Below are 115,343 nucleotides of genomic sequence, written 5' to 3'. Positions count from 1 at the left end.
CCGCCATGACCGGCTCCTCGTTCTCGACGAGGAAGGTGATGTTCTTGCCATCGACGCCGGCAGGTACCTCCTGGAAGGTCTTCATGACTTCGATCAGGCCGATCGCGTCGCTCGCCGCAACGCTGTCGCCATCCGCCTTGAACGGCGGCACGTCCGGCGAAGACGCGCGGTAGAAGGTGCCCGGCAGGGGTGATCTGATCTCGATCTTGCTCATGTTTTTCTCCACTCCAGAAGGTCAGCGCCCGGCCGAGGCCGAAACCGGCGCAATACGTATACCTGCTCCCACCAGCGCATCACGCATCTGGCGCACGATGTCGAATGCGCCGAGCGTGTCGGAATGGAAGCAGATGGATTCGAAGGCGATATCGATGTCGCGGCCCGTGACGGTCCTGACCTTGCCCTCCTGGCAGGCACGCAGAACCTTGCGTGCGATGGCGGCGGGATCGGGCCGGCCGGCATCGCGGGTGAACACGATGGAGCCGCTGTCGTCATAGTCACGATCGGCGTAGAATTCCCGAACAACGGGCTGGCCCGCTTCTGTCGCGGCGCGGAACGTCGCCGAACCACCCATGCAGAAGATGTAGGCGTTCGGTTCGACGGTGCGCATGTATTGCACGAAGCTCTGGGAGAGTTCCGGGTTGACCGCCATCTCCATGTAAAGCGCGCCGTGCGGCTTCACATGCTGGAGGCGCACGCCGTGGCGATGAGCGAATTCCTTGATGGCGCCGACCTGGTAGACAAGATCGTTCACCAGCTCCTTGGCGGTGCCGGCGATCTTGCGACGGCCAAATCCCTGAAGATCGTTGTAGCCGGGATGGGCGCCGATGCCGACACCATGTTCGGCCGCGAGCCGCACCGTCTCGTCCATCAGGTTGGGATCACCGGCATGGAACCCTGCCGCGATGTTCGCCGAGCTGATCAGCGGCATGAGGGAAGCGTCGTCCGTATCGCCGACGCGCCAGCGGCCGAAGGCCTCGCCCATGTCGCAATTGATATCGACCACCTCACGCACCGTCTCAACCTCACATGCATATCTGAACAGGGAAACGCTAGGCCCATTAGGTCCATTTGAAAAATTCTATTTTTCCATATATTAGTTCTGAAAATCAGAACTGATTGCCTTGTTTTGCTGCGCCGCAAAAACATTAATAAACAAAGGTTTAACTTGTTTGTGCCCTGAACAGGGCGGTCTGATGCTCATTTCGACGCCGCCTGTTCTGATTTTTCGATACCCTCGCGCAGCAAAACAGAATGGGAAGGACAACCATGACGCTGAGCCTTCGACAGATCCGCTACTTCGTCGCGACCGCCGAACTCGGCCAGATTTCGCAGGCGGCGGTCGATCTCTCCATATCGCAGTCCGCGGTGACGACGGCGATCAAGGAACTGGAGCGCACGGTCGGCGTCAGCCTCTTCCTGCGCACGCCGCACGGCATGGACCTGACGCCCGCCGGACGGCAGTTTCTGTCGCATGCCTACGAAATCCTGAAGAAGGTCGACGAGGCGACGCATCTCAATGTCGTCAGCAACGAGATCGAAGGCACGCTGACGGTCGCGGCGACCTATACCGTCATCGGCTACTTCCTGCCGCTGCACATCGAGCGGCTGCGGCGGCTCTTTCCCAGGCTGGAGATCCAGCTCTTCGAGCTCAACCGGGAATCCATCGAGGAGGGGTTGCTGAGCAACCGATACGACATGTCGGTCCTGCTCACCTCCAACATCCTGAACCCGGCCCTGATCACGGAAAAGGTGCTGAGCTCGACGCGCAGGCTCTGGCTGCCGGCCCAGCATCCGCTGCTGCAGGCCGAAACGGTGGGATTGAGGGACATCGCCGACGAGCCCTACATCATGCTGACCGTGGACGAGGCCGCGCATTCCGCCCTGAAATACTGGAGCGCCACGCCCTATCAGCCGCGCGTCATCCTGCGCACCTCCTCGGTGGAAGCCGTTCGCTCGCTGGTCGCCAACGGCCAGGGCGTCGCCATCCTTTCCGACATGGTGCACCGGCCCTGGTCGCTCGAGGGCCGGCGCATCGAGACGGTGAACATCAGCGACACCGTGCCCGCCATGGATGTGGGCCTCGCCTGGCGGCGAAACATGGAGCTGACGCCCCCCATGCTCGCCTTCCGTTCGTACTTCCAGCAGGCCTTCCACCTGCCGGAACGCTGAGCGGACAACCACAGGAAGCACGGCCGCCGGCGCCGACATGTTGCCTGCCATTCCGGTCTCCCTGTTGCGAGGCATCGCTCCACCCGGAGCGAAGCGGATTCTCATTTTGCGCGTGTCAGCAGATAACTGCCGCTCTCATGCAGCACGCTGGTCCAGCCGGGTTCGATGACGATGGTCGTTGTCACCTCCTCGATGATGGCAGGACCCTCGATGCGCGCGCCGGCGCCGAACTTCGCGCCATCGTAGACCGGCGTGGAGGTGACCTTGCCGGATTGCTCGAAGATCGCATCGCGGTGGCCCTTCAGCGCAGCTTCCGCATCGGCGCCAGTCGCCAGTTGCGGCGGGCGCACCTTCTCGATGCGGCCGTAGAGGGTGGATTCGATGTTCACCACCTCCACCGCGCTGTGCCGTTCGGCATAGGTGTAAAGCGCCTCGTGCCGGGCGTGGAAGGCGTCCTTGACCTTCTCGATGGTGTTCTCATCGATCGGGAAGGTGCCGATATCCACGGTGCATTCATGCACCTGGCCGACATAGCGCATGTCGAGCGAACGGCGGATCTCGATCGCATCCCCCGCGAAACCGTCGGCCTCAAGATGCGAAACGCCCTTGGCCTCGATCTCCTTGAAGAGGCCATCGATGCGCGCGTAGCTCGCAGGGTTGTCGAGCCGCACGGGAGCCGGCGCCATGTAGTTGTACTTCACATCGGAGATGATCTGGCCGAAGGCGCAGAGACCGGACGCAAGCTTGGGCAGGATGATCGTGTCGATGCCCATGTCCCGCGCCAGCGCCGTGATATGGGCGGCCGTCGCGCCCCCTGCCCCCACAAGGACGAAATCGCGCGGGTCGTAACCGCGCTCGACCGAAACGCGCCTGATGCCGTTGACCATGTTGTTGTTGACGATGGCGAACATGCCATAGGCCGCCTGCTCCGTGGAGATGCCCAGCGGTTCGGCGACCCGCGCCACCGCCGCCCGCGCTTTCTCCACATCGAGCGGCAGCTTGCCGCCGAGCAGACCCTCGGGGTTGAGATAGCCGAGCACGAGATTGGCGTCCGACGTCGTCGGCTCCGCTCCGCCCCGGCCATAGCAGGCCGGGCCAGGCTCGGAACCGGCCGATTGCGGGCCGACCTGAAGAAGGCCGAGCGGATCCACCCAGCCGATCGAGCCTCCGCCCGCGCCGAGCGTCTCGACCTGGATCATCGGAACACCGATGCGATAACGCAGGAAATCGATGTTCTTGTTGAGGTTGGTCTGGCCGTTGCGGGTGAGCGTGATGTCGAAGGACGTGCCGCCCATATCGACGGTGATGACATTCTCGTGGCCGAACGGCGCACCGGCATAGAGCCCTGCCTGTGGCGCGGAGGCCGGGCCGGAATTGATGGCGTAGACGGAGCGGTCCGTCATGACCTGCCCGATCGCGAGCCCCCCGTTCGACTGGAAGTAGCGCACCGGCTGCTTGGCGCCGAGCGAGCGGAAATAGGCATCGACCGCCGTGATGTAACGGCGCATGACCGGGGCGAGATAGGCGTTCGTGACCGCCGTCGACGTGCGGGTGTATTCGCGCACCTGCGGATAAAGTTCGCTGCCGACCGTCAGCACGGCATCCGGCATCATCTCGCGCACGATTTCGGCCGCGCGCCGCTCGTGCGAGGGGTCGAGCACCGACCAGACGAAGGAGATGGCGACAGTCTCGATGCCCTCCTTGAGAAAGAGCCGGCACGCCTCGCGCACATCCTCCTCGTGCAGCGGCGTGCGCACGGACCCGTCGGACAGCACACGTTCGCGAACGCCGCGGCGCAGATAGCGTGGAACGAGCATCGTGGCGGCGGGATAATCCGGGTCGTAGCGGAAGCCATCTTCCTTGTGGCCGTTGCGGATCTCGATGGAGTCCTCATGGCCCGCCGTGCAGATCAGGCCCGTACGGCCGCCGCGATGGGTGATCAGCGCATTGAGGCCGACCGTCGTGCCGTTGATGCACAGGTCGCAGTTGGCGATGATCTCCTCGATCGGCCGCTGGAGATCCGCCGCAATCAGGCCAAGACCGTTCTCGATGGCCTTTGTGGGGTCGGACGGTGTGGAGAGCGCCTTGAACAGCCTGACCTCACCGGTCGCGCGGTCGGCAATGACGAAATCGGTGAAGGTGCCGCCGGCATCGATGCCGAGACGGTAGGAATGCATGGTCATGTCTGTCTTCCTTAAACAGCGGCTCTGAGCCGGTCGGTCTCGGCCGTATCGACATCAAGGGTCTCGAGGCTCACGATGGCGACGCCGTAGTCGAGCCGCGCGCCTTCCAGGGAGACGAGGCCGTTGCGCACATCGGAAACGACCTTTTCCACCGGCCGCTCGAACGGGTTGCCGAAGCCTCCGCCGCCCGGATTGAGATTGGTGATCGTCTGGCCGGGCTTGATGGTCTCGATGATGTTCTTGCGCTCGACCTGAACCGCGCCGTCACGCCGCAATTCGACGCGGCCCACCTTGGTATCGACCATGGCCGAGGTCGCACCGGCGGCACCCATCGCCGGAATGCGCCGCCCCTCGCCGAAGCCGATGCACAGCATGTCGCCGTTAAGCGGCTCGACTTCCCAGGCCGTGCCGGAACCGCCGCGGAATTTGCCGGCACCGCCGGAATCCGTCATCAGCGAATAGCGGTGGATGACGATGGGATAGGAATATTCGAGCAGTTCCACATCGCCCGAGGTGAGCGCGCCGAAGCAGCATTCCGGGCCGACGGCATGCCAGCCGTCCTGCTTGGGCGTGGCGCCGCCGCCGGAAATGATGGTGGCCAGCACCATGGTCACGAACTCCTCGTTGGTGCGGGAATCGCGGCCGGCGATGTTGAGGCCGTTGGCATGCCCCCAGGAGGCCGAGACCCGCGACGGCACCGCCTTCTCGAAGGCGAGGCGCACGGCATCCGTCAGCGTCTCCATCGGCGTCGTCGTGCAGTTCATATGCGGCGCGGGCTCCTGCGCGTTGCACAGCGTGCCCTTCGGCCCGAAATCGAGACTGACGCAGCGATAGAGACCTTCATTGTAGGGTGGCGGCAGGGCCGCAAACATCATGAGGCCCAGATAGACGCCGGAATGGGAATTGCCCTCGTAGGAGTTGATGAAATAGGGAATCTGCGGCGGGCTATCGATGGCGATATGGCAGGCGTCGCCGTTGATCGTCACCGTCGCCTTGATCTCGAAATCGCCAAATCCGTGGCCGGCATCCTCCAGGATGGCGATGCCTTCATAGGTTCCGTCAGGAACCGTGGCGATCAGCGCGCGCATGTGCTTGTCGGCCATGTCGAGAAGCGTATCGACGCAGGCATCTACCTGCTCCTTGCCGTATTTGTCGAGCATGGCGAGAAGGTTGCGCTCTCCCACCTGGCAGGCGCCGATCAGGGCGCGGAAGTCTCCTTCCTGATCGCGGCGGGCACGCATGTTGGTGAGGATCATGTTCAGAACATCGTGGCGCGGCTTTCCGCGATCCCAGATCTTCACCGGAGGAATGCGCAGGCATTCGGCGTAGATCTCCGTGGCATTCGGATTGTATCCCGCCGGCACCGGCCCGCCGATATCGGTGAGGTGGCCCTTGCAAACGGTCCAGTAGACGAGCTCGCCCTTGTAGAAGACCGGCTTGTACATGCAGGTATCGATGGCGTGGCTGCCGCCGAAGGCCGGATCGTTATGCAGGATCAGGTCGCCCTCGTGGATGTCGTCGCCGAAGAAGGCGGCGACCGCCTTCATGGCGGGAATGAGCGAGCCGAGATGGATCGGGATATCCTGCCCCTGCAGGATCATTTCCGGCCGGGCGTTGAACAGCGCTGTCGAATAGTCGTGCGCCAGGTTGAAGACCGACGAACGGGCCGTTTTCTCCAGCGCGAGCGTCATTTCGCGCTGTGTGGTCTCGAGCATGCCGCGCACCACCGAAAGGGTGATCGGGTCCACCTTGGAAGTCTGGGTATGGAGCATCGTGTTCACGCTGGTTGAAGGCGAGAACCGACGGCCTGGAAACCGTTCGAATAGCTGAAATGTCTGTTCCCTGGGCCGCCGGTGTCTGTCGCACCGTTGAAGCCGGGTTCAATCTAGGCAGAGTTTTCCGGCCCGGTCTTTGCAGGCGGCGAACAACGGTTTGCGCTTGAGCGCACAAGCTGCCATTTTCATTGCCTGGCAGACATCATGTGCATACCTTTCAACGAAGAGGGAAAGCCGCATGAAGACGAGCATCACCACAAGCGCGACACGCGCACCCGATCGCAGCCGCCACTGGCACGAGGCCATCGCCTCGGCCTACTTCCCGCTCGACCTGCGCTTTCGCGAAGCCGACCGCTTCTCCGGCGACCTGACGACATGGCAGTTCGGTGACGTCTCGATTTCGCGGCTGACGTGCGATGCCCTGCAGTATCTGCGCCTGCCGCACCATTTTCGCGCCGCAAGGGAAGAGGAATTCCTCGTTACGGTTCCGGCAAAGGCGGAGGTGTTCTTCTCCCAGTGCGGTCGCGAGGTGACGTGCCGGCCGGGCGGCTTCTTCCTGGAGCGCAGCAGCGAGCCCTACCAGTTCAGCCATTCGGAAGCGGCCGACATGTGGGTGCTCAAGGTCGAGGCCGACGCGCTTGGCGGGCGCATGCGCGCGCCGGACCGCTTCTGCACCCTGCAATTCGAGGCCGACAACGGCGCCGGCGGCCTTTTCACCGACATGCTGCACCTCCTGCCCGCCCGCTTCGACGGCATGACGCAGGAGGCGCGCACCACGGTCGGCCGCCAGCTTGTCGACCTGCTCGTGCTTGCGATCAAGGCGGATGACCGCGTGTTGACATCCGGCAACTCCACGGTGCGCAGCGCCCATCTCGCCCGCGTCGAGGCCTATGTGCGCGCCAATCTCCAGGATTTCCGCCTCGACCCGGAACGTATCGCCGGGGCCTGTGGAATCTCCACCCGCTACCTGCACGAGCTGTTCAGGGATACCGGCGACACGATCCGCAACTGGATCCGCATCCAGCGTCTTTCGGCTTGCCGCGAGGCGCTTGCGGATCCCTGCAACGTGCAGACCGCCGCCGAGATCGCCTATAGCTGGGGCTTCAGCGATCAGACCCAGTTCTCCCGCGCCTTCAAGGCCCAATTCGGCCTGCCACCGGGAGAATACCGCGCGATGGCGTCAAAGGGCAGGATGAACGCGTAGGACGCCCGCGCCAGCCGGGCCACCCGATCCTAGATCTCGTGCAGCACGTTGGCGGCCTTCACGGCGGCGGAGGCGCGGTTTTCGACGCCGAGTTTGACGTAGATCTGCTCCAGGTGCTTGGTCACTGTTCGGGCGCTGAGGCCGAGGATTTCGGCGATGTCACGGTTCGACTTGCCCTTTGCGATCCACAGCAAGACCTCGGATTCGCGGTGCGTCAGCGAGAAGTGCTGGCGCAGGATTTCATCGTCGGAAAGGCGGCTTTCAGCCGTGAGGCGAAAAAGGAATTCGTCCGCGTCAATCCTGCCGAGGAAGGAGAGTTGCAGGCTTGCCTGCCCGGGCTGGCGGATGGCGAAGGTGGTTTCGCGGGACGCGCCGCGCATCTTCATCCAGTCACGGATATGGTCGGAGACGACGTCGAGACCCTCGTCGCTGCCCGTCGCGGCATTGACCAGCCGGGTCGCCTGCGGGGTCGACCAGCGGATCTTGCCCTCACTGCTCACGGCCAAAAGGTGCCGCCCGGCGGCATCCAGCGCCACGCGGGCGCTCTGGGCGGAGCGGGCATTGGTGAGATGCACGCGGATGCGCGCCCGCAGCTCGTCGATATTGATCGGCTTGGTGAGATAATCGACGCCGCCGGATTCCAGCGCCCGCACCACATGCTCCGTCTCGGTGAGGCCGGTCATGAAGACGACGGGAACGGGGCTGATGGCAGGGTCGGCCTTCAGCCTGAGGCAGGCCTCGAAGCCATCCATGCCGGGCATGACGGCGTCGAGCAGGATAATGTTGGGCGTGATGCGGCTGACGATATTGAGCGCCGAAGCGCCAGACGTGGCGATCAGCACGGAGAAGCCGGATTGCTCCAGCGCTTCCGTCAGGAATCCCAGGGCCTCGGGGGAATCGTCGACGAGAAGGACGATGTCGCGGGGAATGGCTGTCTCAGTCACGGGCGGCGGCGTCCTTCCGATCCATGGTTTTCAGGAAGGCATCATAGCCGGCGAGGTCGAAAACCTGAACATAGGCGCGCACGGCTTCCGCGAAGGACTGGTGTTCCGGCACGCCGGCGATTTCCGCGAGTTTTGCCTCGATGCCCCTGATATAGCCGATCTCGCCGAGACGGATCAGCTCGCGCACATGGTCTTCCTCCGGAATGACGATGCTGGTTTTCGAGCGATCGTGTGTCGCCGCGTCGTCGTGATAGATCCAGTCGAGGCCCATATGCAGGGCGAGCTTGTCGGTGAGCTCTCGCAGGTTGAACGGTTTTGCCAGCATGTCGTTGTGGCCGGAACGGGCCGTCGTGCCATCGCCGATATTGGCCGAGAGCATGATAACAGGAGCCGGCTGGGCCCGCGCGCGCAGGCGTTCGACCAGCTCCCAGCCGTTCATGCCGGGCATGGAAATATCGACCAGGAAGAGATCGGGCTTCAGCCCCTCGACGAGCGACAGGCATTCCTCGCCGCTCGTTGCGGTGAGCACGGTGAAATCGAGCGGGCGCAGCACCTCTTCCATGAGATTGCGGTGGTCCGCATTGTCGTCGACGACGACAATGGTGCGGCGTGGGGCCCGGTAGCCCTTGATGCGCTGCACGGCATCCTTCGCAGCCGCCGGGCGATCGACGGCCGACAGCATGAGGCGGACACGGAACTCCGTGCCCTTGCCCCATTCACTGGTGACGGAGATTTCCCCGCCGAGCGTCTGGGTCAGAAGACGCGTGATGGTGAGGCCGAGACCAAGGCCGGGCATGCGGCCGTGCTCGGCGCCGCCGCGCTGGAACGGCTCGAAGATGCGCGACAGGTCCTTTTCCTGAATGCCCTGGCCGCTGTCGCTGACGGTGAAGGTCGCGACCTGGCTGCGATAGGCGACATCGAGGCGGATCGCACCCTGATCGGTGAACTTCAACGCATTGGAGACGAGGTTGACGAGGATCTGGCGCAGCCGCTTGTCATCGGTGCGCACGTAGCGCGGAAGGTTTGCCGGGCGGCTGTGCTCGAAGGCGACGCCCTTGGCCTGCGCCTGCGGACGGAACATCTCCACGATCTGGTCGAGAAAATCAGGCAGATGTATTTCGTTGGAATAGACCTGAAGCTTGCCTGCCTCGATCTTGGAAATATCGAGCAGGCCGTCGATGAGGCCGGAAAGGTGATCGGCGCTGCGCTTGATGACGCGGATGGCGTTCTGGCGTTGCGGCGGGATGCTCTCGTCGCGCTCCAGCACCTGGGCATAGCCGAGCACGGCATTGAGCGGCGTGCGCAGCTCGTGACTCAAGCCCACGACATAGCGGCTCTTGGCGCGGTTGGCCGCCTCGGCCGCCTCCTTTGCCTGCTGGAGGGCGGCGTCGGTCTTCTTGTGCGCGGCGATTTCCTTGAGGAGAAGCGTGGTCTGGCGGGAGGACTCCTCCTCCGCCACCACCCGGCTGTCATGGGCCAGCACATAGAACCAGCAGACCACGCCCGCGACCACCGCGAAGACGAAGAAGACGACAGCGATGGTGCGCTCCACCACGGCCGCTGTTTCCGGGGAGTGGGTTCCGACCTGGTGGGCGATCATGGCGAGGATGACGCCCATGCCCGCGATGGAAAGAACGGCGGCGATGCCGTAGCGGCCGAGCCTCGTGCCGAGAGCCCGCACCGCCGTCGCGGGCAATATGGTTTTCGCCACCCCGGCGATCTGCGCATTGAACCGCGCCTTCGGCTTGCACAGGTCGTGGCAGCGGCTGTCGAGCGAGCAGCAGAGCGAACAGATCGGCGCGGCATAGGCCGGGCACCAGGCCATGTCCTCGGGCTCGAAAGGGTGCTCGCAGATCGAGCAGGTGATGGAATGCTCGAGCGCCCAGCTGCGGCGCGGCTTGCGGGCAAGGTAGTATTTTCCGCCCGTCGCCCAGGCGATCAGCGGCGAGGCAATGAAGGCCACGATGGCGGCGATATAGGGTGCGAGCGACGCCGCGATTTCGCCGAACGCGCCGAAATGGGCGGTCAGTGCGATGACGGCCGACAGCGTCATGGCACCGAGGCCGACCGGATTGATGTCGTAAAGATGCGCCCGCTTGAACTCGATCCCGGGTGGCGACAGTCCAAGCGGCTTGTTGAGGAAGAGGTCCGCCGAAATGGTGCAGAGCCACGCCATGGCGATGATGGAGAAGACGCCGAGCGTTTCCTCCAGCAGCCTGTAGATGCCGAGTTCCATCAGGAGCAGAGCGATCGCGACGTTGAAGACCAGCCAGACGACGCGGCCGGGATGGCTGTGGGTCAGGCGTGAGAAGAAATTCGACCAGGCGAGCGACCCGGCATAGGCGTTCATCACGTTGATCTTCAGCTGCGACACCACCACGAAGGCGACCATCAGCAACAGCGCCGCCATGTCCCACGGCAGCATGTAGCCGAAGGCCGTGTAGTACATCTGCGCGGGATCGGCCGCCCGGGTGGAGGGCACGCCCGACGACAGCGCCAGCACGACGAGGAAGGAGCCCGCAATCAGCTTCGGCGCGCCGACGATGACCCAGCCGGAGCCCGCGAGGAAGACGGCGATGCGGTGATGCAGCTTGCGCTGCCCGTCCGGCGGCAGGAAGCGCAGGAAGTCCACCTGCTCGCCGATCTGCGCCATCAGCGCGAAGATGACGGCCGAAGCCGCACCGAACTCCACGAGGTTGAACGGCGCATAGGTGCCGGGCGGGCCGGAAGGATGATGCAGGCCGGAATAGGCGAGCCATTCACCCACCTTCTGCCAGTCCGCGAAGGCGATGAAGACGAAGGGCAGGATGTTGAGCACGATCCAGAACGGCTGGGTGACGAGCTGGAAGCGCGAGATGAGCTGCACACCGTGCGTGACGAGCGGGATCACCACGATGGACGATATGATATAGCCGATCCACAGCGGCAGGCCGAGCGCAAGCTCGAGCGCACCGGACATGATCGAGGCTTCGATGGCAAACAGGATGAAGGTGAAGCTCGCATAGATCAGCGAGGTCAAGGTCGAGCCGATATAGCCGAAGCTTGCGCCGCGCGTCAAAAGATCGATGTCGACGCCGTGGCGGATGGCATAGCGGCTGATCGGCAGGCCGACCACGAGGATCATCAGGCTGGCGACCAGCGTCGCCACAATGGCGTTGGTGGTGCCGTAGGACATGGTGATCGCCCCGCCGATCGCCTCCAGCGCCAGGAACGAAATCGCGCCGATGGCGGTCTGGGAGATGCGGTCGGACGAAAACCGGCGCGCGCTCTTGGCGGTGAAGCGCAGCGCATAGTCTTCCAGCGTCTGGTTGGCGACCCAGCGATTGTATTCGCGGCGGATCGGTATGATGCGCTGGCGTGCGGCCATCGTGTGCTGCTGTCCCCTGGGCCGTTTGTCGGCCGTCTGGCAATGTTCCTAACACAGATGCGCCGGCCCTGAAATTGGTGCGCCGCCGCAAAAGCTTCCCGCTTACCCCTGCCTTCTACGCAATATGACGTATGTGCAGCGCAGCATGCCTGTCGGATAGTCCCCGCAGCAACGGCCAAAAACAACCAATCCGCCCCGTTGCGGTCAAACGAACAGAGGGGTTCAGACCATGTCCATCAAGAGGCGCGCCACTGGCGCATTGCTCGCAGCCATTCTTTCCACAACGGCCTTCCATGGCGCATTCGCGGCCGACGACACCATCAAGGTCGGCATCCTGCATTCGCTTTCCGGCACCATGGCGATTTCCGAGACGACGCTCAAGGACGCCATGCTGATGCTTATCGATGAGCAGAACAAGAAGGGCGGCCTTCTGGGCAAGAAGCTCGAGGCCGTCGTGGTCGACCCTGCCTCCGACTGGCCGCTCTTTGCCGAAAAGGCCCGTGAACTCATCTCCGTTGACAAGGTATCGGCTGTCTTCGGTTGCTGGACCTCGGTGTCGCGCAAGTCCGTGCTTCCCGTCTTCGAAGAGCTGAACTCGATCCTCTTCTACCCCGTCCAGTACGAGGGCGAGGAAAGCCAGCGCAACGTGTTCTACACCGGTGCGGCACCGAACCAGCAGGCCATCCCCGCCGTCGATTACCTGATGGCGAACGAAGGCGTCGAGCGCTGGGTGCTTGCCGGCACCGACTACGTCTATCCGCGCACGACCAACAAGATCCTCGAAGCCTACCTGAAGTCAAAGGGTGTGGCCGCCGAGGACATCATGATCAACTACACGCCTTTCGGTCATTCCGACTGGCAGACGATCGTCTCCGACATCAAGAAGTTCGGTTCGGCCGGAAAGAAGACCGCCGTCGTCTCGACCATCAATGGTGACGCCAATGTTCCCTTCTACAAGGAACTCGGCAACCAGGGCGTCAAGGCTGAAGATATCCCTGTCGTCGCCTTCTCCGTGGGCGAGGAAGAACTCGCAGGCCTCGACACCGGCCCGCTCGTCGGCCACCTCGCGGCCTGGAACTACTTCCAGTCCGTCGACAACCCGGCGAATGCCGAGTTCATCAAGACGTGGCAGGCCTTCACGAAGAACGACAAGCGCGTCACCAACGACCCGATGGAAGCCCATTACATCGGCTTCAACATGTGGCTGAAGGCCGTCGAGAAGGCTGGCACCACCGATACGGATGCCGTGCTCGACGCGATGATCGGCGTTTCCGTGCCGAACCTTTCGGGCGGCTACTCCACCATGATGCCGAACCACCACATCACCAAGCCGGTTCTGATCGGCGAAATCCAGACCGACGGTCAGTTCGAGACAGTGTGGGAAACGCCCGGCCTCGTCGTGGGCGACGAATGGTCGGACTTCCTGCCCGACTCCAAGGACCTGATCGCCGATTGGCGCAAGCCCATGGAATGCGGCAACTTCAACGTCGCCACCGGCAAGTGCGGCGGCAAGGGTTCGTGACCTGAAAGGATGAGCGGGGCAGCGATACCCCCTCATCCGGCCCTTCGGGCCACCTTCTCCCCGCTGGGGAGAAGGCAAGGACGGCAAACGCTCGTTTTTTTTCTTCATTCGCCTCGCCGGAACCGCCAGCGTATCGGTTTCACCCCTTCTCCCCTCGGGAGAAGGTGCCGGCAGGCGGATGAGGGGGCCTCTCGCCTTCCAACGAAATCATCATCCCGTCCCGTCGGGATGCTCCATCTTTCACTCACCGAGGACGTGACATGCACGCGCGGCTCATCCATCGCTTCCTGCAATGCCTGCTCGTCGCATTCTGCCTGACGGTGACGCTGCTTGCGACCGATCTGAGGGCGGCCGACGATCTTCGCACCATGGTCAACGCACTGGGCGGTGGCAACTTCCAGCAGAACCAGAAACAGGTGGAAGCACTGGCAAAGACCGGTGATCCCAGGATCGTCCCGGCGCTGGAAGCGCTCTCGGAGGGCGATCTCTATCAGCGCAAGGCCGATGGCACGGTCTTCATCGTCAAGCCGGCCGGTTCCAATTTCACGCTGATCGACGCCGTCACCGGCGATGCGGCCGGCGAAGAGGCAAAGGCCGCACTGGAAAAGATCAAGGTCAACAACGGCCTGCGTCGCACCATCCGCGCGGCGCTCGGCGGCCTGACGCTGATGAGCCCCGATACGGGCGTGCGTCTCCAGGCGGCAAACACCATTTTGCGCACCCCCTCGGCCGACGCGCTCGACGGCCTCGATGCCGCGCTCGCCGCCGAGACGGACGGCACAGTCCGCGCCGTGCTCGAAAAGGCCCGCGCTGCGTCCGTACTCGTTTCCGACCGACCGGTGGACGAGAAGAAGGCGGCGGTCGCGACGGTGGTCGAGACCGGCGGGCGCGACTCGCTCTCGCTGCTCTCCGCAGCACTGGCCACGGCCGACGAGAGCCTTCGCCCCGATATCGAGGCCGGCATCACAAAGATCGAGGACCGGCAGGCACTGTGGGCCGCCGGGCAGAACGTCTGGTACGGCCTGTCGCTCGGTTCCGTCCTGCTCCTGGCGGCCATCGGTCTTGCCATCACCTTCGGCGTGATGGGCATCATCAACATGGCGCATGGCGAGATGGTGATGCTCGGCGCCTACACCACCTTTGTGGTCCAGCAGATCATCCGCACGTCTTTCCCAGGCCTGTTCGACTGGTCGCTGGCCATCGCGCTGCCGCTCGCCTTTCTTGTCACAGGCGTGGTCGGCCTCGCCATCGAGCGCGGCATCATCCGCTTCCTTTATGGCCGGCCGCTCGAAACGCTGCTGGCAACCTGGGGCGTATCGCTGATCCTCCAGCAAGCCGTGCGCTCGATCTTCGGGCCGACCAACCAGGAAGTCGGCAATCCGTCCTGGATGTCCGGCGCGTTCGACCTCGGCGGCATGACGATCACCTGGAACCGCATGTGGATCATCGTCTTCTCGCTTGCCGTGTTCGCCTTTCTCCTGTTCCTGCTCAAGAGGACGCCGATGGGCCTGCAGATGCGCGCCGTTACGCAGAACCGCCGCATGGCCTCTTCCATGGGCATCAGGACGCCCTGGGTGGATGCCCTCACCTTCGCGCTTGGCTCCGGCATCGCCGGCATTGCCGGGGTCGCGCTCAGCCAGATCGACAATGTCTCGCCCAATCTCGGACAGGGCTACATCATCGACAGTTTCATGGTCGTGGTCTTCGGTGGCGTGGGTAACCTGTGGGGAACGCTTGTCGGCGCCTTCACGCTCGGCATCCTCAACAAGTTCCTCGAGCCCTATGCGGGCGCAGTGCTCGGCAAGATCCTCGTGCTCGTGCTGATCATCCTCTTCATCCAGAAGCGGCCACGCGGGCTCTTCGCACTCAAGGGAAGGGCGGTGGAAGCATGATCACCTCATTTGTCCTCAAGGCGCTCGACCGCAACATCGTCTGGGTCACGGCACTGCTGCTGGTGATCGCGGCCCTTGTTCCCGCCCTCAACCTCATGACGGCGCCGGACCACCCGCTGCACATTCCCACCTATATCGTGTCGCTGGTCGGGAAATACCTTACCTATGCGCTGCTGGCGCTGGCGCTCGATCTGGTCTGGGGTTTCTGCGGCATCCTTTCGCTCGGCCACGCCGCCTTTTTCGCGCTCGGCGGTTATGCGATGGGCATGTACCTGATGCGCCAGATCGGCGCGCGCGGCTCCTACGGCAATCCGCTGCTGCCGGATTTCATGGTGTTCCTTAACTGGAAAGAGCTGCCCTGGTTCTGGTACGGCTTCGACATGTTCTGGTTCGCAGCCCTGATGGCGGTGCTCGTGCCGGGCCTGCTTGGCTTCGTCTTCGGATGGTTCGCCTTCCGCTCGCGCGTCAATGGCGTCTATCTCTCCATCATCACCCAGGCGATGACGTTTGCCCTGCTGCTTGCCTTCTTCCGCAACGACATGGGCTTCGGCGGCAACAACGGCCTCACCGACTTCAAGGATATTCTCGGCTTCAACATCCAGTCGAACGGCACGCGCTCGGCGCTCTTTGCCGCCTCGGCCATCGCACTGGCCCTCTCGCTGGTCATCACATCCGGCATCGTGCGCTCGAAATACGGCAAGGTCCTCATCGGCGTGCGCGATGCGGAAAGCCGCACCCGTTTCCTCGGCTATCGTGTGGAGCACATGAAGCTCTTCGCCTTCACGGTCTCGGCCATGATGGCAGGCGTCGCTGGCGCGCTCTATGTGCCGCAGGTCGGCATCATCAATCCGGGCGAGTTCGAGCCGGCCAATTCCATCGAGGTCGTCATCTGGACGGCGGTCGGGGGACGCGGCACGCTGATCGGCCCCATCGTCGGCGCGATCCTCGTCAATGGCGGCAAGAGCATCTTCACGGCCGCCTTCCCGGAATTCTGGCTCTTCGCTCTCGGCGGCCTGTTCGTTGTCGTCACACTGTTCCTGCCCAGGGGCATCGTCGGCACCGCGCGGCAGGTCATCGAGCGGCGGCGCGAATACCGCAAGGTCCGCCAGGCCGAGGCGGCACGCGCCATTGCAGCAGAACCCCAAGCGGCGGAGTAACGGCCATGAACACGCTCGCAAGCAATGCGAAGCCCACCAGTATCCTCTATCTCGACGGCGTCTCCGTTTCCTTCGATGGCTTCAAGGCGCTGAATTCGCTCTCCTTCGTCATCGAGCCCGGCGAACTGCGCGCCATCATCGGCCCGAACGGCGCGGGCAAGACGACCATGATGGACATCATCACCGGCAAGACACGACCGGACTCGGGCGAGGTCTTCTTCAAGGGCACGGTCGATCTCACCCAGAAGGACGAGGCGGAGATCGCCCAGCTCGGCATCGGCCGCAAGTTCCAGAAGCCGACGGTGTTCGAAAGCCATACGGTCTGGGACAATCTGGAACTGGCGCTCAACCGCAAGCGCGGCGTCTTCTCGACGCTGTTCTATCGCTTGACGGCCGAGGACAAGGAGCGCATCGAGGAAATCCTCTCCACCGTGCGTCTCACCAACCGCAAGGACGACTATGCCGCCAATCTCAGCCACGGCCAGAAGCAATGGCTGGAGATCGGCATGCTCTTGGCGCAGGAGCCGGAACTGCTTCTGGTCGACGAGCCCGTCGCCGGCATGACGGATGCGGAGACGACGGAAACGGCGCTCCTTTTGAAGGAGATCGCCAAGACCCGCTCGGTGGTGGTGGTCGAACACGACATGGGTTTCATCCGCGATCTCGGCGTGAAGGTGACATGCCTGGCCGAAGGCTCCGTCCTGGCCGAAGGCTCCATCGATTTCGTCAGCGCCGATCCGAAGGTGATCGAGAACTATCTGGGGAGATGAGGGTGTATTCGGTATTTTCGTCGTTGGAATTCGCCGCAGCGATACCCCCCTCCGCCCTGCCGGGCATCTCCCCTCTTGAGGGCAAGGGCAAGCCCCTCTGGAATGCAATCATCGCCACGATCCCCTTCTCCCCCGGGGGGAGAAGGTGCCGGCAGGCGGATGAGGGGGAGGTCTGAGGCGGAAATGATTGACATGATCCAATCGTGCCACCCCCTCATCCGACCCTTCGGGTCACCTTCTCCCCGTGGGGGAGAAGGGAGTGCGGCATCGTCCTGCGGAGATTTTCCATGCTGAACGTCGAAAAAGTCGACCTCCACTATGGCGCGGCGCAGGCGCTGCGCGGGGTCTCGCTGACCGCGGAGATGGGCAAGATCACCTGCGTGCTCGGGCGAAACGGCGTGGGAAAGTCAAGCCTGTTGCGCGCCATCACCGGCCAGCATCCGCTTTCGGGCGGCTCCATCGGGTTCAACGACGTCAAGCTCGACGGCATGGCGCCCTATAATCGTGCCAAGCAGGGCATCGGCTACGTGCCGCAGGGCCGCGAGATCTTTCCGCTGCTGACCGTGAAGGAGAATCTCGAATCCGGCTATGCACCGCTGAAGCGCTCGGAGCGTTTCATCCCCAACGAGATCTTCAGCCTCTTCCCGGTGCTGCACGCCATGCTCGGCCGGCGCGGCGGGGATCTCTCCGGCGGCCAGCAACAGCAACTCGCCATCGGCCGGGCGCTGGTGACACGGCCCAAGATCCTCGTCCTCGATGAACCGACGGAGGGCATCCAGCCCTCCATCATCAAGGATATCGGCCGGGCGATCCGCTACCTGCGCGACTCGACGGGCATGGCCATCCTGCTGGTCGAGCAATATCTCGATTTCTGCCGCGAACTCGCCGACCACGTCTACATCATGGATCGCGGTGAGATCGTGCACGAGGGCGCGGCCGAGACGCTCGATACGCAAGAGGCGCGACAGCACCTCACGGTCTGACGCGGACTTCAATCCACAGGCACGACATCCCCGAACCCGCCGCTGCTTCAGCGGCGGGTCGTTTGTGTTCACGGCTTTCCTGCGCACATCATCATCGCACGTTTTACAAATGACAGACACTGTTAGAAATTTGTCAGAACCATCGTTGACATTTGTCGACGGACGATCTTATTTTGTAAAACGCGATGGGAGAGCATCGTGCGAAATGCCGGGAGGAATGCATGCAGCCACTTCTGAAAGTGGAAGGACTGAGAAAGTCCTTCGGCGGCGTTGCCGCGCTTCGTGACGGCCGGTTCGAGCTCGAAGCCGGCTCGGTGCACGCGCTGTGCGGCGGCAACGGCGCCGGCAAGTCGACCTTCCTCTCCATTCTCATGGGCATCCACAAGCGTGATGGCGGCACGATCCTGCATCGCGGCAATCCGGTGGAATTCGCCAACCCCGCAGAAGCGCTGCGCTCCGGCATTGCCATCATCGAGCAGGAGTTGAGCCCGGTCCCGCACATGACGGTGGCGGAAAACATCTACCTTGGCCGTGAGCCGTCCGCCCGCTTCGGCGGAATCGATTTCAAGACCATGAACCGCAATGCGCAAGCGCTGCTCGATCGGCTCGAATTCAGTATCTTAGCCACGCAATACATGATGAACCTCTCGGTGGCGCAGATGCAGCTCGTGGAGATTGCCAAGGCGCTGAGCCACGAGGCGGATGTCATCTTCATGGACGAGCCGACCTCGGCCATCGGCGAGAAGGAGGCCCAGCACCTTTTCTCCGCCATCAAGCGCCTGAAGGCCGAAGGCAAGGGCATCGTCTACGTCTCCCACCGCCTCTCGGAAATCTTCCAGATCGCCGACAGCTACACCGTCTTTCGCGACGGCGGCTTCGTCGGCGCAGGCAAGCTTGCCGATATCGACCGGCCCGGCCTCATCCGAATGATCGTCGGCCGCGAACTGGGCGAGGAATATATCAAGACCAATACACCGACCGACGTTTCAGGCCTGGAAGTGTCCGGCCTGTCGGCCCCCGGCAAGATCGAGGACATCTCGTTTACGGTGCGCAAAGGCGAGATTTTCGGCATCTACGGCCTGATGGGCTCCGGCCGCACGGAAATCTTCAACTGCCTGTTCGGCATGGACAATCCGTCGGCCGGCGACATCCGCATCGAAGGCAAGGCCGTCACCATTCGCCAGCCGTCCGACGCCATGGCCGAAGGTATCGCCTTCGTGACCGAGGATCGCAAGGTCACGGGCCTCAACCTCTCCGACAGCGTGCGCAACAATATCTGCCTCGCCAGCCTGCCGGAAATGAGCCCGGCCTTCGTGATGCGCAGGAGCGAGGAACAGGCGGCCAGCGCCGACATGATCGACCGCTTCGCCATCAAGGCGGCGCGCGACACGATGCCCGTTTCAGGCCTGTCGGGTGGCAACCAGCAGAAGGTCGTGCTCGGCAAGTGGTTTTTGCGCCAGCCGCGCGTGCTGCTGCTGGATGAGCCGACCCGCGGCGTGGATGTCGGCGCCAAGCGCGAAATCTACCGCATCATCTGCGATTTCGCCGCCGCAGGCGGCACGGTCGTGATGATCTCGTCCGAAATCGACGAAATCCTGGGCATGTCCGACCGCATTCTCGTGATGCGCGCGGGCCGGTCGGCCGGCATCCGCAACAGGCAGGAAACGGACGCCCAGACGCTCGTGCATCTGTCGACCTGACCCGTGCCAAGGCCCGAACAAAAACCGCGTGACAAGAGGTAAGACCGTGTCCAGCATCGAAAACAAGCCCGCCGGAAACTGGCTGAACTCCGATCGCCGCAGGCTGATCGTGCAGGAATACGGCATCTTTCTCGCCTTCCTGCTGCTTGTGGCTATTCTCTCCGTCTCGAACGAGTTCTTCCTGACGCCCGGCAACATTTCCAACGTGCTGCTTCAGACGTCGATCAACGGCATCCTCGCCATCGGCATGACCTTCGTCATCCTGACGCGCGGCATCGACCTTTCGGTCGGCTCCGTCGTGGCGCTGGCCGGCATGGTCAGCGCGAGTTTCGTGACAAGCTCGGCAACCGCCGGCATCGCCGGGGCACCTTATCCGATGGCCTTGGCGCTGGCTGCCGGCATCCTGGTCGGCGTCGCCTGCGGCGCGGTGGTCGGCCTCATCGTCTCGCGCTTCTCCGTTCCCGCCTTCGTGGCGACGCTCGGCATGCTGTCGGCGGCGCGCGGCGCCACGCTGATCTATGGCGGCGGCCGGCCGGTGCCAGGCCTGAGTGCCGAATTCCGCTGGATCGGCACGGGCAATATCCTCGGCATTCCCATGCCGGTCATCCTGCTGGCGCTGGTCTTCGGCATTTCCTGGTGGGTGCTGACGCGCACGCGCTTCGGCCGCTACATCTACGCTGTCGGCGGCAATCCGCATGCGGCCAAGACCTCGGGCCTCAATGTCAGCCGCATCCGCTTCATGGTCTATGTCATTTCGGGGGCGCTGTCGGGCCTTGCCGGCATGATCCTCTCGGCTCGCACGGGTTCGGCCCTTCCACAGGCCGGCATCGCCTATGAACTCGATGCCATCGCGGCTGTCGTCATTGGCGGCACCAGCCTTTCTGGAGGCGTGGGCCGGGTGACGGGCACACTGATCGGCGCGCTCATCATCGGCGTCATGAACAACGGCCTCGATCTGATGGGCATCCAATCCTACTACCAGCAGGTCCTCAAGGGCGCCCTCATCGTCGGCGCCGTGATGCTCGACCAGAAGCGAAATCAGGGCCTCTAGCCCCCCAAAACCGGGCCCGGTGCCCGTGCACGGAACGGTACGCCGGAGGGCGGCCGCAATTCTCAAAGGAGGAGAATGACATGAAGAAACTGATGATCGCACTCGCCTCGGCGACGGTGCTGCTCGCCTCGTCCGCTTTCGCTCAGGAGAAGCTGAAGATCGGCGCGGCGCCTTACGGCCTGAACGCTGAATTCATGCAGATCTGGTCGGCGGCGCTGGAGCAGCATCCGGCCGTCAAGAGCGGCGAAGTCGAACTGACCGTCTTCGACGGCCGCTACGACGCGCTGGTCCAGCAGGAACAGTTCAACACGATGATCACGCAGAAGTTCAACGCGATCATCTTCGTGCCGATCGACATCGAGGCCGGCGCCACCGCCGTACAGGCCGCGCATGACGCCGGCATTCCGGTGGTCGGCTCCAACACCCGGGTGAACTCCGACCTTCTCGCCTCCTATGTCGGCTCCGACGACACGATCTCGGGCTACATGGAAGCCAAGGCCGTGCTCGACAAGATCGGCTGCAAGGGCAATGTCGTGATTCTGGAAGGCCCCATCGGCCAGTCGGCGCAGATCTCGCGCCTGGAAGGCAACAAGAAGGCGCTTGCCGAGTGCCCGGACGTGAAGGTGCTGGAGCAACAGACCGCCAACTGGTCGCGCGCCGAAGCCCAGACGCTGATGGAGAACTGGCTGACCTCGCATTCCGGCCAGATCAACGGCGTCATCGGCCAGAACGACGAGATGGCGCTCGGCGCAATCGAGGCGATCAAGTCGGCCGGCCTGAAGACGGACGACTTCGCCATTGCCGGTATCGACGGCATCACCGATGCGCTGACGGCCGTCAAGGAAGGCACGATGACCTCGATCCTCCAGGACGCCCGCGCACAGGCACAGGGCGCGCTCGACCTGGCCATCTTCCACGCCAGGAAGGGCGACTACAAGCCGGAATCCGATATCTGGGCACAGTATCCGGACATGCCGTTCAACGACGGCAAGGACAAGGAATACAATGTTCCGTGGACGCCGGTCACGGCCGAGAACGTCGACAAGCTCCTGGAAATGCGCAAGTAAATTGATCCGCGGGGCGGCCTGGTCGCCGCCCCGCCCTCCAAATCTCTCGAAGGCTGAACCGATGACCGACACACCTCCCAAGATCGATCTCAACTTCCCGCTCGACGGCAAGGTCGCGCTGGTCACCGGCGGCGCGTCCGGCATCGGCTCCGCCATCGCGTCTGCCTTCGCCGCCAAGGGTGCGAAGGTCGCCGTGCTCGACATCAATGCCGATGTCGCACAGAAGAAAGCGGAAGAGCTGGGCGGCGCGGCGAAGGCCTTCGTCTGCGATGTCTCCAACCCTGCCTCCGTCGAGAAGGCCGTTTCCGACGTGGTCGCTGCCTTCGGCAGCATCGATATCGCGGTCAACAGCGCGGGCATCGTGGCGCTCGCGCCCGCCGAAGACCTGACGCTTGCCCAGTGGGACCGGACGATCGACATCAATCTCAAGGGCTCCTTCCTGGTCACCCAGGCGGTGGGCCGCGCCATGATCGCTGCCGGCAAGGGTGGCAAGATCGTCAACCTCGCCTCGCAGGCCGGCACGGTCGCCATCGAGGAGCATGTCGCCTATTGTGCCTCCAAGTTCGGCGTGATCGGGATGTCCAAGACCTTCGCCGCCGAATGGGGCAAGCACTCCATCACCGTCAACACGATTTCCCCCACCATCGTCCTCACCGAGCTCGGCAAGCAGGCCTGGGCCGGCGAGAAGGGCGAGAACGCCAAGAAGCGCATACCGAACGGCCGTTTCGCCTTCCCTGAGGAGATCGCCGCCGCCGCCGTGTTCCTGGCCTCGCCGGGCGCCGACATGATCAATGGCGCCGATCTCCTGATCGACGGCGGCTACACCATTCTGTAAGAGGATTTGCGATGCAGCGTTTCATCAACGACCCGGATCTGGTGGTCGAGGACACCGTCAAAGGCTTCGTGAAAGCCCATTCCGATATCGTTCGCCTTGCAGACAACCCGCGCGTCGTGGTGGCGAAGGATGCCCCCGTTGCCGGCAAGGTCGGCGTTGTCACGGGCGGCGGTTCGGGCCACGAGCCGGCCTTCATCGGCTATACCGGCAAGAACATGCTGGATGCCGTCGCCGTCGGCGAACTCTTCTCGTCGCCGACCGCCAAGAGCTTCCATGACGCCATCCGCGAAGCCAATGCGGGCAAGGGCGTCGTCGTGCTCTACGGCAACTATGCCGGCGACAACATGAACGTGAAGATGGCGATGAAGCTCGCCGCCAAGGACGGGATCGAGGTCGCGACCGTCGTCGCCAACGACGACGTCTGCTCCGCCCCGCCTGAGGAGCGCGAAAAGCGCCGCGGCGTGGCCGGCGAGATCTTCATGTGGAAGATGGGCGGCGCGAAGGCCGCGACCGGCGCAAGCCTCGAAGAGGTCCGCGCCACCGCGCAGAAAGCCATCGACAATTGCCGTTCGATCGGCGTCGGCCTCGGCCCCTGTACCCTGCCCGCCGTCGGCCATCCGAATTTCCAGATCGAACCGGGCACGATGGAGGTCGGGATCGGCCACCACGGCGAGCCGGGTGTGCGCGTCGAAAAGCTCAAGACCGCCGAAGAGGTCGCAAGGGACATGGTGAAGATCGTGCTCGACGATCACAACCTGCCCGCGGGCACCGAGGTGGCCGTGCTGGTCTCTGGCCTCGGCGCCACGCCGCTGAACGAGCTCTATATCCTAAACGACACGATCGAGAGCGAGATTTCCGCCCGCGGGCTGAAGATCCGCAAGACCTGGATCGGCAACTATTTCACTTCGCTGGAAATGGTCGGCGCGACGCTGACCGTCATGGCGCTCGACGATGAACTGAAGACGCTGCTCGATGTCGAGGCGCGTTGCACGATCATCCTGTAACGGAGGACGCCCATGCAGACTTTCGACAATGCCTCTTCCGGCGCCATCGTGCTGTCGATGGCCGAGCGGATCATCGAGAACCGCGCCTATCTCAGTGAAATCGACGGCAAGATCGGCGATGGCGACCACGGCGTGAACATGGCCAAGGGTTTCGGCATGGCGGCCGAGCGCCTGAAAGGCACGGACGCCTCGCTTTCCAGTTCGCTGGATACGCTCGGCACGGTGCTGATGACGGAGATCGGCGGCTCCATGGGCCCGCTCTACGGCGTCATGTTCACGGAATTCGCCGAAACGATCGAGGGGGTGGAGAAAATCGACGCCGCAGCCTTTAGCAAGATGCTGCATGCGGGCCTCGCCGGCATCCAGTCCATCGGCTCGGCCAAGGTGGGCGACAAGACGCTGCTCGACACGCTCGTGCCCGCGGTCGAAGCCTTCGACACGGCAACGGCCGAGAGCAAACCGTTCGGCGCCGCGCTGGAGGACCTTGTCGCCGCCGCGGAAAAAGGCCGCGATTCGACGATCGACCTTGTGGCGAAGATCGGCCGCGCCAGCCGGTTGGGCGAACGTTCGCGCGGCGTGCTGGATGCGGGCGCGACGTCCTGCGCCATCCTGCTCAAGGAATTGTCCGACGGCGCGCGCGCCCGTCTCGCCTGATAGCCGGCACTGAGGTTCCTCCCGGGATGCGCGGCCTGTCCTCCATGGCGGGTCGCGCACCGCTTTTTTGCCGAAGCATGTTGCAAACCGGCGGCGTTGCTTTCATCTTCGCCGCCATAACGGGGGACCGGCGAAACCGATGGCATTGAAGACTTCCGCGTCGCGCAAGGGTGTCGCCGGCCGCACGAATGGCGCGGACGGTCTCGACACCATTCCCCTGCGCTATGGCGACGACCCCTACGTCTGGGCCTGCTGGCTCTATTACGAAGACGGCATGACGCAGGGCGAGATCGCCGAGGCGATGGGCGTGTCGCGCGCGACCGTGAACAGCTACCTCGCCGAGGCCCGCGAAAAGGGCATCGTCAACATTTCCATCGAGCCCGCGCGTCTCGCCTCACTCACCATCGCGCAGGAACTGAAACGCCATTTCGGTCTGGCCGACTGCCTCGTCGTGCCCAATGACGACGATACGCGCCCGCTGATCGGCAGGCTCGGCGCGGCCGGTGCTCAGGCGCTTTCCAAGATGATCAAGTCCGGCGACACGCTCGCCGTCGCCTGGGGCCGCACGATCCTGTCGGTCGGCGAGCATTTGCAGACGGGCCCGTTGCAGGACGTGACCGTCGTGCAGGCGACCGGTGGCACGACCGCAAGCTTCGCCTACACGCCCGAACTTACTGCCGCCGCCGTTGCCCGCGCCATCTCCGCGCGCTGCGTCAACATTACCGCACCGGCCATCGTCGGCTCCGCGCAGATGCACGACATGCTTCTGGCCGAACCGCTGATCCGCGAACAGTTCGAAACGCTGGCGCGCGCCAACCGCGTCGTCTTCGGCATCGCATCGCTGCGTCCCAACTCGACCATCCACACCAGCGGTTTCTTCGAAACCGTGCCCTTGCAGCACTACCTCGCCAAAGGCGCCGCAGGCGTGTTGGCAGGCCGCTTCATCGATGAGCGCGGCCGCCCCGTCGCGGGCCCGCTGGACGACCGAACCATCGGCATCTCGCTCGACATGCTGCGCGACATTCCCACCCGTATCGCCATTGCCGGCGGTTTCGACAAGGTTCCCGCGCTGCTGGCTGCGCTGCGCGGCGGTTATGTCAACGTGCTGGTGACGGATGCGGCAACCGGCGCCGGCATCCTGCGCGCCGACGGCGTCACCAGCCTCGACGGAAAGCTCTCGCAGCGGCAGAGAAGCGTGCCGGTCGCCAACAGCTACCGCACCCATGTCAAGAAATTCCTCAACAATCCCAACGATGTCGTCGAGGAAATGCTGGACGGACTGATCGCCGCGCACAGGCCTTACATTGAGACCGTGGGCACATCCCGCCGGGCGCTCGTCGCGCGCAACGGCCCGCGTCCGGGAAAGGTCGGCCTCGTCATCGGCGGCGGCACGGGGCACGAGCCCTGCTTCGTCGGTTATGTCGGCAAGGGGCTGGCGGATGCGGTTGCGCTCGGCAATATCTTCTCCTCGCCGCCACCCGATCCGATCGTCAAATGCGCGGTCGCGGCTTCCGGCGGCGCGGGCGTGCTTTTCGTCTACGGCAACTATGCCGGCGACGTGATGAATTTCGAGATGGCCGCCGAGCTTGCGGAAGAACAGGGCATACCGATCCGCACGGTGCTGACGACCGACGACATCGCCTCGTCGCCCGTCGAGGACAAGGAGGGACGCCGCGGCGTGGCCGGCAATTTCTTCGTCTTCAAGATCGCCGGCGCGGCCTGCGACCGCGGCCTGACGCTCGACGAATGCGAGGCAATCACCCGCAAGGCGAACGACCGTACCTATACGGTGGGCGTGGCGCTCGAATCCTGCTCGATGCCGCAGACACGTCGGCACAATTTCGAGATCGGCCCTGACGACATGGAGCTCGGCATGGGAATCCATGGCGAGCCCGGCGTGTCGCGCGAGCGGCTGCGCACCGCCGACGAGATCGTCGATGCGATCATGGACAACATCTTCAAGGAGATGAAGGCGGAGGCGGGCGACAAGGTGGCGGTTCTCGTCAACTCCTTCGGCGCCACGCCGCTGATGGAGCTGTACATCCTTTATCGCCGGGTGGAGCAGCGGCTCGCCGCCAAGAATATCGAGATCGAGGCCAACTGGGTCGGGCACTACTGCACCTCGCTGGACATGGTGGGCGCCTCCATCTCGATCCTGCATCTCGACCGCCAGCTGACCGAGCTTTTGTACCATCCGTGCCGGACGGCGATCCTGACGATCGAGGGGCATGAAACGAACGGGGCGGCGCGCGGCTGAGGCCGTTTTGCCCAATGGGGAGGAAGACATGTCGGAAACTGCGGCGCGGACGCTCGCCCGGATGTTCGAACGGATGTCCGAGGTGATCGAGGCGGAGAAGGATCATCTCTCCGAACTCGACGGCGCCATCGGCGATGGCGACCACGGCATTACCATGTCCATCGGCTTCAAGGCGGTGACGACGGCGCTGGCCGGCATGAACCTCGAAACGGCCAGCCCCTCCGACGTGATGTCGACGGCAGCAAGCGGCTTTCTCGACGCCGTCGGCGCTTCCACCGGCCCGCTCTATGCAACCGGTTTCCGCCGCGCCGCACAGGCCCTTTCAGGCCGCGACACGCTCGACCTGCCAGCCTACCGCGACATGCTGACGGCCATTTCCGAGGGGATCCGCGACCGCGGCAAGGCGCAGCGCGGCGACAAGACCATGCTCGATGTCTGGCTGCCGGCCGCCGAAGCCGCGACGGTCGCGGTCGCCAACAACCTGTCGCGGCCGGCATTCTGGGAAGCCGTGAAGACCGCTGCGGAAAATGGCGCAGCCGCCACCGCAACGATGATCGCGACCAAGGGCCGCGCCGCGCGCCTGCGCGAGCGCTCGCTCGGCCATGCCGATCCCGGCGCAGTCTCCGCAGCAGCCCTCATCAAGGCAATGGCCAGCCTGCAACCCTGACGCGGCGAGCGCCGGGCCGGCGTAGCCCTCTCGCCGGCAGGTCAGGCACATCTCAGGTTTCCCGCATCGCCGCGAGAATGAGCGCGGCGGACGCAGCGCCCGCGTCGATATGCCCGAGCGACCGCGCGCCCAGTTTCGCCAAACGGCCCCTGCGGCTCTCGAATGTCACGGTCTCGTTCCTGCCGGACGAACGTCGTCCCCGGCGGCCACGTTGTTCCGTCCAAACGGCTCTACACGTTATGGTCGCCCGGCACCAGCTGCTTGGCGGCGGCAACGGTGCGGCCAAGCCAGGTATGTTCCATTTGCCGCGTGGCCTCCATGTCGTCGGACTGCGGCAGCCAATGTTCGAGGATGACGCTCATGTCGTCGGGGCAATGGGCGAGCGTTGCCAGGATTTCCTCGATTTCGGCCCTGCCCTCCGACAAGGGCGTGCCATGGATGCGGAAACCGACGCCATAGGGATCAGGCGTGATCTCGTAGTCCTTGAGATGCAGGTTGATCGTGTAGGGCGCCAGCATCCTTACCGTGGTCATCGGCCATTCGCCGGCGCAGATGGAATTGGCGACGTCGAGGCAGACGCCGAGCGCATCGTCGGCGACGGCATCGAGAAGCTTGACCATGCGCGGCGACGGATAGTTGAAGTGGTTTTCAATGGCGAAACGCAAACCGGCGCGCTTGCCGTCGGGCAAGAGGTCCCGGATTTGCGCAGCAAGCTCCGGCACGGGGATCTGCGCATCCTCGGCATCGAGCGCCACCCGCAGGATTTTCGAACCGATGCGCTCGCCGATGGGAATGTATCGGGCGAGTTCTTCCGCATCGAAGGACTGCGTGCCGAGTTCCAGCGCCATGCCATAGCTGTCAGCGCGTGCCCTGAGAGCAAGGTGTTCTTCCGCCGTCAGCCGGTCCAGCGGCAGGTTATCGGCATATTGCACGAGCGACAGGCCGTGCTGATGGGCGATCTCCAACACCTCCATCGCCGTCATCGGCTGCGCCGGATGCAGGTTCTTGATCCCGATCGACCAACGGAAGGCGTAGCTTCCCAATCCCAGTTTCATGCCTTCTTCCTCGGATGCAGGGCCGGCACGTCGAAACGCGCCGGCCGGCAGGATCAATGAATGAGCGAGCCGCCGTTCACATCGACTTCGGAGCCCGTGACATAGGCCGAGAGATCTGAGGCGAGGAACAGCGCGCAGCCCGCGACGTCGTCCGCCGTGCCGGCGCGGCCCATCGGGATGCCGAGCTTGATCTCTTCCAGCTTTTCCGGCGTCAGCATGCCGCCGGTGATGTCAGTGGCGATGAAGCCTGGGCAGATCGCATTGACGCGGACATTGTCCGGCGCCAGTTCACGCGCCATCGCCTTGGTCAGGCCCAGCACGCCTGCCTTGGCCGCGGAGTAGTGCGGACCGCCGAAAATGCCGCCGCCGCGCTGCGCGGAGACCGACGACAGGTTGACGATCTTGCCTTCCTTGCGTGAACGCATGTGCGGAATGACTGCCTGGCTGCAGTAAAGCGTGCCGCGCAGGTTCACGTCTAGGACAGCATCGTAGTTCTTCGGCGCGATGTCCATGATCTTCAGCGGCTGGGTGATGCCGGCATTGTTGACGAGGATATCAATCCGGCCCCACTTGGCGGCCAACGCGTCGATGACTTTCTTAACGCCTTCGAGATCGGTGACGTTACATGCCATGCCGATATGCTGCGGGCCGAGATCGGCGGCAGCCTCTTTCGCCGCCCCCTCGTCGAGGTCGAGGATCGCGACGGTCGCGCCGTGTTCGGCGAAGAGCTTCGCCGTCGCCTTGCCGAGACCGCGCTTGGATGCCGCGCCGGTGACGACGGCGAATTTGCCCTGAAGCAGAGCAGTGGCCATGAGGTTTCTCCCTGGGTAGCCGCGCCCGGCCTTCTGCCGGGGCGCAATTCGTTGAAATGAAGGTCAGAGCCAGCCGCGGATCTGCGTGATCATGGCGGCGGTCGAGATGCCGTAGCGATCATGCAGGGTCGGAAGCGCACCGGCATCGAGGAACTGGTCCGGGAGGCCGATCATGCGGAAGGCCGGTGTCACACCATGCGTCAGCAGCGTCGATGCGACCGCCTCGCCGAGACCGCCGACCTTCGTGTGGTTTTCCGCCGTGACGACGAGACGTCCACCCTTGCCGGCTTCCGCGAGGATCGTCTCGGTGTCCAGCGGCTTGATCGTCGGGCAATGCAGCACGGCGGCGGATATGCCCTGCGCTTCCAGTTCGACGGCCGCATCAAGCGCGCGCATCGTCATGAAGCCGGAAGCGATGACGAGCACGTCCTTGCCGTCTCGCAGTAGCTTGGCCTTGCCGAGCTCGAACTTGTAGTCCGGGCAATGCTGGCGGATGACGGACGGTACCTTGCCGCGCGGCAGGCGCATATAGACCGGCCCTTCATGCGCCGCAATGGCCGGAACCGCTTCCACCACATCGATGGCATCGCACGGATCGACGATCGTCAGATTGGGCAGGCCGCGGAAGATCGCGAGGTCTTCGGTCGCCTGGTGGCTAGGCCCGTAACCGGTCGTCAGGCCCGGCAGGGCGCAGACGATCTTGACCGGCAGATACTCCTCGGCGATGGCCATGGCGATAAAATCATAGGCGCGGCGCGAGGCGAAGACGGCATAGGTGGTGGCGAAGGGTATGAAGCCCTCACGCGCCATGCCGGCAGCGGCCGAAATCATCACCTGCTCGGCCATGCCCATCTGGTAGAACCGTTCGGGAAAAGCCTGGGCGAAGATATGGAGGTCGGTATATTTCGAAAGATCGGCGGTGAGGCCGACGATGCGGTCGTTCTTCTTCGCTTCCTCTACCAGGGCGTGGCCGAAGGGGGCGGAAACCGTCTCGTAGCCTTCGGCGGCCAGGGAGGCGATCATTGCCGACGTGCGTCCGCCTTCGCCGGGCTTCGGCGGCGTGCGGGCTTCCCATTTGCGGTGCGGGTCGTATTTATGCGTGGCGTTCATAGCGTGATCCTCCCTCATTCCGGCCGGTTCGCATCGAGAACGGCGAGCGCCTTCTGCCATTCGTCCGCCTCGACCCGCACGAAATGCGTGATTTCGCGCTGTTCGAGAAAAGGCACGCCCTTGCACATGATCGTGTCACAGATGATGACGCGGGGCTTGGCGTCCTTGAGGTCTCGCGCCGCATCGAAAGCCGCGACGAGCGCAGCGATGTCGTTGCCGTCCACACGCTGAACATGCCAGCCGAAGGACGCCCACTTGTCGCCGAGCGGCTCGGAGCACAGCATATCCGTCGACTTTCCGTCGGCCTGCTGGTCGTTGAAATCGACGATGCAGACGAGATTGTCCAGCTTGTGATGGGCCGCCGACATGGCGGCTTCCCAGGTGGAGCCCTCGCCGAGTTCGCCGTCGGACATCAGGTTATACACGAAGGCCGGGTTTTTCTTGGCTTTGAGGCCGAGCGCCATGCCGACACCGATGCCCAGTCCCTGGCCGAGCGATCCGCCGGTGATCTCCATGCCGGGCGTATAGGCTGCCATGCCGGACATCGGCAGGCGGCTGTCATCCATCCCGTAGGTCTCAAGTTCCTGTTCCGGCAGAATGCCGGCCTCGATCAGCGCCGAATAGAGCGCGATGGCGTAGTGGCCGATGGAAAGCAGAAATCGATCGCGGCCTTCCCATTCGGGTTCATCCGGCCGATAGGCGAGCGCGTGGAAATAGGAGACGGAGAGAACGTCGGCAATGCCGAGCGCCTGCCCGACATAGCCCTGGCCCTGCACCTCGCCCATGCGAAGGGCCTTGCGGCGGATTTCCCAAGCGCGGCGCGCAAGGCTCATGTTCGACAGCGTCGCCGCCGTGGCCTGGATGGTCATGGTTCCTCCCGTGTCGTCCGACGCAGTCACGGCGCCAACGACTGACACTACTGCCGCGGAAAAAAACGACCTTCAATTAAGTTATTCGAACAAGTTGTTTAGAAAAACTTAGATGACGCTTTCGTTCAGATGAGCGAGGTTCATGGAAGCGGGCGAGGAGGACGTTCCGCTGCATGATCCGGCTGATCGCCGCCGCCACTGTGACGGCAGATCAACAATCGCGGATCACGCAGTGTCGGAGGCTTCCCTTTCGCGTAGACAACCCACGCCCTAGGGAGGAGCGACATGAAATTTCGCCATCTATTGACCGCCGTTGCCTTTGCGTTGTGCGCCAGCACGGCCAATGCCCAGACGTTCCAGCTGTCTCACAATGCAGGCGCGGGCAATCCAAAGGATGCTGCCTCGCTGAAGTTCTCCGAGATCGTCAAGGAAAAGTCGGGCGGTCGCCTTCAGGTCGACGTCGGCGGTGCCGCACAGTTCGGCGACGACGCCGAGACCATCACCAACATGCGCCTCGGTACCATTGCGTTCTCGGCGAATTCTCAGGGCACCACCTCAGCCGTTGTGCCTGAGATCGCGCTACTGGGGCTGCCGTTCCTCTTCCAGAATCTCGAGCAGGCCGAAGCCGTGATGGACGGCCCTGTCGGCGACAAGATCGCGGCGGCGGCCGAAAAGCAGGGCCTGGTCGTGCTGGGTTGGTGGAACAACGGCATTCGCGAAGTGTCCAACTCCAAGAAGCCGATCGTGGCGCCGGATGACCTGAAGGGTATGAAGATCCGCACGCCGCCGGATCCGATGACCATCGACATCTTCGAAGCGCTTGGCGCGTCACCGACTCCCATGGCCTTCTCAGAGCTTTACATCGCGCTCCAGCAGGGCGTGGTTGACGGTCAGGAGAACCCGCTGATCAACATATATTCGTCGAAACTGCATGAAGTTCAGCCTTTCATCTCGATGACAAACCACAAGTACGAGGCGACCCCCTTTCTGGCGTCGAAGATCGTCTTTGACGGTCTCGCCGCCGAAGACCAGGAAATCGTCCGCGCGGCCGCGAAGGAAGCTGGAGAACTGAACCGAAAGATGGTGCGCGACCAGTCGACCGAACTGCGCACCACGCTTGAGGCCGCTAGCATCAAGTTCAACGAGGTCGATCCCGCACCGTTCGTCGCGGCCACGCAGCCGGTCTACGAAAAGTGGCGCGCCCAGTACCCGGAACTCGTCGACGAACTCATCGCAGCGGCCAAGGAAGCCGCCAAGTGATGACGGCGGCTCCTGTTCGGGCAACCGATGGCAAGGCGGGTTCTCCCGCCTTGCGCTTCGCGAATCTGGTCGGCGAGGTCCTCGACCGGATTGCGATCCTCATTGCCGTCTCCGCGGTCGTCGTCATCTTCCTTGCGCTGATGGCGGAAGTCGTCGTGCGCTATTTCACCTCTGCCGGCCTCGGCTGGCCGAACGAAGTGCCCAGCTTGCTCTTTCCGTGGCTCATCATGGGCGGCATCGTCGTGGGCGCGCAGCGCGGAGCCCATATCGCGGCCGAAGCACTGCGCTCCATGCTTGACGCGGCGAAGCTGCGCCTTCTGCTGATGGGCATCAATCTGCTCGTGGCCATTTCGTTCGCCTATCTCGCCTGGCTTTCGCTGCAGGTCATCCAGATCACGAGGGTCCAGGTCTTCCCCATGACCGGATTTGGTCAGGCCTGGGCGTACAGTTCTCTTCTCTTCGGTTTCGGCGGCATCGCGCTGGCAGCCGGCGTCAATCTCATTCGGGTGGCCTATGCAGCGGATCCGCGCCTCGTCCACCAGACGGAAACGGAGCATATGACATGACCGCCGTCATGACCGGCATTTTCGCCGTCCTTCTGGCCCTGTCCGTGCCCGTCGGCTATGCGCTGATCATCGCCGCCGGTACGGCCATTCTCTTCCATGGCGGAACGCCCACGGTGCTCGCCGTCGTCAAGCTGTTCCAGCCGACCCAGAGCTTCCCGCTGCTGGCCATTCCCTTCTTCATCCTGTCCGGCTCGCTGATGATGTCGGGCACGCTCGGCCAGAAGCTCGTGCAATTCGCCGCCGCCCTCGTCGGCCGCTTTCATGGCGGCATGGGCCAGGTCACCGTCGTGGGGTCCACCATCTTTGGCGGCGTCTCCGGGTCCGCTGTGGCGGAAGCTTCCGCCCTCGGCTCCATGCTCATCCCGTGGCAGAAGCGCGAAGGTTATCCGGCCGGCTTTGCCGCCGCCGTCACAGCCTCGTCCTCGACGATCGCGGGCCTCATTCCGCCGTCGATCCCGCTCATCCTCTATTCCACCGTCTCCAACGCCTCCATCGCGGCACTGTTCTCCGCTGCCGTCCTGCCCGGCCTGATGCTCGCCGCCGGCATGATGGTGGTCTGCTACCTGTCCGGCCGTATCCGTAATTTTCCACGGCTTACCGACCAGACACATTTGCGCTCCATTGGCAAATCGATCCTTTCTGCCCTGCCCGCGCTCCTGATGCCGTTCTTCATCGTCGTGCTGCTGCGCGCCGGCATCGCCACGCCGACCGAGGTCAGCGTCATCGCGGTGTTCTATGCACTGGTCGTCAGCGTCATCGTCTACCGCGACCTGACCTGGGCGCGCCTGCACGAGGCACTGGTGGGAACCGTGATTACCACCGGCATCGTCATGCTGGTCATCACCGCCTCCAGCCTGGTCGGACACGTGCTCATCACCGAGCGGGTTCCCACCATCGTGGCGCAGTGGGCGCAGGACACGCTGGTCAATGCCATTCTGATCATCCTCATGATGAACATCATCATGCTGGTGGTCGGCATGTTCCTCGACCTGCCTGCAGCGATCCTGTTGCTGGGGCCGACCTTCGTGGCCATCGGACACGCCATCGGCATGGATCCGATCCAGCTCGGCGTGATGGTATGCATCAACCTGTCGATCGGCCTCTTCACTCCGCCCATCGGCACCACGCTGTTCATCGGCGCGGCCATAGCACGCGTTCCGATCGGCGCTGTCGTCAAGGAGCTCTGGCCTTTCTATCTGGTCGCGTTCATCGTGCTGATATTGATGTCATACGTTCCAGCACTCACAATCTATTGAGGATAGCATGAGCAAGACCATCGCCTTTGTCGGGCTAGGCTCCATGGGCCTGCCCATGGCCACCAACCTGGTCAAGGCCGGGTACTCTGTCCATGGCTTTGATACGCGACCGCAGGCCATGGACGCGCTCGCAGCGGCCGGCGGGATGCGCCCCGAAAGCCTCGCATCGGCCTGCCAGCACGCCGATGCGCTGATTCTGATGGTGGTCAATGCCGCGCAGGCGCGGACCGTGCTGATCGAGGCCGGGGCGCTCGCCGCACTTCCCGCGGGCGCGCATGTCTGTCTGATGGCGACCTGCCCGCCGGACGAGGTCACGGCACTGGAAAAAGAGATCCGGGCAAGCGGCAAGCGGCTTGTCGACTGCCCGGTCTCCGGCGGTGTCGTCGGCGCGAAGGCGGCGACGCTGACCATCATGGTGGGTGCGCCGCAGGACGACTTCGACGCCACCGCTCCGATCCTTCGCGCCATGGGCGACAAGCTCTACCATTGCGGCCCGAAGGTCGGGCAGGGTGCGGTGGTCAAGGCAATCAACCAGCTTCTCTGCGGCGTACACCTCGCCGCGGCCGGGGAAGCGCTGGCGCTGGGCGAAAAGGCTGGCGTCGACGTCGCCACGCTCCTGGAGATCGTCTCCGGCTCGGCGGCCTCAAGCTGGATGCTGAAGGACCGCGGCCCGCGCATGCTGATGGAAGCCCCGCCCGTAACGAGCGCGGTCGATATCTTCGTCAAGGATCTCGGCATCGCGCTTTCCGCCGGGCGTTCGGCCGGCATGGGGCTGCCGCTTGCCGCCGCCGCTCACCAGATGTTCCTTGCCGAAAGCGGCAGCGGCAATGGTCTTGCCGATGACAGCAAGGTCATCGCCGCCTATCGCCGTCTCAACGGCGTCTCTTGACATCCACGGCACGCCGCAGCCCATTGGCGGGCGACGCGCCGGATTGAACCCGGCGCGTCGCATATCATGCGGAGACCGGCGTGGCCATCAATCCCAATCTGAATTCACTTGCCTATTTCGAGGCCGTCGCCCGCACGGGGCGCGTGTCACTGGCCGCTGCCGAACTCGGTGTGTCCGCCGCCGCCGTCAGCCAGCAGCTCAAGCAGCTCGAGGAGCAATGGGGTGTGCGCCTGTTTCGCCGCAAGGACCGGCGCCTGAGCCTGACGCTCGACGGCGAGACGCTTTTCCAGGCGACGACCAATGCATTCCGCATGATCCGGGGCGCCCGGGCCGTGGTCCTGCGCCAGCGCAACAACCGGCAGCTGACGGTGCGTTCCAGCCCCAGCTTTGCCGTCCGCTGGCTGACGCCGCGCCTCAAGCATTTCCTCGACGCCAATCCCGACTGGGGTATTCGCGTCGATGCCACGCCCGATTTCTCCGACTTCGAAACGGAGGCGATCGATCTCGACATGCGATACGGCGCAGGCGCCTGGGAGGGCCTGCATACCGAGTGCATCATCAACGATTTCTTCCTGCCGATGTGCAGCCCGGCCTATCGCGAGCGGCTGGCGGCCGACGATACGGATCCGGCCGGTCTTCTCGCCCATGCACGGCTGATCCATTCGGTGAAGACGCTCTATCAATGGGACGCCTGGCTGCTGGTGCATGGCATCGACCCGCCGATGGAGCAGGCACCGCTGCGCTTCGACCGGTCTTCAATGGCCATCCAGCTTGCCCGCGACGGCGCGGGCGTGGTGCTCGATTCCGCCACCCTCGCCCAGGGAGATCTCGAGCGCGGCACGCTCGTCCCGCTCTCGACCGCCTTCGATGTCGTGGAGTTTCCCGCCTACTGGATCGCCTGCCCGCCCCGCCACGTCAACAGGCGCAATGTGCGGCTGTTCTCCGACTGGATCCGTGAGCAGGGCCGGAGCTTCGATCACCAGGCGCGCGGCCTTCTCGAAGGGCTCGGCTGCCGGATCCGCTTCGCCAGCGATGGCGAGCCCGTCCTGCGCTAGCATTTCCGGCCGCGCCCGGGGGGACGCGGCCGACAGACATCCATCCTCAATAGATGGTCAGGGCCGGGACGTAGGAAATGAGGCCAAGGGCAAGGGCTGCAACAAGGTAGAAGGGCCAGAGTTCGCGCACGACGGCGCCGATGGGGACGCGTGCTATGGCCGCGCCGATGAACAGCGTGGTGCCGATGGGCGGAGTGAATAGGCCGATCGACAGGTTGATGCAGATCATTATACCGAGCTGGATCGGATCCAGGCCGATCGTCTGGCCGATGGCCACGAAGGTCGGGCCCAGCAGCAGAATCGCTGCAGGCAGGTCGAGGAACATGCCCACCACCAGCATGATGATGTTCATCATGAGGATGATCAGGATCATCGTGCCCAGCGTCTGCTGCGCCCATTGTGCCACGATGGTGGGAACTCGCTCCGTGATCAGCACGTGGCCGACGAGGCTGGAAGCGGTGATGACCAGCATGACGATGCCTGTCGTAACGACGGTCCCGATCAGCGCGGCGTAGATGCTCTTGAGGGTCAGGTCACGGTAGACGACGGCGCTGACGACGAGTGCATAGAACACCGCGATGACGCTGACCTCGGTCGGCGTCGCGATGCCGGCGCGCAGAAGAAGCACGATGAAGAGTGGCATGGCGAGCGCGGGCAGAGCCGAGACGAACAGCCTGCCGAAGGGCGGGAACTGCGAGCGGTCGGTGAGCCGCGGAAAATTACGGATACGGCCGGACAGGTAGCAGACCAGCATCATCCCGGCGGCGAGCATCAGGCCGGGCAGGATGCCTGCGGTGAACAGGGCCGCAATCGAGACATTGGCGACCGTCGAATAGAGAATGAGCGGGATCGACGGCGGGATGAGGCCGGCGATCGTGGCCGAGGATGCGGTCACAGCGGCGGCAAAGCCGGCCGGATAGCCTTCACGTTTCTGCCATGGGATGAGCATGGAGCCGAGGGCGGAGGCTTCCGCCACTGCCGAGCCGGAAACGCCGCCAAAGATGGTGGAGCCGACGACGGTGACCTGTCCCATGCCGCCATGGAAGCGACCGACGAGGGCGGCGGCGAGCTGGACGAGCTTCTGGCCGAGCGTGCCGGACATCATCAGCGAGCCGGCAAGGATGAAGAAAGGAATGGCCAGCAGCGGGAAGCTCTGGGTCGGCTGAAACAGCTTGACGACGGCAAGCACCGTGGGCGTTCCACCATGCCACAGGATGGCGCCGCCCGAGGCGATGATGAGGGCGTATCCGACCGGCATGGAAAGCGCCAGCAGGACCGCGAAAACGGCGAGCATGATCGCAGTCATGGCGCGTGCTCCGGATCGGTTTGGTTCAGGGACTGCGGGTCCTGCGCAAAGGCGACCCGCACGATGTTGACGAGCGAGGCGAGCGCGATACCGCCGAAGCCGAAGAGCAGGGCCGAATAGGCCCAGGCCTGTCCCAGCCCGGTCATCGGGAAGACCTGCGCCTTGGTGATGGCGATGACCTGCAGCGAAAGCCACGCGAGATAGCAGAACGCGACGGCGATCATCGCATGCAACAGCATGAGGAGCTTGCGCAGCTGTTCGGTGCTGAGGAAGCTGCGGACGGCTTCGGCGGCGATATGGCTGCCGCGCTGCGCGCCGATGACGATACCGCCCATGATGAGCCATGGGAAGAGCAGGTTGGGCACCTCGTTGGGCCAGCCGAGGCCCGCGGAGGTGAAGTAGCGCACGACAACCTCGGCCATCAGCGCCAGGAAGATGACGACGATGGAGCCGACGGAAATCGCGATGGCGAGGTAGTCGATGACGAGGCCAGCCATGTTGGAGACGCGCAAGGCGGACGGACCCGCCTTGACGTCATAGAGGGGGGAGTTGGCCAGCCCCATTATTGCGCCGCCGCCTGCCTTGCCGCCGCGACCAGCTCGTCGACAAGTTCCGGATATTGCGCACGCCACTTCTCGTAGACCGGCTGTGTCGCGGAAATGAACGGTGCAGGGTCCACATCGTTGAACGTCACGCCTGCCTCCTTCAGCTTGGCATAAAGTTCCTCGCTCTGCTCGCGAACCATCTTGCGGTTCAGCTCGCCTGCCTCGACGGCGGCCTTGCGAATGATGTCCTGATCCTCAGGCGAAAGCGAATCGAAGACGATCTTCGAAGCGAGGAACGGCGTGGATTCGAATTTGTGGTTGGTGCGGCTGATATAGGGCTGAACCTCGTAGAGCTTCGAGGAGTAGATGTTGATCAGCGGGTTTTCCTGACCGTCGACCACCTTCTGCTGGAGCGCGATGTAGAGTTCGGAGAAGGCCATGGGGGTGGGCGACGCGCCGAGCGCCTCGAAGATGTCGATGGTCATCGGATCCGGCGGCGTGCGGATCTTCAGACCGGCGAGATCGCCCGGAGCCAGGATGGGCTTGCTGGAGTTCGACGTTTCGCGAATGCCGTTGTTCCACCACGCTAGAACCAGGATGCCCTGCTTTTCGGCCGCCGCGGCGATCTTGTCGCCGACCGGGCCATCCATCACGGTTTCGGCCTGCTCGAGGCTCTGGAACAGGAAGGGCAGACCGAGAAGCCCGATCTCGGGAACCGCGCCCGACGTCGCACCCTGCGCGTTCGCCGAGAATGCGATGGTCCCCAGGCGGATGTTGGTGATGCTCTCTGCGTCGTCACCAAACTGCGAACTGGTACCGACATCGACGGTTATGCGCCCGTCGGTGCGCTCCTTGACGAGTTCCGCGAACTTGAGGGACGCGGTATCCTTGGGATTGCCCACGGCCGCACTGTGCGAGATCTGAAACTGCTGGGCGGCTGCGGAACTGGCGCACAATGAAACGACCAGAGCAGTGACGAGATTGCGAACTTTCATGACTATCCTCCACTTGTTGTCACGAACCGATAGATGGTGTTTTCGGGCTCCCCTCCCGAAGGTCGACCTGTCAGCGGCAACAGTGGGTCATGCACACCTGCATCACAGGTGTCGCTGCCATGAAACCGATTTGCCCGGTCGAACGGACATCCCCTCAGGGGTGCCGATCAGGTGGTTCGACGAACGACGCCGAACCGGTTTGTCTGGCCGAACGGCCGGCGGGCATTGCTGCCTGCGGCGCACCGCGCGATGCACCATTCCGGCTGCCCGACTGCCTTCCTCATACGCCCCCCGACCCGTCTCTACATCTGAAGCAGCAGCTTCTTAAGGATCTCGCGCACCAGATGGCGGTGATCCTGGCAAAGCTTGCGTGCCTTCTCGCTGTTACCGGCCGCGATGGCCGCGATGATCAACCGGTGCTCCCGGACGGAATTCGCCCGGTCGACATAAATCGGGCTGACAAAGGACAGCACCGATTTCATCTGGTCGCGGACCGAATAATAGCTGCTGGCGATCAGCGCGTTTTCGGACATGTCGAAGATGATCTGGTGGAATTGCCCGTCCAACTCCGCCCATATCCGCGCCTGGTCGCGGTCCAGGTTCTCCTCCATCCTGTCGACCAGCGGCGTCAGACGCCCTTCCAGTTCCTGTCCATCGACGTCGCCGGCGGCGACACGTTCGGCCAGCAAATATCCCGCCATGCCATCGAGCGCCTCGACCAGTTCGTACCCCTTGATGAGGTCCTGGATCGTGAAATGGCGCACAAACGTCCCCGAGCGCGGAATGACCTCCACCAGCCCGTCGGCTTCCAGCCGCTTGATCGCGTCGCGTACCGGCGTGATGCTCATTTCGAATTCACTGGCGATGCGGTGAATGTCGAGGGGAGCCGACGGACGCAGACCACCATTGATGATCCTGTCCCGCAGCGTTTCATACGCCTTGTCGGAATAGTTTCGCGTCATCGTCTTCCCTCTGGACACCGTAGGGCCTCGTCACATGAGTTCGCTATATACCCTCGCTATATCCTGCGCCGAAAGCGGAACATAGTTGTTCACCAGCAATCGCTGCTGTGTTTCGATCACCTTGTCGGCGTACCGGCCCGCGTCACCGGCGGTCATGCCGTATTCGCCAAGCCGCCGTGTCGGCACCACTGCGGCAAGAAGCGCATCGAGCGCATCGAAGGGATTGCCGCCATCGCTTACGCCCACGACATCCTCGATCAGGCGCGCGATATCGGCGATCTTTCCGTCCGGGGCCTTCTCATAATAGATCTTGAAGACCGGCGGCAGGAAAAGCCGTGTCGCCTCGCCGTGCGGCACGTGATGCGCGCTGCCGAAATGCATCGCGATCGCGTGAACGCCGCCGGCCAGCACGTTTGCCAATGCGATGCCCGCCATGTTGCTGGCGGTCAGATATGCCTTGGCGTCCTGCTGGATGACATCGCGACCATGTTGCACGATGCGCATGTAGCCCTGCAGGATCGCGCGTATGGCCGCCATGCAGAACATGTCCGTATAGGCGCTGGCGCGCGGCGCGAGATAGATTTCCAAGGCGTGCACGAGCGCGTCGGCCGAGGATGTCGCAAAGACATGATAGGGAATCTTCGACAGGAGCTCGTCGATCAGGACGGCGTGGTCTGCAAAACCCGCGTCGAAACCCTTGCCGATCTTGCTGCCGATGGACGGAAAATCGAAGACCGAAACACAGGTAACTTCGCAACCCGTACCGCACGTCGTCGGGATCAGGAGAAGGCCCGCCTTGCGGCCTGGCTGCACACCGGCCGCGAAAAGGCCAGCCACGGTCTTATCCGAATCCAGCGCCAGCACCTTCGCACAATCGAGGATGGAGCCGCCGCCGATGGCGATGAGACGCTCGAAGCCGAGCTTGCGGACAGCACGAAGCATTTCGTCTACTGCGACATCCGTCGGCTCGCCACCACAGAAGTCGTCATAGAACAAGGTTTGCGCCGGCGTATCCTTCATGAAGGCGTCATGCAGGACGCGTTGCGTGAAGATCAGATCCCGTTCCGTGACGGTATGGGCTTCGGTGAAGGCGGCGAAGGTGTCGTAGCCATGGAGCTGTGGGCGAACAGCGAACTTCATCGTCGTTCAGGCTCCCGCTGCGATACGCACGGCGGCGATCTTCCCGAGCAGGGGGCCGTAGATAGCCTGGTCGTCAGGCGCCGACCGGTCAAGCGGTTCGGCGATGCGCGTCGTGTTGTAATAGTGCCTCTGGGTGACGTTCTCGGATACGGAGTTCCCGCCCCAGCTGCCGCAGCCGAGCGAGAAGGTCTTCGCCAGGCCGTTGGACCAGCTGCCCGAATTCGCAACACCGTGCGACTGGCGCACGATGACCCGCGAGGTCTTCGTTTCGAGGCCGAGCTTCAAGATGCGCTCGGGATCATTGGAATGAATGCCACAGGAATGGCCGGCACCCGAATAGCCGGTGATGGCGTTGACCAGCGCGATGGCGTCGTCGAAGGCGTCGTATTTGTAGCAGGTGAGGACAAGGCTAAGCTTTTCGCCGGAGAACGGATAGTCGGCACCGGCGCCCTGCTCTTCCACCACGATGAACTTGCGGTCCGCCGGTACGTCGATACCGGCGAGCGCCGCGATTTCGCCGACCGGACGGGCAACGACCTTGCGAGAGACGTGGCCGTTTTCCCAGAGCACGGTCTGGAGCCTGGCCTTTTCTTCGGCCGTTGCGATATAGGCCCCCTCCTTTTCGAGCGCGCGCAGGAAGCCCTCGTAGACGGACGCCTGGACGATGATAGAGTTCTCCGCCGAGCAGCCCGAGGCGTTGTCACCGGTCTTGCCGATCCTGATCTTGGATGCGGTTTCCGCCAGATCGATCGTCTCGTCGATGATCACGGCGGCGTTGCCGACGCCGACGCCATAGGCCGGCTTGCCGGACGAGTAGGCCGCCGCCACCATATCGCCCGAGCCCGTCGCCATGGTGACGTCGCACTGAGCCATGAGTTCGGCCGCGAGCGCCTTGGACGGCGCGGCGATGCACTGGACCAGGTCTTCCGGAGCATTGAGCGCGCGAAGAATCTGGCGGATGATATCCACCACGAAGATGGTCGTCTTCTTGCTCGCCGGATGCGGCGCGCAGATCACGGCGTTGCGGGCGCGAATACCCAGAACGGACTTGAAGATCGGCGTCGCCTCGCAATTGGTGCTCGGCACGAGCGCCGCAATGACCCCATAGGGCTTGGCTATGGTGGTGATGCCGTTTTCCTCGTCGCGCTCGATGATGCCGACGGTCTTTTCCGCGCGGATATCGTGGAAGATCGCCGGCATCTTGTGGGTAAGCTTGGCGCGCTTGCTTTCGACAAGGCCCATCTTCGTTTCATCATAGGCCATCTCGGCGATCATCGTTGCCAGTTCGGGGCGCGACAGGTGATAGACGATGGCACCGGCGATCAGGTCGACCTGCTCCTGGCTGTAGCCGTTCAGGATGGCCTGCGCCCTGCGCGCCCCGTCGACGAGGTCTTTGATGTGAATGTGGTCTGCGGACTGAGACATTGTTCCTCCAGGCCGCGGTCACGGCCACATGCTCCATGCGGTGATGCATCAGATAAGGCATCACAAGATCTATACGACGCTCTACGTAAAGCCGCAATCAAAATATTTTCTCTGATGCATCAGTTTAGATTTTTATTGATACCTTTGATGTGGCGTGCTAGGCGGCATGGCGATTGAAACCAGAGGTGCGGACATGTCAGCGAAAACAGATCGGGTGGAGATCAATGAAGTCGTCCTGCGGGACGGCTTCCAGAATGAGCCGGATTTCGTTCCGACAGAGGAAAAAATCCGGCTTGCCGACGGCCTGTCGCGCACAGGTATCCGGCGCCTGGAAGTTTCCTCCTTTGTCTCGCCCAAAGCGATCCCGAACCTGCGCGACGCGGCCGATGTGCTGCGGGGCATAAAGCGCGTACCGGGCGTACGATACACTGCGCTCGTGCCGAATGTGCGCGGCGCCGAGCGCGCGCTGCAAAGCGTCGTGGACGAGGTGAACCTCGTCATGTCGATCGGAGAGCGCCACAATCTCGCGAATATGCGGATGACCTGCGACCAGTCGCTGGCCCAGTTCCGGGAGATCATGACCGTGATTGCCGGCAGCGGCATCTTTGTGAACGGCACGATCGCCACGACCTTCGGCTGCCCCTTTGAGGGCCGCCAACCGGTGGAGCGGGTGCTGTGGGCCATCGACACCTACCGCGAGATGGGCATCGAGGGCGTCACCATCGCCGATACGATTGGCGTCGCCAATCCCCGCCAGGTCGGCGAGCTCACGACGACCATCTTCCGGCATCACCCCGACCTGCCGTTGACGCTGCACCTGCACAACACGAGGGATTTGGGGCTTGCCAACGCGCTTGCCGCCTATGATGCCGGCATCCGCAGCTTCGATTCCGCATTGGGCGGCATCGGCGGCTGCCCCTATGCGCCTGGCGCGACGGGCAATGTGTGTACTGAGGATCTCGTGCACATGTTCCACAATTGCGGCATCGACACGGGGGGCGACCTTCCGGCGCTGATCGGGCTTTCAGGCGAGCTTCCCGCCCTGCTCGGCCACGCCACGCCGGGCTACGTCGTGAAGGCAGGCACCAGCGATCGCGTCTACGCCTAGACGCGCGGCTCCTGACGCGCCTCTCATGCCGGATGGTGCAGCACGGTCAATCCACCGTCCGCGGTCAGGCAGGTGGCATTGATGAAGGGGCACTCGTCCGAGACGAGGAAGAGCGCGGCCATGGCAATCTCTTCCGGTGTCGCGATCCGGCCGCCGGGATGGAGCTTCATCGTCTCGGCCTCGGCCGCGACGGGATCGGGAAAGCTGTTCCAGTAGTCGATGACCTTTTGCGTGCGTACATAGCCGGGCGCAAGCGCATTCACCCGCACGCCCTGCCCGGCATATTCCAGGCCGAGCGCTTTCGTCATGCCGAGAAGGGCATGCTTGGCGACGGGATAGGGGAATGTATGCGGAATGATCGTGAAGGCGTGCGTCGAGGCAATGTTGAGAATGACGCCGCCGCCCTGTCCGATCATGCCCGGCAGCACGGCCCTGCTGCAGTTCCATGCCCCCTTGAGATTGATGTCGAAGCAGCGCTGCCAGTCCGCATCGCTCATCTTCAACGGTTCTGAAAAGACGTTGACGCCGGCGTTGTTGACCAGGGCATTCGGTTGCCCGATCTCCTTGTCCGCCGTTGCGACCGCCAGCTCCATCGCCTCCGCATCGGTGATATCAGCCGCCATGATCCCGATCCGGCGAGCCTCGGCTCCAAGCCTTGCGGCTTCCTTGGCCAGGAGGTCTCCGTCGCGGTCGATCAGGAAAAGGGCCGCACCTTCGGCAAGGAACGCCTCGGCCATGGCGAGGCCGATGCCCTGTGCGGCGCCGGTGATGACGACGCGCTTGTCTTCAAGACGTCCGGCCATAAACTTCTCCTACCACTCGGCGACGCTGCCATCGGCATGACGCCAGACGGGGTTGCGCCAGCGGTGCCCTTCCTTTGCCCGCTCGATGACGTAGGCCTCGTCCACCTCGATGCCAAGGCCCGGCCCTTGCGGAATCGACACGAAACCGTCGGCATACTGGAACACCTCCTTGTTGGAGATATAGTCCAGAATGTCGTTGCCCTTGTTGTAGTGGATGCCGAGACTCTGCTCCTGAATAAAGGCATTGTAGGAGACGGCATCGATCTGCAGGCAGGCGGCGAGTGCGATTGGCCCCAGCGGGCAATGGGGCGCCAGGGCCACGTCATAGGCTTCAGCCATCGCCGCGATCTTGCGGCATTCCGTTATGCCGCCGGCATGGGAAAGGTCGGGCTGGAGGATATCGACATAGCCGTCGGCCAGCACGGATTTGAAATCCCAGCGCGAGTAGAGCCGTTCGCCAAGCGCGATCGGCGTCGAGCAGTGGTTGGCGATCTCCTTCAGCGCTTCGCGGTTTTCCGAAAGCACCGGCTCCTCGATGAACATCAGCCTGAACGGTTCGAGTTCCTTGGCCAGAACCTTGGCCATGGGACGGTGTACGCGGCCGTGGAAATCGGCACCGATACCGATATGCGGGCCAACCGCGTCACGCACCGTGCCGATGGTCGCGACGATCGCATCGATCTTGTCGTTGCTGTCGACGATCTGCATTTCTTCCGCGCCATTCAACTTGAGGGCCTTGAACCCGCTGGCCACGATATCGCGCGCGTTCCTGGCGACATCCGCGGGGCGGTCGCCGCCGATCCAGCTGTAAACCTTGATCCGATCGCGCACCTGTCCCCCGAGCAGGGCGTGGACCGGCTGGCCATAGGCCTTGCCCTTGATGTCCCAGAGCGCCTGGTCGATGCCCGCAAGCGCCGACATGTGAATGGCGCCGCCGCGATAGAAGCCGCCGCGATACATGACCTGCCAATGATCTTCGATCATCAGCGGGTCCTTGCCGACCAGGTAGTCGGCCAGCTCGTGCACCGCCGCCTCCACCGTCAGCGCACGGCCTTCCACGACCGGCTCGCCCCAGCCGACGATGCCCTCATCCGTCTCGATCTTGAGGAACAGCCAGCGCGGCGGGACGATGTAGGTGGTCAGCTTGGTGATCTTCATAGGATCGCCCTCCGGTGCTCTAGGCTGCGCGTTCGAGGATGAGGTCCGCGGCCTTGGCGGCAGCGCCCAGCACCGCCGCATTGGTATTGCCGCTCACGATGGTGGGCATCATCGATGCGTCGATGACGCGAAGCCTTGCGGCGCCGCGCACGGTCAGCCGCGGCGTGAGAACCGCCATCTCGTCACCGTCATGACCCATGCGGCAGGTGCCGACGGGGTGGTAGCCGGTCTTGACCGTACGCCGGCAATGTTCGGCGATGGCTTCATCACTGGTCACGTCCGCACCGGGAAAAATCTCTCGCTCGATCAGCTCACGCATCGGAGACGCATCCAGAACCGTACGGGCGAACCGGAAGCTCTTGACCGTCAGGCGCAGGTCATCGGGATGGTTGAAGATGCCGGTGCTGACCACGGGATTGCGCAGAGGATCAGCGGAAGTCAGCGTCACGCTGCCACGCGCCTTCGGCCGAAGCAGAAGCGAATTGATGGTGACGCCGTGGCCCGGATCGGTCCCCATCACGTCGCGGTCGAGATAGACCGTCGGCACGCAGAACATCTGGATGGTCGGCTCGGCATTGTTGCCGTCGGGATCGTAGAATGCGCAGGTCTCGACGCCCGTTGTGGTCACCGGGCCGGACTTGAACAGCAGATACTGCAGGCCGGCCTTGATCATCGGCCAACCGCGATCCTGACCGTAGTAACCGAAAGCACCCTTGGTCGTCGCCACGACCGGGCACTCGTAATGGTCCTGAAGGTTCTGGCCGACCCCCGGCAGGGCGATCTCGGTGCGAATGCCGTGGCGCGCCAGCTCCGCTTCGGGGCCGATGCCCGACAGCATGAGGAGTTTCGGTGTCTGGTAGGCGCCGGCGGCGAGGATGACCTCGATGCCCGCCTCGGCGCGTCGCGTTACACCGCGCTGGATATATTCGACGCCGGTCGCCGCGTCGTTCTGCAAGAGAAGTTTCGTCACCGTCGCTTCGGTTTCGATGGTCAGCAGAGGGTCGTCCATGACAGGTGCCAGAAAGGCGTCGACAGCACTGCACCGCCGGCGGGTCTGCCAGTCGATGGTATGCTGCATCATGCCGACGCCGAACTGCCCGGCCCCGTTGAAATCCGGGTTCCAGGGGATGCCCATGGTTTGCAGCGTCTTGATATAGGCGCGGGTCATCGGGCTGGTGTGGCCGAGATCGGAAATCTTGAGCGGCCCGCCGACGCCGTGGAATTCGCCGGCCAGGTGATCGTTATCCTCCTGCGCCTTGAAGTAGGGCAGCATGTCCCGGTAGGACCAGGCGCCGTCGTTTTCCGCGCCCGGCGCGGTGATTGAGTTATTCCATCTATCATAGTCGGCCGCCTGCCCGCGCATGTAGACCATCGCATTCACCGTGCTGCCACCGCCGAGAACCTTGCCCTGCGGCACGATCGGACCACGACCGCCCAGCTGCGGCTGCGGTTCGGTCTGGTGCATGGCGAGATAGGTGTCCTTGGCCAGGAACTTCATGTAGCCGGCCGGAAAGTGCATGATGGGATTGGCCTTGCGCGGACCGCGCTCGAGCATGAGCACGCGGGCGCGAGCCTCCTTCACAAGCCGCGCGGCGACGACACAGGCCGCGCTGCCGCCCCCGACGATGATGTAATCGTAGCTTGTCTCTTGCGGCATCGCGCCATCTCCTGCCGGTCTTCGGCAAATCGTCGTTTCGTTTCAGGCCAGCCTGGTCGGCGTCAGGCGCACGCTGCCGGACAATGTCTCTCCCGGGCGGAGCACTTTAAGGTCGCCGAGCCCCGGCATGTTCTGGCCGTCGGCAAGATGTGACATCGGCTCGAAGCAGAAATAGTCACGCTGGAACGCCGGATCGAAACCGGTATCTGACACGAAGACGAAAGCATGGCGAAACAGCGGATCGGCGCTGAGCGACAGCTGCGTCGCGCGCTCCGGCCAGTCTATACGTGCCTCGCCCGACCAGTCTTCGAAACCGTTGTTTACCCAGCGATGCGGCAGGGAACGCGGCGAGCGGAAATCGACATCTTCCGGAATATCCACGGCCTCGCCGGGCAGCCAGCCTTCTACCTCCGTCCAGTACCGGGTGGCGGGCGCCAGCAATATCGTTTCCGGCGTCATCGGGAAATACGGGTGCCAACCGAGCCCGAAGGGCAGCGCCGCATCGCCGCGGTTCGTCACCGACAAGCCGAGCACGAAGGCTCCATCGTTTACGGCGAAGCGCTGCTGCGCTTCATACCGATATGGCGTACCCTCGCCGCTCAGATGCGCGAAGGAGAGCGTAACCGCATCCGCGCCGTGCTGCAGAACCGACCAGTCGGCCTGCCAGCCTTCACCATGCAGATAATGCGGGTCCCAATCGGTGTTCGGCTGAAAGCGATAGTCCCGTCCTTCGAAGCGGAAGGCATTGCCGCGCACCCGGTTGCCGAAGGGAACCAGCGGGTAGCAGCCGGAAGCAAGCGCGTCGGCATCATCCCCGGGTGCTGGCCGCAACAGGGGAACCGATGCCCCATCCCTGTGCCACCACAGCCCGAGCACGAGGCCGCCGGCCGTGGAGATGCGTGCCGAGAGATCGCCCTTGCCGATATCGATTATCGCCATAGCGCGCCTCAGCCCTTGTTGCGCGCCGCGCCGCGCTTGATCGCCTGAATATTGGCGAGAACGGCAACGACGATGATGAGACCGCGTACGACCTGCTGGAAAAAGGGATTGATGCCGAGCAGGACGAGGCCGTTGCCGATGAGCGTGATCACCAGCACGCCGAGCAACGTACCAAGCATAGAGCCGCGGCCGCCCGACAAAGCCGTGCCACCGACCACAACCGCCGCGATCACGTCGAACTCGAGCCCGCTCGCCGCCGTCGCGTTGCCCGAACCGAGGCGGGACAGGAGGAGGATGCCGGACACGGCGGCCATGGCGCCGGCGATTGCGAAAAGCTGGACCCGGATGCGCGCGACATTGATGCCTGACAGGAACGCCGCCTGCGGATTGCCGCCAATGGCGTAGACCGAACGGCCGAATGCGGTCTTGCGGCTGACGAAGGCAAAGACGGCGAAAAGGATGAGCATGATGATCGCGGCCGGCGGTACGCCAAGCACGGGGCGATCGAGCATGTCGACGATATCGTTGCGACCGATCGACACCGGAAGTGCGTCGGTCATGAACAGCGCCGTGCCACGCAGTGCACTCCACAGTCCGAGCGTGCCGACGAAGGACGGAACGTCGAAATAGGCGCGCAAGATGCCGGCAATCGAGCCGAGGGCCGCGCCGATGATGATGGCGAGCACGAAGGCAAGCGGCGTCGGGACGCCCCATTGCAGAAGATAGGCGAGCGCGACCGAGATGAAGGCCACCATCGGGCCGACGCTGACATCGATCTCGCCGGAAATGATAATCAGCGTCGCCGCCCATGCCGCGATGCCGATCGTCGCGGCGTCACGCAGGATGTTGATCTGGTTGTTGAAGCTCATGAAGCCGTTGGCTGTCGTCGTGAACACCACGTAAAGCACAACGATAGCGACGAAGAGGCTGATTTCGTTCATGTGCTGTGAGAAGCCACGGCGACGCGGCGCTCCACTCGGCACGGTTCGAACGGCCTGGTCGTTGGACATTCTGGTCTCCATCAATGACCGGCGATGCAGGCCGCCATCACGGCATCCTGATCGATATTGGGGGATTTGAATTCTTCCATCAGCCTGCCTTCGCGCAGCACGAGCACGCGGTCGCAGACGAGTGGCAGTTCCTCGATTTCGCTGGAGACGAAGATGACGCTGCGGCCCTCCGCGGCAAGCTGCCGGATAATGGCGTAGATCTGCGCCTTCGCCTCGACATCGACGCCGCGGGTCGGCTCGTCCAGCAGGAGCACGCGGCTGCCGGCATGAACCCAGCGGCCGATGACGACCTTCTGCTGATTGCCGCCTGACAGCGTGCCGATCGGCGTATCCGTCGCCGCCGTCTTCACGTGAAGCCGTGCGATGACATCCCGGGTCGCCTCGGCGATCCGCCGGGCCGAGAGGATGCCGCGCCGGCTGACCGCTGCAAAATCCGTCGCCACGGTGTTTTCGTCGACACCGAGGAGTGGCACGATGCCCTCCTCCTTGCGGCTTTCCGGCGTGTAGCCGAAGCCGCGGTTAAGCATGGCCCGATATCCAGGGCGCCGAATATCGGTACCGTCGACGCAGATTGTTCCGCTGTCATAGGCGCGAACGCCCATGATGGCCTGAAGCAGCTCCGTGCGGCCGGCGCCAAGCAGGCCTGCAATGCCCAGAACCTCCCCCTGGCGCAGTTGGAACGAGACGCAAGCGAGCTTTGGCGCCAGGGCAAGACCGGAGATATCGAGGACCACCTTGTCGCGCGCTTTCGTCTCGACAGCCGCCGCCTGGGCCGCCTCGGAGCCGAGCATGAGGCGGACGATCTCACGCGTATCGGCACCGGCGACATCGACCGTGTCGATGATTCGGCCATCGCGCATGACGGTCGCAGAGCGGGCAATCTGGCGAATCTCGTTCATGCGGTGGCTGATATAGATGACTGCGATCCCGTCCGCGGCAATACGCTTGACGGCCGCCATCACCTTCTCGGCTTCCGCCGCAGCAAGCGAGCTCGTGGGCTCATCCAGGATCACGAGTTTCGGCTTGCCGAGCAGCACGCGGGCGATCTCGACGAGCTGGCGCTCCGCCGGGCTTAGACCGGCGACGGGATCGGACGGCGGCATGTCGAGGCCGAGCCTTTGCATGGCATCCCGTGCCTCAGCCTCCATGCCGGCATAATCGAGAATGCCGGCACGCCGCGGCCAACGGCCGAGAAAGAGATTTTCCGCAATCGACATGCCGGGAACGAGGCTGAGTTCCTGATAGACGACGCGGACGCCGCGGACAAAAGCCTCCTGCGCGCGCGCAGAACCGCTTCCGCTCAGCGCGACGCCGTCGATGCTGACGGTGCCGCTGTCGGGCACCTCGGCGCCGGTCAGCATGCGGATCAGCGTGGACTTGCCGGCCCCATTCTTGCCAAGCAGCGCGCGCACCTCGCCGGGAGCGACCCGGAAGGAGGCATTGTCGAGCGCCAGAACGCCGGGATAGCGTTTCGTACAACCCTCGAGCGCGGCTATGGCGCCGCCGACCGGGTCGTTTTGACGCGCATTTGCGGATTGGATCATGACGGGCCCGCCTGAAGTCCTTGGATTAAAACGAATGCTCCAGCCCGGCCGGAACCGTGGAGGATCCCCGCCGGGCTGGTCGCGACGACCGCAAAGGGCCGTCGCCCCGGGAGATCACGGAATGCCGTCGGCGTGCGCCTCAAGCCAGCCCTTGCCGTCTTCCGCACTCTTATAGAGGTCGATGTCGTAGGCGACCTTGATATCGGCCGGCGGCTTGCCGTCGATGGAATTGATTGCCTGCGTCAGCGCGAGCTTACCGAGGCCCTGGCCCGAGATGTCGACAACCGCCTTGATGACGCTGAAGTCGGCGAGCTCCTGAGCAATTTCCGTCGTCATGTCGCCGCCGAAGACCACGGTCTTGCCGACGCGGCCCTGGCTCTTGACAGCGCGCGCCGCACCAAGGGTTGCGCCGCCCGCCTCACCGAAGAAAGCATCGAGATCCGGATGCGACGAGAGCATGGTGCTGGCCACCGATACCGCCTTGTCGAGGGTAGCACCCTCCTGGTTATCGACGATCTTGGCGTTCGGCACCTTGGCGAACAGCGCCTCCTCGAAACCCTTGCGGCGGGTGACGCACACTTCGACGAACTCGCAGTTGAGCACCGCGATGGTCGGCGCGTCCTTCTTCTCCGCGAGGAAATAGTCGGCGGCCGCGTCGCCCAGCTTGTGGCCGAACTGATAAGGGTCACCCACCGCATAGGCGGAGACATAGTCCTTCATGTCGTTTTCGCTAAGGCAGGTATTGTAGCAGACGACCGGAATGCCAGCGTCATGGGCGCGGCGGATCGCGCGGAACGAACCGTCGGCGGAGACCGGCGAGACGATGATGGCCTGCACGCCTGCGGAAATCAGCGAGTCGATGAAGGACGATTCCTTGCTGACATCGCCTTGCGCATTGGTTTCGATAACCTCGAGCTTGCGGCCGGCATCCTTAGCGCCATCCTGGATGCCCTTTCGTACGCCGGCATAGAAGCCCTGCGCGTCCATATAGATGGCGCCGACCTTGAGATCCTTGTCCTGCGCGAACGCGGTGGATGCAGCAAGAGCGGCAAGGCTCGCCAGCGCGGCTTTGGCGATGAATTTCATATGATCCTCCCACAAAACGATGGTGTGCGCCGATGGTCCGCCGTTGGCGGGCCGTCGCGATGCCATCGCACTCTAAACTTCATCATATTAATGTCAATATAAATACGATTTATTTTTTCATAAGCGCCCTGCACGCGCTTCTTCACTGGATACGGCGCGGAAAACACGTTAGAAGCGGCAGAATAAATAATACTTAGTGTAGCCGGCGGTCCTGCGTGACCTTCCTCAAAGGCACCGAAGCTGCATGCGGGCGCATAGGAGAAGCAGTGTGGCGGCAACACCCGTGGCACGGAACCTGACGCAGAACGGAGATCCGATTGCCGAGCGGGGCAAACGCAGTGTCCGCGAAGCGCTTCTGCGGCAGATCGTCGAGAAGATCGTTTCTGGAGAGATGGCGGAAGGCTCGACCCTGCCGAATGAGGCCGAGCTCACGGAGCAGTTCGGCGTCAGTCGCACCAGCCTGCGCGAGGCCATGCAATATATGTCGGCCCTTGGCATGGTGCGGTCCCGCACCCGCGCTGGAACGACCGTGCTGCCGCGGGAGAACTGGAACTATCTGGATCCGCTCCTTCTCGACGTCATGTTGAGCATCGGTGCGGACGAAACGTTCTACACGTCCCTGATCGACGCGCGCCAGCTGCTCGAGCCCGCAGCAGCGGCACAGGCAGCGGCCAATGCGAGCGCCCGCGAACTGTCGCAGATCGCGAAGGCCTTCGAGGACATGGTGGAGGCCAATTCGCGCGACAACGAGGAATGGAGCCGCGCCGACCTCGATTTTCACACCGCCATCATCAATGCCAGCGGCAACTGGGTCTACCGCCAGTTCGCCACTGCCATCCGCGCCGCCCTGCTCGCGAGCTTTCGTCTCACCAACCGCGCGAGCCAATCGCACGAGCAGGCGATCCTCAAGCACCAGGACGTCCTGGAAGCCATCCGCATGCGCCGACCAGACGCGGCACGTCACGCCATGGAACAATTGATCGGCGTGGCAAGAAGCGAGATCACCGACGCGCTCAGAAAATCGCGCGGCCGTGAATGGCCTTCGAAGGATGAGACGTAGATCGCCATCAGACGAAAATGATCCTCGTCAGGCAGGTCACTTTGCCAAATGCCGGCCCAGCTAGGCCCGCAGCACGCGAAATCTGTTGCACAAAATCAATACCAGTTTAACATCAGAAAAATATTCTGGTGAGGAATCGCCTTGAAGGCGCGCTTTTCATGACCGACCGGCCGATCCTGGACTTCCTCGCGCACGAGCTTGCGGCTGCCAGCCGTGAACCGCTCTATCGGCAGCTGGAAACCGCCCTCAAGCAGGCGATTGCATCCGCACAGATCAAGCGCGGTGGGGTCATTCCGAGCGAGCGCGTGCTAAGCCAGGAACTGGGCCTCTCGCGCGTCACCGTGCGGAAGGCCATCGAAGGGCTCGTATCGGACGGCGTGCTCGACCGGCGCCATGGCGCGAAAACCGTCGTGTCTTCCCGGCTGGAAAAATCGCTCGCGACAATGACCAGCTTTTCCGAGGATATGCGCTCACGCGGTCTGGAGCCGGGATGCACATGGATTTCACGCGAAATTTCAAGGCCTTCGCCGGCTGAAATGATGGCGTTGGGCATTTCCGGAAGCGAGAAGGTGGTGCGGCTGCGCCGCCTGCGGACAGCCGACGGACAGCCGATCGCCATCGAGATGGCGACCCTGCCCGCGCGCTTCGTGCCCGAGCCGCAGGCCATTGGCAACTCGCTCTACGAATATCTGGAGGCCGCTGGCGCCCTGCCCGTGCGCGCATTGCAACGCATGCAGGCAAAGCCCGGCACCGATGAGGAGCGACGACTGCTCGCGGCGCCTGACGACACCTCCCTCCTTATCATGGAGCGCCGCTGCTTCCTGGCGGACGGCCAGATCGTGGAATTCACGCAGACCAAGTATCGCGGCGACGTCTACGATTTCGTGATCGAACTGATGCGATAATACCAGTATAATTCCTGTTGCCATCTGGTCTTGCTTTGCTACCATTCCAGCGATGACAGGAGACAGTTTCGTGCCGCTTGATTTCAAATCCCTCGACAAGGGTCTGATCGTATCCTGCCAGCCCGTGAAGGGTGGCGCCATGGACAGGGCCGAGATGGTCGTCGGCTTCGCACTGGCCGCCCTCGATGGGGGCGCTGCGGCCTTGCGCATCGAATCGGCAGAATATGTAGCCGCCGTACGCGCCGCCACGAACCGGCCGATCATCGGCCTTGTGAAGCGTGACCTCAGTGACAGCCCCGTCCGCATTACCCCATGGATCGAGGACGTCGACGCTTTGGCCAATGCCGGCGCCGACATCATCGCCTACGATGCGACACAGCGCCAGCGCCCGGTCCCGACCCGTACGCTCATTGAACGCATTAAGGCCCACGGCCGGGTCGCCATGGCAGACTGCTCGATCCTGGCGGATGCCGAGCAGGCGCTCTCGGAGGGCGCCGACATCGTTGGGTCCACGCTTGCCGGCTATACCGGCCCGGTCGAACCGACCGAACCCGATCTCACCCTCGTTGCCGCCATGCGCCGCCTGACGCCGCATGTCGTTGCGGAAGGCAACATCCGCACGCCCGCGCAGGCCCAGCAGGCCTTGCTCGCCGGCGCCTCCATGGTCGTCGTCGGCTCGGCCATCACCCGGCCGGAATTTGTCACCGCCTGGTTCCGCTCGGCGCTCGATGACACGCTCGCCGGACAGGAGGCCTGACCCCGGTGGCCCGCTCCGACACGATCCTTGCGCTTGATATCGGCGGCACCAAGATGCTCGCGGCACTGGTGCGCGGGAATGTCGTGAGCGAAACCCACACCATGGCCACCCCGCACAACGGCGACCCGGAGGCTTGGCTTTCGGCGCTCTTTGAAGCAATCGGCAGCTGGCAGGAGCGCTACGATACCGTGGGCGTGGCCGTCACCGGCATCATCGACGAGGGGTGCTGGTCACCGCTCAACCGACGGACCCTCGACATTCCCGACCGCTTTCCGCTCATCGAGACCGTCGCACGGCTTTCCGGTGCCCGAAGCGTGCTGGCCGCAAATGATGCACAGGCCGCCGCCTGGGGTGAATATGCCTTCGGTGCGGGGCAGGGTCATGACCTCGTCTTCCTCACCATCTCCACCGGGGTCGGCGGCGGCATCGTCGTCAACGGCCGCCTCCTCGGCGGGCTTGCAGGTCATTTCGGCCAGTTCCGCAGCGTCGGCGAGGAAGGCCGCGCGCTGGAGGACAAGGTTTCCGGCCACTGGATTGCCGCCGAAGCCGCGCCGCACCGGCCGGGCGCGACCGCGCGCGATGTCTTCGAGGCCGCTGTAGCCGGTCATGGCTGGGCGCAAGCCATCATCGAGACCTCAGCGCGCCAGACCGCGCTTCTGTGCGGCAATATCCAGCTCGCGCTCGACCCCGCCCGCATCGTCATCGGCGGCGGCATCGGCCTTGCACCCGGCTATCTCGAATCCGTCCGTCGGGCCCTGGGAGGCCTGCCGCCACGGCTCACCCCGCAGCTTCACCCCGCCGCACTCGCCGAAAAGGCAGGCGTCGTGGGCATCGCGGATCTCGCAAGACGTCAGAATTAACCTGAGGGAGAACCAGAATATGACCTTTGCCAGACTGAAGAAGGGCGGCCTGATCGCCGCTGCGATCGCCACCCTGCTGGCCGGCCCCGCCTTTGCGAAGGTGACCGTGCTCGGTTGGCCGGGCGGCCCGGAAGAAGCCGCACTGCGCGCGGCCGCCGATACCTACAATGCCAAGCCCGACGTGAGCGACGACAACAAGGTCGAGCTCTTGTTCTTCAACCGCGACGGCTTCTGGGACAAGCTGCAGGCCGACCTTGCCGCCGGCTCCGCCGCGTTCGACGTGAACCTGCTCGCCACCTACTCCATCGGCCGCTACGCGCCGTTCATGGAGCCGGTCGAATTGTCCGGTGAGGCCAAGGACGTCTATGGCGACCAGGTTCTCACCACCATGCAGTACGAGGGCAAGCAGTTCGGCGTGCCGACCGATCTCTCGCTGCATTTCATGTATTACCGCAAGGATCTGATCGACGCGCTGCTGAAGGACGACGCCGCCAAGGCGAAATACGCGGAGATCGCAGAAAAGCACCTTGGCAAGAAGCTTGAGCCCAAAAACCCCGACGAATGGACGTGGGATGATTACGCCGCGACCGCGCTCTATTTCACGCAGGCCGTGAACCCCGACAGCCCGACGCGCTACGGCACCGTGCTCCAGCTCAAGAACCTGCTCTTCAACATGATGGTGTTCCAGTCACTGCCGCGCGCCTATGGCGGCAACTGGATGGACGACGCGGGCAAGATCACAGTGGATTCGGAGGCCTACCGCAAAGGTCTCGAAACCTACAAGATGCTCTATGACGCAGGTGCTACGCCGCGTGACTCGCTTTCCTACGAATTCGCCGAAGCGAACGCGGCCTATGCCTCCGGCCAGGTCGCGGCCATGGTGCAGTGGAATGCGGCCGCCTCCGAGCTGATGTCGAAGGAGAAATCGCCTGTTGTCGGCGAGGTCACGGAAGCGATCGCACCGCCCGCCGGTCCCGAAGGCCGCTTCACCCATATCCATGGCCTCGGTTTCGGCCTCAACAAGAACGCCGCCAACAAGGAAGGCGCGAAGGCCTTCATCACTTGGCTGTCCTCGAAGGAAGCAGCGCTCGTCTATGCCAGGAACAGCGGCGCACCGGCGCTGACGCCCGATGTCGTCAAGGACGTCGCTGCCGAACGGCCGGACCTCGTCAAGCTCGGCGAGTTCGCCGGCAAGTACGGCTATGTCATGAATGGCGGCACCTCGGCCAAGGCGCTCTCGGTCTATGAGCTCCAGGCCAAGGAGTTCACCGGCTACTGGTCGGGTCAGCAGTCGCTGGATGACGCCCTGAAGAACACCGAAAAAGGCATGGCCGAACTGCTCAAGTGAGGCCATTGCCGGCGACCGCCCCTGGTGGCCGCCGGCTCCCTCGCGGCGATGGCGATGACGCCCTCGCCGCGTTCCGGAAAGACCGAGCCAGGATCGATCGATGACAACGAAGACGCATCGCAGCCCCGTATCCGAATTCCGCCTGCTGACGATGCCGCTGGTCGTGTTCCTGCTCGTCTTCCTGGGCTTTCCGGCCATCGTCAACCTTGTCTATTCGGTCTCCTCGGTCAGCTTCGAGACGTTGCGCAGCCCTGAGATCACCGGTTTCGGCAACTTCGCCGACGTGTGGCGTGATGGCACCTTCTGGCGGGCGAGCTGGTTTTCCTTCCGCTTCGGCCTGCTCACCGCGATACTGGAATGTGCACTCGGCCTGTTCCTTGCCATCTTCCTCGCGCCGCTCATCGAACGACGCAGCTGGCTGATGGCGATCCTCATGCTGCCGCTGATGGTGGCGCCCGCGCTTGTCGGCCTCATGTACCGGCTGGTGCTGCACGAATTCGCCGGACCGGTGCCCTATTACCTTTGGGCGTGGTTCGGGGCGAGCCTCTCCTTCCTGGGCCCCGGCTCGGCCTTCTGGACGCTGGTGACCGTCGAGACGCTGCAGTGGACACCCTTCGCATTCCTGCTGTTCTACATGGCTTATCAGGCGATTCCCCGCGAGATCGTCGAAGCTTCCGCGATGGATGGTGCGCGCTACCGTCACCGGCTCTGGTACATCGAGCTGCCGCTGATGATGCCGACCATCGTGGTGGCCCTGCTCATCCGCTTCATCGACGGCTTCCGTGTCTTCGACAATGTCTATGTGCTGACCGGAAGCGGCCCCGGCGGGTCCACCGCCTCGCTGTCGATCTACATCTACGAGGCCTTCTTCAAGCAGGGCGCCATCGGCAAGGCGGTCGCCGCCTCCGTCGTCCTGTTCATCGCCTCCTTTGTCGTGCTTTACGGCCTCAACGCCATCGCCGCCCGCCGCAAGGGAGCCGCCCGATGATCAATATCCTGCGCTGGATCGTCTTTGCCATCGCCGCCGTCGCGATGAACTTCCCGATCATCGTGACCCTCGTCACCTCCTTCAAGAGCCCACGCGAGCTCACCGCCAATCCGGGTCTCTGGGTCCAGGCGCCGACGCTCGAGAATTATGCAGCGGTCTTCACCGTCTCGGATCGGCTGAACATCTTCCTCTATCTCGTCAACAGCCTTGCCGTTGCCGCTCTAGGCACGCTGCTGGCCGTGGGGCTCGCACTTCCCGCAGCCTATGCCATCGCGCGTGGCAAGGTCGGTGAACGCACGTTGCTGCCGCTCATCGTCAACTTGCGCGCCGTGCCGCTCGTGATCTTCGCCATTCCGCTCTACATGATGTTCCAATGGCTCTCGCTGCTCGATACGCGGCTCGGCCTCGGCCTCATCCTCACCATCGTGAACCTGCCGCTCGCCCTCGTGATCCTCGTGAACGCGATCAGGGATCTGCCGGGCGAACTCGACGAGGCTGCCTTGATGGACGGGGCGACGCGCACGCAGATCCTCTTGCGGGTTATCGCCCCGCTCTGCCGTCCGGCCATCGTCACAGGCCTGATCTTCGGCTTCATCACCGCCTGGAACGAGTTTCTCTTCGGCCTGATGCTGACGACGTCCAAGGCCGTGCCCATCACCGTCGGCGCATCGTTCTTCTTCGCCGCCAGCGGCGGCGGCGTCCAGTGGGGCGTCGCCTCGGCCGTGATGATCGTGGGCGCCCTGCCGCCCATGCTGCTCGGCCTTCTCATGTATCGCCAGATCAGCGGTTCGATGACGGCGGGCGCCGTCAAGGGCTGAAACAGGTTTCCCCGGAGGTTCAAATGGGTACGATTCTGCTGGAAAAGGCCGGAAAACGTTATGGCGGCGTGGAGATCATCCGTGATCTCGACCTTGCCATCGCCGACGGGGAATTCGTCGTCATCGTCGGCCCGTCGGGCTGCGGCAAGTCCACGCTGCTGCGCATGATCGCGGGGATCGAGGAAACGGCCTCCGGCAGGATCGTGATCGACGGCCGCGACGTGACGAAGGCGCCGCCGGTGGAGCGCGAGCTGGCCATGGTGTTCCAGTCCTACGCGCTCTATCCGCACATGACGGTGCGCCAGAACATGGGGTTCGGCCTCAAGCTCGCCAAGCTGCCCTCCGCCGCCATCCGGGCCAAGGTGGACGAGGCGGCCGAGGCGCTGAAGCTCACGCCCCTGCTCGACCGCTATCCCAGGCAGCTTTCCGGCGGTCAGCGCCAGCGCGTGGCGATCGGTCGTGCCATCGTGCGCCAGCCGACCGCCTTTCTGTTCGACGAACCGCTCTCCAACCTCGACGCCGCCCTGCGCGTCGATATGCGGCTGGAGATCGCAAGGCTCCACCGGACGTTGGGCGCGACCATGATCTATGTCACCCACGACCAGGTGGAAGCAATGACGCTCGCCGACCGAATCGTCGTGCTGAAGGACGGACGCATCATGCAGCACGGCAGCCCGCACGAACTTTACGAGCGGCCGGCCAATCTGTTCGTCGCGCAGTTCATCGGCAGTCCCAAGATGAACGTGCTCGACTGCATGCCCGCTGGCGACGGCACGCTCGACCTTGCCGGCCAAGGCCGGATCGACCTTGCTTTTTCCGGCGCGCCGACCCGCCTTGGCGCACGCCCGGAACATCTGCGGCTCGTTTCACCCGAAGCCGGTCACTGCCGCGGTACGATCGAGGTCGCCGAATATCTCGGCGCAAGCACCAGCGTCTTCGTGCGCAACGACCGGCTCGGACTGGTCAATATCAACGCACCCGCGGATACGCCCGTGCGCATCGGCGAGACCGTCGGCATCGCCATCGATGCCGGCCGCGCGTCCCTTTTCGGGGCGGACGGCGTCAGCCTTGAAAGACGTGCGGGTTAGGCGGACGCGCTACAGGATCGCGAAGGGCGTTCCCGGAGAGCCGGTTGCGCCCTCGATGGCCAGTGGCGCAAACCCGTAGACGAACTCATAGCGCCCGGTCTCGGCGATCGGGTCGAGGTTCATGCCCTCGTGCAGGTAGATCCCGTGCCGCATGATGAGATGCTGGTGGCACGGAAGCACGATATCAGGGTCGACGGGTGGCACCACGTCGATCGCAAAATTGTCCGCGCCGACGATGACCGGCTGGAGCGCAGACAGGTATTCCGCGGCCTCGAGCCCGAGACCGGGTTCGCCATCGTACCATGTTTCGGCCTCGGAGAAGAAGCGCGAGCCATGGCCGGTGCGGATCAGCACCACATCGCCAGGCGACAGCCAGTCGTCCGGGTTCATATCCTGCCGGACGAGACATTGGCGCAGATGGTCCGGCGTGATCACGAAGCCGTTTTCAAGCGGTCGCCCGAAAAGCCCCTGCACATCGAGGAGCACTGCGCGGGTGAAGAAGATCGGCGCCTTCTCGATGCCGAGCTTCTTCAGGCCGTAAGGCGACCAGATCTCCGAGAGCTTGTTGCCGTTATAGACCAGCGTATCGCAGTGGCCGCACGGATAGCTCACCTGATGGCCCAGATGGCCGAGGGCATCCATGTGGGTGCCGATCTGGCCGATTTCCGTGCAGATGAAATCATCGTTCCACACGGTGCGGCTGATCGCACCTTCCGGCCCCCCGGTCGGGCCGCCCGGCATTTTGAGCCCGAACGTGCGGCCGGGTGAAAGCGGCATGCCGACGCGGTAGGGAAAGCCGAGGGAGATGGTCTCGCCGGTGCGGATCAGGTCGCGCGCCTGCAGCACCTTGTGGGGTCCCAGCAGGTTGCCGGCGCCGCGTTCGTCTTCGGGGCCCCAGCGCGAGGGAAACCATTCGGTTCCGAGGGCAGGATTGATCTTGTCCGTCATCGTCTCGGCCTCATGCTGTTAGGGCGCGTGCCATGCGCCTGCGCCGGGTCACGTAACCGATAGCAGCTTCGGCAATGATCACGAAGATGAGCAGCGCGCCCGTCGCAAGGCTCTGCATCCAGAAGGGTGCGCCGAGCGCGGCGATGCCGCTCACGAGAAAGCGGATCGTGAAAAGGCCGATCAGCACGCCCAGGATGCTGCCGCGTCCGCCCGCAAGCGCGATGCCGCCGATAAGGCAGGCGGTGACCGCTTCAAGCAGGACAGCTTCGAAACCGAGCGGGCTGGCGCTGCCGGTACGGAAGGAAAGCAGCGCGCCGGCGAGGCCCGCAAGCGCCGCGGAAATCGAAAAGGCCACGATAATGGGGCGACGGATCGAGACGCCGGCCGCGCGGGCCTCGCCCCTGCCGCCGCCGATTGCGAAAATCTCGCGCCCCCACAGCGTGCGCCGGCTGAAAAAGTCGACCAGCAGCACCAGGACCAGAAGTGTCGCCGAGGGGATGGAAAAGACGAAGAACTTCGCCGACAGGAAATCCGTCTCGGCAATGTTTTCGAATGGGATGAGAACGGTCTTCTCGTTCGAGACGACGAGGGTGAGGCCGCGCAAAGCGATCAGCGTGCCGATCGTGAAGACCATCGAGCTGATGTTGAGCTTGTAGATGCAATACCCCTGAAGCGCGCCGAGCAGGCCGCAGAACAGGACCACGATCACAAGCACCGGCACCATGCCGTAAGGAAAAAGCTGGATCGACAGGATGCCGGCAAAGGCCGCCATCGAACCCACGGAAAGATCCATCTCGCCTGCGATCATCGTCAGTCCCACGCCGATGGCGATGATGCCGGCGAGGACTGCACTGTCGAGAAGGGCGGCGATACCGGGTTGCGAGTAATAGCTCGGAATGCGCGCCGCGAGGATGAGATAGACCGCGATCATGAGCCCCAGGCGGGCGAGGTTGCTTTTCGTTTCCGACGTCATCTCAGCGTCCCCGTCCCTGAAGAATGTGGAAAAGGCTGATGGAGGCGATCACCAGCAGGCCGACGATCGTCATGCGAACGCCGGCACTCAAGCCATGCAGCAACATGAAGTTCTGCAGGAGCGCGATCAGCACGGCGCCGAGCGCGGCCTGGAGCGGCGTTCCCTTGCCGCCGCGAAGCGCGATGCCACCCACCAGCACCGCGGCGATATAGTCGAAGTCGTATCCCATGAAGAGATCCGCCTTGGCCTGCGAGAATTGGGATACCGTCATGATCGCCATGACCGCCACGCCGATCGACAGTGCGGCACAGGCGATGGCGGTGACGAGGCCGACGCGCAGACCGCTTGCCACTGCCGCCTTGGGGTTTGCCCCGCAGAGCACGATTTCACGACCGATCTTGAAATGGCGGATGATGAACCAGCTCAAAATCGCGGCTATGATGAAGGCCCAGCTCTGCGTGGGGATGCCGAGCGGCCGGGCGGTGCCGAGCCAGAGCGCCGCCTCGCTTTCGATGCGCAGGATGGAGTTGCCACTGAAAAGCGCCGCCAGTCCGCGAAAGACGGTTCCGAAGGCAAGCGTCGTGATGATCGGGTTGCCGATCAGCGAAATCGCCACGCTCTGCGCGAGCCCGCAAAGCACGGCAATGCCCAGTGTCAGGAAAAGGCCGGCCGCGAAGCCAAGGGCGGCCGTCAGAAGCGCGAAAAGCACCGCAAGCAGCGCGCCGAGCGCACTCGCCGACAGGGCGAACAGATTGCCTGATATCGTGATGTAGCTCATGCCGATCGCGACGATGCCCGTAAGGGAGGCCGCACGGATGACCACGAAGATATTGTCCACCCGCGCGAAACCCGGCGTCGTCACGCTCGCGACAACGAGCAGAACGAGGATGGCGATGAGCCCGTAGGCCGTCTTGGGAAGGGTGACTTTCGCGCGGTGCGACACGTCCTGGCTTGTCATGGCGGTTCTCATGCTTGTGCCCGTCAGGCAGCTTCGCTGGCGCGCGTCACGTCGCGCGTGAGGCTTTCGGCGGTGACATCGTCCGCATCGCAGATGCGCACCAGTTCGCCGTGGAAGAACGAGGCGATCCGGTCGGCGAGACCAAGAACCTCCTGCGTGTCGGACGAGGCGAAGATGATCGACAGGCCCTCATCCGCGAGCTTGCGCAGATGGCTGTAGATCTCCGATCGCGCGCCCACATCCACGCCGCGCGTCGGCTCCTCGACGAGCAGGATCTTCGGGTCGAGCCCGATCCATTTGCCGAGCGCGACCTTCTGCTGGTTGCCGCCGCTGAGATTGCCGGCGAGACGGCCAAGAAAGCGCTCGCCAAGGCCGAACTGCCGCGCGATCCGCGTCACGTGCTCGCCTTCCAGCGCCGGCGACAGGAGGCCGAAGCGGCTGACGGCGGAAAGCGCGGGTGCGGACAGGTTTTCCGGAACGGAGCGGACGGCGAAGATGCCATCACGCTTTCGGTCGTCGGAGCAATAAAGCACCTTGCGCGCGATACTGCCCGCAATGCCGGAGGGCGCATAGGCGCCGCCCTCAAGCGTCACCGAACCGGACTGAATGGGCGTGACGCCGGCCAGCATTCTGAGAACGGCGCCGGCACCGCTCCCGACCTGTCCTGCAAGCGCGAGGATTTCCCCCTTGCGCAGCGACAGCGAAACGGGCGCCTTGAGGCCGCTTGCCCGGCATGCATCGAGGCGGAGGATTTCCTCTCCGGCATGAGCGGCGCGTGGCGGAAACATCTGGCCGAGCTGGCGGCCGAGCATGGCTTCGATGAGGTCGCCGATGGACAGTCCCGCGGTTTCGACGGCAGGAAAGCTCTTTCCGTTGCGCAGCACCGTGACCTTCTGGGTAAGGTCGAAGACCTCAGGCATGCGGTGGGTGACATAGATGATGGCGCAACCCTCGGCGGCCAGGGTGCGGACGGCCGCCTTGACGCGCACGATTTCCGTCTCGGAGAGGGCTGCCGTCGGCTCGTCCAGAATGGCGATGCGCGCCTTGCGCGACAGGAGGCGCGCGATTTCGACGAGCTGGCGCTCGGCCACCGAATGCTCTTCAGCCAGCGACAGCGGATCGATATGGTCGAGACCAACCCGTTCCAGATAGGGCCTCGCCCGGCGCGCCAGCGAGGCGGCGGAGCGAAAGAAGCCGAGGGTCTCGTCACCCAGGAACACGTTCTCGGCAACGCTGAGGCTCTCGACGATGGAAAGCTCCTGCGCCACATAGCCGATGCCGGCCGCCTGGGCATGGCCCGGCGAGCGGATCGAGACCGCAGCGCCATCGATGGAAATCGTGCCGCCGTCGGCAGGCTCGATGCCGGCGAGTATCTTCACGAGCGTGCTCTTGCCCGCGCCGTTCTCGCCCATCAGCGCCATGACCTCGCCCGCCTCGACGGCAAGGTCCACGTCCTCGAGCACCCGCGTCGGGCCGTAGCTCTTCACAATCCCGCTCATCCTGAGCATTGCGTTCTCCTCCCGGAAAGCGCCGCGTCACGCGACGCGGCGCTGTCTGCATCAGAAATTGCAGAGCTGGTCTGCCGTCTTGCCCCAGAGCTTCGCCGCATCATAGGCGGCCTGGCTGTTGGCGACGGCAGGGTTGGGCAGGAAGTTGTACTTGTAAAGCGGATCGGCGTCGGAGGGCGGCGCATCCGGCGTGCCTTCCAGGTAGCTTTCACCATCCACGACCTTGCCCTGCACGACGAACTTGCCGAGCGCCTGCATGGCCATCCAGCCTTCCCAGTAACCGGACTGGATTGCCGTGCCGGCGATCTCGCCGCTCTTCACATGTTTGGAATCGCCATGGCAGGTTCCGCCGACGATGAAGATGTCCTTGCCCGGCGTCAGGCCGTTCTCGCGTGCGGCCTGCGCGGCAGCACCGGCAAGCGAGTCGTTCTGGGTGTAGAGCCAGGTCAGCTCGCCCTTGTGGGCCGGGATGATCTGCGCGGCAACCTTGTAGCCCTCATCCTCCAGGAAGCCGGCCGTTGGCACGACGTCGATCACGTCGAGCTTGCCTTTCACAGCGTCCTCGAAACCGGTCGCGCGGTCATCGCCAGCCGACACGCCGGCCGGGAAGCGGATGATCGCGCCCTTGTCGCATTTCGCGTCTGCCTTGGCGCAGGCATCCAGCAGGATCTCGGCCGCGGTCTTGCCGCTCAGGAAGTCGTTGGCGCCGGCATAGGCCGTCCAGTAGGCTTCCGTACCCTTGATGGGGTATTGGTTGGAGACGATGACCGGCGCGCCGGACTGCGAGAGCGCGCGCAGCGAGCCGACGCCGGCGGCATTTTCGAAGGGCCACCAGATGTAGCCTGCGACCGTCTCGCCCGAGGCGAGCTGCTGCTGCACCTGGCTGTCCTGTTCGGACTGGTTGAAGTTGTTCTCGATCACCTTGATGTCATAGCCGAGTTCCGCGGCCTTTTCCTTGGCGCCGAGCTGGAACTGGCCGATATAGGGGTTCGTGCTGGACGGCACGAACACCACGACGGTGCCCTTGCTTTCGGCATAGGCCGCCGTCGCCATCAGGCCGGCGAGCATGGAAGCCGCCAGCGTCATCGATACACGCAATTTCATAGTACCCTCCCTCGGCATAAGCCGTAGCGACCGCCTCGCGGCCTTTCCTCATCCACCTTCCCGTCGCGACCGACGGAAAGTCATGTCTCCACGGGTTTCCCAACCCGTGAATTCAGATTCCCCCGCCCTCGCCAAGCGATCCGAAATGCCGGATCATCCGCTCGACATCGGGGGCAATGCCCGTGAACAGCTCGAAAGCGCCAACAGCCTGGTAGACCGCCATGCCGCCGCCGTTGACGACGCGGCATCCACGCTGCGCGGCGGCCTGAAGCAGCGCAGTCTCCAGCGGGAAATACACCACCTCGGCGACCCAGTGCCGTTGCTCGAGAAGATCGGGATCGACCGGCAGGCCGGGATGGCCCACCATGCCGGTCGGCGTCGCATGGGCAAGGCCATCGGCCTGCCGCAAGGCCTGCGCCATGTCTTTGCCCGCTTCGAACCGGCAGGCGGCATGATGCGGCGCAAGCTGCGCGACCAGCCGTGCGGTGCGCTGCGGATCGATATCGAAAACCCGGATCGTCTGCGCGCCAAGTGTGGCGAGCGCATGGGCCACGGCGACACCGGCGCCGCCCGCACCGATCAGCACGACGTTGCCGACGTGAGCCTGAGGCAACCCCCGGCGAAACCCGGACGCAAAGCCCCACCAGTCGGTATTGTGGCCGATGCGGCGACCGTCGCGAAACACGATCGTGTTGATCGCGCCGAGCGCCTCGGCATGCTCCGAGAGTTCATCGACCTCGTGCGTCGCGACCTGCTTGCAGGGATGCGTGATGTTCAGCCCGGCGAAACCATCGTCCTGCGCCTGGCGAATGAGCCCGGGCAGCGCATCCGCGCCCACGCCCAGCACATCGAGATCAATGAGATCGTATCGGCATTCGATGCCGTTGCAGCGCGCTTCCTCGACATGCATGGCAGGGGTACGCGACCGCTGGATGCCGCTTCCGATCAGGCCGGCATGAACCGTCCGGACCGCCGTTTGCGTTTGTGAAACCACTCTCCACCCCTATGCCATCTCCCGGGCATGCCGCCATGCCCCCACCTCAGGGCTCCATGAAATGTACGAACTGGTTAGTGAAGTCAATCGGCAGATCGGGCTTTCCCGATGCGGAGACAGAGAAAAATCGACATGGAGGAACGGCGCGCTTCCCGGCCTGCACGCCTGCGTCGACCTGCGGATAATTGCGCTTCGTCAGGATTGCAGATAAGCGAGGATCATGTCCGCGACCATCTCCCGATGACGCGCCTTGATCTCGTCATCCATGAGGTCGCGGCCGAAGATGGCGCCGAACGTATGGCGGTTCGAAACGCGGAAGAAACACTGGGCGCTGATCATCTGGTGCAGGTCGACCGGGTCGATTTTGCGGGTGAAGGTTCCCGCCTCCTCGCCGCGCTTCAGGATATCCGCAATCAGGCCGATAACCCCCGAATTGGCCACGCGCAGCACATCGGAACGCTTGAGATGTTCGGCGCGATGGATGTTCTCGATGCTGACGAGCTGAACGAAATCCGGATTGGCATCGTCATGGTCGAAGGTGTTGGTAATGAGGCTGCGCATGGCCAGATCGGGCGCGAGATGGTTCAGGTTCAGCCCGTTCTCGCGCGAGCGGATCTTGATGTAGGCCCGTTCGAGCACAGCGAGATAGAGCCCTTCCTTGCTGCCGAAATAGTAATAGAGCATGCGCTTGGAGGTGCGCGTCTTCTCCGCGATGGCATCCACCCGCGCGCCGGAAAAGCCGGCGTCGACGAATTCCCGCGTTGCAACCTCCAGGATGTTCTCTCGGGTTGCGTCGGGATCGTTTTTTCGCGAAGGGCGGAGCTGGGCCAAAGCCAATACCTGTATCCTCGTTTGCTGGTGACGGCGAACGGATGGATATCGTCACATCCGTCGGCGGGTCAACCGCAGGGCAGAAAAGATCATGCGCGCGGGCTGACGATAGCGAAAGGCAAGCATGTTCAGGCTTGAATTTGAAATAAAGCCTGTATGTTGACCGTCTTGGATATGGCAGGCGCACTCAAGCCATGCCGCAAGCCGTTCGATATCAATGCCAGATCGTGGGTTCATGCTGCTCTTTTCCAAATCACTCCGCATCGCCGCCACCGCCCTGGTCCTGATGCTTTCGTCCGCGCAGGGCTTCGCGCAGGCGCCCACGCAGGAAGCGATCAAGCGATCCGACCAGATTGCCCCGGAGATGAAGGCGCTTTCCGCCCAAGGCGATCATGAAGGCGCACGCCGCATTGCCGAAGAGGCGAGCGCGCGCTTCAAGGCCGAAGGCGAAGCATGGCTTTCGGCAAGCTACATGGTATCGGCGGCCGACTACGCCATGCGCATGGGGGACGCCGCCCGGGTGGATGGCGAATACTATCCGCGCATGCGCGAACTGCTTGCGACACTCGATCCCGTCGAGGAGACGCGCGCCAACCTCCTGATCGAGCTGCTGATGGACGCCAAGGGCCGGCTTTCGGACCGTGCCGGGCAGGATGAACTGGTCGCGTTCTACGAGAAGCGCATCCGCAAGGCGCATGGCGAAAACAGCGAACAGGATATCGACGCGCGGGTGCGCGCGGCCTACAGCCTGCTCGAAAGCGGCCGCCTCGATGATGGCCGCGAGCATCTTCGCGCCGCCCTTGGGGCCTCGGCGAAAACCAAACTCCACGCCGTAACGCTGAAGCATTATACGCAGGCCGCGCGCAGCTTCCATGCGAGCGGCCTCAATGAGGATGCCGCCGCGCTCTTCCGCGAGGCCGAGGGCACCCCCGCCATCCAGGCCGAGGTGAAGGAGCTGGCGGATTTCTATCTCGCCTATGCGGAATTCCGCACCGCCGTGCCGGACAGCCTGCAGCATTTCGTGCCGCTCTATTCGATGGCGACCAATCTCTATGCCCGCTTCTACGGCACCGAATCCGAACAGCTGATCCACGCGAACGACAAGCTCGCAAGCGCATTGTCGGGCGTCGGCCAGTACGGTACCGCGATCGACCTCGAAAAGCGAAATTATGAGATCGCCGAAAAATCGCTCGGCAGCGACAACACCATCACATGGCGTATCACCAACAATCTGGCCGATATGTTGCGCGGGCTGGGCTCACCCTCCCGCGCGCTCGAATACGATCTCAAGGTTCTGGAGAACCGCACCCGCCATTACGGCCAGAACCATTTCAACACCCTGGTGAGCGCAAACAACACCGCGCAGAACTATCTCGATCTCGGTGATTATGCCACGGCACGCCACTATTTTTCGCTGTGCCTCGATATTTCCAAGGCGCTCGGCGATGCCGGCAATATCGCCGGCATGGAGGCCTGGATCGCCTATACGGACCTCCTGTCCGGCGCGGCGCCGATGGATGCCGCGGCTGTCAGCCGCATGGAGGCACTCGTCACCGATTCCAACTATCCCGGCATCCTGAGCATCAAAGCCGCCTATCTGCTGGCGGATCATTTTGCCAGGAAGGGCGACCACGCACGCCAGATCAAGCATCTGCAGCAGGCCTACAGCATTGCCGCGGGCGAAATGAGCACAGGCCATCCGCTGGCCTTTGCGGGGCGCATCGCCATCGCCAAGGCCAAGGCCGAGACGGACCCTGCGACGGCGGCACAGGAATTCGCGGGCATCGACCAGGACATGCTGCGCTGGGTGCATCTGCAGGTCTCGGTTGCCGGCGGGCGCGACGTCGGCGAGACGGTGCGCGCCATGGCGGACGATATGCTCTACCACTATGCCCGTTTTGCCGAACGCAACCCGCCTGCCGTACCGGCCTTTGCGGATGCCGCCCGGCGCTGGCCGTCGCTGGCGACGCCCGATGCCGACAATGTGCTGAAGCTCACGCGCATGATCGACACGTGGGATACCGAAACCGCCCGCCTGCTCGACCGCATCTCGCGCCTTTCGCGCATTGCCCGCGAAATCTTCGCCGCCGATGTCGAGCAGGACCTCGCCTATGCCTATTTGACAGACACCAAGGCGATGGAGCGCGAATTAAACCAGCGCCTCGTCAAACGCTACCACGTCGACCGCCAGGCGATCCTGAACCAGTCGCTGCCGACGCCGGCAGAGCTGGTCGGCAAGGATCAGGCTTTCGTCCAATATTTCACGACGCGCAAGTGGCGCGCCGATCGCGACGCCGCCGACCCGATCGAGGACACGCAACTCTATGCCATCGTCTGGCGCAGCGGCAAAGCGCCCGTCATGCGCGCGCTCGGGGATCCCCGCGCGGTGCTGGGGAACGACAGCGACGCCGTCGCCGCACTTGAAAGCCGCAGTGGCAACGACGAAAACAGGGGCTTGCTCGTCGAAGCGCATCAGCGCGCCTTCGCGCGGCTGCACGAGCGGCTTATCGGGCCGATCGAGAAGGAACTGGCGGGTGCGAAGACGCTCTTCATCGTGCCGGACGGGCGCCTGTTCGCCCTGCCGTTCTCCCTGCTGGAAGCGGCCGACGGCACGTTGCTGGAGGAGCGCTTCACCCTGCGGCTGCTTACGGAACCGGAGGCGCTTTACCGAGCCGTCGCGGACGCCCGCATGCCGAAGGACGGACGCGCCGTCCTGGCTGGCGGCATCGACTATGAAAAGGGCGACGAGGCGGGCGCGACACCTCTGCCCGGTACGCTGCGCGAAGTGGAGGCCATCCGCGGTATCCTCGACGGTCCGGGCATGAAGGTCGAAACGCTCACGGGGGCTGCGGCGAGCGAAACGGCGTTGCGCGAGCGGATGACCGGGGCAAAGATCGCGCACCTGGCGACGCATGGTGCTTATGGCAGCCCGAAAAACGGGGGCACCAGCAATGTCGACACGCTCTGGCAGAGCGAGGTCATCCTTGCGCATTCGGGCGACACCCGCACCATGCGCCGTGATGAGAAAGACGGGCGGCTCTATGCATTCGAGCTGATGGCGTGGGACCTGTCCGGTCTCGATCTGCTCGTGCTGTCTGCTTGCGAGACGGCGCTCGGTGACGAGGCCTTCGTGGGCGGTGTGCGCGGACTGCCCACCGCCGCAAGCCTCGCCGGCGCCAAGCGCGCCCTCCTGACGCTGTGGCCCGTTGCCGACGATGGAACCGCCGATTTCATGGTCCGCTACTATGGATACCTGAAAGATGGGCAGACCTATGCGGAGGCGCTGCGCAACACCCGCCACGATGCCATCGCGGGAAAGATCCCGACGGCGAAGGACCCGCTCGTGTGGGCAGCCTTCGTGCTGTTCGAGAACTGACGGCGCGAGCGCGCGCCGCTCGCTATGTCTGCTGATAGACGGCGATAACCTTGTCGAAGCGGCGATTGTCCAGGTCGTCACGCCGGATCACGAAGAAGACCGTTCCCTCTACGAACGGTGCCTGCATCCAGTCGGCGAGATCGATCTGCAGGAGAAGGGTCCAGTCCCGCGCCTTCTCGAATATGGCCGCGCGGTGCTTGCTCCACTCCTCGCGCGACAGATGCTGCTTGCCGAATTCGCTCACCACCACGGCGTCCAGGCGCGGGTCGTCCTGCTCGGGCATGGGGCTGCCGAGCAATTGCTGGCGACGCCAGCCTTCCTCAGGATACTGGTCGTGGTTGGCCTGAAGCGCTTCCTCATAGGCGGCGAGCATATCCTCGCTCTCCTCGCCGGCCGGCTCCCCGCGGGCGGCACGGGCAAGATCGCCGAGCCTGTCGAATTCGAGCGCGGCGGGATCGGGTAGCCGGTAGGTCGCCTCCAGCGACACAGCCCGTGCCGGCGCGCCATAGTTCGTGCCCTGCTCCCCGGACGGTGTTTCGCCCGGCGTTCCGAATTCCGCCTGCAGCGCTCGCGCCTCTTCCAGCGCCTTTGCCTGGGCAGCAGCAAGATCGTCCGGGACGGGAAGCACCGCGAGCCGATCGATCGGCGTCCGATCCCAGATGACCTTCGCCGCGCGCATGCCGGTATCCCACGGGCCAACGGCAATGTCGTAGAAGAACAGCAAGCGGCCCTCGGCGGGCAAAGGCGCCGCGACCGTACCGAGCTTTGCGGCCTCGGCGAGATCGATCTGCGCCATGAAGGCATAGGGCAGATCCTTCGCCATATGGTCCCGCATCTCCTGTGCCGCATCCTCATTGCCGCGCTTTGCGATTTCCTCTGGATCACCGGGCTTTAGCGGCCGCGGCCATTCGAAATCGGCCGCTGCATGCGGCGTGCCGCCAAGCTGGCTTCCGCCGATGACGATCCGGCCGGCCGAGGGATGCAGCACGATGGCCGGCACCAGGGCCTCCACGATAATCTCGATCCGCGGCTTGTCGAACCATGTGAGCAGCGCCTCGCCGGCAGCTTGCGGACTATCGAACATGAAACCTCCGTATGAGCTTTGGCCTGCCCGGGAAATGGACCGCCAAGCGCGGCGGACAATGGCGGCGAGCGTTTTTCGCCTGTTTCGGACAGGAGGTCTATCCAAAAAGCGCACGCTTTGCCGGCTTCGCCAGGCCAGCGATTGGCATCGATCACGTCCGCGGTTTCGGTCGGGCTCTCATCTCATTCTCCCCGCGGGTAGCGTCTGGCCTGGTCCATAGCATCGTGCATGAACGTCTTGAGATCGTCATGCTCGAGATCGAGGCAGCCGAGCTGCCGCATCAGGCCGGAAAGCTCGCCAGTGAAGATTTCCATCGCCCGGTCCACGCCGCCCTGGCCGAAGCCGGCCGCGCCATAGAGGAAGGGCCGGCCGGCAAAGACGTAATCGACGCCGTAGCACAGGAGCGCGAGCACGTCCGACCCGCGGCGCACACCGCCGTCGAACATGACGGGGAAGTCCGCACCAACCGCTTCGCGGATGGCCGGAAGGCAATCGATGGAGTTGATCGCGCGGTCGAACTGCCGTCCTCCGTGATTCGACACGATGATGGCATCAGCGCCGGCTTCGCGCGCCATATGCGCGTCCTCGGGATGCAGGATGCCCTTGATGACGAGGGCGCGCGGCCAAAGCTGGCGGAACTGCCGCAGATGGTCCCAGGTCTGCAAGGCATAGCCGTGCTCGAGGGAGAATTTCGCCACATCGAGCCCCGAAGCGCCCTTGGGAAGATAAGGCGCCCAGTTCTCCATGACGGGCAGGCCGCCCGCCAGCAGATAACGCAGCGTCCAGGCCGGATGGAGCAGGCCATCGAGGATCGCCTTCGGCGTGAACTTCGGCGGGATATCGATATTGTTGCGGATGTCGCGCTCCCGCTTGGCGGCGACCGGGATGTCGACGGTCATGACAAGCGCGCCGCATCCGCAATCCTCCGCCCGGCGGATCATGTCGCGATTGATGGCGTCATCGGCAGTCGTGTAGATCTGGTACCAGAGGTTTTCGCCCGCGACAGGCGCGGCCGCCTCCATCGAGGACACGCTGACGCCGGACATGATGTAGGGAACGTCGAAACGCTTCGCGGTCTCGGCGAAGAAAAGCTCCGCCTGCGGGCGGAACAGTCCGGAATAGCCCATCGGCGCGATGCCCAACGGCCCTGCGAAGCGGCGGCCCAGAACGGTCTTCGAAATCGAGCAGGTGGCGACGTCGCGCAGGTAACGCGGCATGAAGCGGAACCGGTCGAAGGCGGCCCGGTTGTCGGAAAGCCCGCGCTCGTCGCCCGCACCGCCGGCAATCCAGTCATACAGCATCCGGGGCAGGTAGCGCTGCGCCGCCTGCTCCAGATCATCGGTGTTCACGATCTTGTCGAGCGACGATCCGGCCATTGTTCTTCCATGCAGTTCGTTTGGGGAGCCCACTGGTGCGGTGTGCCACACCGTGAGACGTCAGATAACCTTGCCCGGGTTGAGGATGCCCTTTGGATCGAGTGCGCCTTTCAGAAGGCGCATGGTGGCGAGCTCGGCGGGCGTTCGGGAGTAATGCAGGTAATCGCGCTTGGCAACGCCGATACCGTGCTCGGCGGAAATCGATCCGCCGTAACCCGCGATGAGGGCATAGACAAGCGCGCGGACCTTGCCCTTGCCCTGAGGCGTCGGCACGCCTGTGGTGACATGCAGGTTGCCGTCACCCAGATGACCGAGGACATGCAGCCCGAGATTATCCGGCACCTCTTCATCGAGGCGGCGCTGCACCTCGTTGACGAAGGCCTCCATGCTGGCAACGGGAAGGGAGACGTCGAAATCGACCATCGTCTTGAAGAGCAGCATCTCGGCTTCGAAGTCTTCGCGGATCTTCCACAGCTCGGAGCGCTGGCGCGACGAGGTCGCGATCACCGCATCGGCGATGAGACCGGTTTCCAGCGCCTGGCCGACCACCCGCTCGAAAAGCCCGGCATCCTCCTCGGGATCGAACCCTTCGGATTCGCACAGGATGTAGTACGGATAGCGGCCTTCGATCGGCGAGCGGCCGCCGAGAAGCGCGTCGACATTGGAATGGAAGAATTCGGCCCACATGATTTCGAACGACGACAGCGTGCCGTGCAGATCGCGACGCATCAGCCCGAGCGTCTCGGCGACCGCGTCGAAGCTCTCGAAGGCGAGCAACGCGGTGTTGACCGACCGCGGCGCCGGATGCAGCCTGAGCACGGCCCGTGTGATGACGCCAAGCGTGCCCTCGGATCCGATGAAGAGGTGCTTCAGGTCGTAGCCGGTATTGTCCTTTGTGTAGGGCGTCAGGTGGCTCAGCACCGTCCCATCGGCAAGCACGCATTCGAGCCCCAGGACCTGATCGCGCGCAACGCCATACCGCAGGGCCTGAAACCCTCCCGCATTGGTGGCAAGCGCGCCCCCGATCATTGCGCTTCCCCGCGCGCCGAAATCGAGACCGAAACGCAGGCCTTCGGCCGCGCAGCGCTGCTGGACAGCCTCGACGATCGCACCGGCGCCGACCTCGATCGTCATGCCCTTCCGGTCGGGCGCGCCGATATGGTTGAGGCGTTCGAGCGAGATCAGCAGGGTCTCGCTGTTAGATTGAGTCGCCCCGACAAGGTTGGTGCGCCCGCCCTCGAAGATGACCGCCTGCCCATGCTCGTGGCAGAGCGCCAGAATCGCAGAAAGCTCGACCGTGTCGGCAGGTTTTACAAGGCCGAGCGCCTGCGTCGGGGTGTTGATCCAGAAATCCTGTGGCCGGTCACGTAGCGTCGTTGCGTCGATGACATTGCGCGCGCCGACGATTTGTCGTGTATCCTCAAGATCGATCATGTGCCCTGCCCTGTCGAAAACGCTGCCAAATCCCTGACCAGCCCGCGGCCCGACGCCTGGATGAACCCCATGTCCGAGCCGATGGTGAAGAGGCAATAGCCCATCTCGATCAGTTCCGGAATGGCCGAGATCGCCGACACGTCGATGGCCGCCAGCTTTCCCGCGCGTTTTACGGCATCGGCCGTGCGCTGCAGCACATCACGCATCTCGCCGTCGAACCGGCCAATCGGCAGGCCGAGGGACGACGCGAGGTCGGCGGGTCCGACGAACAATACGTCGAACCCCTCGACGGCCAGGATGTCCTCAAGGTTGGCGAGACCCTCGGCGCTTTCCAACTGCAGGATCAGGGTCGTGGCGTCATTGGCTTCGGCGAGATAGGTCTCGAAAGCCTCGTAGTAACCGGACGCCCGCCATGGGCCGATGCCTCGCATGCCAGCCGGCGCATATTTGCCGGCGGCCACGATGGCGCGGGCTTCCTCGGCGGTCTCGATCATCGGCACCATGAGGCCCGATACGCCAGCATCAAGCGCAGCCTTTATATCGGCTGCCGACTTCGACCGCGGCCGAAAGATGGTGGGCGTCCCATGCAGTTCGGCAGACGGCAGAAGGCTTGCCAGATCCTGCACGCCGATGGGCGAGTGCTCGCCATCAAGGAGCAGGAAGCCAAACTGCGACCGCGCCATCAGTTCGATGACCGTGGGATGGGGAATGCCGACCCATGCGCCGAAAATGGGTTGGTCGCTGCGAAGTCGCGCTTTCAGGCTCTTGGCCAGAGTGAGTGGCATTGGCTTGCTCTTTGAAATCAGGATCTGGAAAAGGCGGTGTTGTCCCGGCCCTGTCCGGAGAGCCGGGCAAAGACCTTGGTGATGACCACCGCCATGAGAATGTAGATGGCGGAAATGAGAAGAAGAGGCTCGTAGGTCAGGTATGTCTGCTGACGCACCTGGGCTGCCACCGAATAAACGTCGATGACCGTGATCGTCGCCACCAGCGGCGTCGCCTTGAGCTGGAGGATCGTCTCGCCGGCGAGCGTCGGCATTGCCCGCTTGAAGGCCTGCGGCAGCCAGATGCGGCGAAACATCAGCAAACCGGACATGCCGTAGGCCTTGGCCGCATCGAGTTGACCCTTCGGCACCCCCTTGAACGCCCCGCGAAAGACTTCACCCTCATACGCGGCATAGGAAAGGGTGAGGCCCAGGAATGCATAGGGCCACGCTTGCCGCAGGATCGGCCAGAGTGCGGAGTCACGGATCCAGGGAAACTGCGGAAACAGCGATCCAAGGCCATAATAGAGCAGCCAGAGCTGAAGGAGCAGCGGCGTTCCGCGAATGACGGTGCAGAAGGCGCGCGCGGGCAGGGCAAGCCATTTCGGGCCGACGACCTGTACGAGGCCGATGGGGATGGCCAGCAGCATGCCGAGCGAACTGGTGACGACCACCAGAAGCACGGTCATGCCCAGGCCGCGCAGCAACAAGGGATAATAGGTTTCGAGCCAGTCCCAGCGCATTTGCAGCGCCGCATAGGTTCCGAAGAGAATGGCAGCGATAACGGGCGTCAGCGTCCCGGCATCCAGCCACCGGCGCCGTGTGCCGGCCCGCGCTTCACGGGCGGTCGCATCCAGCGCGCTAGACATGGGCCGTGCCCCTTGTTGCCCGCGCCTCCAGACGGCGCGAGAGCAGATTGGAGATCATCGTGGCGAGCAGATACATGCAGCCCGCCGCGAAGAAGAAGGTAAAATAGGCCTTGGTGGTGCCCGCCGCCTGACGGGTGACTTGCGTCAGTTCGCCAAATCCGAGCACTGCGAGCAGCGCCGTGTCCTTCATCGCGATCAGCCAGAGGTTGGAAAGTCCCGGCAGCGCGAAGGGCAGCATCGCAGGAAGCGTGATACGGCGAAGGGCCAGCCAGGACGACATGCCGTAGGCTTGTGCCGCTTCGATCTGGCCGCGCGGCACCGAAAGAATGGCGCCGCGGATGACCTCGGTAGAGTAGGCGCCCTGGACGACGCCCAGCACGACAATGCCGGCAATCGCGCCGTTGAAATCGATCTTCGCCTGGCCCAAGGCCGTTAGAACACCGTTGATCAGATCGGCGCCAGCGAAATAGACGACGAGGATCAAAACGAGTTCGGGCACCGAGCGAACGATCGTTGTGTAGAGGTCGAGGGCCTGGCGCGTCACCGCCCCGCCGGAGAGCTTGCCCAGCGCGCCGGCTATGCCGATCAAGAGCCCGAGGCCGAAGGCGCCGAGCGCGATGGTGAGGGAGCGTGCCAGGCCGACGAGCATGGCGCTTCCCCACCCTCCCGTCGTCAGCAGCGCGATGCTGCCGGCGGCGGGAGACCAGATCATGTCGAACAGTTCTTTAATCGTCGTTCTCCAGCAACGTCGGTGAAAACGCGAACCGGCCCTTGGCCTCAGTCGCCGCCGTAGATGTCGAAGTCGAAGTACTTCTTGGTGATGGCGTCATAGGTGCCGTTCTTGCGAATGGCCGCGATGGCGTCGTTGATCTTCGCCTTGAGCGCATCGTCACCCTTGCGCAGGCCGACGCCATAACCCTCTCCGAGCGTCGACGGATCGCGCTTGAGAACCCCCTTGGATTCGCAGCATTCCGCGCCGGACGCCGACTTGAGGAACTCGTTCATGGCGACCACGCCGTCGATCGCGACATCGATGCGGCCGGCGGCGAGATCCTGATAAACCTCGTCCTGCGTGTTGTAGCCCCTGATCTCCGATGCGTTCGCGCCGAAATTCTTTTCGGCATAGGCCTGCTGGCCAGTCGAGACCTGCACGCCGATGATCTTGCCGTCCATGCTCTCGGGCGTCGTGTCGACGGTGGCCGACTTGGCCGCGACGACGACGGTCGAGACCTCGTAGTACTTGTTGGAGAAATCGATGACCTTGCGGCGCTCGTCGTTGATGCGCATCGAGTTCATGATCATGTCGATCTTGCCGCCCAGCAGCGCTGGAATGATACCCTCCCAGGCGACCGGCACGCGCTCGCAATCGAGCTTGGCCTCGGCGCAGACGGCATCGATGATCTCGACTTCCCAGCCCGTCCAGTAGCCGTTCGCATCCGCGACCCAGAAGGGCGGGTAGGCTTCCGGCGCAAAGCCGACGCGCGTCTTTTCGGCATGCGCCGTGCCACCCATGGCAAGCAGGGCGCCGGCCATCATTCCAAGCATATATTTTTTCATGTCATTCCCCTTTTTTGGACTGTTAATGGAAGCTGCCCAGAAACCGGGCGAGGCGCTCGGATTTGGGATTGCCGAAGACCTCCGCCGGTGGTCCGGCTTCCTCGACGAGGCCGCCATGCAGGAACAGGACCTGGTTGGAAACGTCGCGCGCGAAGGACATTTCGTGGGTAACGAGGATCATCGTCCTGCCTTCCTCGGCAAGCTCGCGGATGACCCTCAGCACCTCGCCGACGAGTTCGGGATCGAGTGCGGAGGTCGGCTCGTCGAACAGCATGGCAAGCGGCTGCACCGCCAAGGCCCGGGCAATGGCGCCGCGCTGCTGCTGGCCGCCCGAGAGAAAGGCCGGATAGACATCGCGCTTGTCGTAGAGGCCGACGCGTTCAAGCAGCCGCAGCCCCTCGTCGACCGCCTGCTTGCGGTCCACGCCCAGCACGTGAACCGGCGCCTCGATGACGTTTTCAAGGAGCGTCATGTGGTTCCACAAATTGAAGCTCTGGAACACCATGGCAAGCCGCGCGCGGATGCGGCGCATCTGCGCCTTCGACACCGGCTCCCTGTTGCCGTGGCCATCGGGTTTGAAGGCGATCGCCTCGCCATCGACCCGGATCTCGCCACCGGTCGGATGCTCCAGACAGTTGAGACAGCGAAGAAAGGTCGACTTGCCCGATCCGCTTCCACCGATCAGCGAAATCACATCGCCCTTGTTGGCCGTCAGGCTGACGCCGCGCAGGACTTCGAGGTTGCCGAACGTCTTGCGAATACCGTCCGCGTGAAGCATTTCCATCTTCAACCCTCTCCCGGCCAGCTGGATATCCTGCAAACAGGATTTGACTGTCGAATAGAGCTAGTCCAAAGAAGACGGGCTGTGACTAGCAAAAAAACTCACATTTGGATGAATTCAGCTCATGCGAGACATGCGTCGCTTCATCCCTTCGGGGAACCTGCTCTACGTGTTCGACGCCGCCGCGCGACTGCAGAGTTTCACGAAAGCCTCAGAGGAACTGAACGTCACGCCGGCGGCCATCAGCCATGCGATACGACAGCTCGAAACGGGACTGGGCGCTTCACTTTTTCACCGCAAGCACCGCCAGTTGCAGCTGACGGATGACGGCGAAAAGCTTTTTCGGTCGGTGGAAAGCGGGCTCGACCAGATCGAACGCACGGCGATCGAGATCCATTCGACGGCGGCGTCCGACATCAAGGTCTATGCCTCGATAACCGTAGGCACCTACTGGCTTTTGCCGAGGATATCGACCTATCCCAGCCACGATGCGCGCATCGAGATGCAGCTCTACAATTCCGACAAGAAACTCGATCTGCCGGCGGACGGCGTGTCGATGGCGATCACCAATGGACGGGTGGACTGGCAGGGCTATGAGGTCCTGCCCTTCACGGCGGAAACGATGTTTCCGGTCTGCAGCCCCGGTTATCTCGAAAAGCACGGGCCTCTGTCATCGCTTGCGGATCTGCCGGCCCATAATCTCCTCCATCTCGATAGCCATTATCACGAAGGCGCGACATGGCGGGAATTCCTTGGCCATTACGGCCTGAACTACACGCTGCCGGGCGGCGTCTCGACATTCAACAACTACATCCTGGTGGTTCATGCCGTGCTGTCAGGCGTGGGGATCGGCCTCGGGTGGCAGCATTCGGTCGGCGACCTCGTCGCCAGCGGCGCCCTGGTGCGCCCGCTGAAGGAAGCCCAGACAACCACGAACGATTTCTTCCTCGTCTACCGCAAGGGACGCCCCCTGACGCCGCGCGCCGCGGGCGTGCGCGACTGGCTCCTCGGACTAGGGTCGCTCAAGGCGTCCTAGCGCGGTGGGCTTTCATGTGGGATTGTCTGTCGTTGAGGCAATGCCGTCCCGCGGCCATCGCTGAAGGGCCTCCCGGCCCGCATCGGTGAGGCCGTAGATGCCGCGGTCGAGCCGCTCGAACCAGCCATAGACATTGGACAGCAGGATCTTTCCGGCATCCGGCGTGCCCGCCCTGACGTCGCGCACCCGCATCGGGCCCGATGCCAGGGCCGTGGCGCAATCGAGCGCCTGCTGGCGGTAGGCCGTCATCAGCGGCGTGCGCGTGCTCCCGCCCAGCGCCGGGTCGCCGCGTCGTTTCTGATGTTCGCGCATGAGCCTGGAGCGACGCTTCGGGTTGGTCCGCGGCATCGGCGACACGGAGCCGACGATGATACTGACCTCGCCGGTGTCCGAAAGGCCGAGCATGCCGATGCCAAGCCGGCGGCAGAGATCGCGGTAGCGCTTGTCCGCCTCGCGGCCCCTGCCCTTGGCCGAGACCCGCGCCGCGATCCAGACCTCGTCCGCCGCGGCCGCGCGATCGACGGCCTGAAGGATGAGCTCCAGATTGAAGCTCATCTTCAGCTCGCAGACCACGACAACAGGCGGATCGCCCTCGCTCAAACCGACAAGGTCGCATCCCCCGATTTCGCCCTTGACGGTATAACCTGCCTTTTCGAGAAAGCCTTTGACCGGCAGATAAAGCGACGTTTCCATGGGCCCGCGGAATTCATTGGGAATCGGGCCATATCTACATCGATCCGCCCGCATGTGACAGCCACTATCGTCAGGGCCCAGGCCGTTGTCCCGGTGCCCTAGACGCGCGAACCCGATAGCGCCAGATCGCCGACGACTTTCACCCGCACCCGCAGCGGATTGCCCGGAATGTAGGACAACGGCACGTCTTCGACATCGAGCAGCTCGATGCTCTCAGGATTTGCGCCCGCCGTCGCCGCGCGGGCGTCGGCGATCTCGCGGGCCTCGTTGATGGCTTCCTCGCGGGAGACACCGTAGAAAACCTGATCGCACTCCCCGCTCACCTGCGCCATCGCGGCACCGATAGCATTGGCGACGCCGGCGTGCTCCACCTTGATGATCCTCGCGACACCAGGCAGGCTGTCCGGCACCAGCGCGGCACCACCGCCAACGGCGATGACGGGAATATCGGCCGCGCTCGTCTTCATGCGGTCGACGAGATCGGCGAGACGGCTCCGGATCCACGCTTCGACATGAGCGGCAAGGTGGTCCGATACGTCTGCGACCAGGTCCGCATTGCCGAACGCCATGCGCCCGATGCGGACAGCAATGTCCGTCAGGGTGAGCGTATCGCCGCCCCGCACGCGCGCCTTCTCGGAAATGCGGTAACCGACGCTGGTGGGCCCGATCTTTCGCGTCTCGGGATCGATGATCGTGCCCCCGCCGAGCGCGACCGCGATCACGTCCGGCATGCGGAAGAACGTGGCCACGCCCCCGATATCCACCCGCGAATTGGCCTCCCGGGGGAAGCCGCCCACGAGCATGCCGGCATCGGTGGTCGTGCCGCCGACATCGAGCACGATCGCCTCGTCCAGACCTGAGAGCATCCGCGCCCCGCGCATGCTGTTCGTCGGGCCTGAGGCGAAGCAGAGCACGGGATAGCGCGCCGCATGCGCTGCCTGCATCACCGTGCCGTCGTTCTGCGTGAGGTAGAGCGGCGCCGTCAGGCCACTGTCGGCGATGGACGCCTCGAACGCCGCGACCGTCTGGCGGGCGAGCGCATGCAGCGCGCTGTTGAGGATGGTGGCGTTCTCCCGCTCGATCAGTCCGATACGTCCCAGCTCGCTCGACAGCGTGACCGTCACGTCGGGCGCGACATCCGCCAGGATGGCGGCGGCCTCTTCCTCGCAGGCCGCCGTCAGCGGTGAGAAGACAGCGGTGATCGCTGCGGCGCCGACGCCGCTGTCGCGGATCTCCTGCGCGATCTTTCGCATGTGCTCGCGGTCGAACTCGACGATCTTGCGGCCGTCGAATTCGTGTCCGCCGCGGATCAGGAAGACCGGTCCCTCCACGGCGACGCGCAGGTCCTCCGGCCATGCCTGCATCGGCACGATGCTGTGGGCGGCCGGCAGGCCGATGCGGATGACGGCAACCCTCGACAGGCCGCGCCGCTCGATCACCGCATTGGTGAAATGCGTGGTGCCGATCATGATGGCATCGACGCCTGCGCCCTTCCCGTCGCGACCTTCCAGAATATGGTTCAGCGCCGCCTTGATCCCGCTTGTCACATCGGCAGTGGTGGCGGTCTTGATCGACCGGAGAATGCGCTCGCCTTCCAACAGGACGGCATCCGTGTTGGTGCCGCCGACATCGATGCCGATCCGTTTCATGGCGCCGTCTCCGTGAAGGGCTGATAGTCGAAGTCGAAACCGAAGGCGCGCGGGCCGACCACGGCGAGGCCTTCCGGGCTGGTCATGATAGCATCGGCCGGCAGGGCGACCACTTTCACCCGCTGCCCGTAGCGCAGAACCTCGGTGCCGACGGCTTCTGCGCTTTCCTCGTCAAGGACCGTGATGAGGTCTGGAACGCAGGCGACGCGCACGCCATCGAGCCATGCCGCGGAGAATTCGTTCTGGAAGTCTATCTCCAGCTGGCGGCCTTCGAACAGGCCGTTGCCGCTCACGACGGCCCGCCCGCGCACGAACCCATCCGTCGTGCGCCTGGAAACGTCGTGCACCTTGCCTGAGAAGAGGAGTTTGCCCTTCTCCACATCGAGCACGGCCTCGACCGGATCGGTGCCCGACCGTTTCGCCGCCAGAACGGCATTGCCGATGCCGAGTGCGCGGCCGATGGAATTGAGAATGGCGTGGTCCTTGATTTCCCGGCCCGTGCGCGGCGCCGCACACGTGCCGGCGATCGAGCCGAGTTCGACGACGATCTTGCGGCCGATCCGCTCGATGCGGGTGGCGTTTTCCGCTTCCGGGATCAGCACGGCATTGTCGCGCACGTCGGCGATGGCAAAGGGTGCGACCGGGAGGCCGCGGATGGCGAAGCTTGCCATCTGCGCCTCGGGGAACGCCCGGCCCATCGTATCGGCATCGACGACCGGCAGGCCAAGCTCCATGGCGACGAGCAGGGCAAAGAAGGCGTTCTCACCACCGATCTCGATGGACATGATGGCATCGAAAGGTTTGCCGCAATGGGCTTCCATCAGGCGAACGGCCTTGCAGATCGCCACGGGCTCCGGCAGCCGTTCCTTCGTGACGAGCGGCGCGCCCATGATGCAGACGACCGCGATACGGGCATCGTCGGCCAGCTCCTGCGGATCGAGGATCGTCACCCGCTTGCCGCGCCGGTAATCTGCTTCCGCGCACATCAGCTCCAGATGGGGATGGTTGCCGCCACCGGTTCCCAGGACACCGGCGCCGATCGCCAGCGCCTCCAGTTCGTCGAATTCGAGTTCACGCATTCTTTGGTCCATTCGTGGGGGCGGTAAGATCAGCGGGCGACCAGCCAGGACAGCGACCCGTCCCAGTGAAACAGCACAGTCGACCCGCGTTCGGGCGGCGGCTTGAGTCCCTGTTCGTGCGCGACGAACAGCGAGCCGTCGGCTAGACGCCCGACAATCTGCTGCACGGCGCCGGAAAACAGCACTTCCGTCACCATAGCCTCGATGGCCGGACCCGGCGCCTGGCCGCCGAGTGCCGACGTGGCAACGCATTCGGGACGCACGACCAGCGAGACCTTGTCGCCGATGGCGCGGTCCTTCACGGCGTCCGACCCGATGCCGCTCAGGGGCAGCCCACGGAAAAGCAGGGCACCAGCCGGCCCGACTTCGGCATCGATCAGGTTGGCGCCGCCGACGAAATCCGCAACGAAGCGCGTGGCCGGCCGGCGATAAAGGGTCTCGGGATCGGCGAACTGCTCGACGCTGCCCGCGTTCATGACGGCGATGCGGTCGGAAAGCGTCAGCGCCTCTTCCTGGTCATGGGTGACGGCGACAAAGGTCAGCCCGAGCTCACGGTGGATCTTCTTCAGCTCGGCCTGCATCTGCTTGCGCAGTTTCATGTCCAGCGCGCCAAGCGGCTCATCGAGCAGCAAGACGGATGGCCGCACCACGAGCGCGCGCCCCAGCGCCACGCGCTGCGCCTGGCCACCCGAAATCTCGCTGACGCGCCGCCCGCCGTAGCCGCTCAGGTTGATCAGCGCGAGCATCTCATCGACGCGGCGTGCGATTTCCGCACGTTCGACCTTGCGCATCCGCAGGCCGAAGGCGATGTTTTCGGCGATCGTGCGGTGCGGGAACAGCGCATAGTCCTGGAAGACCATCGCGGTATCGCGCTTGTAGGGCGCAAGCCCCACCACCGACTTTCCACCGATCCGCACATCGCCCGTCGTCGGCTCGGCAAAACCGCTGATCATGCGCAGCAGCGTGGATTTCCCGCAGCCGCTCGGGCCCAGAATGGTCACGAACTCGCCGTCGCGCACGTCCATGGACACGCCCCGGATCGCGGTGGTCTCGCCATAGGACTTGGTGATGGCGTCGATCTCGACGGCCGGAGGCTTGGTATTGGTCATGAGGTCTGTACTTTGCTGGTGAGACGCGTCTGACGGATGACCCAGAGCTGTGAAACGAGGCTGATGGCGAGCGTCACCAGAATGATGACCGAGGAGAGCGCGTAGACCTTCGGCGAAATCACCTGCCGTAGCGAGGTCCAGATGGTGATCGGCAGCGTTTCGGTGAAGCCGGCGACGAACCAGGCCACGACGAATTCCCCGAAGGCATCGGTGAAGGCAAGCATGAACACCGATATCAGGGCCGGTCGCACCAGAGGCAGGATGACCTCGCGGAACACGACCAGTTCGCTTGCGCCAAGGTTCATCGCGGCCTCGATATAGCTGCGCCGGAAACCGAGGAAGCGGGAATAGAGGATAAGCGTCGCGTAGCTCGACGTGATCGTGGTGTGGGCGAGAATGATCGCCGGCTCGCCCACGAGATCAGGGGCCGAGCGCAGCAGGATGACCAGGCCGAGCCCCAGCACGAGTTGCGGCAGGACGACCGGCCCCAGAACCATGGCCATCACGAGAGATTTGAAGCGGATCGGGAGCCACGCCAGCACCATGGCGGCCGGCATGGCCAGCAGCGTCGAGAGAATGGCCGAGACGACGGCCAGCCTCAGGCTGGTCAGGAGCGATCCTGTCAGCTTCTGGTCCCGCAGGGCTTCGACGAACCATCCCGTCGTCAGCGTGTCGAGCGGCAGGCCGGGGATCGGCTTGGCATCGAAGGCGAAGAGCACGATGACGGCGATCGGAAGATACAGGAACAGATAGATCAGCACCGCATAGAGGCTGAGCAGCGCGAAGCCGCCCCTCTCCTGCGGCGACCTGGGACGTGCGCTCATAGCTTTTCCCCGCTTGCCTTGCGGAACCATTTCATCGACACGGCCAGCAGCGCGAAGACGATGACCAGCATGACGATCGAGATGGCCGCACCCGCGGGCCAGTCGAGCCGGCGCTGGAACTGGTCCTGGATGACCTGCGACATCATCAATTGCTTGCCGCCGCCAAGCAGCGCCGGCGTCACGAACTCGCCGAGACCGAAGATGAAGCAGAACACCGCGCCGACAATCAGCCCGGGCAGCGACAGAGGAAACGTCACTTCCCAGAAGGCGCGCATCGGCCCGGCGTTCAGGTCCTTCGCGGCCGCGATCCAGTTGTCCTCGATGGCATCGATCGAGGCATAGAGCGGCAGCACGTAAAGCGGCAGATAGGCATAGACGAGGCCGATGGACGTCGCGACCGGAGAATAGAGCAGGAAGCCGAGCGGCTGGTCGATCAGCCCGATCGACAGCAGCGACTGGTTGATGACGCCGTTCTCGCCGAGCAGAAGCCGCCAGGCCGCAACGCGCATGACGATGCTGATCCAGAACGGTGCGATGACCGCGATCAGCAGCAGACCCTTGAGCCGCCCGGCTTTCTTGGCGATGAAATACGCGATCGGATAGGCCAGCACCGCACAGGCAATCGTCACGAAAGCCGCTGTCTGCACGGACAGAAGGAGCGCACGCCACATCGCGCCGTTGGTGAAGACCGCGATATAGTTGGCGAAAGTGAAATCCGGCACCATGCGGTAGTTGCGTGTGCGCCAGAAACTGATCACCAAAAGCAGGATGACGGGGACGACGAAGAAGACGAACTGCCACAGCATGAGCGGCGCAATGCCCGCAGCTGCAAACCGTCGCCGGCGCTTCTCGGCCGATCCGGCACCGGCCTGCATCATCGTCCGACCCGCGCTTGCCATCACGCGAACTCGTATTCGCGACGATCGAAGGCCGGGCGCGGATAAGCCATCTTGGAATGGCTCAAGCCGGTCGCGACCATGGCACGAGCGAAATGGAGCGCAACCTTGCCCGGATCGATAACCGGGATATAGGCGCCGAAATGCGCCTTGAGGGCGTCTTCGATGGTGATCGCCATATCGAAGCCGGTGCCTGTGCAGCCCATGACGAAGGCCTCGGCGCCGTCACGCTCGACGCTGTCGATGCATTCCGCCACGATGTGGGCGACATGGCTTTCGTTGAGATCCATGACGCTCGCATCCGCCGAGCGCACCGAGGCGAGGTTCGACGACAGGCCGTAATGGGAAACCGTGCGGCGGATCAACGAGAAGAACGGCTTCTCCGTGATCACCACGGTGAAGCGCGTCGAGAGCATGGCGGCCATGTGCAGCGCCGCCTCGCCCTCCCCGACGACCGGAATGGACACCAGTTCGCGCGCGCCGACGAGGCCAGGATCGGTGAAACAGGCGATGGTGCAGGCGTCGACGCGATCGGCCTCGGCCTCTTGCGCCAGCTTCATCACCTCGGGCGCGGCCAGCGTCGAATCGAAGCCGCATTCGATGGAGTTGGTGCCGCGCCTGAGCGGCACGGCCGAGATTGTCACCCCGTCGCCCGCGAAGGATCGATACTCCTTCTCGGCCTTCCCAACCAGTTCGTCGCTATCGAGAACCGGGACGATCACACGGATATGCATGGCAAATTCCCTTATGCGCCGTCTGTTCAGCCGGCCTTGAATGTCTGCCAGGCATCGGCCCAGGCCATGTCGTCGACGGGCGCCTGGCTCATCGTGCATTTGGAAACCCATTCCTCCATCATGTCGAGGCCAAGCGCCTTGACCTGATCGGCGGTGAGCAGATCCTTGACCTTGGAATTGGTGACCGCGAACTTGTCGGCCCCCCATGCCATCTGCTTCATGGCCTTGGCGCTCGTCATGTAGTCGATATAGGCCAGGGCAGACGCAAGGTGCTCCGTGCCGCGCACGATCTGAAGCGTTTCCATCCACATCGCGCCGCCCTGCCTGGGAATGGCGAGATCGACATTGCCGCCGGACAGGCGGGCCGTCGTGCGCACGTTGTCGCTCGATGAACCCCAGACCATCCAGGCCTCGCGGTTGGCCAGGTCTGTCTTGACCGTACCCATGTCGCTCTGCAGGGCACGCATGTTCGGACGGAAGGCGATCATCTTGTCGAGGATCTTCTGCAGATCGTCGCCGGTCGCGGTTTCCGGCGTCTCCATGCCCAGCCATTTGCCGGTCATCCAGAGATAGAGTTCCGGCCAGTCGATGATCTCCACCCGGCCCTTCAGCGACGGATCCCATGCAAGCTCTGCGTCGAGTGCGGCTTCTGCGGAGATCTTGTCGGGCCAGTAGACGAAGCCGTTCACGCCGAAACGGGTCGGGATGGCGTAAACCTGACCGTCATACATGGTCTCGGGCCGATTGCGGAACATCGGCATGGTCTCTTCGATCGAGGCAAGCTTGGCCGTCTCGATGGGCAGGGTCAGGCCCGCTTCCGCGAACTTCGAGGTCCAGACAACGTCCGGGTTGATGACGTCGAACTTGACCGTGCCGGCCTGTACGAGGCTGAGCTGGGCACCGTTGCTCTCGGCTTCCTTGACGTTGAGCTCAATGCCGGTGAGCTCGGTGAAGCCCTTCATCAATTCGGGATCATTGTAGCCGGACCATGCCAGCACGTTGAGCGGGCCCGTCAGCTTCTGCTCGTTCGCGAAAGCGGGCCTGGTCAGGTCGACCTGCGAGGCGATGGTCGCGAACAGTGCGGCATTGGCACCGTGACGCAGGAGCTCCCGGCGCGAGAGGTTGAACGGCTTTGCGCGCTTGCTGTCATCGATCATCTGGACATTCCCCTGAGCTGGCGCCTTTTGGCGACCTTAATTGATTAGAAATCGCGCACTCACAATAGACAATTGCCCATTCCGGTATCCATAGTGACCGCAGTCACCGCCCGTCGCCCGGGTGGCGTGCCTGTGCAGGAGCCGGCATGAAAATTGCGTCGATGGATGAAACACCGCTGAAAGACCCGTTCATGTCCAAGAGCATGCCCCTATCGACAGCGTCCGGCCTGCCCCAGGGTTTCGGCGCATTGATGGCCGCCGCGCTTCGCAATCTCGGTCATCCCAACTTCTACGAAAGCATGGTCGAATTCGTGCGGCAGATGATCCCGTGCGACCTCTGGATCATCGCCCGTTACGATGCGCTGAGCAAACCGCTGATCGTCTCCGAAAACGGCATGAACGTGAACGCCAAGGCGCTGTATTCCGACAGGATGTGGCAGCACGATCCGCTCTCCAAGAGAACGGACCAGGCCGATGCGCGGGTGTTCAGCCTGGGCCAACTGCGCAGCAACGGCACCCTCGACAGGGTCTATGCCCGCTATGTCGATTCCACGCTCGGCATCGAGGACGAGCTGGCTCTGCTCTTTCCGATCAGCGACGGCAGCTTTCTCGCTCTTTGCCTCGACCGGCAGGGCAATCTCTTCTCGCAGGAGGAACTGGCGCTGGCGCGCGAGTTGCAGACCATGCTGGTGGAGATGCACAACCAGCATATCCTGCGTGCGATCGATCGTCAGGTTTCGCTGTTCCTGCATCACAACACCAGCGGCAAGCCCGAAGTCATGATCATGAACGCCAACAACACGGTGCTCTACCAGTCGGATACCTGGTCGCTCGCCGCCGCCCAGGCCTTCGACCGGGAGCCCCAGCCGGCGGAAATCGGTTCCGTCCGCATCGCCGAAACGTCCGGCCGCGATGGCTGGTCGCTGACACGGCTGAATGACGACTGCCCCGACGCGATCCTGGCCGGCGCCGAGGTCTATCTGCTCCGACGCAATAGCTTCGGTCTCGACGACCGCCTCTCCCATTTCGCGCGCGTTCATCAGCTGACCCAGCGGCAACAGGAAATTCTCGCCCTTTCCTTGAAGGGATATTCCAACGCCGCGATCGCCGCGCAGCTCAACATCACCACCGGCGGTGTCAAGAACCACAAGCTCAGGCTTTACGAGAAGCTGGACATCACCACCGAACGCGAGCTGATCTCGGCCGTGCTCTCCCATCTGTGACCCCGCATCCGCGGTATCATGTGGCCGCTGGTGACTGCGGGCATCATTGCCTATCGATGTCTGCCATGCCGATCTGCGCGTCGAACGCAATCATCGGAAGCAACCCACGATGACCATCGACACAGCATTCCTCTCGGTCGGCGAACTGGCGGCCGGCTACAGGTCCGGCGCCTTCACGCCGCTCGATGCCTGCCGCCAGGCGCAGGACCGGCTTGCCCGCCTGGAACCTGATCTCAACGCTTTCATCGAGCCGATGACCACGGAGGTTCTCGACCAGGCGAAGCGGTTGACGGAGGAGCTGCGGCAGGGGCGGGACCGCGGGCCGCTGCATGGCATCCCGGTTGCAATCAAGGACATCATCGACGTCGCCGATGTCAGGACGACCTTTGCCACAAAGGCCGTGCCGCCGCGGCATGCCGCGCGCGATGCCGAATGCGTGGCGCGCCTGCGCGCGGCCGGTGCGATCCTCTTCGGCAAGACCAACCTCCTGGAATTCGCCGCCGGCGTGGCGCATCCCGCTTTCGGCCAGACGAACAATCCGCACGATCCAAGCCGCACGGCCGGCGGATCGAGCGGTGGATCGGCGGCGGCCGTTGCCGCCGGCATCGTGCCCCTGGCGCTTGGGACGGATACCGGCGGCTCCATCCGGGCCCCTGCCGCCTATTGCGGCGTCATCGGCTTCAAGCCGAGCTTTGCGGCCTTCTCTCTGGACGGCGTCTATCCGCTTTCTCCCTCTCTCGATCACCTCGGCCTGTTTGCCCGAAGCAGCGCCGACGCAAGCATCGCCCTTTCCGTCCTTAACCCCGGCGTGGCCCCCGCCCGCCCGAGTCTGAAGCCGTTGCGCCTCGGGATCGTTGGGAACCAATGGTACCATCGCGCCGTGCAGGCCGATGTGCGCGCCGCCCTTGATGCGGCACGCCTGTCGCTCGAGCGGGCCGGCGTGGCGCTGACAGAAATCCAGCTTCCCGATCCTGCCGGGATGGCGACCGCCCTGCTTGATATCCTGATGCCGGAAGCGGCCGTCATCCACAGGACGACGATGGCCAAGAGGGCGGACGGCTTTGCGCCGGGAACACGCGATCTCCTTGAGACCGGAATGACGGTGCCGGCAACGCGCTATATCGAAGCCATCGAAAAACAGCGGCGCTGGTTCGGCGAATTCGAACGCGTGATGGCCGATCTCGATGCCGTGATCGCCCCGACCGTGCCATTCACGGCGCCAGACAGGGACCCTGCCCTCTCGACGGAAGGGGATGACGAGATCATCTCGCTGACGCACGCCAACCTGACGGGCGCTCCCAGCGTTTCCTTGCCTCTGCGCATCCAAGGCGCCATGCCCGTAGGGTTTATGGTGACTGCCGCACGCAATCGCGACAGCGATCTGCTGTCGATCTGCGAGGCCGTCGAAGGAATTTTCTCGCAAACGGCCTGAAACGGCGATCGGCGGACCCGGCGGCGCTTCCTGGCCATGACTTTTACCGCTCGTTAACCATGATTGCTTAGGGATTGTTATCTATCCCGCCGATGGGTGGCGGCGCGACAAGCATCGACGGCCCCATGAAACGTCAACCGCTCCAGGCCTATTCCCGACGTATCGGCTTGTTCACGGCACTGGCATCCGTCACCCTGGTCACGCCGTCCCACGCCCAGTCGGTCTGGTCAGGCAGCACGAACAACGAGTTCAGCACCGGATCGAACTGGATCCCGTCCCCACCGGGCGAGAACGACACGGCCGAGGTCGATACCGGCTCGCCCATAGTCACCGACAGTGCCACGGTCGGAAAGCTCGACATCGATGGCGGCAATGTCACGATCAGCAACACCGGCAGCCTGACCGTCAAGAACGGCACGACGATCCAGTCCGGCAGCCTCGGCATCAATGCCGATGGCGTGATGAATTCGAATGTCGAGCTCAATGACGGCAGCCTGTTCATTGACGGCACTCTCAATGGGAAGCTGACCCTCAACAAGGGCAACGTCTCCGTCAACGGCGCGCTCGGCAGCGCCGCCGTCGGCGACACGACGGCGCTGACCAACAACGGCACGGTCGGCGATGTCTCAGTGTCCTCGGGCGGCACCTTCACCAACAACAATGGCGCATCCGCCGGCACGCTGACGAATGCGGGAACCGCGAGCAATGCCGGCACGCTCGACGCACTGAACAACACGGCCGGCACGTTCACGAACGATGGCGAGATCACCGGAAACGTCAGGGCGACCGGCGGGACGGTGACGAACAATTTCGTGATCACCGATGCCGATGTCGCCGCCGCCGCGATCTTCATCAACAACTCCAATGGTATCGCTGGGAATGTGCGCAACGCCGGCACCGCGTCGAATGCGGGCAGCATCGCCTCCCTCCGAAACGATGCGGGCTCCTTCACCAACAACAACGACGGCGAGGTCACGGGCAGAACGACCGTGACCGGCGGCGGCGTGACCAACAACGGAACGCTCGACGATGTCGTCGTGGGTTCGGGCGGCGTCTTCACCAATGCCAGCAATGCAACGGCGGGCGCGGTCACCAATGCCGGCAATGCGTCCAACGCCGGAACCATCGCCTCCCTGACCAACACGGCGGGAAGCTTCACCAACAACACCGACGGCGAGATTACCGGACAGACCAGGATCACCGGCGGAACGGTGACCAACAACTTCATCATCACCGATGCCGACGTCGCGGCCGCCGCTGCCTTCGTCAACAATACGAATGCGCAGGCCGGCGCCATCAGGAATTCCGGCAGCGTCACGAATGCCGGAACGATCGCCTCCGTCCGCAACGATGCCGGCACCTTCACCAACAACAGCGGCGGGGAAGTGACGGGCACGACATCCGTGAACGGCGGCACGGTCATCAACAATGCCACGCTGGCGGACGTCAATATCGCCGACCAAGGCACCTTCACCAACAACAACAGCGGCAGGACAGGCGCCGTCGTCAATGCGGGCATCGCCTCCAATGACGGCATCGTCGCCGGGCTCGCCAACAGCGGCGGCACATTCACGAATACGGGCGAAATCGCCGGGGCGGTTCAAATCACCGGCGGCGCGCTCGTCAACCATGGCACGGTGGACGGCACGATCGATGTTTTCGATGGCGGCCTGCTGTCCGGCACCGGAATTGTGGGCGGCATTACGGTGAATTCAGGCGGCGTGCTCTCGCCAGGACCCGGAATAGCCACGCTGACCGTCGACGGAGACCTGCGGTTTGGCACAGGCTCGTTCTACGATGTCGATATCACCGGCGCGGGCAACGCCGACAGGGTGGACGTTGCCGGCGCCCTCACCATCGATGGCGGCACGGTGCGTTTGAACAATGCCGGCGGCACCTACGGTCTGACGAACCGCTACACAATCCTGACGGCGGACAGCGTCACGGGCCGTTTCGGCGCCATCGAGAGCGATTTCGCCTTCCTTTCGCCGACACTCGTCTACGGCGCAAAGCAGGTGAACGTCGATCTCGACCGCAACGATGTCCGCTTCTCCGACGTTGCGCAGACCGGCAACGACCGCGCCACGGCAGCGGCCGTCGAAGCGCTGGGCGCTTCGAACCCGCTCTTCCTCTCCGTGCTGCCACTCGATGTCACGACAGCTGCGGACACCTTTGCGCAGTTGAACGGCGAGGTGCACGCCTCCCTGCAAAGCCAGCTCCTATTGGAAAGCCGCTTTCCCCGCGAGGCGGTGCTCGATCGCGCGGGTTTCCTGATCAGCGACCGGCACATGCCGGATGATGGCGTTTCCTTCTGGAGCTCGGGCGCGCTTGCGGAAAACCACTTTTCGGCCGACGGCAATGCCAGAGGCATGGACAGCCGGTTCACAGGCGGCATCGTCGGAGGCGATCTGGCTGTCGCCGACGACTGGCGTCTGGGCGGTCTCGTCGGTTATAGCCGTCTCTCCGTGCAGCCGCAGGCGGATGCCGACACCTATCATGTCGGCGTCTACGCCGCCGGCTCGGTCGGGCCTGTCAACCTCACGGGAGGGGCAATTTACAGCCGCAACGGGATATCAACCCGACGCACGATCGCGTTCAGCAATTTCGAAGATCGCGTCGAAGCCGATTATGACAGCGATAGCCTGCAGGCCTTCGCCGAGATGTCCGCCGATATGGACCTGTCGGCTGTCAGACTCCAGCCCTTCGCCAACCTCGCCTATGTCAATCTCGATACCGATGCTTTCGGCGAAACGGGCGGGGCGGCCGCATTGACAGCCGGCAGCGGCTCAAGCGATCTGGTCATATCCACCATCGGCGCCCGCTTTTCGGCGGACCTGCCGGCCTACGACATTCCGGTAACCCTGACAGGAACGCTCGGCTGGCGGCATGCGGCCGGCGATCTGGCGCCATCCGCGACCCTTGCCTTTTCCGGCGGGTCACCTTTCATCCTGAAAGGCGTGTCCCTGCCCCGCGACGCCGCCGTCGTGAAAGCCGGCGTTACCGCAAGGCTCTCGAAATCGGCTCGCCTTACGCTCAGCTATTCAGGCGCCTTCGCCAATGGCCTGCATTCCCACACCGCCCAGGCAAACCTGCTCGTGAACTTCTAGTTTGCGATGGCATCGAGCATGGAAAAGTTCATCGCCCGGAGGTCATCGAGCAAACCAGGCCCCGTCGGAACCCAGCCGAGTTTCTGCCGGGTCAGCGCGCTGGTGGCGCTGATGTCGGCCGCGGCGAAGAGGCTGAGCCAGCCGAAATGGCGTTCGGCCTCGTCCGGCGACAGCGAAACCACGGGAAGTCCGAGGCCGGCCGCAATCACGCCGACGATATCGCGCATGGCAATGCCCTCTTCCGCGACGGCATTGTAGCGGGCGCCGCGCTCGGCGCGCGCCAGTGCCAGAACATAGAGCGTCGCCACATCGCTTACATGTGCGGCCGCCCAGCGATTGGCACCCTCGCCGACATAAGCCGCAACACCCTTTTCGCGCGCCATCGCGATATAGGGCGAGATGAGGCCCTGCTTGACCGTGTCATGCACCTGCGGAAGCCGAACGACACCGATATTGACGCCGGCTTCCAGTTGCTCCTGGCCCGCCAGTTCCGAGGCGATGCGCGGATTGCGGTGGTGCGCGTCGAACACGTCCTCGCGCGCGGGCTCTCCGTTGCCGGGATTGCCGAGCCCGACGCCCGACGTGATGAGCATGGGCCGGTCCGAGCCCTTGAGCACGGATCCAAGCGCCGCGATGACCCGACGATCCTTTTCGCAATTGGCCACGAAGTTCGTAAAATCGTGATCGAACGCCGTGTGGATGACGGCATCGGCGTTCTCCGCTCCACGCGCGAGGCGCGCCGGATCGTCCAGCGTTGCGATATGGGCGGAAGCGCCGGCGCGCGCAAGCTCGTTTGCTCCGGCATCGGAGCGCGTGAGGCCTATGACCTCATGACCCCCGGCCAGCAATTCACCAAGGATCCGGGAGCCGATGAACCCGGTGGCACCTGTCAGAAAAACACGCATGAAACATCTCCTGCATTGACGCGCACCGGGATCTCATGAAAAGTTGTCCTGTTAAAGTAGTGACTTTATCCTAGTATAATGAGCAACAGGATCGCATGAGCGGCACCGCCAACGACAAAGCGCTGGGGACCTTCCTGCGCGACCGACGCATGCGGCTTGATCCGGCGACCTTCGGCTTCCAGCCCGGGCGGCGGCGCACACCGGGCCTGCGTCGCGAAGAAGTTGCCCAGCGCGCCAATATCAGCCCGACATGGTACACCTGGCTGGAGCAGGGACGCGGCGGGGCCCCGTCCTCCCATGTGCTCGACCGTATCGCCGCGGGGCTCATGCTGACCGAGCCGGAACGCGATCACCTTCATGTTCTGGCATTCGGCCATCCCCCCGAGCCGCACTATCGCCAGCACGACGGCATCACACCCCGGCTGCAACGCGTGCTGGACGCCATGCCCTTCAGCCCCGCCATCATCCGGACGGCAACATGGGACGTGGTGGCGTGGAACAAGGCGGCCGCGATCATCCTGACGGACTATGCCAAGCTGCCGCCGGACCGGCGCAACATCTTGCGCATGATCTTTTCAGACGAGCGGGTGCGCGCTGCGCAGGACGACTGGCGCAACGTCGCCCGTTATGTCGTCGGGGCCTTTCGTGCGGACGCCGCACGCGCCGGCGCGGGGATGGAAATCCGGCAGTTGGTCGATGAACTCTCCGCCAACAGTCCGGAATTCAAGGCAATGTGGGACGACAATGAAATCGCGGGCGCGCGCGAAGGCATCAAGCGCCTTCATCACCCTCACCTCGGATCAATCGAGCTGGAATTCTCGAGCTTTGCGGTCGAGGGCCGGCCGGACCTCAACATGATGGTCTACAATCCGGCCAATGCAGAGATCATGGCGCGGTTTCGCGCGCTGATCGCCGATCCTTCAGCCTAGAGCCGCGCCTGCCACGCGCTGGCATAGCGACGCAACGCAGCCTCGTGTCGCGGGCGTGGATTTGCCCTGCCCGTGGCGGGAGGTCGGCCGTCCGCATCCAGCAAGGCAGCGCCAACGCTGGTTCCGGTGCCGGCTACGGCTTCCACAGGCCGGCCGGTCGAGGCGGCCAGCATGTCGAGATAGGCCGCGTTTTGGGCGAACGGACCTTCGACCAGAACCGGGCCTTGCGCCCCGACGATCTCGAGCCCCGTCGCCGTCATCAGCGCGAGGTAGAAGGAGACCGCGACGAACCGTTCCGCCGGCGCCAATGTCGCCGCGTCCACCGTCCATTCCGCCTTGCGCTCCTGAAACGGGCCGGACTGATTTTCGACCGCCGGCAGAAGCATGACACCACGCGCCAGAACGGCATCGACATCCGCGGCCGCATGGGCATTGCGGGCGTCGCCGATCAGGCGCTCGAATTCCCGCCCGCCCATGAAGCGGGCAGAGGGAACGGCGTCACCGTGGGCGTTGACATTGACGAGCGTATCGCGCGCCGGGTCGAGTGTAACCTTGGCGCCTCCCATGGCCATCGAGATGACCCATGTCCCCGTCGAGACGACGGCAAAGGGTTCGTCGCGGGCAACGAGATGGGCATAGAGCGAGGCATTGGAATCGTGAATACCGCAGATGACAGGTGTCGCGGGCGCGAGCCCTGTCGCCGAAGCGATCTGAGGCAAGACCGGACCCAGCCGGTTGGACGCGCGCACCACCGGCGCCATCAACGCCGCCCAGCCTTCACGTTCGACCAGCGTGGAATATCGTCCGGCCTCCGGATCCCAGAGATCGGTATGGCAACCAAGCGACGTCACCTCGTTGACCGCAACACCGCTCAGGCGGAAGGCCCAGTATTGCGGATAGGTCAGAATCGTTCGCGTCCGCTCCAGCAATCCCGGAACTGTCTTGAACAGCCAGAATAGCTGGGCGCCGAGATTCAGGCCGAGCGGCAGGCGCGGCGAACCCGTCTCGGCAAACGGCGGGCGGGCGGCATCATATTCCGCGGCAAGGCTGTCAGGACCGTCGAATTCGTAGTCCAGCGCAGGCGCGGCAAGCTTGCCCTCGTCATCGAGAAGCACCGCCGAGGCGCCATGGGTTGTCATGGAAATGGCATCGACACCGAACTGCGCCTGGAAGCGCCTCAGCGCGTCCAGAATGAAATCCCAAAGGCCCTCGATGTCATAATGCGGATAGGGCGGGCCCTTCAGCACCGCGTTCGGCCTGCGCATGACCGCGACTTCCGTCAGGCTCTCGCGTGCGACCAGCGCGACTTTCGCGTTGGTCTTGCCGATGTCGATGACGGCGATGTGGCGCATCGGGTTTCAGCTCATTCCATGTGGAAGACGGGCGTGAGATCGATGGCGATCGGCTCGTTTCGGTCGTTCGTCGTCATGATGTCGGCCATGTGCGCCCACCATTTCTGCATGAGCGCCGTCTGCGGCAGCGCGGCCATCGTATGATCCTTTCGCCGCCACAGCACGCCGAACAGCACATTGGTCTCCTCATCGAGAAAGATCGAGTAATCGCAGACGCCTGCGGCGTGCAGAAGATCCACGAGCTCCGGCCATATCGCATCGTGCCGGCGCTTGTACTCGTCCTTCATCCCGGAATTGAGCAGCATCTTGAAGGCGTGTTTCTCGAGACCGGCATGGCTCATCGGCGGCGGTTCCTGACCTTGCGGAAGACGATCGGCAGGGCGATGACGAAGATGAGCAGCAGGCCGATGAAGATCGACATCACGATGCCCGGAACGTTGAGGAGGCCAAGGCCGAAGGTGACGAGGCCCATGATGAGCGCAGCCAGAACCACGCCCTGGATCGTTCCCGCGCCGCCGAGAATGGAGACGCCGCCGAGCACGACCATGGTCACCGCTTCAAGCTCCCAGCCGGCCGCGATGGAGGGACGGGTGGAATCGAGCCGGGAGGTCAAAAGTACCGCGGCAATGCCAGACATGAGACCGGTCAGCAGGAAGAGGATGAATTTCACCCGCTCGACCCGGATGCCTGAAAAGCGGGCGGCCACGTCGTTGTTGCCGATGGCGAAGACCTGCCGGCCGAAATTCGTGCGGTGCAGGAGCACGTAATAGAAGAGCGCGAAGAGGACGAAGAGCGCGAACTCGAAGGAGAACACCCAGAAAACATAGCCCTGGCCGAAATAGGCGAAGCCGGCCGGATAGCCTTTGAAGGCCTGGTCGCCGAGCACGATATAGGAAATGCCGCGAAAGAAGCTCATCGTGCCGATCGTCACGACGATGGACGGCAGTCCAAGCCCGGTCACCAGGAACCCGTTGAACGCACCGCAGACGATCCCGGTCGCAATCCCGATCAGCACCAGCTCGGGCGTACCCGCGCCGTATTGCAGCGCCAGGCCCATCATGGTCGAGGCGAGCGCGATGATCGAGGCCACCGAGAGATCGATTTCCCCGGAGATGATCAGCAGCGCCATGGCGAGCGCAATCAGCGCCTTTTCCGTGAAGTTGAAGGTCGCGTCCGAGAGCGCCCACGGCGACAGGAAATAGGGCGAGGCGAACGAATTGACGACGAAAAGCACGATGCCGACCGCCAGCAGCAGGCTCGGCCAGGAGAAGACCGCCGAGCGCAGCGGCGTGCCGAGACGATCGGGAATGTGGCGGGTTTCGGTGGATGGCACGCTCATGCGGCAGCCTCCGCGGTTCTGAGAATGAGGCGCTGGCTGCGCTTGGCGCCGCGCCCGTTGAGAACGACGGCAAGGATGATCGCCGCGCCCGAGATCGCCATCTGCCAGAAGGGCGAGATATTGATGACCGGCAAGGCACCGTTGATGACGCCGAGGAAGAGTGCGCCAAGCACCGCGCCCGCCACGGTGCCGACGCCGCCGGAAATCGAGATGCCGCCGATGACGCAGGCCGCGACCACGGTCAATTCGTAACCGCGCGCCACTTCGACCGAGCCGATGACATAGCGCGAAACCCAGAGATAGCCGCAGAAGCCGGACAGAAGGCCGGAGATACAGAAGGCAAGGAAGGTCGTGCGACCGACGTCGATGCCGGCATAGACCGCCGCCGTGGGATTGACGCCGACCGCATAGAAGGATCGGCCGAGCGCCGTGCGCGACATCAGGACCACAAAGGCGAGTATGATGGCGACCGCATACCAGACGAGCAGTGGCAGCCCCAAGACCTCGATGCGCGTGAAGGCCACGAAGGACGGCGAAAACGCATCCGCATTCACCCATTGTCCGCCGGCGATCAGGAAGATGACGCCGCGATAGATGGTGAGCGAGCCGAGCGTCACGACGATGGCGGGAATACCGAGCCCCCAGATGAACACGCCGTTGAGCGCCCCGAGCAGCAGGCCGCTGAAAGCAGCCACCGCCATCAGCATCGGCACGGGAATGCCGGGAGCGGCCTGGTTGATCAGCGCCACGATCATGCCGGAAAGGGCAAGGTTGGACGCCATGGACAGGTCGATCGAGCGGGTGAGGATCACCACCATCTGGCCGAGCGCAAGGATCATGAGGATGGATGAATCCTCGACGATGCCGGAAAGGCGCGATGGCGACGCGAAGCCCGGCGCGCGCAGGTTGGCGGCGAAGACCAGCGCTGCGATAAGCACCGCCAGCCAGAATTCCCGCACTTTGACGATCGCGCTCATGCGGCCTCCCCGATGCCTGCGGCCGCCCTGACCAGCATCTCCGGTTTCAGGGTGGCATTGTTTTCGAATTCACCGACGATGCGGCCCTCGCGCATGACCACGATGCGGTCGCTCATCCCCATGATCTCGGGGAGTTCGGAGGAGACCATGATCACGGCGAGCCCCTGCGAGGCGAGCTCCGACATGAACTCGTGGACCGCCGCCTTCGAGCCGATATCGATGCCCTTGGTCGGCTCATCAAGGATGATGACGCGCGGCTTTGTCGCCAGCCACTTGGCGATCACCACTTTCTGCTGGTTGCCGCCAGAGAGGTTGCCGACATTCTGGTCGAGTGCGGCAGCACGCAGGTCCAGCCGCTCGGTATATTCGCGCGCCAGCTTGAACTCCTCCGCCAGCCGCAGGAAACCGTGCCGCGAGGTCTTTCTGAGCGAAGCGAGCGTCACGTTCTGGAAGATCGGCAGGCCGGTGACGGCGCCCTGCTTGCCGCGATCTTCCGGCACATAGACGATGCCCCTGTCGACAGCCTGGGCGGGCGAGCGGATGACGGCCACCTCGCCATCGATACGCACCGCGCCCTTGGACGGTTTCGTAATGCCGAACAGCGATTGCATGACTTCGCTTCGACCCGCGCCGACAAGGCCGTAGAAGCCGAGGATTTCTCCAGCCCGAAGCGAAAAGCCGATATCGGCGAACTCGGTCGGATGGCAATAGCCGACGACCTTGAGCACCTCGTCGCCGGGCGTCACCTCTTTCTTCGGAAACACCTGATCGACCGAGCGGCCGACCATCATGCGCACGATCTCCTGCTGCGAGGTGTCCTTCAACAGCCCCTCGCCCACCATCTCGCCATCGCGGAAGACCGTGTAGCGGTCGGCGATGCGGTAGATCTCGTCGAACTTGTGGGAGATGAACAGGATCGCCTTGCCCTGCTGTTTCAAGAGCTCGACCAGTTCGAAGAGGTCCTGGATTTCCTTGTAGGACAAGGCGGCCGTCGGTTCGTCCATGATGACGACCTCGGCATTGACCGAAAGCGCGCGCGCCACCGCCACCAGATGCTTGTTGGCGATGGAAAGGTCCTTCAGCTTCGTGTCGGACGCGATATGGCCGGCGCCGATTTCCGCAAGCAGCGTCCTGGCGCGCGCATTCATTCCCCGCCAGTCGATCAGGCCGAACGCGCCGCGGGGCGCATGACCGAGGAAGATGTTTTCCGCCACCGACAGCTCATCGAAGAGAACCGTTTCCTGATGGATCGCGGTGATGCCGGCCTGGAAAGCGGCATGCGGCGACGACAGCACGACGGGCTTGCCGGAAACCCGGATCTCGCCCTCGTCCGGCTGGTAGATGCCGGTCATGGTCTTGACCAGCGTCGACTTGCCGGCACCGTTCTCGCCGATCAGCGCCGTGACCTCTCCCGGATAGAGGCGCAGCCCCACCTTGTGCAGCGCGCGCACCCCGGGAAAGGATTTCGAGATCCCCGACAGCTCGACCTTCGGCTCTTTTGGGATAGTCATCGGCTTCAGGACCCGACCTGTCTTCGAAGAAAGGAGTGTGCGACAACGCTGCCGGAAATCGCCGCCGGCGCGCAGGAGGAGCGCGGCGGAGACCATTGCTCCGCCGCGTCGCCTTTCAAGGCTTCAGTAGATCTTCGAGAATTTCTCGATATTCGACTTGTCGAACTGGTAGGGCGCGGCCATGGCCGCGGCATTTGTCTCATCGAGCGTGATCGAGCCGACCTTGCCGATGGAGAAGGTCGCGCCCGGCTCTGCCTTCTTGCCCTTGACGAGCTGGTCGGAGAGGTAGACGGCCGAATAGCCGAGGTCGATGGGGTTCCACAGCGCCACGCCTTCCGACGCGCCGTTATCGATGAACTTCTTGAACTCGGAAGGAAGCGCCAGGCCGGTCACGTTGATCTTGCCGATCAGCTTCTGATCGGTGACGACCTGTGCGGCCGCCACGACGCCGACCGTCGTCGGCGCGATGATAGCCTTGAGATCCGGATAGGACGAGATCAGGCCCTTGGCTTCGTTTGTGGATTTCACGGAGTCATCGTCGCCATAGACCACGGCGGCGAGCTTGATCTTCGGGAACTTGGTCGGCAGCACTTCCTTGGCGGCCTCGATCCAGGCGTTCTGGTTGGTCGCGGTGGACGACGCCGACAGGATCGCCACTTCGCCGCCTTCAGGCAGGTGATCGGCGGCAAGCTTGATGATGGTCTCGCCGATCAGCTTCGTATCGGACGGGTTGAGATGCAGCATACGGCCATCCTTGGCGACGCCGGAATCCCAGGAGATCACCTTGATGCCGCGATCCATCGCCTTCTTGAGGACCGGAACGAGCGCGTCGGGATCGTTGGCCGAGATGGCGATCGCGTCGACCTGCTGGGCGATCAGCGAATTGATGATTTCGATCTGGCCTTCGGCCGTGGCAGAGGTGGGACCGGTATAGATGACCTCGATGTCGCCGATTTCCTTGGCGGCCTCCTCCGCTCCCTTGGCGGCGGCATCAAAGAAGCCGTTGCCGAGCGACTTGACGACGAGCGCGATGCGCTCGGCAGCGGACGCGGGCCCCGCCATCAGGGCGGCGGCGATGGCCGTGGAAATTGCAAGCTTGTGCAGAAATTTCATGGTGGTTCCTCCCGTTGAAGTTTCCCCGACGGCGCTCACGCGACGATCGAGGCCTGATCCCTTGCTGTTTTATCCGCGATGATCAGCCCGACGCCTGCCTCCTCCAGCATCTGTCGGTCCTCGTCGCGAATTCCGTCATCGGTGATGACAGTCGTCACACGGTCCAGCGGGCAGAGCACAAGGCTGGACCGCTTGCCGAATTTCGATGAATCGGCGAGCACGACGAGTTCGTCGGCCTGGCCCATGAGCTTCTGCTCGGCCTGGATCAGCAGCGGATCGGCCTCCATGAGACCGAGCTTGCCCAGGCCCTGCGCGCCCATGAACATGCGCCGGGCGTAGAAATTGCGCGTCACATCGTTCTCGAAAGGGCTGAGAATGATGTTCTGCTCGCGATAGATGACGCCGCCGGACAGCATGATCGTGTTCTTGGAATGCTTCAGCAGGTGCTCGGCGATCGGAAAGGAGTTGGTGAAGATCTGCATGCGGCGCGCTGCCAGAAGATGCACCATCTGGAACGTCGTCGTGCCGCCGTTGATGATGATCGGGTCGCCGTCGACGCACAGTTCCACCGCCTTCAGCGCGATCGCGCGCTTCTGAGCGATATTGATCGTTTCATTGACGGAGAACGGCCGGCCGGCAAGACCGGGGAACTGCGGCGGATTGATCGCCTCGGCACCACCGCGCACCCTGCGCAGCTTCTTCTGCACGTGCAGCGTCGCAATGTCCCGCCGGATCGTCGCTTCAGACGATTCCGTCAGTTCAACCATTTCGCCCACGGTCACGACAGGCTTTTCCTGGACCGCGGACAAAATGATGCGATGGCGCTCTTTCTCGTGCATGAAATCCTCCTTGCCTGAACTTTCCACTGAACGCGAAACTTGTCAATCATATCCAATCAGAAATAATCATATCGCAGTGCAATATGATCGATTTTGATTGAATGCGATTGACTTGAAAACATTTCTGCCGCATCGATAGCGCAAAAGCCAAATATGCGCATCGCGCCGGGAGGAAGAGATGTCGACACAAGAGGCCGGTTCGCGGCTGAGGAACCTGTGGGATAAGGCCCGTGCGGCCGGCATGAGCGAGCCGGAGCTGCTTCTCTACCGCTCCAACCTTCTCGGATCCGACAAGCGCGTCACCAATTACGGCGGCGGGAACACCTCCGCGAAGGTCATGCAGAAGGACCCGCTCACCGGCGAAACGGTCGAGGTCCTCTGGGTGAAAGGCTCGGGCGGCGACGTCGGGACGATCAGGATGGACGGCTTCGCCACGCTCTATATGGACAAGCTGCGCGCGTTGAAGGGCCTCTATCGCGGCGTGGACTTCGAAGACGAGATGGTCGGCTACCTGCCCCATTGCACGTTCAATCTCAACGCCCGCGCCGCCTCCATCGATACGCCGCTGCATGCCTATGTGCCGAAAAAGCATGTCGACCACATGCATCCTGACGCCATCATCGCCATAGCGGCGTCCGCCAATTCGAAGGCGCTGACCCAACAGATTTTCGGCGGCGAGATCGGTTGGCTGCCGTGGAAGCGTCCGGGCTTCGAACTTGGCCTCTGGCTGGAGACATTCTGCCTCGAAAACCCCGGCGCAAAGGGCGTGGTTCTCGAAAGCCACGGCCTCTTCACCTGGGCCGACGACGCCGAATCCTGCTACGGGCTCACCATCGACGTCATCAACCGGGCAATCGCCTGGTTCGAGACGGAAACGGCCGGCAAGGCGATTTTCGGCGGCGAAAGGCACAAGGCGCTCGCCGCTAGAGAACGACGTGCCGTCGCCGCGCGCTTGATGCCGGCGATCCGCGGCATGGTTTCGGAAGAGGCCCATATGGTCGGGCATTTCGACGACAGCGACGCCGTGCTGCAATTCGTCTGCGGCAAGGACATGGAGGCGCTCGCCGCGCTCGGCACCTCCTGCCCCGACCATTTCCTGCGGACGAAAATCCGCCCGCTGGTCGTCGATTTCGATCCTGCAAAGCCGGATGTCGCGGCAACGCTGGAAAGCCTGAAGCCGACTGTGGAAGGCTATCGGAAGGACTATGCCGCCTATTACGACCGTTGCAAGCATGCCGACAGCCCGGCGCTGCGCGACCCCAACGCCATCGTCTATCTCGTGCCGGGCGTCGGCATGATCACGTTCGCCAAGGACAAGGCGACGGCGCGCATTTCCGGCGAATTCTACACCAACGCCATCAATGTCATGCGTGGCGCCTCGACCGTCTCGACCTATGTCGGCCTGCCCGAGCAGGAAGCCTTCGACATAGAATACTGGCTGCTTGAAGAAGCGAAATTGCAGCGCATGCCGAAGCCGAAGTCGCTCGCCGGCCGCATCGCCGTCGTCACCGGCGGCGCCGGTGGTATCGGCTCGGCGACCGCCGCCCGGCTGCTTTCCGAAGGTGCGTGCGTCGTGCTCGCCGATATCGACGAGACCGCCCTTGCCTCGGCCGCCGACAATCTCGCGGGCCGCCACGGCCGGGATGTCGTGCGCACCGTGCAAATGAACGTGACCGACGAAGCCGCCGTGATCGATGCCTATGCGGAGATCGCGGTCGAATTCGGCGGTATCGACATCGTCGTTTCCAACGCCGGTATCGCCTCGTCCGCCCCGGTGGAGGAAACGTCGCTGGAACTCTGGAACCGGAACCTCGCCATTCTCTCCACCGGCTACTTCCTCGTCGCCCGTGAGGCATTCAAGGTGTTGCGCCAGCAGGCGATCGGTGGGTCGGTGATCTTCATCGCCTCCAAGAACGGCCTTGCCGCCTCTCCCAACGCATCGGCCTATTGCACGGCCAAGGCATCCGAAATCCATCTCGCGCGCTGCCTGGCACTGGAAGGGGCGGATGCCGGCATCCGCGTCAACGTGGTCAATCCGGATGCCGTGCTGCGCGGCTCCAAGATCTGGTCCGGCGAATGGCTCGACCAGCGCGCCTCGACCTACAAGACGGACAAGGAGGGGCTGGAGGAAATGTACCGCCAGCGCTCCATGCTGAAGCGTTCGGTGCTGCCGGAAGACGTTGCGGAAGCAACCTACTTCTTCGCCTCGGAGGCCTCGTCCAAATCGACGGGCAACATCATCAACGTGGACGCCGGCAACGTCCAGGCGTTCACGCGCTGAGACCGGCCGCTCTGGGAGGACGATGATGACGGGAATCGAAAAGAGCGTCGTAGACGCACATAATGACGGGGCGGCGGCGGCGCTGAAAGCGGACTACGCCGCGCTCGGCGAGCATCTCAACCGCCGCGGCATCGATATCGATGCGATCAAGGCGAAGGTGGCGCACTATGGCGTTGCCGTCCCCTCATGGGGGGTGGGAACCGGCGGCACGCGTTTTGCGCGTTTTCCGGGCGCCGGCGAGCCGCGCGACATCTTCGACAAAATGGACGACTGCGCCGTCATCCACCGGCTCACCGGCGCGACACCCTCGGTCTCGCTGCACATCCCGTGGGACAAGGCCGATCCGGCCGCGCTGAAGGCCAAGGCCGAAGAAACGGGTCTTGCCTTCGATGCCATGAATTCCAACACGTTCCAGGACCAGGCGGACCAGACGCATTCCTACAAGTTCGGCTCGCTGTCGCATGCCAGCGCCGCGACGCGCCAGCAAGCCGCCGAGCACAACATCGAATGTATCGAAATCGGCAAGGCCATCGGTTCGAAGGCGTTAACGGTGTGGGTCGGCGACGGCTCCAACTTTCCCGGCCAGACGAATTTCACCAGGCAGTTCGAGCGCTACCTCGACGCGATGCGGACGGTCTACAAGGCGCTGCCCGAGGACTGGCGCATCTTCACCGAGCACAAGATGTACGAGCCGGCCTTCTACTCGACCGTCGTACAGGACTGGGGCACCAACTACATGATCGCCGAAGCGCTCGGGCCGAAGGCTTACTGCCTCGTCGACCTCGGTCACCATGCGCCCAACGTCAATATCGAGATGATCGTTGCGCGCCTGATCCAGGCGAAGAAGCTTGGCGGCTTCCACTTCAACGATTCGAAGTATGGTGACGACGACCTCGATACGGGTTCGATCGATCCCTATCGCCTCTTCCTCGTCTTCAACGAACTGGTCGACGCCGAGATCCGCGGCGCGGAAGGCTTCCGTCCCGCCCATATGCTCGACCAGTCGCACAACGTCACGGACCCGATCGAAAGCCTGATGATTTCGGCCATGGAAGTGCAACGCGCCTATGCCACCGCCCTTCTCGTCGACCGAAAGGCGCTGGAGGGGTTTCAGGAAGACAACGATGCCCTGATGGCGACGACCACGTTGAAAAAAGCGTTCCGCACCGATGTCGAGCCGATCCTGGCGATGGCGCGGTTCGAGAAGGGCGCAGCGATCGATCCGGTCACCGCTTTCCGCGCCTCCGGTTATCGCGCCAGGGTCGCCACGCTACGCCCGGCAATATCCGGCGCGGGCGGCGGCATCGTCTGATGCAAGGCACCGGCGGCCTGCACGCGCAAGCCACCGGCAGTTTCTGCTCCGTCAGGCCGGAAGGTGCGCCTGGCGGACCAGCGCGTCCTTGAGCCGGGCCGTCTCGAGGCCCAGTTCGATGAAGCGATGGGCGTGGCGGGCGAGCGCGACATTATCGTCCCACAGGTTGCGCCAGATCGCGGTCTTCAGCGACAGGTCCTTGTCGACGATGGTCGTCGAGAAGGATTCGAACGTCACATAGTCATCCCAGCCGATGGCCACCAGCGCATCGAAGATCGCGGCGAAATCGATCGTGCCCGTTCCAAGATAGCCACGGTGGCTTTCACCGATATGGATGTAGCCGATCTTGTCGGCGGCATGCCGGATCGCGAGGCCGACATCCGCTTCTTCGATGTTCATGTGGAACGTATCGAGGTGCAGCAGCACGTTCGATGCACCGGTATCGCGGATATAAGCCATGCCCTGCGCTGCGGTGTTGAGCATGTTGCTCTCGAAGCGGTTGACGATCTCCAGATTGAGGGTCACGCCGGCCGCCTTGGCGCGCTCTGCGACCTTGGTCAGCGCCGCGACACTGGTATCCCAGCTCTTGCGTGTGAGCGCGTGTTCCTGCTTGCCATGGGCGGAGCTCAGGATGCCGGCGAGCTTCGTGCCGCCAAGATCGCGCACCAGCGCCACCGCCCTGTCGAGAATATCGGTGCCGTTGGCGACGACGGAGGCGTCATCGCTGGAAATGTCGCCTTCCGGCGGCAGGCCCATGCTGATTGCCACGTCGAGCTCGAGCTCCCGCAACCGCCCGGCGAGCCAGTTCACATCGACCTGCCTGGGATCGAGATAGGAAAACTCGATGAGCTTGTAGCCGAGCCTGTGCGTGTTCTCGAGCGCCTTTTCGAGCTCGTTACGCGAAGAGCCTGCGCTCCAGACGAAGGAATGAACACCGATTTTCGACATGATCCCGGCTGCTTTCTGAAAGGGAGGAATGAAACACGGTCGGCCGGACACGCCGCTTTCGCAAGACGCGCCCGGCCGTCGGGGAGGAAGGCTTAGCGGGCTGCGGTCCAGCCCTTATAATCCTTGACGTTGTCGGCCGTGATGAGCTGCGGATCGAGCAGCACGACGGGCTCGGCCGGCTTCTTGCCGTTCAGAACCTCGACGCCGAGCTTCAGCGCCTCACCGGCCATGACATAGGGATCCTGCGAGGCGGATGCCTTGATCATCGAATTGCCGCTGGCAAGCGCCTTCTCGATATCCGGCGCGCCATCGACCGCGGTGAAGAAGAACTCGCTGCGGTTCAGCTGCTTGGCAGCAAGTTCGGCGCCGATCGCGGTCGGGTCGTTGATCGCGAAGACGGCATCGATCTTGTCGAAGCGGGTGAGCAGGCCCTGCATCACGGCAAGGCCGCCATCGCGCGAGCCCTGGCCGTTCTGGTCGTCGGAGAGGATCTTGATATCGGCATGCTTGCCGAGCGCTTCCTTGCAGCCCTGCACGCGCTCAAGGATCGACGAGGAGGCCGGGCCATTGATGATGACCACGTCGCCCTTGTTGCCAAGCTTCTCGGCGATGTAGTTGCAGGCCTCTTCGCCGGCCTTGACGTTGTTGGTCATGACGGTGACGTCGGCGCCGGGAGCGGAAACGTCGAACGCCGCGACGACGACGCCGGCAGCCTGGGCCTTCTTGACGGCAGGCGCGATCGCCTTCGCATCGACGGCGTTCAGCATGATGATGTCGACGCCGGCGGCGATGAAGCTGTCGATCTGCGAAACCTGCTTGTTGAGATCATAGTCGGCCGAAACCGAGGTGACTTCGACATTCGGGTTGATTTCCTTGGCGCGGTCCTCGATGCCCTTGATCGTGGCGACGAAGAACGGGTTTCCGAGCAGGCCGACCGAGATACCGATCTTATTGAGGTCCTTGGCGGCGGCAGGCATGGCGAGTGCGGCAACCATGGCGGTGCCGACGAGCAACTTGGACATAAGACGCATGTTTTCCTCCTTTGGTGGCGCTTGTCGCGCCGTTGTCTCCGGTTGTGACCGGTTCTTTCAGCCGGACCTCACGTCCGGCTAAGCCCTTTGAGCCTGTAGCGATCAAGGCCGACGGCGACGATGATGACCAAGCCCTTGATGATGTATTGCCAGATGTCCGAGACCCCCACGAGAATGAGGCCGTTGGAGAGCACGGCGATGATGAGCGCCCCGATCAACGTGCCCCAGATCGAGCCGACGCCGCCGACGAAACTGGTGCCCCCGAGAATGACGGCCGCGATGGCATCGAGTTCATAGGCCTGGCCGAGTTGCAGGCCGTTGGCCGCATAGAGGCGGGCAGCCGACATGGCACCGCCAAGGCCGGAAAGCAGGCCGGACATGGAATAGACGAAGAGCAACACCAGCGGCACCTTGATGCCGGTCAGACGCGCGGCCTCTGAGTTGCCGCCGACGGCATAGATCCAGGTGCCCAGCACGGTTCGCTTCAGGATGAACCAGGAGACGATGATCGTGGCGATGGCGATGATGGCGAGCCACGGAACGCCGAACAGCGAGCCGTTGCCGATGAAGTCGAACGGCAGGTCCGGGTTGAACACGGTCGTGTCGCTGCCAAGCAGGCGTGCCACGCCGCGGATGGCGGTGAGCGAGCCGAGCGTCACGATGAAGGGCGGCAGCTTCAGCCAGGCGATGATGGCGCCGTTGAGGAAACCGCAGGCAAGGCCGGCGGCAATTGCCGCGGGAACGCCGAGCATGCCGAGGTCAGGCACGAGCGAGACGATGACGGCGATCATGGCCGAGGCCGCGAGGATGGACCCGACCGAGAGGTCGATGCCGCCGGTCAGGATGACGAAGGTCATGCCGGCAGCCAGCACCGTGTTGATAGATGCCTGCTGCATGACGATCGACAGGTTGTTGACGGAAAGGAACCGGCCGCTCAGCACATGAAAGCCGATGGCCAGCAGCACGAGCACCGGCAGCATGCCAAGCGCCGTCAGCGTCGAGCGGAACTTCAGCTTGTCCATCCGGGTCTGTTCGGTTTCGCCTGCAGTCATGATGTCCGTTCCCGTCTTCGTCTGTCTGGTTTCTGCTTCAGGCCGCGGTGCCGGTCGTACCGGTGGCAAATGCCATGATCGCTTCCTGCTCGATCGGCTGGTTCACCTCGCCGGCGATGCGCCCTTCCCGCATGACGAGCACACGGTCGGCGATGCCCAGGATCTCCGGCAGGTCGCTGGAGATGACGACGATGGCGATGCCGTTCTGGGCGAGTTCGTCGATGATGCGGTAGATCTCGGATTTCGCGCCGACATCCACGCCGCGCGTCGGTTCGTCGAGGATGATGGCCTTCGGCCTGGTTTCGAGCAGGCGGGCAAGCAGCGCCTTCTGCTGGTTGCCGCCAGACAGCGCGCCGACATTGATCTGCGTCCCGGCGGTGCGGATGGAAAGTGACTTCACCGCCTGCGCTGCGCGCTCCCTGGCCCGCGCAAAATCCAGAACGCCGCCGGCCTTCGCATCCGCCGCGATGACGCCGATATTGATGTTGTCGCTGATCGACATGTCGAGAAACAGGCCAAGCGCCTTGCGGTCCTCTGTGAGATAGGCGATGCCCGCGTCGAGCGCGTCGCGCGGCGATGTGACCGAAATCGGTTTGCCGTTCAGCATCACGTCGCCTGTGGCCCGACGATCGGCACCGTAGACCAACCGCGCCAGTTCGGTGCGCCCGGATCCGACAAGGCCGGCAATGCCAAGCACTTCGCCCGCGCGCACCTCGAAGGAGCAGTCGTGCACCTTGACGCCGTCGCCGATGTTCCTGACGGCAAGCACCGCCGCGCGTTCGCCCGTAACCTGACGGTGCTCCTTCTTGTAGAAGGAGGACAGATCGCGACCGACCATCATCGAGACCAGCTTGCTGGCGGAAAGATCGGCGCGGTCCAGCGTTCCGACATAGGCGCCGTCGCGCAGTACACTCACCCGGTCGGAGAGCTGGTAGATCTCCTCCATGCGGTGGCTGATATAGATGATGGCAATGCCATCGGCCTTGAGCCGGGCGATGACGTCGAACAGCTTTTCCGTTTCCCGGCTGGTGAGCGAGGTGGTCGGCTCATCCATGACGATGATGCGGGCATTGGTCGTCAGCGCCCGTGCGATCTCCACCATCTGCCGTTCGCCGAGCGACAGCTCCGCGACACGGCGGGAGGCGTCGAAATCGATACCGAGCTGCTTGAGGATGGGATCGGCGCGACGGCGCATCTCCGCACGGTCGGCCAGGCCGAAGCGCGACGGCTCGTTGCCGAGGAACATGTTCTGCGCGACGGTCAGGTTCGGCGCGAGTGAAAGCTCCTGGTAGATGACGGCAATGCCATAGGCCTTTGCCTTCAGCGGATCGCCGAGCGTCGCCGGCACGCCCTCAATCAGCACCGAACCGCCGGGATCGGCCGTGTAGGCGCCCGACAGGATCTTCATCAGCGTCGATTTACCCGCGCCGTTCTCGCCCATCAGCGCGTGAACCTCGCCGGCACGAACCGTCAGGCTCACCTGCGACAGCGCCTTCGAGGCCCCGAAGGTCTTGCTGATGTCGCGCATCTCCAGAAGCGGACGCTGTTCGTTGGCCGTCGCCGTCATGCGCGCTTCTCCTCTCGCGAAACGGCCTCAGCCGATGCCATCGCATCCACATGGTTCCGCCATTGCCGGCGATATTCATCAAGACCGGGAATGGATGCCGGTTCGGCCACGGCGCAATCGTTGACGAAGGGATTGTCACCGATGGCATCGAAGACGAGCGCCGCTGCGCCGAAGGCGCTGCCTTCCGGGTTGGCGCTCGTATGCACCGTCTGCCCCGGCCGAAGGGCGGCAAGCACGGACGCGTAAAGCCCCGTCTTCACCAGGCCGCCATCGATGACGATGGCATTCTCAGACCCGATGAGATCGAGCGACAGGTCGGCCATCAGCGCCACATAGAGCATCGCGACGGCTGCGCGCTCCTCGCCCGCGACGGCCGGGCCGACAAAGCGGCCCTCGTGTCCCGGCATCGGCCCGCCCGGCGCGAAGGACGGCAGAGCGAACGCCTTTGCGGCGATGACCCTGGCAACGGCTTCGGCCGAGACAGGTTTCGTCCAGCCGCCGCTGGCGACATCGTACTCCCGGCCGCCCATGAAGCGAATGGTCGCGACCGGCTGGTGATCGACCGTGACATTGGCCAGCATGTCCCTGTCGGCATCGAGCCTTTCCAGCGGACTTGCGGGATTGAAGATGATCACCCAGGTACCGGTCGAGACCAGGGTGAAATCCGTAAAGCCGAGCGAGCGGTAGAAGTAGAGCGCCGCGTTGCTGTCATGCACGCCGTTATGGACCGCGATCTCCACGCTGCGCCCGTCGTCGCGCGTCACCTTGTGGGTGCCGACGACGTCACCGGCTTTTGCGAATTCCGGCATCCGGCTGCGCCAGCCCATGCGGTCGACGAGACTGCTGAAATCGTCTCGCAGCGGCGCCCACAGGTTGGAATGGCAACCGAGATAGGAGACTTCCGAGACGGGACGGCCGGAGAATTTCCAGGTCCAGAATTGCGGATAGGCGAGAATGGCTTCCGCCTTTGCGATCAGGTCCCCATCGCGTTCGTTCAGCCAGAGCAGGTGTCGCCCATAGTTGAAGCCCAAGGGCAGCGGTGGCGAGAACGTCTCCTGGAAGTCCGGCGCCATTGCATCGATGCGCGCGGCGATCTCCGCGGGCGGCTCCTGCTCATAGTCCAGTATGGGGTGGACGAGCGACCCGCCGGCAACGAGCGCGAAGGTGCAGCCGTGACCGGAAAACGTCATGCGGTCGACACCGTGCGCTGCGACGGCCCGGGCCAGTTCAGCCGTCATCCAGCCGAACAGCGCCGCGTCATCCAGCACGCGCAGATCCCCTTCGTCACGCCAGACGGGGCGTGTTCGCGCCTCGTCGATGACCCGTCCCTCCGACGAGACGACGAACAGCTTGGAATTGGTCTTGCCGAGATCGAAGACGGCGATGGGGGACCTGCTCAATTCACGCCTCCCGTCTTTGCGATCTGGATCGTGACGCCCGCATCTTCCAGTATCTTGGCCGCCGCGTCCGTCAGGCCGTCATCCGTGATGATCGTGCCGATGCGCGACAGAGGCAGAGCCACGTTTCGCGGCTGGATCGAGAATTTGCGGCTGTCGGCAAGAAGCACGATCTCGTCCGCGCAGGCCGCCAGTTCACCGATCACCTTGACGAGCAGCGGATGGGATTCGAGCAGCCCCTTGCTGCTGATGCCCTGCGTGCCGACGAAGAAACGCGATGCGAAAAAGCTCGGGGAGCCCCCCGACGGATCATGGATGATACCAGGTTCGCGGTAGAGCTCGCCGCCGGCCACGGAAAGCTGGCAGGTGCCATGCTCGCCCAGGTAAGCGGCGAGCGGCATCGAATTGGTCCAGACGCGCAGATTGCGCCGCGCAAGCAGTGTGCCCAGCTGATAGCAGGTCGAACCTGCATGGACGATGAGGGAATCGCCGTCGCGCACCAGGTCCGCTGCGGCTGCGGCGATGGCGCGCTTTGCCTCGACCGCGATATCGCGGTTCTCGTCATAGGGCCTGGCCGAGAGCCGGCCGCTATCGCCCGCCTCGCTGGCGGAAATACCGCCATAGACCTTCCGCGCCCGGCCCAGTTCGTGGAGCTTGTCGATATCACGGCGGATGGTGGCGGGAGAGGCGCCGAGGCGCTCCTGAAGGTCGCGCACGGATGCGAACGGCGTCTCGCGCAAAAGCTCAATGATGGCCTTGTGGCGTTGCGTGTCGTTCACGAATGCTCCTCCCGGCGTCTCCAGCGCCGATGAACGAAGATAATCATACTAATCCAAAACGATCAAGCATCATGACGTATTTTCTTCACAGTTGACGATATGCGATCATAGCAATACCATCAGCCAAAAAGTTTGATCACCTTTCATCGCGATCTGCGGTGGGCGGTGGCGCAGGGTCGTCTAGAGGAGGAGGCTGGCATGGCTTCGGGCAATCGGTCGGACGGTGATCCGGCCTTCGACGCGTTTCTCGCGCTTTCAAGGGACATCGGCAGCGACATCCTGAAGACCCAGGGCGCCGGCGGGAATACCTCGTTCAAGCGCGACGGCGTGATGTGGGTCAAGGCTTCGGGGACATGGCTTGCCCATGCCGGCGAACGCGACATCATGGTGCCGGTGACGGCAGCACCCCTGGTGACGGCGCTGCGGGCCGGCGAGCCGAGCGCGGAGAAGGCAACCGACTTCATCGTCACCGAGCTGAATGCCTCCGGTCTGCGCCCATCGATCGAGACAAGCTTTCACGCGGCCCTTCCCCAGGCCGTCGTCGCGCATTATCACTGCGTCAATGCCATCGCGCTCTCGGTCCTCACCGACCGGGACGTCGTGATTGCCAGACTGATGGCGAAGCTCCCCGACCTGCGCTGGACGACCATACCCTATCGCCGCCCCGGCACGCCGCTCGCGCTGGAAATCGACCGCGTCGCCGCGACGTGGCCGGACGTGCTGGTCCTCTACAATCACGGCATCATCATCACCGGCGACACCGTCGACGAGGTACGCGAGCGCATCGCGCGCGTCACCGAAGCGCTCTCCGTCGCCGTCCGCGCGGAGGCGACAGCCGACACCGCCGCCTTGCAGGCGTTGGCGGAAGGCTCCGATTTTCATGTGGCTGACGATGCCGAGAGCCACAAGACGGCGCTCAACCCGGCCAATGTGGCGTTTGCGGCGGGCGGTTCACTTTACCCGGATCATGTCATCTTCCTGGGTACGGAAATCGGCGTGCTTTCCCCCGGCGAAACGGTGAATGCCTATGTCGATGCGCGGCGCGCGCGCGATCTTTCCATCCCGAAGATGCTGCTCGTGCCAGCGCTTGGCGTGCTGCTCTCGAACGAACTCACCGCAGGTGGCCGCGTCATGGCGCGCTGCCTTGCCGAAGTCGTTTCCCGCATACCGGATGGTGCGTCCGTGGCCTATCTCAGCGCCGATGAGGAATATGAACTGACCCATTGGGAGGCCGAGCAGTACCGCCAGGCACTCGACCGCAAGGCGAGCCGGCAGGCATGACCACCGGCACACAGCCCGCCATCGCGCTTGGCATCGACCTCGGCACGTCGGGCGTGCGCGCCGCGCTGCTTTCGAAAGACGGAGAACCGGTCGATATCGCGGCGTGCCCCTTTCCCGATGCCGCGTCCGCACGCCTGCCCTCGACCTGGTGGAACGGCGTCACGTCATGTCTTGCGGAACTCGCCTCCCGCAACACCTTCTCGTCCCTTGAAGGGGTCGCCGTCGACGGGACGTCCGGGACCGTGCTTGGCGTGGACGAAGCCGGCGTACCGGTGGGCGAGGTGCTGATGTACAACGACCCATGCCCCGATCGCGCCATCGTCGAGCGCATCGCCGCGGTGGCACCTTCGGATAGTCCCGCACGCGGTGCCACGTCGGCGCTGGCACGCGCAATCTACCTCTCACGCAGGCCGGGCGTGCACACCATCCTGCACCAGGCCGACTGGATCCTGATGCAGCTTGGCCTTGCCGCCGCAACCAGCGACGAGAACAATGCGCTGAAGACCGGATACGATCTCGACGCCGAGCGCTGGCCCGACTGGCTGGAGGCATGCGGCATGGACATAGCCCTGCTGCCGTCCGTCGCACGGGCCGGCGCGCCGCTCTCGACGGTGACCGCGCACGGGCGCGCACTCGGTTTGCCGCCGCAATGCCGCTATCATGCGGGCACGACAGACGGCTGTGCCTCATTCCTGGCGACCGGCGCCGCGGCCATCGGCGACGGCGTGACCGCGCTTGGATCCACACTGGTAGTGAAGCTCGCCTGCGCACGACCGATCAGTGCTGCCAATTATGGTATCTATTCCCACCGCATCCTCGACTTCTGGCTTGCGGGCGGCGCGTCGAATTCCGGCGGCACCGTCATCCGCACGTTCTTCGACGGCGAACAGTTGAAATCGATGACGCCGAAATTGCGCCCGGATGTGCCGACAGGCCTGTCCTACTATCCTCTGCCGGCGCCCGGCGAGCGCTTCCCCATCAACGATCCCGCCTACCCGCCGCGACTTGAGCCGCGCCCGGTCGACGACCTCCTGTTCTTCCAGGCAATCCTCGAGGGCATTACCGCAATCGAGAAATCCGGCTACGACCGGCTGGCGGAGCTGGGCGGCCCCAAGGTGCTTTCCGTGCGCACGGTCGGCGGGGGCGCTGTCAACGAGGCCTGGACGCGGATGCGGGAAACGGCGCTCGGCGTGCCCTTCCTTGCAGCGCGCTCGGCGGAAGCATCCGTCGGCACCGCCTCGCTTGTGCTTGCCGGAAAGGAGCGCTGGCCTTGAGCATTGCGCCGCACACCACGCTTGCCGCCCTGGCGGATCGTTACGACGCCTTCTTCGTCGATCAGTTCGGCGTGCTGCGCGACGACGACGGCGCCTATCCGGGCGCCAACGCCGCCCTGCTTCACCTGAAGGCCCTGGGCAAAACAATCGTGATCCTGTCGAATTCGGGCCGCAGCGGCGCCTATAATGGCGACCGCCTGGTCAAACTTGGCTTCGATCGTTCCGGCTTCGACCACTTCCTCACCTCCGGCGACGTCGCCCACCACATTCTGGCTGAGGAGACGGCCGGAAAGGCGCGGATCACGCGGTGCCTGACGATTTCAAGCGGCGGCGACCGCAATCTCGCCGAGCGTCTCGGTTTCGAAAGCGTCGGGGACGCGGCGCT

At 63.7% G+C, this 115,343-nt stretch carries 99 protein-coding genes and 2 pseudogenes (2 of these 101 cut by a window edge); 39 read left to right on the top strand and 62 right to left on the bottom strand.

Annotation, left to right across the window (positions count from 1 at the left end; genetic code table 11):
* Both B5M41_RS19550 and B5M41_RS19545 read right to left on the bottom strand, forming a co-directional pair.
* Nucleotides 1-214 carry the 5' portion of an acetyl-CoA carboxylase gene (locus B5M41_RS19550; RefSeq protein ID WP_134652346.1) on the bottom strand. The gene continues 29 nt to the left of window position 1, outside the view, so only the first 214 of its 243 coding nucleotides appear in the window; its start codon is at nucleotides 212-214; its stop codon lies beyond the left edge, outside the window.
* Between the two features lie 21 nt (nucleotides 215-235).
* A complete protein-coding gene (locus B5M41_RS19545; RefSeq protein WP_134652344.1) occupies nucleotides 236-1,012 on the bottom strand; it encodes a 5-oxoprolinase subunit PxpA in 777 nt (258 codons plus the stop codon).
* Nucleotides 1,013-1,266: 254 nt separating this feature from the next.
* On the opposite strand from B5M41_RS19545, the gene B5M41_RS19540 reads away from it, so the two are divergent.
* Nucleotides 1,267-2,169, top strand: coding sequence for a LysR family transcriptional regulator (locus B5M41_RS19540; RefSeq protein WP_134652342.1), 903 nt, complete (start codon nucleotides 1,267-1,269; stop codon nucleotides 2,167-2,169).
* 101 nt (nucleotides 2,170-2,270) lie between these two features.
* Here B5M41_RS19540 and capA read toward each other — a convergent pair whose 3' ends face one another.
* Nucleotides 2,271-4,352 carry a caprolactamase subunit alpha gene (capA, locus tag B5M41_RS19535; RefSeq protein ID WP_134652340.1) on the bottom strand — a complete coding sequence of 694 codons (2,082 nt, stop codon included), beginning with the start codon at nucleotides 4,350-4,352 and terminating at the stop codon, nucleotides 2,271-2,273.
* A gap of 11 nt (nucleotides 4,353-4,363) precedes the next feature.
* Nucleotides 4,364-6,124: a caprolactamase subunit beta gene (gene capB, locus B5M41_RS19530; protein WP_134652338.1), complete on the bottom strand. Its 1,761-nt coding sequence runs from the start codon at nucleotides 6,122-6,124 to the stop codon at nucleotides 4,364-4,366.
* Nucleotides 6,125-6,365: 241 nt separating this feature from the next.
* On the opposite strand from capB, the gene B5M41_RS19525 reads away from it, so the two are divergent.
* The gene (locus B5M41_RS19525; RefSeq protein ID WP_134652336.1) at nucleotides 6,366-7,331 is read left to right on the top strand and encodes an AraC-like ligand-binding domain-containing protein; all 966 of its coding nucleotides are present in this window, start codon (nucleotides 6,366-6,368) and stop codon (nucleotides 7,329-7,331) included.
* 29 nt (nucleotides 7,332-7,360) lie between these two features.
* On the opposite strand, the gene B5M41_RS19520 is transcribed toward B5M41_RS19525, so the two are convergent.
* Nucleotides 7,361-8,275, bottom strand: coding sequence for a response regulator (locus B5M41_RS19520; RefSeq protein ID WP_134652334.1), 915 nt, complete (start codon nucleotides 8,273-8,275; stop codon nucleotides 7,361-7,363).
* Entirely contained in the window at nucleotides 8,268-11,642 is a 3,375-nt protein-coding gene (locus B5M41_RS19515; RefSeq protein ID WP_134652332.1) for a hybrid sensor histidine kinase/response regulator, read from the bottom strand. The genes B5M41_RS19520 and B5M41_RS19515 overlap by 8 nt, the downstream gene beginning before the upstream one ends.
* Nucleotides 11,643-11,871: 229 nt before the next feature.
* On the opposite strand from B5M41_RS19515, the gene urtA reads away from it, so the two are divergent.
* From urtA to dhaL (B5M41_RS19450), 13 genes are all read left to right on the top strand, one after another.
* Entirely contained in the window at nucleotides 11,872-13,164 is a 1,293-nt protein-coding gene (gene urtA / locus B5M41_RS19510) for an urea ABC transporter substrate-binding protein (RefSeq protein WP_134652330.1), read from the top strand.
* 260 nt (nucleotides 13,165-13,424) lie between these two features.
* On the top strand, nucleotides 13,425-15,056 hold the full coding sequence (gene urtB / locus B5M41_RS19505) for an urea ABC transporter permease subunit UrtB (protein WP_134652328.1): 1,632 nt from the start codon (nucleotides 13,425-13,427) through the stop codon (nucleotides 15,054-15,056).
* Nucleotides 15,053-16,213, top strand: a complete 1,161-nt coding sequence (urtC, locus tag B5M41_RS19500; protein WP_134652326.1) for an urea ABC transporter permease subunit UrtC — start codon at nucleotides 15,053-15,055, stop codon at nucleotides 16,211-16,213. The genes urtB and urtC overlap by 4 nt, the downstream gene beginning before the upstream one ends.
* 5 nt (nucleotides 16,214-16,218) lie before the next feature.
* Nucleotides 16,219-16,983, top strand: coding sequence for an urea ABC transporter ATP-binding protein UrtD (gene urtD / locus B5M41_RS19495; RefSeq protein ID WP_134652323.1), 765 nt, complete (start codon nucleotides 16,219-16,221; stop codon nucleotides 16,981-16,983).
* 287 nt (nucleotides 16,984-17,270) lie between these two features.
* Nucleotides 17,271-17,966: an urea ABC transporter ATP-binding subunit UrtE gene (gene urtE / locus B5M41_RS19490; RefSeq protein ID WP_134652321.1), complete on the top strand. Its 696-nt coding sequence runs from the start codon at nucleotides 17,271-17,273 to the stop codon at nucleotides 17,964-17,966.
* 221 nt (nucleotides 17,967-18,187) lie between these two features.
* Entirely contained in the window at nucleotides 18,188-19,666 is a 1,479-nt protein-coding gene (locus tag B5M41_RS19485; protein ID WP_134650192.1) for a sugar ABC transporter ATP-binding protein, read from the top strand.
* Nucleotides 19,667-19,712: 46 nt separating this feature from the next.
* Complete coding sequence (locus tag B5M41_RS19480) at nucleotides 19,713-20,717, top strand: ABC transporter permease (RefSeq protein ID WP_134650191.1); 1,005 nt, start codon at nucleotides 19,713-19,715, stop codon at nucleotides 20,715-20,717.
* 80 nt (nucleotides 20,718-20,797) lie between these two features.
* Nucleotides 20,798-21,784: a substrate-binding domain-containing protein gene (locus B5M41_RS19475; protein WP_134650190.1), complete on the top strand. Its 987-nt coding sequence runs from the start codon at nucleotides 20,798-20,800 to the stop codon at nucleotides 21,782-21,784.
* A 61-nt stretch (nucleotides 21,785-21,845) separates the two neighbouring features.
* Nucleotides 21,846-22,619 (top strand): SDR family oxidoreductase, encoded by a 774-nt coding sequence (locus B5M41_RS19470; protein ID WP_134650189.1) that lies wholly within the window; start codon nucleotides 21,846-21,848, stop codon nucleotides 22,617-22,619.
* An 11-nt stretch (nucleotides 22,620-22,630) separates the two neighbouring features.
* Entirely contained in the window at nucleotides 22,631-23,623 is a 993-nt protein-coding gene (locus B5M41_RS19465) for a dihydroxyacetone kinase subunit DhaK (RefSeq protein ID WP_134650188.1), read from the top strand.
* Between the two features lie 12 nt (nucleotides 23,624-23,635).
* Nucleotides 23,636-24,277: a dihydroxyacetone kinase subunit DhaL gene (dhaL, locus tag B5M41_RS19460; protein ID WP_134650187.1), complete on the top strand. Its 642-nt coding sequence runs from the start codon at nucleotides 23,636-23,638 to the stop codon at nucleotides 24,275-24,277.
* Nucleotides 24,278-24,416: 139 nt separating this feature from the next.
* Nucleotides 24,417-26,534: a bifunctional sugar-binding transcriptional regulator/dihydroxyacetone kinase subunit DhaK gene (locus tag B5M41_RS19455; protein ID WP_134650186.1), complete on the top strand. Its 2,118-nt coding sequence runs from the start codon at nucleotides 24,417-24,419 to the stop codon at nucleotides 26,532-26,534.
* Nucleotides 26,535-26,562: 28 nt separating this feature from the next.
* A complete protein-coding gene (gene dhaL, locus B5M41_RS19450; protein ID WP_134650185.1) occupies nucleotides 26,563-27,201 on the top strand; it encodes a dihydroxyacetone kinase subunit DhaL in 639 nt (212 codons plus the stop codon).
* Nucleotides 27,202-27,253: 52 nt separating this feature from the next.
* Here dhaL (B5M41_RS19450) and B5M41_RS27170 read toward each other — a convergent pair.
* The 5 genes and pseudogenes from B5M41_RS27170 to B5M41_RS19430 all read right to left on the bottom strand — a co-directional run.
* Nucleotides 27,254-27,355, bottom strand: a pseudogene (locus B5M41_RS27170) (dihydroxyacetone kinase subunit L); the annotation flags it as partial.
* 76 nt (nucleotides 27,356-27,431) lie between these two features.
* Nucleotides 27,432-28,256, bottom strand: coding sequence for a sugar phosphate isomerase/epimerase family protein (locus B5M41_RS19445; protein ID WP_134650183.1), 825 nt, complete (start codon nucleotides 28,254-28,256; stop codon nucleotides 27,432-27,434).
* Nucleotides 28,257-28,309: 53 nt separating this feature from the next.
* Nucleotides 28,310-29,068, bottom strand: coding sequence for an SDR family NAD(P)-dependent oxidoreductase (locus B5M41_RS19440; RefSeq protein WP_134650182.1), 759 nt, complete (start codon nucleotides 29,066-29,068; stop codon nucleotides 28,310-28,312).
* A gap of 63 nt (nucleotides 29,069-29,131) precedes the next feature.
* Nucleotides 29,132-30,178, bottom strand: a complete 1,047-nt coding sequence (locus B5M41_RS19435; protein WP_134650181.1) for a transketolase family protein — start codon at nucleotides 30,176-30,178, stop codon at nucleotides 29,132-29,134.
* Between the two features lie 14 nt (nucleotides 30,179-30,192).
* The gene (locus B5M41_RS19430) at nucleotides 30,193-31,047 is read right to left on the bottom strand and encodes a transketolase (protein WP_134650180.1); all 855 of its coding nucleotides are present in this window, start codon (nucleotides 31,045-31,047) and stop codon (nucleotides 30,193-30,195) included.
* A gap of 285 nt (nucleotides 31,048-31,332) precedes the next feature.
* Between B5M41_RS19430 and B5M41_RS19425 the strand changes: the two genes are divergently transcribed.
* The 5 genes from B5M41_RS19425 (at nucleotide 31,333) to B5M41_RS19405 (ending at nucleotide 36,073) form a co-directional block, all read left to right on the top strand.
* Complete coding sequence (locus B5M41_RS19425; RefSeq protein WP_134650179.1) at nucleotides 31,333-32,307, top strand: TRAP transporter substrate-binding protein; 975 nt, start codon at nucleotides 31,333-31,335, stop codon at nucleotides 32,305-32,307.
* Complete coding sequence (locus B5M41_RS19420; RefSeq protein WP_134650178.1) at nucleotides 32,307-32,873, top strand: TRAP transporter small permease; 567 nt, start codon at nucleotides 32,307-32,309, stop codon at nucleotides 32,871-32,873. The genes B5M41_RS19425 and B5M41_RS19420 overlap by 1 nt, the downstream gene beginning before the upstream one ends.
* Nucleotides 32,870-34,129: a TRAP transporter large permease gene (locus tag B5M41_RS19415; RefSeq protein WP_134650177.1), complete on the top strand. Its 1,260-nt coding sequence runs from the start codon at nucleotides 32,870-32,872 to the stop codon at nucleotides 34,127-34,129. The genes B5M41_RS19420 and B5M41_RS19415 overlap by 4 nt, the downstream gene beginning before the upstream one ends.
* A 7-nt stretch (nucleotides 34,130-34,136) precedes the next feature.
* Nucleotides 34,137-35,018 (top strand): NAD(P)-dependent oxidoreductase, encoded by an 882-nt coding sequence (locus B5M41_RS19410; protein WP_134650176.1) that lies wholly within the window; start codon nucleotides 34,137-34,139, stop codon nucleotides 35,016-35,018.
* An 80-nt stretch (nucleotides 35,019-35,098) separates the two neighbouring features.
* The gene (locus B5M41_RS19405) at nucleotides 35,099-36,073 is read left to right on the top strand and encodes a LysR substrate-binding domain-containing protein (protein ID WP_134650175.1); all 975 of its coding nucleotides are present in this window, start codon (nucleotides 35,099-35,101) and stop codon (nucleotides 36,071-36,073) included.
* Between the two features lie 46 nt (nucleotides 36,074-36,119).
* Here the strand turns inward: B5M41_RS19405 and B5M41_RS19400 are convergent, their stop codons facing one another.
* From B5M41_RS19400 to B5M41_RS19375, 6 genes are all read right to left on the bottom strand, one after another.
* Nucleotides 36,120-37,379: a TRAP transporter large permease gene (locus B5M41_RS19400; protein WP_134650174.1), complete on the bottom strand. Its 1,260-nt coding sequence runs from the start codon at nucleotides 37,377-37,379 to the stop codon at nucleotides 36,120-36,122.
* Nucleotides 37,376-37,942: a TRAP transporter small permease gene (locus tag B5M41_RS19395; protein WP_134650173.1), complete on the bottom strand. Its 567-nt coding sequence runs from the start codon at nucleotides 37,940-37,942 to the stop codon at nucleotides 37,376-37,378. The genes B5M41_RS19400 and B5M41_RS19395 overlap by 4 nt, the downstream gene beginning before the upstream one ends.
* Entirely contained in the window at nucleotides 37,942-38,919 is a 978-nt protein-coding gene (locus B5M41_RS19390; protein WP_134650172.1) for a TRAP transporter substrate-binding protein, read from the bottom strand. The genes B5M41_RS19395 and B5M41_RS19390 overlap by 1 nt, the downstream gene beginning before the upstream one ends.
* Before the next feature lie 302 nt (nucleotides 38,920-39,221).
* Nucleotides 39,222-39,881 carry a GntR family transcriptional regulator gene (locus tag B5M41_RS19385; protein ID WP_134650171.1) on the bottom strand — a complete coding sequence of 220 codons (660 nt, stop codon included), beginning with the start codon at nucleotides 39,879-39,881 and terminating at the stop codon, nucleotides 39,222-39,224.
* Nucleotides 39,882-39,911: 30 nt separating this feature from the next.
* Nucleotides 39,912-41,021, bottom strand: coding sequence for an iron-containing alcohol dehydrogenase (locus B5M41_RS19380; RefSeq protein ID WP_134650170.1), 1,110 nt, complete (start codon nucleotides 41,019-41,021; stop codon nucleotides 39,912-39,914).
* A 6-nt stretch (nucleotides 41,022-41,027) separates the two neighbouring features.
* A complete protein-coding gene (locus B5M41_RS19375) occupies nucleotides 41,028-42,446 on the bottom strand; it encodes an aldehyde dehydrogenase family protein (RefSeq protein WP_134650169.1) in 1,419 nt (472 codons plus the stop codon).
* Between the two features lie 193 nt (nucleotides 42,447-42,639).
* Between B5M41_RS19375 and B5M41_RS19370 the strand changes: the two genes are divergently transcribed.
* On the top strand, nucleotides 42,640-43,554 hold the full coding sequence (locus B5M41_RS19370; protein WP_134650168.1) for a hydroxymethylglutaryl-CoA lyase: 915 nt from the start codon (nucleotides 42,640-42,642) through the stop codon (nucleotides 43,552-43,554).
* Nucleotides 43,555-43,577: 23 nt separating this feature from the next.
* On the opposite strand, the gene B5M41_RS19365 is transcribed toward B5M41_RS19370, so the two are convergent.
* From B5M41_RS19365 to B5M41_RS19335, 7 genes are all read right to left on the bottom strand, one after another.
* Nucleotides 43,578-44,357: an SDR family oxidoreductase gene (locus tag B5M41_RS19365; RefSeq protein ID WP_134650167.1), complete on the bottom strand. Its 780-nt coding sequence runs from the start codon at nucleotides 44,355-44,357 to the stop codon at nucleotides 43,578-43,580.
* Between the two features lie 9 nt (nucleotides 44,358-44,366).
* Entirely contained in the window at nucleotides 44,367-45,515 is a 1,149-nt protein-coding gene (dgoD, locus tag B5M41_RS19360) for a galactonate dehydratase (RefSeq protein WP_134650166.1), read from the bottom strand.
* 19 nt (nucleotides 45,516-45,534) lie between these two features.
* Nucleotides 45,535-47,172 carry a GMC family oxidoreductase gene (locus tag B5M41_RS19355; RefSeq protein WP_134650165.1) on the bottom strand — a complete coding sequence of 546 codons (1,638 nt, stop codon included), beginning with the start codon at nucleotides 47,170-47,172 and terminating at the stop codon, nucleotides 45,535-45,537.
* A gap of 42 nt (nucleotides 47,173-47,214) precedes the next feature.
* The gene (locus tag B5M41_RS19350; protein WP_134650164.1) at nucleotides 47,215-48,111 is read right to left on the bottom strand and encodes an aldose 1-epimerase; all 897 of its coding nucleotides are present in this window, start codon (nucleotides 48,109-48,111) and stop codon (nucleotides 47,215-47,217) included.
* Nucleotides 48,112-48,119: 8 nt separating this feature from the next.
* The gene (locus tag B5M41_RS19345; protein ID WP_134650163.1) at nucleotides 48,120-49,121 is read right to left on the bottom strand and encodes an ABC transporter permease; all 1,002 of its coding nucleotides are present in this window, start codon (nucleotides 49,119-49,121) and stop codon (nucleotides 48,120-48,122) included.
* An 11-nt stretch (nucleotides 49,122-49,132) separates the two neighbouring features.
* A complete protein-coding gene (locus B5M41_RS19340) occupies nucleotides 49,133-50,665 on the bottom strand; it encodes a sugar ABC transporter ATP-binding protein (RefSeq protein ID WP_134650162.1) in 1,533 nt (510 codons plus the stop codon).
* A 114-nt stretch (nucleotides 50,666-50,779) separates the two neighbouring features.
* Nucleotides 50,780-51,751 (bottom strand): substrate-binding domain-containing protein, encoded by a 972-nt coding sequence (locus B5M41_RS19335; protein WP_134650161.1) that lies wholly within the window; start codon nucleotides 51,749-51,751, stop codon nucleotides 50,780-50,782.
* Nucleotides 51,752-52,019: 268 nt separating this feature from the next.
* On the opposite strand from B5M41_RS19335, the gene B5M41_RS19330 reads away from it, so the two are divergent.
* From B5M41_RS19330 to B5M41_RS19295, 7 genes and pseudogenes are all read left to right on the top strand, one after another.
* Nucleotides 52,020-52,811: a FadR/GntR family transcriptional regulator gene (locus B5M41_RS19330; protein WP_230640229.1), complete on the top strand. Its 792-nt coding sequence runs from the start codon at nucleotides 52,020-52,022 to the stop codon at nucleotides 52,809-52,811.
* A 158-nt stretch (nucleotides 52,812-52,969) separates the two neighbouring features.
* A complete protein-coding gene (locus B5M41_RS19325; protein ID WP_134650159.1) occupies nucleotides 52,970-53,716 on the top strand; it encodes a GntR family transcriptional regulator in 747 nt (248 codons plus the stop codon).
* 52 nt (nucleotides 53,717-53,768) lie between these two features.
* Nucleotides 53,769-55,333, top strand: a pseudogene (locus B5M41_RS27165) (putative N-acetylmannosamine-6-phosphate 2-epimerase).
* A gap of 19 nt (nucleotides 55,334-55,352) precedes the next feature.
* On the top strand, nucleotides 55,353-56,681 hold the full coding sequence (locus B5M41_RS19310) for an extracellular solute-binding protein (RefSeq protein ID WP_134650157.1): 1,329 nt from the start codon (nucleotides 55,353-55,355) through the stop codon (nucleotides 56,679-56,681).
* 100 nt (nucleotides 56,682-56,781) lie between these two features.
* Nucleotides 56,782-57,669: a carbohydrate ABC transporter permease gene (locus B5M41_RS19305; RefSeq protein WP_134650156.1), complete on the top strand. Its 888-nt coding sequence runs from the start codon at nucleotides 56,782-56,784 to the stop codon at nucleotides 57,667-57,669.
* Nucleotides 57,666-58,487, top strand: coding sequence for a carbohydrate ABC transporter permease (locus B5M41_RS19300; protein ID WP_134650155.1), 822 nt, complete (start codon nucleotides 57,666-57,668; stop codon nucleotides 58,485-58,487). The genes B5M41_RS19305 and B5M41_RS19300 overlap by 4 nt, the downstream gene beginning before the upstream one ends.
* Before the next feature lie 23 nt (nucleotides 58,488-58,510).
* On the top strand, nucleotides 58,511-59,575 hold the full coding sequence (locus B5M41_RS19295; protein WP_134650154.1) for an ABC transporter ATP-binding protein: 1,065 nt from the start codon (nucleotides 58,511-58,513) through the stop codon (nucleotides 59,573-59,575).
* Nucleotides 59,576-59,584: 9 nt separating this feature from the next.
* Here the strand turns inward: B5M41_RS19295 and B5M41_RS19290 are convergent, their stop codons facing one another.
* The 8 genes from B5M41_RS19290 to B5M41_RS19255 form a co-directional block, all read right to left on the bottom strand.
* Nucleotides 59,585-60,523, bottom strand: coding sequence for a cyclase family protein (locus B5M41_RS19290; protein ID WP_134650153.1), 939 nt, complete (start codon nucleotides 60,521-60,523; stop codon nucleotides 59,585-59,587).
* 10 nt (nucleotides 60,524-60,533) lie between these two features.
* Nucleotides 60,534-61,496 (bottom strand): ABC transporter permease, encoded by a 963-nt coding sequence (locus B5M41_RS19285; RefSeq protein WP_134650152.1) that lies wholly within the window; start codon nucleotides 61,494-61,496, stop codon nucleotides 60,534-60,536.
* Between the two features lies 1 nt (nucleotide 61,497).
* Entirely contained in the window at nucleotides 61,498-62,454 is a 957-nt protein-coding gene (locus B5M41_RS19280) for an ABC transporter permease (RefSeq protein ID WP_167719200.1), read from the bottom strand.
* Nucleotides 62,455-62,477: 23 nt separating this feature from the next.
* Nucleotides 62,478-63,962 carry a sugar ABC transporter ATP-binding protein gene (locus B5M41_RS19275; protein WP_134650150.1) on the bottom strand — a complete coding sequence of 495 codons (1,485 nt, stop codon included), beginning with the start codon at nucleotides 63,960-63,962 and terminating at the stop codon, nucleotides 62,478-62,480.
* 51 nt (nucleotides 63,963-64,013) lie between these two features.
* Nucleotides 64,014-65,066, bottom strand: a complete 1,053-nt coding sequence (locus B5M41_RS19270) for a sugar ABC transporter substrate-binding protein (RefSeq protein ID WP_160871040.1) — start codon at nucleotides 65,064-65,066, stop codon at nucleotides 64,014-64,016.
* A 112-nt stretch (nucleotides 65,067-65,178) separates the two neighbouring features.
* Nucleotides 65,179-66,060, bottom strand: a complete 882-nt coding sequence (locus B5M41_RS19265; protein WP_134650148.1) for a shikimate dehydrogenase — start codon at nucleotides 66,058-66,060, stop codon at nucleotides 65,179-65,181.
* Nucleotides 66,061-66,255: 195 nt separating this feature from the next.
* Complete coding sequence (locus B5M41_RS19260) at nucleotides 66,256-66,897, bottom strand: TetR/AcrR family transcriptional regulator (protein WP_370340751.1); 642 nt, start codon at nucleotides 66,895-66,897, stop codon at nucleotides 66,256-66,258.
* A 45-nt stretch (nucleotides 66,898-66,942) separates the two neighbouring features.
* On the bottom strand, nucleotides 66,943-67,128 hold the full coding sequence (locus tag B5M41_RS19255; protein WP_167719197.1) for a hypothetical protein: 186 nt from the start codon (nucleotides 67,126-67,128) through the stop codon (nucleotides 66,943-66,945).
* On the opposite strand from B5M41_RS19255, the gene B5M41_RS19250 reads away from it, so the two are divergent.
* Nucleotides 67,127-70,267: a CHAT domain-containing protein gene (locus B5M41_RS19250; protein ID WP_167719194.1), complete on the top strand. Its 3,141-nt coding sequence runs from the start codon at nucleotides 67,127-67,129 to the stop codon at nucleotides 70,265-70,267. The two genes, B5M41_RS19255 and B5M41_RS19250, sit on opposite strands and share 2 nt — an antisense overlap.
* Before the next feature lie 22 nt (nucleotides 70,268-70,289).
* Here the strand turns inward: B5M41_RS19250 and B5M41_RS19245 are convergent, their stop codons facing one another.
* The 8 genes from B5M41_RS19245 to B5M41_RS19210 form a co-directional block, all read right to left on the bottom strand.
* Nucleotides 70,290-71,351, bottom strand: a complete 1,062-nt coding sequence (locus tag B5M41_RS19245; protein ID WP_134650146.1) for a DUF1963 domain-containing protein — start codon at nucleotides 71,349-71,351, stop codon at nucleotides 70,290-70,292.
* 182 nt (nucleotides 71,352-71,533) lie between these two features.
* Complete coding sequence (locus B5M41_RS19240) at nucleotides 71,534-72,727, bottom strand: alpha-hydroxy acid oxidase (protein WP_134650145.1); 1,194 nt, start codon at nucleotides 72,725-72,727, stop codon at nucleotides 71,534-71,536.
* 60 nt (nucleotides 72,728-72,787) lie between these two features.
* Complete coding sequence (locus B5M41_RS19235) at nucleotides 72,788-74,161, bottom strand: FAD-binding oxidoreductase (RefSeq protein WP_134650144.1); 1,374 nt, start codon at nucleotides 74,159-74,161, stop codon at nucleotides 72,788-72,790.
* Nucleotides 74,158-74,946, bottom strand: a complete 789-nt coding sequence (locus tag B5M41_RS19230; protein ID WP_134650143.1) for an HpcH/HpaI aldolase family protein — start codon at nucleotides 74,944-74,946, stop codon at nucleotides 74,158-74,160. The genes B5M41_RS19235 and B5M41_RS19230 overlap by 4 nt, the downstream gene beginning before the upstream one ends.
* Nucleotides 74,947-74,963: 17 nt before the next feature.
* Nucleotides 74,964-75,794, bottom strand: coding sequence for an ABC transporter permease (locus tag B5M41_RS19225; protein WP_134650142.1), 831 nt, complete (start codon nucleotides 75,792-75,794; stop codon nucleotides 74,964-74,966).
* Nucleotides 75,787-76,506, bottom strand: a complete 720-nt coding sequence (locus tag B5M41_RS19220; protein ID WP_134650141.1) for an ABC transporter permease — start codon at nucleotides 76,504-76,506, stop codon at nucleotides 75,787-75,789. Before B5M41_RS19220 ends, B5M41_RS19225 begins: the two co-directional genes overlap by 8 nt.
* A gap of 65 nt (nucleotides 76,507-76,571) precedes the next feature.
* A complete protein-coding gene (locus B5M41_RS19215; protein ID WP_134650140.1) occupies nucleotides 76,572-77,351 on the bottom strand; it encodes a transporter substrate-binding domain-containing protein in 780 nt (259 codons plus the stop codon).
* Nucleotides 77,352-77,373: 22 nt separating this feature from the next.
* The gene (locus tag B5M41_RS19210; RefSeq protein ID WP_134650139.1) at nucleotides 77,374-78,135 is read right to left on the bottom strand and encodes an ABC transporter ATP-binding protein; all 762 of its coding nucleotides are present in this window, start codon (nucleotides 78,133-78,135) and stop codon (nucleotides 77,374-77,376) included.
* A 121-nt stretch (nucleotides 78,136-78,256) separates the two neighbouring features.
* Here B5M41_RS19210 and B5M41_RS19205 point away from each other — a divergent pair, with 121 nt between their 5' ends.
* Nucleotides 78,257-79,168, top strand: a complete 912-nt coding sequence (locus B5M41_RS19205) for a LysR substrate-binding domain-containing protein (RefSeq protein ID WP_134650138.1) — start codon at nucleotides 78,257-78,259, stop codon at nucleotides 79,166-79,168.
* A 12-nt stretch (nucleotides 79,169-79,180) separates the two neighbouring features.
* Here the strand turns inward: B5M41_RS19205 and B5M41_RS19200 are convergent, their stop codons facing one another.
* The 8 genes from B5M41_RS19200 to B5M41_RS19165 all read right to left on the bottom strand — a co-directional run bounded on the left by B5M41_RS19200 (nucleotide 79,181) and on the right by B5M41_RS19165 (nucleotide 87,309).
* The gene (locus tag B5M41_RS19200; RefSeq protein ID WP_134650137.1) at nucleotides 79,181-79,861 is read right to left on the bottom strand and encodes a DUF2161 domain-containing phosphodiesterase; all 681 of its coding nucleotides are present in this window, start codon (nucleotides 79,859-79,861) and stop codon (nucleotides 79,181-79,183) included.
* Between the two features lie 98 nt (nucleotides 79,862-79,959).
* Complete coding sequence (locus B5M41_RS19195) at nucleotides 79,960-81,510, bottom strand: hydantoinase/oxoprolinase N-terminal domain-containing protein (protein WP_134650136.1); 1,551 nt, start codon at nucleotides 81,508-81,510, stop codon at nucleotides 79,960-79,962.
* Nucleotides 81,507-82,589 carry a DUF917 domain-containing protein gene (locus B5M41_RS19190; protein WP_134650135.1) on the bottom strand — a complete coding sequence of 361 codons (1,083 nt, stop codon included), beginning with the start codon at nucleotides 82,587-82,589 and terminating at the stop codon, nucleotides 81,507-81,509. The genes B5M41_RS19195 and B5M41_RS19190 overlap by 4 nt, the downstream gene beginning before the upstream one ends.
* A gap of 29 nt (nucleotides 82,590-82,618) precedes the next feature.
* Nucleotides 82,619-83,698 (bottom strand): ABC transporter ATP-binding protein, encoded by a 1,080-nt coding sequence (locus B5M41_RS19185; RefSeq protein WP_167719191.1) that lies wholly within the window; start codon nucleotides 83,696-83,698, stop codon nucleotides 82,619-82,621.
* Entirely contained in the window at nucleotides 83,695-84,522 is an 828-nt protein-coding gene (locus B5M41_RS19180) for an ABC transporter permease (protein WP_167719188.1), read from the bottom strand. The genes B5M41_RS19185 and B5M41_RS19180 overlap by 4 nt, the downstream gene beginning before the upstream one ends.
* Nucleotides 84,519-85,421 carry an ABC transporter permease gene (locus tag B5M41_RS19175; RefSeq protein ID WP_134650133.1) on the bottom strand — a complete coding sequence of 301 codons (903 nt, stop codon included), beginning with the start codon at nucleotides 85,419-85,421 and terminating at the stop codon, nucleotides 84,519-84,521. Before B5M41_RS19175 ends, B5M41_RS19180 begins: the two co-directional genes overlap by 4 nt.
* The gene (locus B5M41_RS19170) at nucleotides 85,421-86,152 is read right to left on the bottom strand and encodes an aspartate/glutamate racemase family protein (RefSeq protein WP_134650132.1); all 732 of its coding nucleotides are present in this window, start codon (nucleotides 86,150-86,152) and stop codon (nucleotides 85,421-85,423) included. Before B5M41_RS19170 ends, B5M41_RS19175 begins: the two co-directional genes overlap by 1 nt.
* 26 nt (nucleotides 86,153-86,178) lie before the next feature.
* Entirely contained in the window at nucleotides 86,179-87,309 is a 1,131-nt protein-coding gene (locus B5M41_RS19165; protein ID WP_134650131.1) for an ABC transporter substrate-binding protein, read from the bottom strand.
* A gap of 146 nt (nucleotides 87,310-87,455) precedes the next feature.
* On the opposite strand from B5M41_RS19165, the gene B5M41_RS19160 reads away from it, so the two are divergent.
* The 3 genes from B5M41_RS19160 (at nucleotide 87,456) to B5M41_RS19150 (ending at nucleotide 93,071) form a co-directional block, all read left to right on the top strand.
* Entirely contained in the window at nucleotides 87,456-88,532 is a 1,077-nt protein-coding gene (locus tag B5M41_RS19160) for a helix-turn-helix transcriptional regulator (protein WP_230640226.1), read from the top strand.
* A gap of 109 nt (nucleotides 88,533-88,641) precedes the next feature.
* Entirely contained in the window at nucleotides 88,642-89,964 is a 1,323-nt protein-coding gene (locus B5M41_RS19155) for an amidase (protein ID WP_134650130.1), read from the top strand.
* 125 nt (nucleotides 89,965-90,089) lie between these two features.
* Nucleotides 90,090-93,071: an autotransporter outer membrane beta-barrel domain-containing protein gene (locus B5M41_RS19150; protein ID WP_134650129.1), complete on the top strand. Its 2,982-nt coding sequence runs from the start codon at nucleotides 90,090-90,092 to the stop codon at nucleotides 93,069-93,071.
* Here B5M41_RS19150 and B5M41_RS19145 read toward each other — a convergent pair.
* Entirely contained in the window at nucleotides 93,068-93,976 is a 909-nt protein-coding gene (locus B5M41_RS19145; RefSeq protein WP_134650128.1) for an SDR family oxidoreductase, read from the bottom strand. The genes B5M41_RS19150 and B5M41_RS19145 overlap by 4 nt on opposite strands.
* A gap of 95 nt (nucleotides 93,977-94,071) precedes the next feature.
* On the opposite strand from B5M41_RS19145, the gene B5M41_RS19140 reads away from it, so the two are divergent.
* Nucleotides 94,072-94,905 (top strand): helix-turn-helix transcriptional regulator, encoded by an 834-nt coding sequence (locus B5M41_RS19140; protein ID WP_134650127.1) that lies wholly within the window; start codon nucleotides 94,072-94,074, stop codon nucleotides 94,903-94,905.
* Here B5M41_RS19140 and B5M41_RS19135 read toward each other — a convergent pair.
* From B5M41_RS19135 to B5M41_RS19105, 7 genes are all read right to left on the bottom strand, one after another.
* The gene (locus tag B5M41_RS19135) at nucleotides 94,902-96,257 is read right to left on the bottom strand and encodes an FGGY-family carbohydrate kinase (RefSeq protein ID WP_134650126.1); all 1,356 of its coding nucleotides are present in this window, start codon (nucleotides 96,255-96,257) and stop codon (nucleotides 94,902-94,904) included. The two genes, B5M41_RS19140 and B5M41_RS19135, sit on opposite strands and share 4 nt — an antisense overlap.
* Nucleotides 96,258-96,268: 11 nt before the next feature.
* The gene (gene rhaM, locus B5M41_RS19130) at nucleotides 96,269-96,598 is read right to left on the bottom strand and encodes an L-rhamnose mutarotase (protein WP_134650125.1); all 330 of its coding nucleotides are present in this window, start codon (nucleotides 96,596-96,598) and stop codon (nucleotides 96,269-96,271) included.
* The gene (locus tag B5M41_RS19125) at nucleotides 96,595-97,596 is read right to left on the bottom strand and encodes an ABC transporter permease (protein WP_134650124.1); all 1,002 of its coding nucleotides are present in this window, start codon (nucleotides 97,594-97,596) and stop codon (nucleotides 96,595-96,597) included. Before B5M41_RS19125 ends, rhaM begins: the two co-directional genes overlap by 4 nt.
* The gene (locus B5M41_RS19120; protein ID WP_134650123.1) at nucleotides 97,593-98,573 is read right to left on the bottom strand and encodes an ABC transporter permease; all 981 of its coding nucleotides are present in this window, start codon (nucleotides 98,571-98,573) and stop codon (nucleotides 97,593-97,595) included. Before B5M41_RS19120 ends, B5M41_RS19125 begins: the two co-directional genes overlap by 4 nt.
* Entirely contained in the window at nucleotides 98,570-100,084 is a 1,515-nt protein-coding gene (locus B5M41_RS19115; protein WP_134650122.1) for a sugar ABC transporter ATP-binding protein, read from the bottom strand. The genes B5M41_RS19120 and B5M41_RS19115 overlap by 4 nt, the downstream gene beginning before the upstream one ends.
* Before the next feature lie 123 nt (nucleotides 100,085-100,207).
* Nucleotides 100,208-101,197 (bottom strand): rhamnose ABC transporter substrate-binding protein, encoded by a 990-nt coding sequence (gene rhaS, locus B5M41_RS19110; protein WP_134650121.1) that lies wholly within the window; start codon nucleotides 101,195-101,197, stop codon nucleotides 100,208-100,210.
* A gap of 35 nt (nucleotides 101,198-101,232) precedes the next feature.
* Complete coding sequence (locus B5M41_RS19105; protein WP_134650120.1) at nucleotides 101,233-102,036, bottom strand: DeoR/GlpR family DNA-binding transcription regulator; 804 nt, start codon at nucleotides 102,034-102,036, stop codon at nucleotides 101,233-101,235.
* Between the two features lie 178 nt (nucleotides 102,037-102,214).
* On the opposite strand from B5M41_RS19105, the gene B5M41_RS19100 reads away from it, so the two are divergent.
* Both B5M41_RS19100 and rhaI read left to right on the top strand, forming a co-directional pair.
* Entirely contained in the window at nucleotides 102,215-104,317 is a 2,103-nt protein-coding gene (locus B5M41_RS19100) for a bifunctional rhamnulose-1-phosphate aldolase/short-chain dehydrogenase (RefSeq protein WP_134650119.1), read from the top strand.
* 22 nt (nucleotides 104,318-104,339) lie between these two features.
* On the top strand, nucleotides 104,340-105,629 hold the full coding sequence (gene rhaI, locus B5M41_RS19095; RefSeq protein WP_134650118.1) for an L-rhamnose catabolism isomerase: 1,290 nt from the start codon (nucleotides 104,340-104,342) through the stop codon (nucleotides 105,627-105,629).
* Nucleotides 105,630-105,680: 51 nt separating this feature from the next.
* On the opposite strand, the gene B5M41_RS19090 is transcribed toward rhaI, so the two are convergent.
* The 6 genes from B5M41_RS19090 to B5M41_RS19065 all read right to left on the bottom strand — a co-directional run bounded on the left by B5M41_RS19090 (nucleotide 105,681) and on the right by B5M41_RS19065 (nucleotide 112,403).
* Entirely contained in the window at nucleotides 105,681-106,577 is an 897-nt protein-coding gene (locus B5M41_RS19090) for a sugar phosphate isomerase/epimerase family protein (protein WP_134650117.1), read from the bottom strand.
* Between the two features lie 92 nt (nucleotides 106,578-106,669).
* Nucleotides 106,670-107,608 carry an ABC transporter substrate-binding protein gene (locus tag B5M41_RS19085; RefSeq protein ID WP_134650116.1) on the bottom strand — a complete coding sequence of 313 codons (939 nt, stop codon included), beginning with the start codon at nucleotides 107,606-107,608 and terminating at the stop codon, nucleotides 106,670-106,672.
* A 68-nt stretch (nucleotides 107,609-107,676) separates the two neighbouring features.
* On the bottom strand, nucleotides 107,677-108,660 hold the full coding sequence (locus B5M41_RS19080) for an ABC transporter permease subunit (RefSeq protein ID WP_134650115.1): 984 nt from the start codon (nucleotides 108,658-108,660) through the stop codon (nucleotides 107,677-107,679).
* 37 nt (nucleotides 108,661-108,697) lie between these two features.
* Nucleotides 108,698-110,227, bottom strand: a complete 1,530-nt coding sequence (locus B5M41_RS19075) for a sugar ABC transporter ATP-binding protein (protein ID WP_134650114.1) — start codon at nucleotides 110,225-110,227, stop codon at nucleotides 108,698-108,700.
* Nucleotides 110,224-111,627 (bottom strand): FGGY-family carbohydrate kinase, encoded by a 1,404-nt coding sequence (locus tag B5M41_RS19070; RefSeq protein ID WP_134650113.1) that lies wholly within the window; start codon nucleotides 111,625-111,627, stop codon nucleotides 110,224-110,226. The genes B5M41_RS19075 and B5M41_RS19070 overlap by 4 nt, the downstream gene beginning before the upstream one ends.
* Complete coding sequence (locus B5M41_RS19065) at nucleotides 111,624-112,403, bottom strand: DeoR/GlpR family DNA-binding transcription regulator (protein WP_134650112.1); 780 nt, start codon at nucleotides 112,401-112,403, stop codon at nucleotides 111,624-111,626. Before B5M41_RS19065 ends, B5M41_RS19070 begins: the two co-directional genes overlap by 4 nt.
* Before the next feature lie 198 nt (nucleotides 112,404-112,601).
* Here B5M41_RS19065 and B5M41_RS19060 point away from each other — a divergent pair, with 198 nt between their 5' ends.
* The 3 genes in view from B5M41_RS19060 to B5M41_RS19050 are tightly spaced (each overlapping or abutting the next) and all read left to right on the top strand, a layout consistent with a single transcriptional unit that may run on beyond the window.
* Entirely contained in the window at nucleotides 112,602-113,684 is a 1,083-nt protein-coding gene (locus B5M41_RS19060; RefSeq protein WP_134650111.1) for a class II aldolase/adducin family protein, read from the top strand.
* The gene (locus B5M41_RS19055; RefSeq protein WP_134650110.1) at nucleotides 113,681-114,958 is read left to right on the top strand and encodes an FGGY-family carbohydrate kinase; all 1,278 of its coding nucleotides are present in this window, start codon (nucleotides 113,681-113,683) and stop codon (nucleotides 114,956-114,958) included. The genes B5M41_RS19060 and B5M41_RS19055 overlap by 4 nt, the downstream gene beginning before the upstream one ends.
* On the top strand, nucleotides 114,955-115,343 hold the 5' end (the start) of the coding sequence (locus tag B5M41_RS19050; RefSeq protein WP_134650109.1) for a TIGR01459 family HAD-type hydrolase. 454 nt of this gene lie beyond the right edge of the window; only the first 389 of its 843 coding nucleotides appear in the window; its start codon is at nucleotides 114,955-114,957; the stop codon falls past the right edge of the window. The genes B5M41_RS19055 and B5M41_RS19050 overlap by 4 nt, the downstream gene beginning before the upstream one ends.

Origin of the sequence: Shinella sumterensis (assembly GCF_004514425.2) — a bacterium.
Lineage (GTDB): Bacteria > Pseudomonadota > Alphaproteobacteria > Rhizobiales > Rhizobiaceae > Shinella > Shinella sumterensis.
The sequence above is the reverse complement of the archived record's forward strand: the minus strand, read 5'-3'. Positions and strand labels throughout refer to the sequence as shown.

Bases quoted from the DNA above. Each gene is read 5' to 3' on its own strand.
- B5M41_RS19540 (WP_134652342.1), top strand. From the start codon at position 1,267: ATGACGCTGAGCCTTCGACAGATCCGCTACTTCGTCGCGACCGCCGAA.
- capA (WP_134652340.1), bottom strand. From the start codon at position 4,352: ATGACCATGCATTCCTACCGTCTCGGCATCGATGCCGGCGGCACCTTC.
- capB (WP_134652338.1), bottom strand. From the start codon at position 6,124: ATGCTCCATACCCAGACTTCCAAGGTGGACCCGATCACCCTTTCGGTG.
- B5M41_RS19525 (WP_134652336.1), top strand. From the start codon at position 6,366: ATGAAGACGAGCATCACCACAAGCGCGACACGCGCACCCGATCGCAGC.
- B5M41_RS19515 (WP_134652332.1), bottom strand. From the start codon at position 11,642: ATGGCCGCACGCCAGCGCATCATACCGATCCGCCGCGAATACAATCGC.
- urtA (WP_134652330.1), top strand. From the start codon at position 11,872: ATGTCCATCAAGAGGCGCGCCACTGGCGCATTGCTCGCAGCCATTCTT.
- urtB (WP_134652328.1), top strand. From the start codon at position 13,425: ATGCACGCGCGGCTCATCCATCGCTTCCTGCAATGCCTGCTCGTCGCA.
- urtC (WP_134652326.1), top strand. From the start codon at position 15,053: ATGATCACCTCATTTGTCCTCAAGGCGCTCGACCGCAACATCGTCTGG.
- urtD (WP_134652323.1), top strand. From the start codon at position 16,219: ATGAACACGCTCGCAAGCAATGCGAAGCCCACCAGTATCCTCTATCTC.
- urtE (WP_134652321.1), top strand. From the start codon at position 17,271: ATGCTGAACGTCGAAAAAGTCGACCTCCACTATGGCGCGGCGCAGGCG.
- B5M41_RS19485 (WP_134650192.1), top strand. From the start codon at position 18,188: ATGCAGCCACTTCTGAAAGTGGAAGGACTGAGAAAGTCCTTCGGCGGC.
- B5M41_RS19475 (WP_134650190.1), top strand. From the start codon at position 20,798: ATGAAGAAACTGATGATCGCACTCGCCTCGGCGACGGTGCTGCTCGCC.
- B5M41_RS19470 (WP_134650189.1), top strand. From the start codon at position 21,846: ATGACCGACACACCTCCCAAGATCGATCTCAACTTCCCGCTCGACGGC.
- B5M41_RS19465 (WP_134650188.1), top strand. From the start codon at position 22,631: ATGCAGCGTTTCATCAACGACCCGGATCTGGTGGTCGAGGACACCGTC.
- dhaL (WP_134650187.1), top strand. From the start codon at position 23,636: ATGCAGACTTTCGACAATGCCTCTTCCGGCGCCATCGTGCTGTCGATG.
- B5M41_RS19455 (WP_134650186.1), top strand. From the start codon at position 24,417: ATGGCATTGAAGACTTCCGCGTCGCGCAAGGGTGTCGCCGGCCGCACG.
- dhaL (WP_134650185.1), top strand. From the start codon at position 26,563: ATGTCGGAAACTGCGGCGCGGACGCTCGCCCGGATGTTCGAACGGATG.
- B5M41_RS19445 (WP_134650183.1), bottom strand. From the start codon at position 28,256: ATGAAACTGGGATTGGGAAGCTACGCCTTCCGTTGGTCGATCGGGATC.
- B5M41_RS19440 (WP_134650182.1), bottom strand. From the start codon at position 29,068: ATGGCCACTGCTCTGCTTCAGGGCAAATTCGCCGTCGTCACCGGCGCG.
- B5M41_RS19435 (WP_134650181.1), bottom strand. From the start codon at position 30,178: ATGAACGCCACGCATAAATACGACCCGCACCGCAAATGGGAAGCCCGC.
- B5M41_RS19430 (WP_134650180.1), bottom strand. From the start codon at position 31,047: ATGACCATCCAGGCCACGGCGGCGACGCTGTCGAACATGAGCCTTGCG.
- B5M41_RS19425 (WP_134650179.1), top strand. From the start codon at position 31,333: ATGAAATTTCGCCATCTATTGACCGCCGTTGCCTTTGCGTTGTGCGCC.
- B5M41_RS19420 (WP_134650178.1), top strand. From the start codon at position 32,307: ATGACGGCGGCTCCTGTTCGGGCAACCGATGGCAAGGCGGGTTCTCCC.
- B5M41_RS19415 (WP_134650177.1), top strand. From the start codon at position 32,870: ATGACCGCCGTCATGACCGGCATTTTCGCCGTCCTTCTGGCCCTGTCC.
- B5M41_RS19410 (WP_134650176.1), top strand. From the start codon at position 34,137: ATGAGCAAGACCATCGCCTTTGTCGGGCTAGGCTCCATGGGCCTGCCC.
- B5M41_RS19400 (WP_134650174.1), bottom strand. From the start codon at position 37,379: ATGACTGCGATCATGCTCGCCGTTTTCGCGGTCCTGCTGGCGCTTTCC.
- B5M41_RS19395 (WP_134650173.1), bottom strand. From the start codon at position 37,942: ATGGGGCTGGCCAACTCCCCCCTCTATGACGTCAAGGCGGGTCCGTCC.
- B5M41_RS19390 (WP_134650172.1), bottom strand. From the start codon at position 38,919: ATGAAAGTTCGCAATCTCGTCACTGCTCTGGTCGTTTCATTGTGCGCC.
- B5M41_RS19385 (WP_134650171.1), bottom strand. From the start codon at position 39,881: ATGACGCGAAACTATTCCGACAAGGCGTATGAAACGCTGCGGGACAGG.
- B5M41_RS19380 (WP_134650170.1), bottom strand. From the start codon at position 41,021: ATGAAGTTCGCTGTTCGCCCACAGCTCCATGGCTACGACACCTTCGCC.
- B5M41_RS19375 (WP_134650169.1), bottom strand. From the start codon at position 42,446: ATGTCTCAGTCCGCAGACCACATTCACATCAAAGACCTCGTCGACGGG.
- B5M41_RS19370 (WP_134650168.1), top strand. From the start codon at position 42,640: ATGTCAGCGAAAACAGATCGGGTGGAGATCAATGAAGTCGTCCTGCGG.
- B5M41_RS19365 (WP_134650167.1), bottom strand. From the start codon at position 44,357: ATGGCCGGACGTCTTGAAGACAAGCGCGTCGTCATCACCGGCGCCGCA.
- dgoD (WP_134650166.1), bottom strand. From the start codon at position 45,515: ATGAAGATCACCAAGCTGACCACCTACATCGTCCCGCCGCGCTGGCTG.
- B5M41_RS19355 (WP_134650165.1), bottom strand. From the start codon at position 47,172: ATGCCGCAAGAGACAAGCTACGATTACATCATCGTCGGGGGCGGCAGC.
- B5M41_RS19350 (WP_134650164.1), bottom strand. From the start codon at position 48,111: ATGGCGATAATCGATATCGGCAAGGGCGATCTCTCGGCACGCATCTCC.
- B5M41_RS19345 (WP_134650163.1), bottom strand. From the start codon at position 49,121: ATGTCCAACGACCAGGCCGTTCGAACCGTGCCGAGTGGAGCGCCGCGT.
- B5M41_RS19340 (WP_134650162.1), bottom strand. From the start codon at position 50,665: ATGATCCAATCCGCAAATGCGCGTCAAAACGACCCGGTCGGCGGCGCC.
- B5M41_RS19335 (WP_134650161.1), bottom strand. From the start codon at position 51,751: ATGAAATTCATCGCCAAAGCCGCGCTGGCGAGCCTTGCCGCTCTTGCT.
- B5M41_RS19325 (WP_134650159.1), top strand. From the start codon at position 52,970: ATGACCGACCGGCCGATCCTGGACTTCCTCGCGCACGAGCTTGCGGCT.
- B5M41_RS19310 (WP_134650157.1), top strand. From the start codon at position 55,353: ATGACCTTTGCCAGACTGAAGAAGGGCGGCCTGATCGCCGCTGCGATC.
- B5M41_RS19305 (WP_134650156.1), top strand. From the start codon at position 56,782: ATGACAACGAAGACGCATCGCAGCCCCGTATCCGAATTCCGCCTGCTG.
- B5M41_RS19300 (WP_134650155.1), top strand. From the start codon at position 57,666: ATGATCAATATCCTGCGCTGGATCGTCTTTGCCATCGCCGCCGTCGCG.
- B5M41_RS19295 (WP_134650154.1), top strand. From the start codon at position 58,511: ATGGGTACGATTCTGCTGGAAAAGGCCGGAAAACGTTATGGCGGCGTG.
- B5M41_RS19290 (WP_134650153.1), bottom strand. From the start codon at position 60,523: ATGACGGACAAGATCAATCCTGCCCTCGGAACCGAATGGTTTCCCTCG.
- B5M41_RS19285 (WP_134650152.1), bottom strand. From the start codon at position 61,496: ATGACGTCGGAAACGAAAAGCAACCTCGCCCGCCTGGGGCTCATGATC.
- B5M41_RS19280 (WP_167719200.1), bottom strand. From the start codon at position 62,454: ATGACAAGCCAGGACGTGTCGCACCGCGCGAAAGTCACCCTTCCCAAG.
- B5M41_RS19275 (WP_134650150.1), bottom strand. From the start codon at position 63,962: ATGCTCAGGATGAGCGGGATTGTGAAGAGCTACGGCCCGACGCGGGTG.
- B5M41_RS19270 (WP_160871040.1), bottom strand. From the start codon at position 65,066: ATGAAATTGCGTGTATCGATGACGCTGGCGGCTTCCATGCTCGCCGGC.
- B5M41_RS19250 (WP_167719194.1), top strand. From the start codon at position 67,127: ATGCTGCTCTTTTCCAAATCACTCCGCATCGCCGCCACCGCCCTGGTC.
- B5M41_RS19255 (WP_167719197.1), bottom strand. From the start codon at position 67,128: ATGAACCCACGATCTGGCATTGATATCGAACGGCTTGCGGCATGGCTT.
- B5M41_RS19245 (WP_134650146.1), bottom strand. From the start codon at position 71,351: ATGTTCGATAGTCCGCAAGCTGCCGGCGAGGCGCTGCTCACATGGTTC.
- B5M41_RS19240 (WP_134650145.1), bottom strand. From the start codon at position 72,727: ATGGCCGGATCGTCGCTCGACAAGATCGTGAACACCGATGATCTGGAG.
- B5M41_RS19235 (WP_134650144.1), bottom strand. From the start codon at position 74,161: ATGATCGATCTTGAGGATACACGACAAATCGTCGGCGCGCGCAATGTC.
- B5M41_RS19230 (WP_134650143.1), bottom strand. From the start codon at position 74,946: ATGCCACTCACTCTGGCCAAGAGCCTGAAAGCGCGACTTCGCAGCGAC.
- B5M41_RS19225 (WP_134650142.1), bottom strand. From the start codon at position 75,794: ATGTCTAGCGCGCTGGATGCGACCGCCCGTGAAGCGCGGGCCGGCACA.
- B5M41_RS19220 (WP_134650141.1), bottom strand. From the start codon at position 76,506: ATGATCTGGTCTCCCGCCGCCGGCAGCATCGCGCTGCTGACGACGGGA.
- B5M41_RS19215 (WP_134650140.1), bottom strand. From the start codon at position 77,351: ATGAAAAAATATATGCTTGGAATGATGGCCGGCGCCCTGCTTGCCATG.
- B5M41_RS19210 (WP_134650139.1), bottom strand. From the start codon at position 78,135: ATGGAAATGCTTCACGCGGACGGTATTCGCAAGACGTTCGGCAACCTC.
- B5M41_RS19205 (WP_134650138.1), top strand. From the start codon at position 78,257: ATGCGAGACATGCGTCGCTTCATCCCTTCGGGGAACCTGCTCTACGTG.
- B5M41_RS19200 (WP_134650137.1), bottom strand. From the start codon at position 79,861: ATGGAAACGTCGCTTTATCTGCCGGTCAAAGGCTTTCTCGAAAAGGCA.
- B5M41_RS19195 (WP_134650136.1), bottom strand. From the start codon at position 81,510: ATGAAACGGATCGGCATCGATGTCGGCGGCACCAACACGGATGCCGTC.
- B5M41_RS19190 (WP_134650135.1), bottom strand. From the start codon at position 82,589: ATGCGTGAACTCGAATTCGACGAACTGGAGGCGCTGGCGATCGGCGCC.
- B5M41_RS19185 (WP_167719191.1), bottom strand. From the start codon at position 83,698: ATGACCAATACCAAGCCTCCGGCCGTCGAGATCGACGCCATCACCAAG.
- B5M41_RS19180 (WP_167719188.1), bottom strand. From the start codon at position 84,522: ATGAGCGCACGTCCCAGGTCGCCGCAGGAGAGGGGCGGCTTCGCGCTG.
- B5M41_RS19175 (WP_134650133.1), bottom strand. From the start codon at position 85,421: ATGGCAAGCGCGGGTCGGACGATGATGCAGGCCGGTGCCGGATCGGCC.
- B5M41_RS19170 (WP_134650132.1), bottom strand. From the start codon at position 86,152: ATGCATATCCGTGTGATCGTCCCGGTTCTCGATAGCGACGAACTGGTT.
- B5M41_RS19165 (WP_134650131.1), bottom strand. From the start codon at position 87,309: ATGATCGATGACAGCAAGCGCGCAAAGCCGTTCAACCTCTCGCGCCGG.
- B5M41_RS19160 (WP_230640226.1), top strand. From the start codon at position 87,456: ATGAAAATTGCGTCGATGGATGAAACACCGCTGAAAGACCCGTTCATG.
- B5M41_RS19155 (WP_134650130.1), top strand. From the start codon at position 88,642: ATGACCATCGACACAGCATTCCTCTCGGTCGGCGAACTGGCGGCCGGC.
- B5M41_RS19150 (WP_134650129.1), top strand. From the start codon at position 90,090: ATGAAACGTCAACCGCTCCAGGCCTATTCCCGACGTATCGGCTTGTTC.
- B5M41_RS19145 (WP_134650128.1), bottom strand. From the start codon at position 93,976: ATGCGTGTTTTTCTGACAGGTGCCACCGGGTTCATCGGCTCCCGGATC.
- B5M41_RS19140 (WP_134650127.1), top strand. From the start codon at position 94,072: ATGAGCGGCACCGCCAACGACAAAGCGCTGGGGACCTTCCTGCGCGAC.
- B5M41_RS19135 (WP_134650126.1), bottom strand. From the start codon at position 96,257: ATGCGCCACATCGCCGTCATCGACATCGGCAAGACCAACGCGAAAGTC.
- rhaM (WP_134650125.1), bottom strand. From the start codon at position 96,598: ATGAGCCATGCCGGTCTCGAGAAACACGCCTTCAAGATGCTGCTCAAT.
- B5M41_RS19125 (WP_134650124.1), bottom strand. From the start codon at position 97,596: ATGAGCGTGCCATCCACCGAAACCCGCCACATTCCCGATCGTCTCGGC.
- B5M41_RS19120 (WP_134650123.1), bottom strand. From the start codon at position 98,573: ATGAGCGCGATCGTCAAAGTGCGGGAATTCTGGCTGGCGGTGCTTATC.
- B5M41_RS19115 (WP_134650122.1), bottom strand. From the start codon at position 100,084: ATGACTATCCCAAAAGAGCCGAAGGTCGAGCTGTCGGGGATCTCGAAA.
- rhaS (WP_134650121.1), bottom strand. From the start codon at position 101,197: ATGAAATTTCTGCACAAGCTTGCAATTTCCACGGCCATCGCCGCCGCC.
- B5M41_RS19105 (WP_134650120.1), bottom strand. From the start codon at position 102,036: ATGCACGAGAAAGAGCGCCATCGCATCATTTTGTCCGCGGTCCAGGAA.
- B5M41_RS19100 (WP_134650119.1), top strand. From the start codon at position 102,215: ATGTCGACACAAGAGGCCGGTTCGCGGCTGAGGAACCTGTGGGATAAG.
- rhaI (WP_134650118.1), top strand. From the start codon at position 104,340: ATGATGACGGGAATCGAAAAGAGCGTCGTAGACGCACATAATGACGGG.
- B5M41_RS19090 (WP_134650117.1), bottom strand. From the start codon at position 106,577: ATGTCGAAAATCGGTGTTCATTCCTTCGTCTGGAGCGCAGGCTCTTCG.
- B5M41_RS19085 (WP_134650116.1), bottom strand. From the start codon at position 107,608: ATGCGTCTTATGTCCAAGTTGCTCGTCGGCACCGCCATGGTTGCCGCA.
- B5M41_RS19080 (WP_134650115.1), bottom strand. From the start codon at position 108,660: ATGACTGCAGGCGAAACCGAACAGACCCGGATGGACAAGCTGAAGTTC.
- B5M41_RS19075 (WP_134650114.1), bottom strand. From the start codon at position 110,227: ATGACGGCGACGGCCAACGAACAGCGTCCGCTTCTGGAGATGCGCGAC.
- B5M41_RS19060 (WP_134650111.1), top strand. From the start codon at position 112,602: ATGGCTTCGGGCAATCGGTCGGACGGTGATCCGGCCTTCGACGCGTTT.
- B5M41_RS19055 (WP_134650110.1), top strand. From the start codon at position 113,681: ATGACCACCGGCACACAGCCCGCCATCGCGCTTGGCATCGACCTCGGC.